The organism is Pseudomonas sp. MF6747 (genome assembly GCF_963890955.1).
Classification (GTDB): domain Bacteria; phylum Pseudomonadota; class Gammaproteobacteria; order Pseudomonadales; family Pseudomonadaceae; genus Aquipseudomonas.
The window spans coordinates 111,004-226,346 of record NZ_CAWPSZ010000034.1 but is presented as its reverse complement, the minus strand read 5'-3'; the positions used below and the strand labels follow the sequence as shown (position 1 = coordinate 226,346).

Sequence of the window (115,343 nt, the reverse complement as noted above, 5' to 3'; positions counted from 1 at the left end):
GTGGCCGCTGGTGTGATCGAACTCGGTGGAGTTGGCGTCTTTCCAGCCCAGCACGTTACGGGCGAACTCGATAACGGCCACTTGCATGCCCAGGCAGATACCCAGGTACGGCACTTTGTTTTCACGAGCGTACTGAACCGCAGTGATTTTGCCTTCCACGCCACGCAGGCCGAAACCGCCCGGTACGAGAATCGCATCAACACCTTCGAGCAAGGCAGTGCCCTGGTTCTCGATGTCTTCGGAATCGATGTAGCGCAGGTTGACCTTGGTACGGTTGCTGATACCGGCGTGGCTCATCGCTTCGATCAGCGACTTGTACGCGTCCAGCAGCTCCATGTACTTGCCGACCATGGCGATGGTGACTTCATGCTCAGGATTGAGCTTGGCATCCACCACAGCTTCCCACTCGGACAGGTCCGCGCCGTTGCACTGCAGGCCGAAACGCTCGACCACAAAATCATCCAGGCCTTGGGAGTGCAGGATGCCCGGGATCTTGTAGATGGTGTCGGCGTCTTCCAGGGCAATCACCGCACGCTCTTCAACGTTGGTGAACTGCGCAATCTTGCGGCGCGAGGAAATGTCGATCGGGTGATCGGAGCGGCATACCAGCACGTCTGGCTGCAGGCCGATGGAACGCAGTTCCTTGACCGAGTGCTGGGTAGGCTTGGTTTTGGTTTCGCCGGCGGTGGCGATGTACGGCACCAGCGTCAGGTGCATCAGCATCGCGCGCTTGGCGCCGACTTCGAAACGCAGCTGGCGGATGGCTTCGAGGAACGGCTGGGATTCGATGTCACCCACGGTGCCACCGATCTCGACCATCGCCACGTCGGCATCGCCTGCACCCTTGATGATGCGGCGCTTGATTTCGTCGGTGATGTGCGGGATCACCTGGATGGTTGCACCCAGGTAGTCACCACGGCGCTCCTTGCGCAGCACGTGCTCGTAGACACGGCCAGTGGTGAAGTTGTTGTTCTGGGTCATGGTCGTGCGGATGAACCGCTCGTAGTGGCCCAAATCCAGGTCGGTCTCGGCGCCGTCGTGTGTGACGAACACTTCACCGTGCTGGAACGGGCTCATGGTGCCCGGGTCAACGTTGATGTACGGGTCCAGCTTGAGCATGGTGACCTTAAGTCCCCGCGCCTCCAGGATGGCCGCCAATGAAGCGGAGGCAATGCCTTTCCCCAATGAAGAAACAACACCGCCCGTGACGAATATGTAGCGCGTCATGAAAAACCCTAGAAGTCTGCGTTAAAGCGGTCCGAGCCGCCGGGGAAAGCGAAGGAAGGCCGAAGCCCCCGATCACCTGCATTAATCACAGTGCACCTTTCAAAAAAACCGCCGCGTTGTGACAGACCAGCAATGAAACACCGGTACGTTGATCGCTACACATTTTTTGGAATCGCCCAGCAAAGACTGCTTGGTAATCGGCAACTGCTGCGATTCAGTCGAATCCACAGAAGTTGTATCAAGAAGGGAGCGTAGTCTACCGGAAAGGCTCTATCAGCTCAAACCTTGATCGCAAGTCTGTGGCATCCAATCCAATTGTCCATCACCCGGCAGCCTGGCCCACAGGCCTGCAAGGCTTGGGACAGCCAGCAATTGCTCACCCTGATAGACCAGCGGCAATCTGCCACGGACAAAGCCCGGCAGCCCGCATTCATTAAGCAAGCGCTTCAAGTCGCGCCGGCCTCGAGCGGGCACTTCGATGATTTCGCCGCCCTGACGGTAACGCACCTCAAGCGGACCTTGGGGAGCCTCACCGATAAAGTTCAGCTGGCCATTGCCGGGTAACGCGAGTGGGTTTTGCGGATGCGGCCAACTGACCACGGCGTCGGAAAACTCCAACCACGCTGCGGGCAGCCACCAGATGCGCTCGCCGCAACGATGCAACTGGCCGTCGGCAAGGCGCCACAGCGGTTGTGCGTCAGCCTTGGCGTCGCGCAGGGCCTGCCAGCTGGCCCAGTGGTCGCTGTCGGGTAAACGGGTCAGAGGCGCCAGCCAGTGGCGCAAGGCATTACGTTGGCGGGCGTCAGAAAGTTCGCGCAGTGGAGCCAGAACCAACGAGGGCAGAGGCAACCAGGGAAATGGCGAAGGCTGATCGGCAGCTTGCAAGTCCATCCTCGCCAACTCGTCGAGCAGGCCCTGGGCTTCACTCAGGTGTTCGGCGGTGCGTGCCAGGCTGGAAACGGCTTGAGGCCATCGCTGCGTCAACACGGGAAGCACACGATGGCGCAAGTAATTGCGCGAGAAACGTGGGTCGGCGTTCGAAGGGTCTTCGATCCACGTCAACTGGTGCTCGTGTGCGTAGGCTTCCAATTCAGCACGCGAGGCCTCCAGCAACGGCCGCACCACGTGCCCCCTTGCCAGTGGGCGATGCACAGGCATAGCCGCCAGCCCGCGCACCCCTGCACCGCGCATCAGCCGAAACAACAGGGTTTCAGCCTGATCGTCGCGATGCTGCCCGGTGAGCAACACCTCCCCCGCGCCAGTGGCCTCGGTAAACGCCTGATAACGCGCGTCACGCGCCGCACGCTCAAGGCTGGCGCCCGGTTGCACTTGCACGCGCATTACCCGCAAGGGCACGCCCAAGGCGTCACACACCGCCTGGCAATGACTCGGCCAGGCGTCAGCCGCAGCTTGCAAGCCATGGTAGACGTGGACAGCACTGAGCGGCGGGAGGGTTTCGGTGGTTGCCAGAGTGGCCAACAGGTGCAGCAGGACGGTGGAGTCCAGACCACCCGAGAATGCGATGTGCCAGGCCGGGGCATTGCGCCAGGGCGCCAGATTTTGCAGGAAATTGGCGGGTAGAGCCGGCTTCATAACACAGTACCGCCATCAATCTGGAATGCGATAACCCAGCATACACAAAGCAAATGTGGGAGCGGGCTTGTGTGGGAGCCGGGCTCGCCCACGATGCAGGCAACTCGGGTTATCTGATACACCGAGTTGATGCTATCGCAGGCAAGCCAGCTCCCACACAAACCCGCTCCCACAGTGGTACTGCATTGTCTGCAAGATCAGCGTTTGATCAGAGGCCGTAGCTCATCAGGCGCTCGTAACGACGGGCCAGCAACGCCTCATTATCGAACTTCTTGAGCATCGCCAATTGCGAACCCAGCTCAGCGCGCAAGGTGGCAGCAGCGGCAGCCGGGTCACGGTGGGCGCCGCCCAATGGCTCGGCGATCACTTTGTCCACGATGCCCAGGCCTTTCAGGCGATCAGCGGTGATACCCATGGCTTCAGCAGCGTCCGGTGCCTTTTCGGCGGTTTTCCACAGAATCGAGGCGCAACCTTCCGGCGAAATTACCGCGTAGGTTGAATATTGCAGCATGTTCAGCTGGTCGCACACGCCAATGGCCAGCGCCCCGCCGGAACCACCCTCACCAATCACGGTGGCGATGATCGGGGTTTTCAGGCGCGCCATGACACGCAGGTTCCAGGCGATTGCTTCGCTCTGGTTACGCTCTTCGGCGTCGATGCCCGGGTAAGCGCCCGGCGTGTCAATGAAGGTCAGGATCGGCATCTTGAAGCGCTCGGCCATTTCCATCAGGCGGCAAGCCTTGCGGTAGCCTTCGGGGCGCGGCATGCCGAAGTTGCGGCGGACTTTTTCACGCACTTCACGGCCTTTCTGGTGACCGATCACCATGACCGGCTGGTCGTCCAGGCGAGCGATACCGCCCACGATGGCCGCGTCGTCGGAGAAGTGGCGGTCGCCGTGCAGCTCGTCGAACTCGGTGAAGATGTGCTGAATGTAATCCAGGGTGTACGGACGGCGCGGGTGGCGTGCCAGGCGCGCGATCTGCCAGCTGGTCAGCTTGCCGAAGATGTCCTCGGTGAGCGTGCTGCTCTTGTCTTGCAGGCGAGCGATCTCATCGCCGATATTCAGCGAATTGTCATTGCCGACCAGGCGCAATTCTTCAATCTTGGCTTGCAGGTCAGCGATCGGCTGTTCGAAATCAAGAAAATTCGGGTTCATAAGCGTCCGTCTTGGGTCGACGGCCAAGGAGTGCCTGGCCAGCCGGTTGTCTATTCGCGCCCTACCTTAAGGGAGAGGCGCGTTTAGGTCGAGATTAAATGTTCAGTCGAGATCAGACATATCTGACCGTCAACGGTATTGGAGGAAGACGTTGTCTCGCCCGAACTGGTCACGCAAAGCTTGAATCAAGCCATCGGCGGGATCAATTCGCCACGTCTCACCAAACTGCAACATCGCCTTGGCGTCATTGCCGGTGTATTCCATGGTCACCGGACATGCGCCACGGTGGCGCTTGAGCAGGTCACCCAACCAGCGTAGCTGATCGCCTTTAAGGGCTTCGGTCTTGACCTTCAAGCGCAGGCTTTCGGCGAGGTTGGTGCGCGCATCTTCCATACTCATCACCCGCTTGATCCGCAGGCGCAGGCCGCCGGAGAAGTCGTCGTTGCTGACCTCACCTTCAACGACCACCATGGCATCGGTCTGCAGCAACGACTGCGCGGAGTGGAAAGCGTCGGCAAACAGCGACGCTTCGATCCGGCCCGAGCGGTCGTCGAGGGTGATAAAGCCCATCTTGTCGCCCTTCTTATTTTTCATCACTCGCAGAGCGATGATCATGCCGGCGACCGTCTGAGTGTCGCGCGCCGGTTTCAGGTCGATGATGCGCTGACGAGCGAAACGGCGGATTTCGCCTTCGTATTCGTCAATCGGGTGACCGGTGAGGTACAGGCCCAGGGTGTCTTTTTCGCCCTTGAGTCGTTCCTTGAGGGTCAACTCCTTGGCCTTGCGGTGGTTGGCGTAAACGTCCGCGTCCTCTTCGACGAACAAGCCGCCAAACAGGTCGGCGTGGCCGCTGTCGTGGGTGCGGGCGGTCTGTTCGGCCGCCTTGATCGCTTCTTCCATGGCGGTCAGCAGCACCGCACGGTTGCGGTCGATATTGGCCTGATAAGCCTTAGGCTCATCATGGAAATACGGACCAAGGCGATCGAGCGCGCCGCTGCGGATCAAGCCGTCGAGGGTGCGTTTGTTGATGCGCTTGAGGTCAACCCGCGCGCAGAAGTCGAACAAGTCCTTGAACGGCCCGTCCTGGCGCGCTTCAGTGATGGCTTCGACCGGGCCTTCGCCCACGCCTTTGATCGCGCCCAGGCCATAGATGATGCGGCCTTCGTCGTTCACCGTGAACTTGAACTCGGAGGCGTTCACGTCCGGCGCGTCGAGGCGCAGCTTCATGGTGCGCACTTCCTCGATCAAGGTCACGACCTTGTCGGTGTTGTGCATATCCGCCGAAAGTACCGCGGCCATGAACGGCGCCGGGTAATGGGCTTTCAGCCAGGCAGTCTGGTACGACACCAGGCCGTAGGCGGCGGAGTGAGACTTGTTGAAGCCATAACCGGCGAACTTTTCTACCAGGTCGAAGATGTTACCGGCGAGGTCGGCGTCGATATTGTTGGTGGCACACCCCTCAATGAAACCGCCGCGCTGCTTGGCCATTTCTTCGGGCTTTTTCTTACCCATGGCGCGACGCAGCATGTCCGCGCCGCCGAGGGTGTAGCCGGCCATCACCTGGGCAATCTGCATCACCTGTTCTTGATACAGGATGATGCCGTAGGTTGGCGCCAGTACCGGCTTGAGGCCTTCGTACTGATAATCCGAATGCGGGTACGCCAGCTCGGCGCGGCCGTGCTTACGGTTGATGAAGTCATCCACCATGCCCGACTGCAGCGGGCCGGGACGGAACAGTGCCACCAGTGCGATCAAGTCTTCCAGGCAGTCGGGCTTGAGCTTTTTGATCAGCTCTTTCATGCCGCGCGACTCAAGCTGGAACACCGCCGTGGTTTCGGCTTTTTGCAGCAAGGTGTAAGTCGGTTTGTCGTCCAGCGGGATAAAGGCGATATCCAGCGGCGCTTCGTTGACCTTGGCGCGGTCACGGTTGATCGTCTTCAGGGCCCAGTCGATGATCGTCAGGGTGCGCAGACCCAGGAAGTCGAACTTCACCAGGCCGGCGGCTTCAACGTCGTCCTTGTCGAACTGGGTTACCAGGCCGTCGCCTTCTTCATCGCAATAGATCGGCGAAAAGTCGGTCAACTTGGTCGGCGCGATCACCACACCACCGGCGTGTTTACCGACGTTACGCACCACACCTTCGAGCTTGCGCGCCATGTCCCAGATTTCGGCGGCCTCTTCATCGACCTTGATGAAGTCGCGCAGGATTTCTTCCTGCTCGTAGGCCTTTTCCAGGGTCATGCCGACTTCGAACGGGATCATCTTCGATAGGCGGTCCGCCAGGCCGTAGGACTTGCCCTGCACCCGCGCCACGTCACGGATTACAGCCTTGGCCGCCATGGAACCGAAGGTGATGATCTGGCTTACCGCATTGCGGCCGTATTTCTCGGCCACGTACTCGATCACGCGGTCGCGGCCATCCATGCAGAAGTCGACGTCGAAGTCGGGCATGGAGACCCGTTCCGGGTTCAGGAACCGCTCGAACAGCAGGTCATATTCCAGCGGGTCAAGGTCGGTAATCTTCTGAACGTAAGCCACCAGCGAACCGGCACCTGATCCACGGCCAGGACCTACCGGTACGCCGTTGTTCTTGGCCCACTGGATAAAGTCCATCACGATCAGGAAGTAACCGGGGAACCCCATCTGGATGATGATATCCAGCTCGAAATTCAGCCGGTCAACGTAGACCTGGCGCTTGGCCTCGTAGTCCTCGGTGGTGTCCTTGGGCAGCAGCACGCTGAGGCGCTCTTCGAGGCCATCGAAGGACACTTTGCGGAAATACTCATCGATGGTCATGCCATCAGGAATCGGGAAGTTGGGCAGGAAGTGCTTGCCCAGCTTCACTTCGATATTGCAGCGCTTGGCGATTTCGACGGAGTTTTCCAGGGCCTCGGGTAGGTCGCTGAACAGCTCGGCCATCTCCTCGGCGCTTTTGAGGTACTGCTCTTCGCTGTAGTTCTTGGAACGACGCGGGTCGTCCAGAGCCCGGCCTTCGCCGATGCACACGCGGGTTTCGTGGGCTTCGAAATCTTCCTTCTTGATAAAGCGCACATCGTTGGTCGCGACCAGCGGCGCGCCCAGCTTGTCGGCCAGGGCCACGGCGGCGTGCAGATGCTCTTCATCATTGGGGCGATTGGTGCGCTGGACTTCCAGGTAGAAACGGTCGGGGAAGACCTGCATCCACTCGCGCGCCAGTACTTCGGCTTCCTGCGGGTTGCCGCCGAGCAGCGCGATGCCGATCTCACCCTCTTTGGCAGCCGACAGCATGATCACGCCCTCGCTCGCCTCGGCCACCCACTCGCGCTCGATGATGATCGAACCGTTGCGCTGGCCGTCGATAAAGCCACGGGAAATCAATTCGGTGAGGTTGCGATAACCGACGCCGTTCATCGCCAACAGGCTGATGCGGCTCAGGGGGTTATCCGGGTCTTTGTTGGACAGCCACAGGTCGGCGCCGCAAATCGGCTTGATACCGGCGCCCATGGCGTTTTTGTAGAACTTGACCAGAGAACACATGTTGTTCTGATCGGTCACCGCTACCGCAGGCATGTTCATGCCCACCAGGGTTTTGACCAGCGGTTTGATCCGTACCAGGCCGTCGACCAGGGAGTATTCAGTGTGCAGGCGCAGGTGAACGAATGAAGCCGGCATAGTGATCCTGTTCTAATACGTGGAGACAACAAGGCCCGGATTGTACCGGGCCTTGAGCAAAACATCAGCCTCGCGACTAAACCTCGATGAGGCTCTCGCGCAGCTCGTAAGCCTGGCGGACCGGGGCGAACGAGCGGCGATGGATCGGCGTGGGGCCGAGGCGAGCGAGGGCTTCCAGATGAACGGGCGTCGGATAGCCTTTATGGCCACCCATGCCGTAGCCGGGGTAGATCAACTCAAACGCGGCCATCTCACGGTCACGGCTGACTTTGGCCAGGATCGAGGCGGCAGCGATGGCCGGAACCTTGCTGTCACCCTTGACCACCGCTTCGGCAGGCATCGCCAGTTTCGGGCAACGGTTACCGTCGATCATCGCCATCTTGGGCGTGATATGCAGGCCTTCCACTGCGCGCTGCATGGCCAGCATGGTCGCGTGAAGGATGTTCAGCTCGTCGATTTCTTCGACTTCAGCCCGGGCAATATGCCAGCTCAGAGCTTTTTCACAGATCTCGTCGTAAAGCTTTTCGCGACGCGCTTCGGTGAGTTTTTTCGAATCGTTGAGGCCCAGGATCGGGCGGTTCGGATCGAGAATCACCGCCGCCGTGACGACGGCGCCACACAGCGGGCCGCGCCCTACTTCGTCAACCCCGGCGACCAGCTCGTGCACTTGCGCGACCAGGCTGAAGTCCAGGCCCATTTGCGTCGTCATAGGGCTTCCTGTTTGTGGCCAATCAAGGTCAGCACGGCGTCTGCAGCCTGGTTCGACGCATCACGGCGCAAGGTCCGGTGGATGTCGTCGAAACCGCGGGTCTGTTCTTCGCCGCCGTCGATCAAGGGTAGTAGCGTTTGCGCCAGAGCCTGGGGCGTTGCATCGTCCTGCAACAACTCCGGGACCAGCAGACGCTGGGCCAACAGGTTCGGCAAGGAGATGTAAGGACTTTTGACCATGCGCTTGAGAATCCAGAACGTCAGCGGCGCGAGGCGATAGGCCACGACCATCGGACGCTTGTACAACAACGCTTCCAGGGTGGCTGTGCCTGAGGCGATCAGTACCGCATCACATGCCGCCAGGGCCAGGTGCGACTGACCGTCCAGCAAGGTCACCGGCAGCGTGCGCCCTTCCAGCAGCGTTTCAATTTGTGCACGACGTTGCGGGCTGGCACATGGCAACACAAAACGAATGCAGGGCTTCAACACCTGCAGACGTTCGGCGGCGTCAAAAAACAGCGCCCCCAGGCGACCGACTTCACCGCCGCGACTGCCCGGCATCAACGCTACCAGCGGGCCGTCGGGCAGACCCAGCTCGGCACGCGCAGCCGCGCGATCAGCTTGCAACGGAATGGTATCGGCCAGGGTGTGCCCGACAAACCGCACCGGCACGCCCTTCTCTTCGTAGAACCTGGCTTCGAACGGCAGCAGTGTCAGCATCAAATCGCAGCCTTCACGGATCTTGAGCACGCGCTTCTGCCGCCACGCCCATACCGAAGGGCTGACGTAGTGCACGGTCTTAATCCCGGCCTGACGCAACTTGAGCTCGATATTGAGGGTGAAGTCCGGCGCATCGATTCCGATAAAGACGTCAGGCTTTTCTTCAATCAAGGTCTGAATCAGCAGCTTGCGGCGAGCCAGCAGCTCGCGCAGACGGCCCAGCACTTCCACCAGACCCATGACGGAAAGACGCTCCATGGGAAAGTAGGACGTCAGCCCTTCGGCCTGCATGAGCGGGCCGCCCACACCGATAAATTCCACCGCGGGATGCTGGGCCTTGAGGGCCCGCATCAAGCCTGCGCCGAGAATATCGCCGGAAGCTTCTCCGGCCACCAACGCGATACGCAGATTAGCCATGATCAGCGGGTAATGCCGCGAGTCGATGCCTGGATAGAGTCACGGAACACCGCGACTTCCGGGTACAACGCTGCCGGCTCGGTCAGTTCGGTCAAGGCTTGGTCAACTGTCAGACCCTGACGGTAAACCACCTTATAGGCGCGGCGCAGGGCGTGAATCGCATCTTCACTGAACCCGCGACGGCGCATGCCTTCGAAGTTCATGCTGCGCGCTTCAGCCGGGTTGCCGAATACCGTGACGAAGGCCGGAACGTCCTTGCCGATCGCAGTGCCCATGCCGGAAAAGCTGTGGGCGCCAATATGGCAATACTGATGCACCAGGGTAAAGCCAGACAGAATCGCCCAGTCATCAACATGCACATGGCCCGCCAACGCAGTGTTGTTGACCAGAATGCAATGGTTGCCGATGACGCTGTCGTGGCCGATGTGGGCATAGGCCATGATCAGGTTGTGATCCCCCAGAGTGGTCTCGGCACGATCCTGCACAGTACCGCGGTGAATCGTCACGCCTTCACGGATGATGTTGTGATCACCGATTACCAGGCGTGTTTCCTCACCCTTGTACTTCATGTCCGGGGTGTCTTCGCCTACCGAGGAAAACTGGTAGATACGATTGTGTTTGCCAATGCGGGTCGGACCTTTAAGGATCACGTGTGGCCCGATGACAGTCCCCTCGCCGATTTCAACACCTGCGCCGACGATCGACCATGGGCCGACCTCAACGTCTGCGGCCAGAACGGCCGACGGATCGATGATTGCGCGAGGGTCAATCAAACTCATAGTTTGCGTTCCGCGCAGATGATCTCAGCAGAGCACACCGGCTTGCCGTCCACCGAAGCCTGGCATTCGAACTTCCAGATCTGGCGCTTGCAGCTGATGAACTTGGCTTCCAGGATCAACTGGTCACCCGGTGTGACCGGGTTGCGAAAACGCAGCTTGTCGGAGCCCACGAAATAATACAGCGTGCCATCGGCAGGCTTGAGGTCGAGCATTTTGAAACCAAGGATACCGGCAGCCTGGGCCATCGCTTCGATGATCAATACGCCCGGCATGATTGGATGCGCGGGGAAGTGGCCATTGAAGAACGGTTCGTTGATGCTGACATTCTTGTAGGCACGAATGCGCTTTTCCTCGATGTTGAGGTCCACTACACGGTCCACCAGCAGGAACGGGTAACGGTGAGGCAGGTATTCGCGAATCTCGTTGATGTCCATCATTTCGGGGGGAAGCCTGTAATAAAGATTGGGGGCGGGCGGACAAAACGCACGCCCCGCTAGCAAATCAAGGAGGCAGTCTAGCGGCTGTGCACACTTGATATGGAAATGGTATCAGCCTTCTGATGAAGCATTACCGCCAGGGGTCACGTCCCCAACACGCTTTTCCAGCTGTTTGAGGCGTCGAGCCATGTCGTCGAGCTGCCGCAAACGTGCTGCACTCTTGCGCCATTCAGCCGCGGGCTGCATAGCGGTACCGGAAGAATAGGCACCGGGCTCGGTAATCGAGTGCGTTACCATGGTCATGCCGGTAATGAAGACGTTGTCGCAAATCTCGATGTGCCCCACCAACCCGACGCCACCAGCGAGCATGCAATGCTTGCCGATCTTGGTGCTGCCGGAAATCCCCACGCACGCGGCCATGGCGGTGTGATCGCCAATCTGTACGTTGTGGGCAATCTGGATCTGGTTGTCGAGCTTCACACCGTTACCGATGACGGTATCCGCCAAGGCGCCACGGTCCACTGCGGTATTGACGCCGATTTCCACGTCGTCGCCGATCAGCACACCGCCCACCTGGGCAATCTTGTGCCAGATGCCTTTGGATTGGGCAAAGCCGAAGCCTTCACCCCCGATCACGGCGCCCGACTGAATGACCACACGTTCACCGATACGCACGTCGTGGTACAGGGTGACACGCGGAGCCAGCCAGCCATCGGCACCGATCTCGCAGCGCGCGCCGATAAAGCAATGCGCACCCACTGTGACGCCGGCGGCAATGCGCGCGCCGCTCTCGATCACGGCAAACGCGCCAATGCTTGCCGCAGGGTCAACCCAGGCATCATCAGCAATGACCGCAGACGGATGAATACCGCCAGCAGCCTTTGGCTTTGGATCGAACAGGTGCGAGGCCCGGGCATAAGCCAGGTAAGGATCGGCCACCACCAGCGCATCCCCGGCAAACCCTTCGGCATCAGCGGCCTTCAGCAACACGGCTGCGGCTTGACTATCGACCAGGTATTTACGGTATTGGGGACTTGCGAGGAAGCTCAACTGAGCTGGGCCAGCCCCCTGCAAGGTGGCTAGCCCAGTGATTTCTTTCTCCGGGGAGCCGCGCAAGGTGGCCCCCAGGAACTCGGCCAACTCGCCGAGTTTGATAGTCGCGGTCATGGCTTACTTCAGCTGGTTCATGCGCTCGATCACCTGGCGGGTGATGTCGTATTGAGGCTTGACGTCGATCACGGCGCCGCGTTCGAACACCAGGTCAAAGGCACCTTTCTTGATGACTTCTTCCACAGCGCTGTCGAGTTTCGGCTTGAGCTGCTTGAGCATTTCACGGTCGGCAACGGCTTTGGCTTCGTTCAGCTCCTTGGACTGGAACTGGTAGTCACGGGCCTTTTGCTTGAATTCAAGCTCCAGACGCTCGCGCTCGCCTTGCTGCATCTTGTCGCCACCGGCTACCAGACGATCCTGGATGCCTTTGGCACTGCTTTCCAGAGTTTTCAGCTTGGTCAGTTGCGGACCGAATTTTTTCTCGGCATCCACTGCGTAACGCTTGGCCGCGTCGGATTCCAGCAGAGCCATCTGATAGTTCAGGACGGCGATTTTCATTTCGGCGAAGGCCGGGGTGGTCACCAGCACGGTGGCCAGCAGAACCAATTGAGTCAACTTGCGCACGATGTACTCCTACAGAATCCGTTGTCGTTATCTTGGGTCAGACGCTTAGAACGTCTGGCCGAGGGAGAATTGGAAAATCTGGGTTTCAGCGTTATCCGGTTTCTTGATCGGCATGGCCAGAGCAAAGCTCAATGGGCCAAGCGCGGTCACCCATGTCACACCCACACCCACGGAGCTCGCCAGGTTGCTGAGGCTCACGTCGTTGCACTGGGTGTTCGACACAGAACCAGGTTTAGGGTTTTGAACTTGTTCGCACTTGGAGTCGAACACGTTACCCACATCCCAGAAGACCGAAGTACGCAGGGATCGCTGGTCCTTGACGAATGGCAGCGGGAACAGAATCTCCGCACCACCTTGAATCAGAACGTTACCACCGAATGGCAGGGGATCGTTGTCCGAGTCAAGCAGGGTACCCTGGTTACCGGTTTTGTCGAAGCCACGGCTCGGCGTACCGCGAGGGCCCAGGGTGCTGTCCTTGAAGCCACGCACCGAGTTGAAACCACCAGCATAGTAGTTCTCGTAGAACGGCAAGCCATTGGTCGAACCATAACCGTCGCCATAACCCAGCTCAGTGTGCAGACGCATGGTGTAGTTATCGCTCAACGGCTGGAACAACTGACCACGGTAGTCGAGCTTGAAGAACGACAGGTCGCTGCCCGGCGTAGTCACTTCTGCTGTGAGGCTCTGGGAGTGACCACGGGTCGCCAGCACGCCTTTGTTCAGGGTCGATTCCGACCAACCGGCCGAAGCCTTGAAGTTCAGGAACTGGTCACCCTCTTTACGCACGAAGTCGAAGATTTCGTCCACGGTGTACACACCGGTCTTGATCTTGTCTTGTTGCGCGGTCAGGCCGAAGGTCAGACGCGACGTCTCGCTGATCGGGTAACCGATGTTGACACCGGCGCCGAGGCTGTCGATCGCATAGCTTGCAACGTCAACGTCGAGGTCTTTGTAGTCGGTGGTGCGGTAGAAGGCGTTGTAGCCCAGGCTCACACCGTCAGCAGTCCAGTAGGGGTCGACATAACCGAAGTTATAGCGGCTCTGGTATTCGCTTCGGGTCAGGCCGATGGAAACCTTGTTACCGGTACCGAGGAAGTTGTTCTGAGTGATCGAGCCGCCGAGGATCAGACCGGCGCTCTGTGCGAAACCAACGCTGGCGGTGATCGAACCCGACGCTTGTTCTTCAACGGCGTAGTTCACATCAACCTGGTCATCAACGCCCGGTACGGCCGGGGTTTCGACGTTGACTTCTTTGAAGAAGCCCAGGCGCTCAAGACGAGTCTTGGACTGGTCGATCAGGTAAGTCGACGCCCAGCCACCTTCCATTTGACGCATCTCACGACGCAGCACTTCGTCCGCAGACTTGGTGTTGCCACGGAAGTTGATGCGGTTCACGTAGGCGCGCTTGCCCGGGTCAACGACGAAGGTGATGTCCACAGTGTGGTCATCATCGTGCGGAGTCGGTACGCCGTTGACGTTGGCGAAGGTATAGCCTTCGTTACCCAGACGACGGGTAATCAGCTCGGACGTGGTGGTCATCAGCTTGCGCGAGAACACTTGGTTTTTCTGTACCAGCAACAGCGCCTTGACCTGGTCTTCAGGTACTTTCAGGTCGCCGCTGAGTTTCACGTCACGAACGGTGTACTTCTCGCCTTCGTTGACGTTGACAGTAATGTAGACGTGCTTCTTGTCCGGGGTGATGGACACCTGGGTCGAAGCGATATCCATGTTGATATAGCCACGGTCCAGGTAGTAGGAGCGCAGACGTTCCAGGTCACCCGACAGTTTTTCACGGGCGTACTTGTCATCGTTCTTGAAGAACGACAACCAGTTGGTGGTCTTGAGTTCGAACAGGTCGATCAGGTCGTCATCAGCAAACTTGGTGTTACCCACCACGTTGATGTGCTGAATTGCCGCCACCGTGCCTTCGTTGATCTTGACCTTGAGGCCAACACGGTTACGAGGCTGCGGGATCACTTCTGTTTCCACGGTCGCGGAATAGCGGCCCTGGGCAACGTACTGACGTTGCAATTCGTTACGCACACCTTCAAGGGTGGCGCGCTGGAAGATCTCGCCCTCGGCAAGGCCGGATTGCTTGAGACCCTTCATCAAGTCTTCAGTGGAGATCGCTTTGTTACCTTCGATCTCGATACTGGCGACAGAAGGTCGCTCGACGACAGTGATGACCAGGACGTTGCCTTCGCGACCCAGTTGGATATCTTGAAAGAACCCGGTTTTGAACAGCGCACGAGTGGACTCCACCAGGCGACGATCATCCGCCTGTTCCCCGACGTTCAACGGCAAGGCACCAAAGACGCTTCCCGCGGAAACCCGCTGGAGGCCGTTGACGCGAATATCGGAGATAGTGAAGGACTCGGCGTGAACTTCGGCGATCATCAATACGGTGAGAACCGCAGTTAGCAGCAGACGTTTCATGAAGTCCTTTCTTATTCCAACTGGCAATAAACAAACTGCCGCAAAATGCGGCAGATTCGCAATTCAGCGAAGCGTTACAGTCGTCCCAGATCGTTGACCAGAGCTAACAACATCACTCCGACCACCAAACTGATACCGATCTGTATCCCCCAACCCTGCACCCGATCCGACAAGGGGCGACCACGCACCCACTCGACCAGATAAAACAACAGATGCCCCCCATCCAATACTGGAATGGGCAGCAAATTCAGAACTCCAAGGCTAATACTCAGATAAGCCAGGAAATTCAGGAAATCCGCGACACCCGACTGGGCAGAAGCGCCCGCCACTTTAGCAATGGTTATCGGTCCACTCAAGTTTTTTACCGAGAGCTCGCCGAACAACATTTTCTTGAGCGATTCGAGCGTCAGCACACTCATGGTCCAAGTGCGTTTTGCACCCTCGCCAATTGCCGCCAAAGGCCCGAAGCTCACCTCGCGCACCATCGATGGCGGCCACTCGACACCTTTTACCCCCGCACCGAGGTAACCCCCGGCCGCCTTGGCTTCCCCGCGAACAGCCAGGGTCACAGGGACGTCGATTTGAGCACCATCGCGCTCAACTTTCAGCACAATTTTGGTATCAGGCCGTACACGCACCAGATCCACCACTTGCTGCCAGTCGCCCAGCGCCTGACCATCCAGCGCCAACAGGCGATCGCCGGTTTTCAGACCTGCGGCCTGCGCCGGGCCTTTCGGGTCCAGCTCGGCGAGCACCGGCGGCAGGGCCGGACGCCACGGACGAATGCCCAGAGACTTGATCGGATCAGGCTCTTCTGCGCCTTTGAGCCAATGGTCCAGGGACAATTCACGCGGCGTCTCGGCGGTGGAATCCTGCTCGCGCACCACCACATTAATAGTGCCGCTCTCGCCCATGCGGCGAACCAACTGCAAATTGACAGCGCCCCAGCCGGTGGTGGGCTCGCCATCAATGGAAACAATTTCCTGCCCAGCGATCAGCCCGGCCTTGGCCGCCATGCTGTCTGCTTCAACTGCGCCGATGACCGGGCGCACCTGCTGGCTGCCCATCATGGCCAGGACCCAGAAGAACACGATTGCCAAGAGGAAATTGGCGATCGGGCCGGCTGCGACAATGGCGATACGCTGACGAACGGTCTTACGGTTGAAGGATTGGTCCAACTGATCGACAGGTACCTCGCCTTCACGCTCGTCGAGCATCTTGACGTAGCCGCCCAGCGGAATGGCCGCAATCACGAATTCAGTGCCCCGACGGTCGTGCCAACGCAACAGCGGCATGCCGAAACCGACGGAAAAGCGCAGCACCTTGACGCCGCAACGACGCGCGACCCAAAAGTGGCCGAATTCGTGAAAGGTTACCAGCACACCCAGAGCAACCAGGGTGCCGACAATCATGTAGAGCGCACTCATCTAATTTCTCCGCATTCCAATCCAGTGCCTGAAGACTCAAACCTGCCCACAGACTAACGCGCGTTGCGGTTCAACCACTGCTGGGCCAGGGCCCGGGCCTTTGTATCGGCCTCGAACACTGCACCCAAATCATCCACTGCCACAACGGGCTCAAGACTCAAAACGTCCTCGATGATACTCGCGATCTGCGGAAAGCGAATACGCCCCTCAAGAAACGCCGCCACCGCCACCTCGTTGGCCGCATTGAGCACGGCCGGCGCACTGTTGCCCGCCTCTGCCGCTTGCCGGGCCAGACGCAGGCACGGGAAGCGCTGCTCGTCGGGCGCTTCGAAGTCCAGGCGGGCAATGGCAAACAGGTCCAACGGCGCAACGCCGGAATCAATCCGCTCCGGCCAGGCCAGTGCATTGGCAATTGGCGTACGCATATCGGGGTTGCCCAACTGGGCCAGAACCGAACCATCGACATAGTCGACCAAAGAATGAATCACACTCTGCGGGTGAATCACCACCTCGACCTGATCAGGCCGCGCATCGAACAACCAGCACGCCTCGATCAACTCAAGGCCTTTGTTCATCATGCTCGCCGAATCCACGGAGATTTTTCGCCCCATCGACCAGTTTGGGTGTGCACACGCCTGATCAGGCGAGACATGCTCAAGATCAGCCAGCGGAGTTTGTCGGAAAGGGCCACCGGAAGCCGTCAGGAGAATCCGCCGCACGCCAACCTGGCTCAGGCCTCGGGCAAAATCACCGGGCATGCACTGGAAGATCGCATTGTGTTCGCTGTCCAGAGGCAGCAGCACGGCGCCACTCTTGCGCACAGCCTGCATAAAGAGCGTGCCGGACATCACCAGCGCCTCTTTATTGGCCAGCAGGATCTTTTTGCCGGCATCGACCGCGGCCAGTGTCGGGCGCAACCCTGCCGCGCCAACAATGGCGGCCACCACAGTGTCGACTTCGGCATCAGCCGAGACCTGGCACAAGCCCTCCTCGCCCACCAATACGTGGGTCGCAAGGCCTGCAGACCTCAATTGGTCCTGCAAGCCGCGCGCTACCGACACCTCTGGCACAACGGCGAATCTAGGCGTATGACGCACGCACAAGGCCAGCAACTCATTCAAGCGAGAGAAGCCGGTTAGCGCAAATACCTGATAACGATCTGGATGGCGAGCGATCACATCCAGCGTACTGAGCCCGACCGAGCCGGTCGCGCCCAGCACGGTCACCTGTTGCAGGCGGCTCACGAAGCCGCCATCCACAACAGCACGGCGAAGATGGGAATGGCAGCGGTAAGGCTGTCGATTCGATCCAGCACGCCGCCATGACCCGGCAGCAGGTTGCTGCTGTCCTTGATTCCGGCCTGGCGCTTGAACATGCTTTCGGTGAGGTCACCCACTACGGAGATGAACACCACAACGGCAGTGCCCAGCAAAGCCAGAAGAATTTCCTTGACCGACCAGTCGCGCACCACGCCGACAACCAGCGTGATCACCAACGTCAATGCCAAGCCACCGTAAACACCTTCCCAGCTCTTGCCCGGGCTGACGGCGGGCGCCAACTTGCGCTTGCCGAACGCCCGGCCGGAGAAGTAGGCACCAATGTCAGCACCCCACACCAGGACCATCACCGCCATGATCAGCCAGTTGCCCATCGGCGAATTCTTGATTTCAACCAGCCCTTGCCAGGCCGGCAGCAAAATCAGAAGACCAATCACCAACTTGCTGGCCACGCTGGACCATTGGCCGCTGGTGCGCGGGTAGGTCAGCACCAGGAAGGTCGCGAGCGCCCACCACAGCACCGCTGCCCCCAACACCCAAGGCACGACAATGCTCGAAAGCGTATGCATGAGAAACAGCAACAGCGCCACCACAGCGGCGTAAACCACGCGAGGCAACTGCTCGTTGAAACCGGCCAGGCGTGCCCACTCCCAAGCACCCAGGGTAACGACCAGGCCGATAAACAGCGCAAAGCCGGAACCGTCGAGCAGAAAAAAACCACACAAGGCAATCGGCAGCAGGATCAGTGCTGTGATGATTCGTTGTTTAAGCATTTAAACCCGGGCTCCAGCTTCGATCTGCTCGCTCGTTTTACCGAAGCGACGCTGACGGGAAGCGAAATCGGCCAGCGCATTGCGCATGGCATCGTGTTTGAAGTCCGGCCAGAACAGGTCGGAGAAGTACAGCTCGGTGTAGGCCAGCTGCCACAGCAGGAAATTGCTGATGCGGTGCTCACCACCGGTACGGATGCACAAGTCCGGCAACGGCAGATCACCGGTTACCAGGCAGGTTTGCAACAATTCGGGCGTAATGTCGTCGGGCCGCAGATGCCCGGCCTGCACTTCGCGGGCAAGCCGCTGTGCAGCCTGGGCGATATCCCACTGGCCACCGTAGTTGGCTGCAATCTGCAGCACAAAACGGTTGGAGCCGGCGGTGATAGCCTCGGCTTCGCGCATGGCCGCTTGCAGTTCCGGATGGAACCGCGAGCGATCACCAATGATGCGCAGGCTGATGTTGTTGTCGTTGAGGCGCTTGGCCTCACGACGCAACGCCTTGAAGAACAGGTCCATCAAGGCGCTGACTTCTTCGGCGGGCCGTTGCCAGTTCTCGCTGGAGAAGGCAAACAGAGTCAACACCTCGACCTTGGCCTCGGCACACACTTCAATAACAGCGCGCACCGCATCGACACCCGCCTTATGCCCGGCGACACCCGGCATAAAGCGTTTTTTCGCCCAGCGATTATTCCCATCCATGATGATCGCGACATGGCGCGGCACCACGGAGGGCACAGTCTGCTTGGTCTTTTCCATGAAGGCGTCCTGACCCCTTATACGGCCATCAGGTCCTTTTCTTTCTCTTCCGTGGCCTTGGTGATCTGGGCCTCGGCGTCTTTGGTCAGTTTGTCGATTTCAGCAACGGCGCGACGCTCTTCGTCCTCGCTGATTTCTTTGTCCTTGACCAGTTTCTTGAGGTCGCCCAACGCATCACGACGAATGTTGCGCACGGCAACACGTGCATCTTCAGCAGCGCTGCGCGCCTGCTTGGTGAAGCCCTTGCGGGTCTCTTCAGTCAGGGCAGGCATGGAGATCAGCAACAACTCGCCCAGGTTGGTCGGGTTGAGGTTCAGGCCGGCGCTCTGGATGGCTTTGTCGACGGCTGCGAGCATGTTGCGCTCGAAGGCCACGACTTGCAGGGTGCGCGAGTCTTTTACAGTGATGTTGGCGACCTGGGTAATGGAGGTGTCAGTGCCGTAGTACGGCACCATCACGCTGCCCAGGATGCTTGGGTGTGCCTTACCGGTACGAATCTGGCCAAAAGCATGGGCCAGAGACTCCAGGGATTTGTGCATACGCTCTTGAGCGTCTTTCTTGATTTCGTTGATCATTGTTGGCCTTCCTCGATCAGAGTCCCTTCCGCGCCGCCGTGTACGATGTTCAGCAGGGCGCCGGGCTTGTTCATGTTAAATACGCGCAGTGGCATCTTGTGGTCACGGCACAGGCAAATAGCCGTCAGGTCCATCACGCCCAGCTTGCGATCCAGTACTTCATCGTAGGTCAGATGATCGAACTTCTCGGCATGCGGGTCCTTGAATGGGTCTGCGGTGTAGACACCGTCCACCTTGGTGGCCTTGAGCACGACGTCGGCATCGATTTCGATGGCGCGCAGGCAGGCAGCCGAATCCGTGGTGAAGAACGGGTTGCCGGTACCGGCAGCAAAGATCACTACTTCTTTGGCGTTCAGGTGACGCATGGCTTTGCGACGATCATAGTGATCGGTCACGCCAACCATGGAAATAGCCGACATCACGATCGCCGAGATATTGGCACGCTCCAGGGCGTCACGCATTGCCAGGGCGTTCATCACAGTGGCCAGCATGCCCATGTGGTCGCCAGTTACCCGGTCCATGCCGGCCGCACTCAGCGCCGCACCACGGAACAGGTTACCACCGCCAATCACCAGGCCGACCTGAACACCGATACCGACCAATTGGCCGACTTCCAGCGCCATGCGGTCGAGCACCTTGGGATCGATCCCGAACTCTTCCGAGCCCATCAGGGCCTCGCCGCTAAGCTTGAGTAGAATGCGTTTATAGCGAGCCTGATAACCACTGCCCTGCTGAGCCATTGCGAATCTCTCCTGCGGCGTATTTTTTAAAAATTCTTGGCGAGCCGTTTACGGCTTGCGTTCACTCTAGCTGGACGCTGTCTCAGCGCCATCGGAACACGGCTTTGTAAGCCAGTTCCGAGAGGAAACCAAATAAAAATTGGCCTTCCCATTTGAAAAGAGGCTGCGCGCGTGAGCGGGCAGCCTCTTTCGGGCGACAGTTGAAAACCGTCTTATTGCTTGGCGGCAGCCAGCTGGGCAGCAACTTCTTCAGCGAAGTTGTCGACCGGCTTCTCGATGCCTTCGCCTACTTTGTAGTAAGTGAAGGAAACGATTTCAGCACCGGCTTTTTTGGCCAGTTCGCCAACCTTGATTTCAGGGTTCTTGACGAACGCCTGCTCAACCAGGCTCGCTTCAGCCAGGAACTTGCTGATACGGCCTTTGATCATGTTTTCAACGATGTTTTCTGGCTTGCCGGCGATCTTGTCAGCGTTCAGGCTCAGGAACACAGCTTTTTCGCGCTCGATTGCGTCAGCAGACACTTCCGATGGCAGCAGGAACTCTGGGTTGCTGGCCGCTACGTGCATAGCGATGTCTTTGGCCAGCTCAACGTCGCCGCCTTTAAGGGCAACCACAACGCCGATTTTGTTACCGTGCAGGTAACCGCCAACCACATCACCTTCGATGCGCGCCAGACGACGGATGTTGACGTTTTCGCCAACCTTGCCGACCAGTACCAGGCGAGCAGCTTCTTGAGCTTCGATCAACGGCTCAACAGTGGTCAGTTTGTCGGCGAACGCTTTTTCAACGCTAGCAGCAACAAATGCCTTGAAGTCGTCTTGCAGAGCCAGGAAGTCGGTCTGCGAGTTCACTTCCAGCAGAACAGCGGACTTACCGTCTTCTTTCAGAGCGATAGCGCCTTCAGCAGCTACGTTGCCTGCTTTCTTGGCAGCCTTGATGGCGCCGGAAGCACGCATGTCATCAATGGCTTTTTCGATGTCGCCGCCGGCCTTGGTCAAGGCCTTTTTGCAATCCATCATGCCTTCGCCGGTGCGCTCACGCAGTTCTTTAACCAACGCTGCAGTAATCTCTGCCATTTCAAAATCCTCTTGGATAGGTTTTCAACCATTCCACCCGATCAAACGGGCGATCAATTCTTCCCGAATCACCCTTGTAGGCCGCTGCACGTTACAGAAGATGTAGCTGCGCTGCCGACAAATGGTTTTCGAGGTGGCAAAAAGGGGGCCAAGCCCCCTTTTTGCTTACTGAGTCAACGCCAGGGCGTCAGTTACTCAGCGGCAGCTACCGGAGCTTCTTCAACGAACTGCTCGGTACCACCAGCAACGTGGTTGCGACCACGGATTACAGCGTCAGCCATCGAACCCATGTACAGCTGGATAGCGCGGATTGCGTCATCGTTGCCTGGGATGATGTAGTCAACGCCTTCCGGGCTGCTGTTGGTATCGACTACGCCGATAACAGGGATGCCCAGCTTGTTGGCTTCGGTGATCGCGATGCGCTCGTGATCAACGTCGATAACGAACAGTGCGTCAGGCAGACCGCCCATGTCCTTGATACCACCCAGGGAACGATCGAGCTTTTCCAGGTCGCGAGTGCGCATCAGCGCCTCTTTCTTGGTCAGCTTGGCGAAAGTACCGTCTTCGGCTTGCACTTCAAGGTCACGCAGACGCTTGATGGAAGCACGGATGGTTTTGAAGTTGGTCAGCATGCCGCCCAACCAGCGGTGATCGACGTACGGCGAACCGCAACGTGCTGCTTCTTCAGCAACGATCTTGCCAGCGGAACGCTTGGTGCCGACGAACAGAATCTTGTTTTTGCCCTGGGCCAGACGCTCTACGAAAGTCAGCGCTTCGTTGAACATTGGCAGGGTTTTTTCAAGGTTGATAATGTGGATCTTGTTACGCGCGCCGAAAATGTATTTACCCATTTTCGGGTTCCAGTAACGGGTCTGGTGACCGAAGTGCACACCGGCCTTCAGCATATCGCGCATGTTGACTTGGGACATGATAGTTCCTTAATAAGTCGGGTTTGGCCTCCACGTATCCCAATGACCAACCAGCGGCATTCGCCTCCGGCACCCAGGTCATCGTGTCGACACGTGTGTGGATTTAAGCTTTGCGGGGTATCCCCGGAAAGCGGCGCATTTTATACCACACGAAGGACAAAAACGAAACCCGCAATCACATTTGCCGTGATCGGCTTTTGCGTAAGCCTTTGAATAGAGCCAACATGCCCCTACCTTATAGAGAGAAGCGATCGTCAGACGCTCATGGTTTGCCGCCCGCGTCTGGTAGAATCGCGTTTTTTGGGGCTTGTGCGAATTCTGCAACCTTTTGTCGCACGCCCGTAAACCGTATTGATTTCAGCGCGTCGCGCTAGAGAGAGCCTGTATGACCGTTACCTTGAAAACCGCCGAAGACATCGCAGGCATGCGCGTTGCCGGCAAACTGGCTGCCGACGTGCTGGAAATGATTGCCGAGCACGTCAAGCCAGGCGTAACCACCGAAGCCCTGGACCGCATCTGCCACGACTATATTGTCAACGTGCAAAAAGCCATCCCTGCGCCGCTGAACTACAAGGGCTTCCCCAAGTCCATCTGCACCTCGATCAACCACGTGGTCTGCCATGGGATTCCAGGCGACAAGCCGTTGAAAGACGGCGACACCCTGAACATCGACGTGACCGTGATCAAAGACGGCTACCACGGCGACACCAGCCGCATGTTCCACGTCGGCACCGTGCCGGTCTGGGCCGAGCGCCTGTCGCAGGTCACCCAGGAATGCATGTACAAGGCCATCGAAATCGTCAAACCCGGCTGCCGCCTGGGCGATATCGGTGAAGTGATCCAGAAGCACGCTGAAAAGAACGGCTTCTCGGTGGTCCGCGAATTCTGTGGCCATGGCATCGGCAAAGTATTCCACGAAGAACCGCAGATCCTGCATTACGGTCGCGCCGGCACCGGCATGGAACTCAAGGCGGGCATGACCTTCACCATCGAGCCGATGATCAACCAGGGCAAGGCCGACACCAAGGTGCTGGGCGACGGCTGGACCGCCATCACCAAGGACCGCAAGCTCTCGGCACAGTGGGAACATACCCTGCTGGTCACCGAAACCGGCTACGAGATCTTCACCTTGCGCGCAGACGACACGATTCCACGCGTTTCGGCGTAAAGGTTGCTTTGGTTTTCCCCCAACGGTGTTGTGACTGACTGATAGATAGAAAGGAAAGCCGATCGATGCCCCAGGTGGATCCCGAACTCTTCGACCGTGGCCAGTTCCAGGCTGAACTGGCCTTGAAGGCAAGCCCCATCTTCGCCTTCAAGAAGGCTATTCGCCAGGCCCGCGAAGTGCTGGATGCGCGCTTTCGCAGTGGCCGGGACATTCGTCGACTGATCGAGGACCGCGCCTGGTTCGTCGACAACATCCTGCAAAAGGCCTGGGAACAGTTCAACTGGAGTGAAGACGCCGATATCGCCTTGGTGGCCGTCGGCGGCTACGGTCGCGGTGAGCTGCATCCCTACTCTGACATCGACCTGCTGATCCTGCTGGACAGCGCCGATCATGAGATCTTTCGCGATTCCATCGAGCGCTTTCTGACACTGTTGTGGGACATCGGCCTGGAAGTCGGCCAGAGCGTTCGTTCTGTAGACGAATGCGCCGAAGAGGCGCGCGCCGACCTCACCGTCATCACCAACTTGATGGAAAGCCGCACCATTGCCGGCCCCGAGCGCCTGCGCAAGCGCATGCTGGAAGTCACCAGCACCGCGCATATGTGGCCGAGCAAGGAATTCTTCCTGGCCAAGCGCGCCGAGCAGAAGGCCCGGCACCACAAGTACAACGACACCGAATACAACCTGGAACCCAACGTCAAAGGCTCACCGGGCGGACTGCGCGATATCCAGACCATTTTGTGGGTCGCGCGTCGCCAATACGGCACCCTGAACCTGCGCGCCCTGGCTGGCGAAGGCTTTCTGGTCGAGAGCGAAAACGCCCTGCTGGCCTCGTCCCAGGAGTTCCTGTGGAAAGTGCGCTATGCCCTGCACATGCTCGCCGGCCGCTCCGAAGACCGCCTGCTGTTCGACCACCAGCGCTCCATCGCCACCCTCCTGGGGTTCGAGGGCGAGGACGCGAAGACCAGCATCGAAAGCTTCATGCAGCAGTACTACCGGGTGGTCATGAGCATCGCCCAGCTCAGCGACCTGATCATCCAGCACTTCGAAGAAGTGATCCTGGCGCCTGAAGACGAAGCACCGCCGCAGCCGATCAACTCGCGCTTCCAACTGCACGACGGCTACATCGAGGCGCGCAACGACAACGTGTTCCGCCGCACCCCGTTCGCCATGCTGGAAATCTTTGTGCTGATGGCCCAGCAGCCGGAAATCAAAGGCGTGCGCGCCGACACCATCCGCCTGCTACGGGAAAACCGTCATCTGATCGATGATGACTTTCGCAATGACATCCGCAACACCAGCCTGTTTATCGAGCTGTTCAAATGCAAAATCGGCATCCACCGCAACCTGCGGCGCATGAACCGGTACGGCATCCTCGGGCGTTACCTGCCGGAGTTCGGCTTTATCGTCGGGCAGATGCAGCACGACCTGTTCCACATCTACACCGTAGACGCCCATACCCTGAACCTGATCAAACACCTGCGTAAGTTGCAGTACACCCAGGTGTCAGAGAAATTCCCACTGGCCAGCAAGCTCATGGCCAAGCTGCCCAAGCCGGAACTGATCTACCTGGCCGGCCTGTACCACGACATCGGCAAGGGCCGGCATGGCGACCACTCGGAAATCGGCGCAGTCGATGCCGAGGCGTTCTGCCAGCGCCATCAACTGCCGCTGTGGGACAGCCGCCTGATCGTCTGGCTGGTACAGAACCACCTGGTGATGTCGACCACCGCCCAGCGCAAGGATTTGTCCGACCCACAGGTAATCCACGACTTCGCCGGCATCGTCGGTGATGAAACCCGTCTCGACTATCTCTATGTGCTGACCGTCTCCGACATCAATGCCACCAACCCGACATTGTGGAACTCCTGGCGTGCCAGCCTGCTGCGCCAGCTCTACACCGAGACCAAGCGCGCGCTGCGCCGCGGCCTGGAAAACCCGGTAGATCGCGAAGAGCAGATCCGCCGCACCCAAAGCGCGGCCCTGGATATCCTGGTGCGCGGCGGCAATGACCCGGACGACGTCGAACAGCTGTGGTCGCAACTGGGTGACGATTACTTCCTGCGCCACACCGCCGGCGACGTGGCCTGGCACAGTGACGCGATCCTGCAGCAGCCCGCCGATGGTGGCCCGCTGGTACTGATCAAAGAAACCACCCAGCGCGAATTCGAAGGCGGCACGCAGATCTTCATCTATGCGCCCGACCAGCACGACTTCTTCGCCGTGACCGTGGCGGCCATGGACCAGTTGAACCTGAACATCCATGACGCGCGGGTCATCACCTCGAGCAGCCAGTTCACCCTCGACACCTACATCGTGCTCGACACCGACGGCGACTCCATCGGCGATAACCCGGTGCGCGTGAAAAAGATCCGCGAAGGCCTGACCGAAGCACTGCGTAACCCGGACGATTACCCGACGATCATCCAGCGTCGGGTACCGCGTCAGCTCAAGCACTTTGCCTTTGCGCCTCAGGTGACCATTTCCAACGACGCCCAGCGCCCGGTGACCGTGCTGGAACTCAGCGCGCCGGATCGCCCCGGCTTGCTGGCGCGCATCGGCGGGATTTTCCTGGAGTTCGACCTGTCGTTGCAGAACGCCAAGATTGCGACCCTCGGCGAGCGCGTGGAGGACGTGTTCTTCATTACCGACGCCGACAACCAGCCGCTGTCCGACCCTGAACTGTGCCGACGCTTGCAGGCTGCGATCGTGCAGCAACTGAGCGTGACCCAGGAGCCCGGTGTCGAGCTGACGCGCCTGACTATTTGAACACCTGTTATCACTGTGTGGGCGCACTTGTGTGGGAGCGGGGTTGCTCGCGAATTCAGTGGGTCAGGTACACATGGATTGACTGATGCACCGCATTTGCGAGCAAGCCCGCTCCCACATTTGAATGGCTTTGCCCGGCAGAACGCACGCTTACAACCGAATTGAATGAGACTTGCGATGAACAACGCCCTGAACCAGCTGCAGCCCTACCCGTTCGAGAAACTGCGCGCCCTGCTCGGCAGCGTCACGCCGAACCCGGACAAACGCCCGATTGCGCTGTCCATCGGTGAGCCGAAGCACACATCGCCGGAATTCGTTGCCAAGGCGCTGGCTGACAACCTCGACCAGATGGCCGTGTACCCGACGACGCTGGGCATTCCGGCATTGCGCGAGGCCATCGGCGCCTGGTGCGAACGCCGCTTCAACGTGCCCAAGGGTTGGCTGGACCCGGCGCGCAATATTCTGCCGGTCAACGGCACCCGTGAAGCGCTGTTTGCCTTCACCCAGACCGTGGTCAACCGCGCTGACGACGCATTGGTAGTGAGCCCGAACCCGTTCTACCAGATCTACGAAGGCGCCGCGTTCCTGGCCGGCGCTAAGCCGCATTACTTGCCGTGCCTGGACGCCAACGGTTTCAACCCGGATTTTGACGCCGTGTCGCCGGACATCTGGAAACGCTGCCAGATCCTGTTCCTGTGCTCGCCGGGCAACCCCACCGGAGCCCTGATTCCGGTCGACACCCTGAAAAAGCTCATCGCCCTGGCCGACGAGTACGACTTCGTCATCGCCGCCGACGAGTGCTACAGCGAGTTGTACTTCGACGAACACACCCCGCCGCCCGGCCTGCTCAGTGCCTGCGTCGAGCTCGGCCGTCAGGACTTCAAACGCTGCGTGGTCTTTCACAGCCTGTCCAAGCGCTCCAACCTGCCGGGCCTGCGCTCGGGCTTTGTGGCCGGCGATGCCGACATCCTCAAGGCCTTCCTGCTGTACCGCACCTACCATGGCTGCGCGATGCCGGTGCAAACCCAACGGGCGAGCATCGCGGCCTGGCAGGATGAAGCCCACGTGCTGGCCAACCGTGACCTGTACCGCGAGAAGTTTAACGCCGTGCTGGCCATTCTCAAGCCGGTGCTCGACGTACAAAGCCCGGACGGCGGGTTTTACCTGTGGCCGAACGTGAATGGCGACGACGCCGCGTTCTGCCGTGACCTGTTCGTGGAAGAACACGTGACCGTGGTGCCAGGTTCGTACCTGTCCCGGGACGTGGACGGCGTCAACCCAGGCGCCGGGCGCGTGCGCATGGCGCTGGTTGCACCGTTGGCGGAGTGTGTTGAAGCGGCCGAGCGCATTCGCGACTTCATTCAGCGCCGCCGCTGACACTTATGGGTCATTTCACATGACCCAGATTCGCCTCGCTCATGTCCAGATCCGCCAGCACTTCGCGCAAAACGTCATCACCAATCTGGTGATGACGGCTCAAGCTGTACAGCTCCAATCGCTGCGCTCGCAGGGCCTTGAGGCGTAATTTACGCTCCAGCTGGTCCATCTGCAGGGCCAGCGCCTGGGCGTCGGCGGAGTCATTGAACACTTCCAACTGATGGCGATATTCCGACATCAGCCGCGCCTTGAGCTCAGCCGCCAGTGCGGCCTGAGCGGCGTCCGAGGTTTCGGTTTCGGCGGGTTCTTCCGCTTCAAGGGCATGGATCGCCGCCACGGCGGTCTTCTTCCACGCCTCACGCACTTCGTTATGACGCTTTTCATCGGGACTTTGCTCGATGCCGCGCAACAGCAACGGCAGCGCGATGCAAGCGGCGATCAGCGATAGCAGAATCACCCCGGCAGCGATGAAAATCAGCAGGTCGCGCTCGGGGAAGGCCGCGCCCGGCGCCAGTAGCAGGGGCACCGACATCACACCGGCCAGGGTCACCGCACCGCGTACGCCGCCGACCGTCAATAGCCAGCAGGAGCGCGCGGTCGGCACCATGGTCAGTTCGCTTTTGCCCCGCAGGCGTCGCAGTAAACCCGACAGGCGCCAGATGCTCTGCACCCAGATAAAGCGCAACACCACCAGCACCACAAAGATCGCAATCACGTCCAGGCAGCGATACAGCAGGGTGGGCCACAACGTTGTCTCATGGCTGACCACCGCCTTGATGATGTCCGGCAGTTGCAGGCCCAACAGCAGGAAGATCAGGCCATTGAAGGCAAACTCCAGCAGCGACCAGACACTGCGGTTAAGCAAGCGCGTGCTGGTCTGGCGCGGCAACAGGTCGAGCCAGCTTTGCATCATGCCCGCCGCCACCGCCGAGAGAATGCCCGATGCGCCCAGGCGCTCCGCCAATACATAGGCCGCAAACGGCAACAGCAACATGAACACCACATGCGTAGCCGGGTCATCCCAACCGCGCGCGATCATCCAGGCGCGCAAACGGCCCACCAGCCAGCTCAGCGCCACGCCAACCGCCAAGCCTCCCACGGCGACCAGCACAAAAGTCAGGCTGGCATCCGCCAGGGAAAACACGCCGGTCAGCGCCGCCGCCAGGGCGAACTTGAAGGTCACCAGACCCGAGGCATCATTCATCAACGCTTCGCCCTGAAGCATGTGCATCAACGGCTTGGGCAGACGATTCTGGGCAATGGCCGACACCGCCACGGCATCCGTCGGCGATAAAACCGCCGCCAGGGCGAAGGCCACCGGCAATGGGATCGTAGGCAATATCCAATGAATGAAATACCCGGCACCCACCACGGTGAACAGCACCAGCCCCACCGCCAACGTCAGAATCGGGCCGCGCAATCGCCAGAACTCGCGCTTGGGCATGCGCCATCCATCAGAGAACAACAGCGGTGGCAGGAACAGAAACAGAAACAACTCAGGGTCCAGCGCCACATGCAGCCCGAGGGTGGGCCAGGCCAGCAAGGCGCCGGCGGCGATCTGCACCAGGGGCAACGGCAGAGGAATGATGCGCCCGACCAGGCGCGAAACGCTGACCAGCATCAGCAGGATAAGAACGGTGTAGGCGGTTTGCATAAAGCGGGTTTCCCGGACAATCGACTTGCAACGACACCCATCAGGCAACAACCGGCCGTTGAAGTGCCATATTACTCGGCTATGTTAACCAGCCATGTTACGCGGCCATGGCGCGCCGTGGCTTCTGCACAAAAGTCGCACTGCGCCATCAGCAAGCATGACGAGCGGCACCCAAACCTGCTGGTCATGGCATAATCCGTGACCTTTCGTTTCTACTTGGTCCAAAGGGGGCAATTCCTTGACCGCTTCAAGCAAAACGTTGCACCTTTTCGGCATCAAAGCCTGCGACACCATGAAAAAAGCGCGCACCTGGCTCGATGAGCACGCTGTGAGCTATGAGTTTCACGACTACAAAACGGCCGGTATCGACCGCGAACACTTGACCCAATGGTGCAACGAGCACGGTTGGCAGGTGGTTTTGAACCGTGCGGGCACCACCTTTCGCAAACTCGAAGACGAACGCAAAGCCGATCTCGATCAGTCGAAAGCCATTGAATTGATGCTCGCACAACCCTCGATGATCAAGCGCCCGGTGCTCGATCTCGGTGACAGAACCCTGATTGGCTTCAAGCCAGATAGTTATTCGGCGGCCCTCAAGTAGGCCAGCCTTCCATTTTTGTAGAGGTAACAGCATGTCCAATTCCCTGTTCAGCCTGGGCTTCGGCGTCGGCACTCAGAACCGCCAAGGTGCTTGGCTGGAAGTGTTTTACGCACAACCGTTGCTCAATCCATCGGGCGAGATCGTCGCAGCCATTGCGCCGATCCTGGGCTACACCGAAGGCAACCAGGCCATCACCTTCACCGTCTCCCAGGCGCTGCAACTGGCTGACGCGCTCAAAGGCGTCGACACTGCTCAAGCCGCCCTGCTGAGCCGTCTGGCTGAAAGCCACACCCCGCTGGTCGCGACCCTGCTGGCCGAAGACGCTGCACTGACCTCCACGCCTGAGGCTTACCTCAAGCTGCACCTGCTGTCGCACCGCCTGGTCAAGCCGCACGGCCTGAGCCTGGCCGGCGTGTTCCCGCAACTGCCGAACGTGGCATGGACCAGCCAGGGCGCCATCGACATCAGCGAGCTGGCCGAACGTCAACTGGAAGCACGCCTGCGTGGCGACCTGCTGGAAGTGTTCTCGGTGGACAAGTTCCCGAAAATGACCGACTACGTGGTCCCGGCCGGCGTGCGTATCGCTGACGCCGCACGTATCCGCCTGGGCGCCTATGTGGGCGAAGGCACTACCGTGATGCACGAAGGTTTCGTCAACTTCAACGCCGGCACCGAAGGCCCGGGCATGATCGAAGGCCGCGTCTCCGCTGGCGTGTTCGTCGGCAAGGGCTCGGACCTGGGCGGCGGTTGCTCCACCATGGGCACCCTGTCGGGCGGCGGCAACATCGTGATCAAGGTTGGCGAAGGCTGCCTGATCGGCGCCAACGCCGGTATCGGTATCCCGTTGGGCGACCGCAATACCGTGGAGTCGGGCCTGTACGTCACCGCCGGCACCAAAGTCGCGCTGCTGGACGAGCAGAACCAACTGGTCAAAGTGGTCAAGGCGCGCGAGCTGGCCGGCCAACCGGACCTGCTGTTCCGCCGTAACTCCGAGACCGGTGCCGTGGAGTGCAAAACCCACAAATCGGCCATCGAACTGAACGAAGCGCTGCACGCTCACAACTAAGCAGCCACTCGATGCCACTAGCGGGTCGCGCCTCCGGGTCGGCCCGCTTATACGAGTCTTGAACACCATGCTTGTGCCCTCTCCCTGGCGCGCCGACTTTCCGGCCATCGCCACCCTGCAACGGCAAGACCAGACCTACCTGGACAACGCCGCCACCACGCAAAAACCCCAGGCCCTGTTGGATGCCATCAGCCATTACTACGCCAATGGCGCAGCCAATGTGCACCGAGCCCAACATTTGCCGGGCGCCCATGCGACCCAGGCGTTTGAAGACAGTCGCAGCAAGGTCGCGCAGTGGCTTAACGCAGGTGACAGCGGGCAAATCATCTTTACCCACGGCGCAACCTCTGCGCTGAACCTCCTGGCCTATGGCCTTGAGCACTTATTCAATGCGGGCGATGAAATTGTTATCAGCGCCCTCGAACACCACGCCAACCTGCTGCCCTGGCAGCAACTGGCCAAACGTCGCGCGCTCACGCTGGTGGTGTTGCCACTGGGTGACGACGGCGTGATTGACCTGCACGCTGCCGCCGAATTGATCGGCCCGCGCACGCGCGTGCTGGCGGTGAGCCAGCTTTCCAATGTGCTTGGCACCTGGCAGCCCTTGGACGCCTTGCTGGCGATGGCGCGGGCACACGGCGCGCTGACCGTGGTCGATGGTGCCCAGGGCATCGTGCATGGCCGCCATGACGTGCAGGCGCTGGGGTGCGACTTCTACGTGTTTTCCAGCCACAAACTGTATGGCCCGGACGGCGTCGGCGTGCTGTTTGGCCGCCACGAAGCCCTGCATCACTTGCGCCACTGGCAGTTCGGCGGCGAGATGGTGCAACAGGCGGACTACCACAGCGCCAGTTTCCGCCCTGCCCCGCTGGGTTTTGAAGCGGGTACGCCACCGATCGCCAGCGTGATCGGCCTGGGTGCCAGCCTGGATTACCTGAGCTCGCTGGACCCGCACGCTGTGGTCGCCCATGAAGCGGCGCTGCACGACTACCTGCTGCGCGGCCTCAAGGCACGTAATGGCATCCGCGTATTGGGATCGCCTCACGTAGCTTTGGCCAGCTTTGTGGTGGAAGGCATACACAACGCCGACCTCGCCCACCTGCTGACCGAACAGGGCATCGCCGTGCGCGCCGGCCACCATTGCGCGATGCCATTGCTCAAGGCAATGCACTTGTCGGGGGCGATCCGCGTGTCCCTGGCGCTGTACAACGACTCCGATGACCTGGAGCGCTTCTTTGAAGCGCTCGACCAGGCGCTGGATATGTTGCGATGAGCTTGCCGGCCGAAGCCGCCGCAGCCCTGCACGCCTTTCAGGCGGTCGGCAGTTGGGAGCAGCGCGCGCGGATGCTGATGCAATGGGGCGAGCGCCTGCCAGCCTTGGCGGATGCGGACAAAGTCGACGCCAACCTGGTGCAGGGCTGCGAAAGCCTGGTGTGGTTGGTGGGACGCATTGAGAATGGCCATTGGCGGTTCGCCGCCAGCAGCGATGCGCGCATGATTCGTGGGTTGGTGGCGTTGCTGCTGGCGCGGGTCAATGGCTTATCTGCGGCGCAGTTGCAGGCCGTTGACCTGCCCGACTGGTTTGCCCAGCTTGGCCTGTCACGGCAGTTGTCGCCGTCGCGCAGTAATGGCCTCAACGCAGTTCTGCTGCGCATGCGAGACCTGAGCCTTACACAAAACTGAATGTGGGAGCGGGCTTGCTCGCGAAGGCGGTGGTTCAGTCATTGATGGATTGACTGACACTCTGCCTTCGCGAGCAAGCCCGCTCCCACATTTCGGTCTATGTTCGGCTGTAGGACCTAGCTGGCTTTAACCCGCTCCGAAGGCCTGCGCACCCCCGCCACAATTTTGTCCACCGCCTTGGTGGCCGCGACCATGCCAAAGGTCGCCGTCACCATCATCACCGCGCCAAACCCGCCCGCGCAGTCCAGCTTCACCCCATCCCCAACAAAACTTTTTTGCAGACAAATGCTGCCGTCCGGCTTGGGATAGCGCAGCTGCTCGGTAGAAAACACGCACGGCACGCTGTAATGGCGGGTCACGGTGCGGGAGAAACCGTAATCGCGGCGCAACGTGGAGCGCACCTTCGAGGCCAGTGGGTCATTAAAGGTGCGGTTCAGGTCGCACACCTGGATCAGCGTCGGGTCGATCTGCCCGCCGGCGCCGCCGGTGGTGATGATCTGGATCTTGCGACGCTTGCACCAGGCAATCAGCGCAGCCTTGGCGTTGACGGCGTCGATGCAGTCGATCACGCAATCGATAGTCGGCGTGATGTACTCGGCCATGGTGTCGCGGGTCACGAAGTCCGCCACCGCATGCACGGTGCAATCGGGGTTGATAGCGCGCAGGCGCTCGGCCATGACTTCGACCTTGGGCTTGCCCACGGTGCTGTCCAGCGCGTGCAACTGGCGGTTGCTGTTGCTGACGCAGACGTCGTCCAGGTCAAACAGCGAAATCTCGCCCACCCCGCAACGGGCCATGGCTTCCGCCGCCCACGAGCCTACGCCGCCGACGCCGACGATCGCCACATGGGCCGCTTTCAAGCGTTCCAGGCCTTCAATGCCATACAAGCGGGCGACGCCTGCAAACCGCGGATCTTCTGTGCTCATGACCATTACCCCAAAAACCGGCGCGCATTATGGACTACGCAGCGACAAGTTCGAAGCTTCCAGCTACAAGTAAAGAACTTAGGTGAACATTCGCGGACTAACGTCCGGCTTTTCTCTGTCTGCTGTACGCTCGGGGAAAGGCCAGTGTAGGATGCGCGCCGTTCGGCGTAAGCCGACACCTCTTTTCGTTCCACACCCTTTGGAACCCGAAATAGCCATGTCATCGCGTAAATTTGGACTCAACCTGGTGGTGGTGCTGGCAATTGCCGCGCTGTTCACCGGTTTCTGGGCGCTGATCAACCGCCCGGTCACCACACCCAACTGGCCTGAACAGATCTCCGGGTTCTCCTACTCGCCGTTCCAGCAAGGCCAGTTCCCGCAGAAAGACCAGTACCCAAGCGACGAAGAAATGCGTCGTGACCTCGAGATCATGAGCAAGCTGACGGACAACATCCGTACCTACTCGGTCGACGGCACCCTGGGCGACATCCCCAAGCTGGCAGAAGAGTTCGGCCTGCGCGTGACGCTGGGCATCTGGATCAGCCCGGACCTTGCGCGTAACGAACGCGAGATCCAGCGGGCCATCGAACTGGCCAACAGCTCACGCAGCGTCGTGCGCGTGGTGGTCGGTAACGAAGCGTTGTTCCGTGAAGAAATCACCCCGGAGGCGCTGATTACGCTGCTCGACCGCGTGCGCGCCGCCGTGAAAGTGCCGGTAACGACGTCCGAGCAATGGCACATTTGGGAAAAGAACCCGCAACTGGCCAAGCACGTCGACCTGATCGCCGCGCACATCCTGCCGTTCTGGGAATTTATTCCGATGGACAAGGCCGGCCAATACGTACTCGACCGCGCCCGGGATCTGAAGAAACTGTTCCCGAAAAAGCCGCTGCTGCTGTCGGAGGTTGGCTGGCCGAGTAACGGCCGCATGCGCGGGGGCAATGAAACCTCGCCCGCCGACCAGGCGATTTACCTGCGTACGCTGGTCAACAAGCTCAACCGCCAGGGCTACAACTACTTCGTGATCGAGGCGTTCGATCAGCCGTGGAAAGTCAGCGACGAAGGCTCGGCCGGCGCCTATTGGGGCGTGTACAACGCCGCGCGCCAGCAGAAATTCAACTTTGAAGGCCCGGTGGTCGCGATCCCGCAATGGCGCGTGCTGGCCATCGGCTCGGTGGTGCTTGCGCTGCTGTCGCTGACCTTGCTGATGATCGACGGCTCGGCCCTGCGCCAGCGTGGCCGTACGTTCCTGACCTTTATCGCGTTCCTGTGCGGCTCGGTGCTGGTGTGGATCGGCTACGACTACAGCCAGCAATACAGCACTTGGTTCAGCGTGACCGTGGGGATCTTGTTGGCACTGGGCGCCCTCGGGGTATTTATCGTGTTGCTGACCGAAGCCCACGAACTGGCGGAAGCGGTGTGGACCCACAAGCGCCGGCGTGAATTCCTGCCGGTGGAAGGCGATTCGGATTACCGCCCGAAAGTGTCGATCCATGTGCCGTGCTACAACGAGCCGCCGGAGATGGTCAAACAGACCCTCGACGCCCTCGCCGCCCTCGATTACCCGGACTATGAAGTCCTGATCATCGACAACAACACCAAGGACCCGGCTGTATGGGAACCGGTGCGCGACTACTGCGAAACCCTCGGGCCGCGCTTCAAGTTCTTCCACGTCTCGCCCCTGGCCGGTTTCAAGGGCGGCGCGCTGAACTACCTGATCCCGCACACCGCCAAGGACGCCGAAGTGATTGCGGTGATCGACTCGGACTACTGCGTGTCGCCGAACTGGCTCAAGCACATGGTGCCGCACTTCGCCGACCCGAAAATCGCCGTGGTGCAGTCGCCGCAGGATTACCGCGACCAGAACGAAAGCACCTTCAAGAAGCTTTGCTACGCGGAATACAAAGGCTTCTTCCATATCGGCATGGTCACCCGTAACGACCGCGACGCGATCATCCAGCACGGCACCATGACCATGACCCGTCGCTCGGTGCTCGAAGAACTCGGCTGGGCTGACTGGTGCATCTGCGAAGACGCCGAACTGGGCCTGCGTGTATTCGAGAAAGGCCTGTCGGCGGCGTATTACCACGACAGCTACGGCAAAGGCTTGATGCCCGATACCTTTATCGACTTCAAGAAGCAGCGTTTCCGCTGGGCCTATGGCGCGATCCAGATCATCAAGCGCCACACCGCCAGCCTGCTGCGCGGCAAGGGCACCGAGCTGACCCGTGGCCAGCGCTACCACTTCCTTGCAGGCTGGTTGCCGTGGGTAGCGGACGGCATGAACATCTTCTTCACCGTTGGCGCCTTGTTGTGGTCGGCGGCGATGATCATCGTGCCAACGCGGGTTGATCCGCCGCTGCTGATTTTCGCGATTCCGCCGTTGGCGCTGTTCGTGTTCAAAGTGGGCAAGATCATTTTCCTCTACCGCCGTGCGGTGGGTGTGAACTTGAAAGATGCGTTCTGCGCGGCGCTGGCCGGCCTGGCGTTGTCGCACACCATCGCCAAGGCGGTGTTGTACGGCTTCTTCACCACCAGTATTCCGTTCTTTCGTACCCCGAAAAACGCGGATAACCACGGCTTCTGGGTAGCGATTTCCGAAGCCCGCGAAGAAATGTTCATCATGTTGCTGTTGTGGGGCGCGGCGCTGGGGATCTACCTGGTGCAGGGCCTGCCGAGCAATGACATACGCTTCTGGGTGGTGATGCTGCTGGTACAGTCGCTGCCGTATGTGGCGGCGCTGATCATGGCGTTCCTCTCGTCGCTGCCAAAACCTGCGCCGAAGGTTGAGCCGGCAACGGCTGAGTAAAAACTTGCGCAATGCACTAAACGGCGGCCCTTGGCCGCCGTTTTGCTATAAGATAACGGCCGTTTTGTGAGACTTGGCCACGCCCTGCTTTCTGTGGGAGCTGGCTTGCCTGCTATGCACACGCCGCGGTCTGTCAGGTACACCGCGGCGAAGCTATCGCAGGCAAGCCAGCTCCCACATTAGATTTGCGCCGATTCAGGTTGTGTATTCCACATTCGTCCTGCGCCCATAACACGCTTCCGGAGTTCCCCCATGACGGCCCATGCCGACCTTTCGCCGACCCTTCAACTCGCTATCGACCTGATCCGTCGCCCCTCCGTGACGCCGATTGACGCCGATTGCCAGAAGCTGATGATGCAGCGCCTGGGCGACGCCGGCTTTGCGCTGGAGCCGATGCGTATCGAAGATGTGGACAACTTCTGGGCCACCCACGGCAAGCACGACGGCCCCGTGCTGTGCTTTGCCGGCCACACCGACGTGGTGCCGACCGGCCCGGTGGGCGCCTGGCAGAACGACCCGTTCGACGCGCTGATCGACGAAAACGGCATGCTCTGCGGCCGTGGCGCGGCAGACATGAAAGGCAGCCTGGCCGCGATGCTGGTGGCCTCCGAGCGTTTCGTCAGCGACTACCCGGACCACAAAGGCTCGGTCGCCTTCCTGATCACCAGCGATGAAGAAGGCCCGGCGCACCACGGCACCAAAGCCGTGATCGAACGCCTGGCTGCACGCAAGGAACGCCTGGACTGGTGCATCGTCGGCGAACCGTCGAGCACCACGCTGGTGGGCGATGTGGTCAAGAACGGCCGTCGTGGCTCCCTCGGCGCCACCCTGACCGTGCGCGGCGTGCAAGGCCACGTGGCGTACCCGCACCTGGCGAAGAACCCGATCCACCTCGCCGCCCCGGCCTTGGCCGAATTGGCCGCCGAGCACTGGGACGACGGCAACGCCTTCTTCCCGCCGACCAGCTTCCAGATTTCCAACCTCAATTCCGGCACCGGCGCCACCAACGTGATCCCCGGTGACCTGACGGCGGTGTTCAACTTCCGCTTCTCCACCGAGTCCACCGTCGAGGGCCTGCAACAGCGCGTTGCGGCGATTCTCGACAAGCATGGCCTGGACTGGCACGTGGAGTGGGCGCTGTCGGGCCTGCCGTTCCTCACCGAGCCCGGCGCGTTGCTGGATGCGGTGTCGGCCAGCATCAAGGCGATCACCGGTCGCGAAACCAAAGCCTCCACCAGCGGCGGCACCTCCGATGGGCGCTTCATTGCCACCCTTGGCACTCAAGTCGTGGAGCTGGGCCCGGTCAACGCGACAATCCATCAGGTCAACGAGCGCATTCTGGCCAGCGACCTCGATGTGCTGACCGAAATCTATTACCAGACCCTGATCAAGTTGCTCGCCTGATGCTCGCGTGCCCCATTTGCAGCGCACCGCTCCACGCGGTGGACAATGGCGTGGCGTGCCCGGCCGGGCACCGTTTCGACCGCGCGCGCCAGGGTTACCTGAACCTGTTGCCGGTGCAGCACAAGAACAGCCGCGACCCGGGCGATAACCTCGCCATGGTCGAGGCACGCCGCGACTTTCTTAACGCCGGGCATTACGCGCCGGTGGCCAAGCGCCTGGCTGAACTGGCCGCGGAACGTGCGCCGCAGCGTTGGGTGGACATCGGTTGTGGCGAGGGTTACTACACCGCGCAAGTCGCCGAGGCCCTGCCCCATGCTGACGGCTACGCGCTGGACATTTCCAAGGAAGCGGTCAAACGTGCGTGCAAGCGCAACCCGGCGCTGACCTGGTTGATTGCCAGCATGGCGCGCGTGCCGCTGGCCTCGGGCAGTTGCCAATTCCTCGCCAGCGTTTTCAGCCCATTGGATTGGCAAGAGGCCAAGCGTCTGCTCAGCCCCGGCGGCGGTCTGATGAAAGTCGGCCCGACGGCCGGCCACCTGATGGAACTGCGCGAACGCCTGTACGACGAAGTGCGCGAGTACACCGACGACAAACATCTGGCCCTGGTGCCGGATGGCATGAGCCTGGCGCACAGCGAAACCCTGGAATTCACCTTGAGCCTGGCCGAGCCCAACGACCGCGCCAACCTGCTGGCGATGACACCGCACGGCTGGCGCGCGAGTGCCGAGCGCCGCGCCGAGGTGATCGAGGCCGCCGAGCCGCTGCAGGTCACGGTGTCGATGCGCTACGATTATTTCGTGCTTCAATAACCGACTTTTAAGCATCCGCGAATGGATTTTCGAATCCCGCAACGAGGAACATCCATGCGCCAACCTGATATCGAGATTTACCTGAAGGACGCCGACGTCGACCACAAAGCCATCGCCGCCTGGCTGGGCGCCGCGCTGGGCCCGTGCACCGACTGGGTTCAGAAGGGCCAGACCTACAAGTGCAAGGCCGGCAATGTGCCGGTCACCTGGCTGCCAAAAGCGGTAGGCAAATGGAACAGTCTGTACCTGGAAAGTGACCAGACCCCGTGGGAAGACGACATCGCCTGCGCCCGCGCTGCGTTTGCTGCGCTGAACGTCGAAGTGCGTTGCGCACCGGGTACGTGGGTTGAGGAAGAAGGTGAGGAAAGTGCCGACACCTGGATTCGTATCAGCGCAGACGGTGAAGAGCAGATCACCTGGAAAACGGCCTGAACCTGAAGTGTGAACCCAATCAAAATGTGGGAGCGGGCTTGCTCGCGAAAGCAGTGGGTCAGTCGCCTTTATTTTGACTGACACACCGCCTTCGCGAGCAAGCCCGCTCCCACAGGGGTTCAGCTGTGTGGCAAAAACTCAGGTTACAACCCCACCACATCCTCCGCCTGCAACCCCTTCTCGCCGGTCACCACGGCGTATTCCACCTGCTGGCCCTCGGCCAGTGAGCGGTGGCCGTCACCGCGAATGGCGCGGTAGTGCACAAACACATCCTTGCCGTCCTCGCGTTGAATAAAGCCATAGCCCTTTGCATCGTTGAACCACTTCACATTGCCGGTTTCGCGCGTTGCCATCAGTTTTGCTCCCACATGCTTTTTATTGTTGAGTCAGTCGCATTGAACTGCCGAGTATAAGACAGGCTCAAAAACGTTCAACTCAAGTTTACATCGCTGCTTTTTTGCCGATTTTCGGCGAATACGGCACACTACCCGCCCGAGCGCCTGCTCGGTTTTTTCCACTTGAAGCAGCACGCCTATGACCCGCTCTCCGTTCCGCCGTCTGGTGTTTGGCACCTTGCGCCGACTGTTGTACCTCTGGGTTCGCTCGGAGACGATCAACCAGTCGTCCCTAACCCTTAACCTCGACCGCAGCCGGCCGGTGTTTTACGTCCTGCAATCGCCCTCCCTCACCGAATTGGCCGTGGTCGATACCGAGTGCACCAAGGCCGGCTTGCCGCGCCCGGTGCTGCCGGTCTCGGTAGGCCCGCAGATCGAACCCGCCGCGTTCTTCTACCTCACGCCCGAACCGGATTGGCTCGGCCGTCAGGACAAGCGCGGCGCACCGCCGACCCTGACCCGGCTGGTCAACACGCTGACCGAACACGCCGAAGAGAATGCACAAATCATTCCGGTCAGCGTGTTCTGGGGCCAATCGCCCGAGAGCGAGTCCAGCCCGTGGAAGTTGCTGTTTGCCGACAGCTGGGCCGTCACCGGGCGCCTGCGCCGTTTGCTGAGCATCCTGATCCTGGGTCGCAAGACCCGCGTGCAATTCTCCGCGCCTATTAATCTGCGTGAATTGATCGAGCACAATAAAGGTCACGAACGCACCGTGCGCATGGCCCAGCGCATCCTGCGGGTGCACTTCCGTAACCTGAAGACCGCCGTGATCGGCCCCGACCTGTCGCACCGGCGCAACCTGGTCAAAGGCCTGGTGAACATGCCGTTGGTACGCCAAGCCATCAGCGAAGAGGCCGAACGCGAGAAAATCTCCCCGGAAAAAGCCAAGGCCCAAGCCTTGCGCTACGGCAACGAGATCGCTTCGGACTACACCTACACCGCGATTCGCTTCCTGGAAGTGGTGCTCAGTTGGTTCTGGAACAAGATCTACGACGGCATCAAGGTCAACAACATCGAAGGTGTGCAAAAGGTTGCCCAGGGTTACGAGGTGATCTACGTACCGTGTCACCGCAGCCATATCGACTACTTGCTGCTGTCCTACCTGCTGTTCAAAAACGGCCTGACCCCGCCGCACATCGCCGCCGGTATCAACCTGAACATGCCGGTGATCGGCAGCCTGCTGCGCCGTGGCGGTGCGTTTTTCATGCGCCGCACCTTCAAGGGCAACCCGCTGTACACCTCGGTGTTCAACGAATACCTGCACACCTTGTTCACCAAGGGCTTTCCGGTGGAGTACTTCGTCGAAGGCGGACGCTCGCGCACCGGGCGCATGCTGCAACCGAAGACCGGGATGCTGGCGATTACCCTGCGCAGCTTTTTGCGCTCCTCACGCATGCCGATCGTCTTCGTGCCGGTATACATCGGCTATGAACGCGTGCTGGAAGGCCGCACCTACCTCGGCGAGCTGCGCGGCGCGAGCAAGAAAAAAGAGTCGATCTTCGATATTTTCAAGGTGGTCGGCGCGCTCAAGCAGCGCTTTGGCCAAGTCGCGGTCAACATTGGCGAGCCGATCAAACTGGCCGAGTTCCTCGACGCCGAGCAACCCGACTGGCGCGCCCAGGAGCTGGGCCCGAACTACAAGCCGGCGTGGCTCAACGAAACCACCAACCGCCTTGGCGAGCAGGTGGCCCGCCACTTGAACGAGGCCGCCGCGGTCAACCCGGTGAACCTGGTGGCCTTGGCGTTGCTTTCCACCACCCGCCTGGCCCTGGATGAACAGGCCATGGCGCGCCAGTTGGACCTGTACCTGGCGCTGCTGCGCCGCGTGCCCTACTCACCGCACACCACCTTGCCGGAAGGCGATGGCCTGGCGCTGATCAAGCACGTCAAGGACATGGACCTGCTGTCGGAGCAGAGCGACGCCCTGGGTAAGATTTTGTACCTGGACGAGCAAAATGCCGTCCTGATGACCTACTACCGCAACAACGTGCTGCACATCTTCGCCCTACCGGCGTTGCTGGCGAGTTTCTTCCAGAGCAGCTCGCGCATGAGCCGCGAACAAATCCTGCGCTACACCCGTGCGCTGTACCCGTACCTGCAATCGGAGCTGTTTATCCGCTGGTCGCTGGATGAGCTGGACGCGGTGGTCGACCACTGGCTGGAGGCGTTTGTCGAACAAGGCCTGCTGCGCTTCGAGAATGAGGTGTACCTGCGCCCGGCACCGAGCTCGCGGCATTTTGTGCTGCTGACGCTGCTGTCCAAGAGCATTGCCCAGACCCTGCAACGCTTCTACATGGCGATCTCGCTGCTGCTCAACAGCGGCCAGAACACCATCAGCGCCGAAGAGCTGGAAGACCTGTGCACGATCATGGCTCAGCGCCTGTCGATCCTGCATGGCCTCAATGCCCCGGAGTTCTTCGACAAGAGCCTTTTCCGACATTTTATCCAGACGTTGCTCGAGCAAGATGTGCTGCGTCGCGATGAGGCCGGCAAGTTGAGTTATCACGACCTGCTCGGTGAGTTGGCCGAAGGTGCAGCCAAACGCGTGCTGCCCGCCGATATTCGTTTGTCGATCCGCCAAGTGGCGTTGCACCGCGTCGATGGCGCAGCCGAAACGCCGACCGAACCCGAGCCGGTAAACGCTGAAGAAAGCCGCTAGAGTGAACGAGGCGCCGGGCGGTTTCCGGCGCCGTTGAAAAGGAGCTGTACCATGAAAAAGATCATCCTCCTGGGCCTGACCGCCCTGCTCGGAGCCTGCCAATCCATGACCCCCAAGGCCAGCCTCGACGGCGAAGTGTTCTACCTGCAACGCATCGCGCTGCCGCCCGCCGCCACCTTGAGCGTCAGCCTGCAGGACGTGTCCTTGATGGACGCTCCGGCCGTGACCCTCGCCGAGCAGAAAGGCCCGGTCAAAGGCCAGGTGCCGCTGCCGTTTCACCTGAACTACGACCCGGCCCAGATCAAGCCGGGGCACACGTACTCGGTCAGCGCTCGCATCGAGCTCGATGGCAAGCTACTGTTTATCACCACCGAGCGGCACGCCGTGCAACTCAACGGCCAAGACCCACAACCCTTGCGTCTGCGGGTTGATGCGGTCGCACACTGATTATTCCCAGCTTAAAAAAGGAAGCGCCCATGCTCCGTAATTCTCTTCGCCTCACTGCCCTGTGCGCCGGCCTGCTGCTTGGCGCCAACGCCATGGCGGTGTCACTTGGCAGCCTGTCCCAGGGCGACGCCAGCGGCGGCCTCAAGGATGCACTGACCCAAGGTGCACAGATCGCCGTGAAACAACTGGGCGCACCCGGTGGCTTCAGCAACAACCCGCAAGTGAAAATCGGCCTGCCCGGCAAACTCGGCAAAGTCGCCGACAAGCTGAAAATGTTCGGCATGGGTGATCAGGTCACGCAGCTCGAAACCAGCATGAACAAAGCGGCAGAAACCGCCGTGACCCAGGCTCAGCCGATCCTGGTCAATGCGGTGAAGAACATGAGCGTGACCGACGCCAAGGGCATCCTCACCGGTGGCCAGGACTCGGCCACTCAATACCTGAACAAAAGCAGCCGCGAAGAGATTCGTGCCAAGTTCCTGCCGATCGTCAAGGCCGCCACCGACAAGGTCGGCGTCGCCCAGCAATACAACGCCCTGGCCGGCAAGGCCGCAGCATTCGGCGCGGTTGATGCCAAAAGTGCCAACGTCGAAAGCTACGTGACCGAACAGGCGCTGGACGGCCTGTTCAAGATGATCGCGCAGCAGGAAGAAACCATCCGCAAGAACCCCGCCGCGGCTGCCACCAGCCTGGCGAAGAAGGTATTCGGCGCGCTGTAACCGCTCGCAGTAAACCTTCGACACCTGCGCCAAGGCCGCTGTTCACGGGCCTTGGCGCCGTTGTTTCAGCCCTGGATAACCGCCTGCGCCAACCGCCCAAGCATGAGCGTGGCAAAACAACAAATCGCCACGGATGCCGCGCGGTTGATCTTCAGTGGCGTGAGCCACGTCTTCTGAACCCCTTCAAAGCGGCTGCCCAGCACGATCCAGGCAGACCCCACCGGCACCACCACCATTGCCAGCGTGGCCATGAACCCGGCATAGCCTTGCAACGATGCAAATGCGCTGATCGGGGCGATGAACGAAACGATCAACAGGCCTTTGGGATTCATCACAGTAAGCCAGAAAAAATACAGGCCAGAGAAGCGGTCACGGATCGAATCGATGGCGCTGTGTTTGCGTTGCCATAGCTTGAACGAGACATACAGCAGGTAGCAGCCCGCCGCCAGTTGCGTGGTTTTCAACGCCCACGGCGAATGCGCCGCCAGATATAGCCACGCCACGCCCCACACCGAGACCTGCAACAGGTACGCCAGGCACTCGACCAGCGCCAGCGTCCACGACGCCCTGTACCCAAACAACACCCCGGCACGAAACAACAGGGTATTGGTCGGGCCAGGGGCAAGCAGCAACAACATTAAGGCTGAAACAGTGGCCAGCATGATTACGCGACGTCCTTCCTCACTCGGAACCACGCAGCATACAGGGCCGGCAGGAACAACAGGGTCAACGCCGTCGCAACAATCAACCCGCCCATGATCGCCACGGCCATCGGCCCGAAGAACACGCTGCGTGACAGTGGAATCATGGCCAACACCGCCGCGAGCGCCGTCAGCACAATCGGGCGGAAGCGTCGCACGGTCGCTTCAATGATCGCTTGCCAGGGTGTCAGGCCAGCCTTGATGTCTTGCTCGATCTGATCAACCAGGATCACCGAGTTGCGCATGATCATGCCCGACAAGGCGATGGTCCCGAGCATGGCGACAAACCCGAACGGCTGGCGGAACACCAGCAGAAACAAGGTCACGCCGATAAGGCCCAGCGGTGCCGTCAGAAACACCATCGCAGTGCGTGAGAAGCTGCGCAGTTGCAGCATCAGCAAGGTCAGGACCACCACGATAAACAGCGGCACACCGGCCTTGACCGAATTCTGGCCACGCGCGGAGTCTTCAACGGTGCCGCCGACCTCCAGCAAGTAACCTTCCGGCAGTTCGGCGCGCACACCTTCAAGGGTCGGCAGGATCTGCTGGACCAGGGTCGCCGGCTGTTCCTTGCCATAGATGTCGGCGCGCACAGTCACCGTCGGCAGGCGGTTACGGTGCCAGATAATGCCCTCTTCGAAGCCATATTCGAGGGTGGCTATCTGCGACAGCGCAACGCTTTTGCCGTTGTCGGTCGGCACGGCCAGGCTTGGCAACAACGCCAACTCGGTGCGCTCGTGCACGGTGCCGCGCAGGAGGATTTCGATCAGCTCGTTGTCCTCGCGGTACTGGCTGACGCTTGCACCGGTCAGCGAACTCTGCAGGAATTTCGACACGTTGGCGGTGCTTACACCAAGGGCGCGGGCCCGGTCCTGATCGATATTGAGGTAGACGATTTTGCTCGGCTCTTCCCAGTCCAGGTGCACGTTGACCACGTGGGTATTTTCACGAACCTTGGCCGCCACTTTGCGGGCCAGGGCACGGACCTCTTCGATGTGTTCGCCAGTCACGCGAAACTGCACCGGGTAACCCACCGGCGGACCGTTCTCCAGGCGTGTGACCCGCGAACGCAGTTCGGGGAATTGCTCGTCGAGGGTTTCGATCAGCCAGGTGCGCAGGCTTTCACGCTCTTCGATGGTCTTGGCCAGCACCACAAATTGCGCAAAGCTGGCGGCCGGCAATTGCTGGTCCAGCGGCAGGTAGAAGCGCGGCGAACCGGTGCCGACATAGGCCACATAGTTGTCGATGCCAGCGTGTTCCTTGAGCAGCGCCTCCAGGCGTTTGACCTGCTCGGCGGTGTTGCTCAGGGAAGCTCCTTCAGCCAGCTTGAGATCGACCATCAACTCCAGGCGGCCAGAGGCCGGGAAGAACTGTTGCGGCACAAAGCGGAACAGCGCGACCGAGCCGATAAACAACAGCAACGTCAGCACGATCACGGTTTTACGCCGACGCACACACCATTCAACCAAACGTCGTACACGCTGATAGAACGGCGTGCCGTAGGGATCGGGCCCATCGGTGCCGTGCTTGGCAGCATGAATTTTCGCCAGGTCCGGCAGGAGTTTTTCCCCCAGGTACGGCACAAACACCACGGCGGCCACCCATGAGGCCAGCAGTGCGATGGTCACGACCTGGAAAATCGAGCGGGTGTATTCACCGGTGCTCGATTGCGCGGTGGCAATCGGCAGAAACCCTGCAGCGGTGATCAACGTACCGGTGAGCATCGGGAACGCAGTGCTGGTCCAGGCGAAGCTCGCGGCCTTGAGCCGGTCGTAGCCCTGCTCCATTTTGATCGCCATCATTTCCACGGCGATGATCGCGTCGTCGACCAGCAGGCCCAGGGCCAGGACCAATGCGCCGAGGGAAATCTTGTGCAAGCCGATGCCCAGGTAATACATGGTGGCAAAGGTCATCGCCAACACCAGCGGAATCGCCAGGGCCACCACCATGCCGGTGCGCACACCGAGGGAGAAGAAGCTCACCAGCAACACGATCGCCAGTGCTTCGGCGAGTACCTGGACGAATTCGCCGACGCTGGTTTTCACCGCGGCCGGTTGGTCCGACACCTTGCGCAGCTCCATGCCTGCCGGAAGGTTCTTCTGCAGGCGTGCGAATTCACCTTCGAGGGCCTTGCCCAATACCAGGATGTCGCCGCCGTCACGCATGGCCACGGCCAGCCCGATGGCGTCCGCGCCCATGTAGCGCATGCGCGGTGCCGGTGGGTCATTGAAACCCCGGTGGATATCGGCCACATCGCCAATGCGAAAGGTGCGGTCACCGACGCGAATCGGGAAATTGCGGATTTCCTCCACCGTCTTGAAGTTGCCGGACACACGCAACTGCACACGCTCGGTCGGGGTTTCGAAGAAGCCGGCGGTAGAGACGGCGTTCTGCTCCTGCAACGCCTGCTGCACGGCGGCCAATGGCAGGCCGAGGGTGGCGAGCTTGAGGTTGGATAATTCAATCCAGATTTTTTCGTCCTGCAGGCCGAGCAGTTCGACCTTGCCCACATCCGGCACACGTTGCAGTTGAATCTGGATGCGGTCGGCGTAGTCCTTGAGCACGGCGTAGTCGAAACCGTCACCGGTCAACGCGTAGATATTGCCGAAGGTGGTGCCGAATTCATCGTTGAAAAACGGCCCCTGAATATCCGGCGGCAAGGTCTGGCGAATGTCGCTGATCTTTTTGCGCACCTGGTACCACAAGTCCGGAATCTGCGCCGAGTGCATCGCGTCGCGCGCTATAAAAGTGACTTGGGATTCACCGGGGCGCGAGAAAGAAACGATGCGCTCATAGTCGCCGGTCTCCATGAGCTTTTTCTCGATACGCTCGGTGACTTGGCGCGAGACTTCCTGGGCCGTGGCTCCAGGCCAGTTGGTCTTGATCACCATGGCCTTGAAGGTAAACGGCGGGTCCTCGCTTTGCCCCAGCTTGGTGTAGGACAGCGTACCGACGACCGCCAGCAGGATCATCAGGAACAGTACGATCTGGCGATTACGCAACGCCCATTCGGAAAGATTGAAACCCATCGGGGACTACTCCTTGTTGGCCGCCAGATTCACCACGCGGTTGGAGCGATCCACCGGGCGCACCTGCTGGCCCTCATGGAGCACATGCACGCCGGCCGCAATCACCCAGTCGGTGGGGGCCAGGCCTTCCAGTACCGGCACGGTTTTTTCACCAAAGGCGCCGATCCGCACCGGCATGCGCTTGACCGTGTTGTCTGGTTGCACCAACCAGACGTAGGACGCGCCATTCTCTGCACTCAGCGCTGACAGCGGTACCGCCAGCGCAATTACGCCGTCGGCCTGTATGAATACGCGGGCACTCTGGCCCAGTTCGGCCGGGACTTTGCCGCCAGTGAAGGCAACGCGGGCGGCAAAGGTGCGCGATTTTGGATCGGCAGCGGGCGACAGTTCACGGATACGCCCGGCAAAACGTTGGTCGGGCTGGCTCCACAATTCAACCGACACCGGCTGGCCGATCTTGAACCGGCCGAAACCTTGCTCCGGCAGGCTGATCAGCACTTCGCGCTCGCCATCGGTGGCCAGCGTGAAGACGGTTTGGCCGGCAGACACCACCTGGCCAACTTCCACCGCGCGCTTGGCGACCACACCGTCCTGGGGGGCGCGCAGCACGGCGTATCCAGCCTGATTGCTGGACACGTCGAACTCGGCCTTGATCTGCTTGAGGCGTGCTTCACCGGATCGGTAGAGGTTTTCGGAATTGTCGTACTGAGAACGGCTGACCATCTGACGGTCCATCAAGGTCTTGTAGCGATCTCGCTCGGCGCGCACCAGGCTCAGGTTGGCTTCGGCGGCGGCCACTTGGGCGCGCGTGGCTTCCAGTTGCAGGCGTACGTCCTGCGGATCGAGTTCGGCCAGCGGTTGGTTGGCCTTGACCCGCTCGCCCTCCTCCACCAGGCGCTTACTGACTTTGCCGCCAATGCGAAAGGCCAGGTCCGGCTCATAACGGGCACGTACCTCGCCTGGAAAGCTGTCCATCGCCTGCGCCGAGGGCTGCGGTTGCACCACCATGGCTGGACGGGGGGTGGTTTGGGCCGCTTCTTCATGGCCGCAGGCGGCCAACAGGAAGATCAGGCTGACAGGCAACGCAAGGGGCAGGAAAGTGCTGCGCATGCTGAAGGACCTTTCGCAAATGGAGCTTGGAATAATTATACTGGCCGGTATGTTATTAATACCAAACTCACCAGTCCAGTATTAAAGGTGAAAATGTCCGACAATCCCGTAAACACCAATAGCCCCGGGCGTCCCAAGGACATGGCAAAACGCCAGGCAATCCTCGACGCGGCGAAAAATCTGTTTTTGAGCAATGGCTACGCCAGCACCAGCATGGATGCCGTGGCAATGGAGGCCGGCGTGTCGAAACTGACGGTCTACAGCCACTTCACCGACAAAGAGACGCTGTTCACCGCCGCCGTCGTGGCCAAATGCGAAGAGCAGCTGCCGGTGATGTATTTCGAGCTGCCCGCCGGCATGCCGGTGGACACCGTGCTGCTGAACATCGCACGGGGCTTTCATCGGCTGATCAACAGCGAGGAGTCGGTGAACCTGCATCGCCTGATGATGACCACCGGCAATCAGGACGTGAAACTGTCACAGATCTTCTTTGAAGCCGGGCCCATGCGCATGCTGCAGGGCATGGAGCGCCTGCTCAGCCGCATCCACCAGAGCGGCGCCCTGAGCATCGACAAACCGTTTACGGCGGCCGAGCACTTCTTTTGCCTGCTCAAGGGCACGGCGAATTTCTGCTTGCTGTATGGCTGCGGCGGGCAACTGAGCGAAGAAGCCGCCGAGGCGCATGTGCAGGAGGTGGTGGGGTTGTTTATGCGGGCTTATCGGCCCTGAGCCTTGCAGCACGTTGAAAGACCTCTTCGCGAGCAAGCCCGCTCCCACCTTGGAATGCATGCCAAATGTGGGAGCGGGCTGGCTCGCGAAGAGGCCCGGCAAACCAATGAAAATTTAGGGCTTGAGCGCTTTCTTGGGATAAATGTCATACCGGCTCGACTTGCCATCCAGCGCATGGCTAGGCTTTGGCCCTTCAATGCACGGCGCCTTGCGGGGACGCTTGACCACCACGCGGTGACTGGCCAATGCCAACGCCGCGGCGAGTAAAGCCGGCGCATCCGGATCATCGCCCACCAACGGCCGGAACAGGCGCATTTCCTTCTTCACCAGCGCGGTTTTCTCACGGTGAGGGAACATCGGGTCCAGGTAGATCACCTGCGGCGGCTCACCTTCCCAATTGCGCATCACGTCGATGGAGTTGCCCTTGAGCAACTTCATGCGCGCCACAATTGGCGCCACTTCAAAGTCATCCGCGCCACGGGCCAGGCCGTCTTCGAGCAAGGCGCCGATCAGCGGCTGGCGCTCGATCAGGCTCATCTCGCAACCCAGGCTGGCCAGCACGAACGCGTCCTTGCCCAGCCCCGCCGTGGCATCCAGCACGCGTGGGCGCACGCCTTGAGCGATGCCCACAGCCTTGGCGATCATCTGCCCGCTGCCACCGCCGTATAGACGCCGGTGCGCCGCGCCACCTTCGACAAAATCCACGCGCACCGGCCCCGGCGCATCAGGGCCGAGCTGTTGCAGCTGCAAGCCGTGCTCGCCCACTTGCAGGGAAAAATCCGCCTCCTCCAGCTGCACAGGCAGGCCGAGCTGCGACGCCCACTGCTCGGCACGCGCCTGAAAACCTTCGGCCAAAGCCTCGACCCGAATGCGGCTGGCCGCTGGTTGTTCGCTCATCAATCGCTACGCTCAAAAATATTAAGGATCGGCAAACAGCGGCCGATAAAAACAACAGTCAGGTATTTTGCCAGAGCTGAGCGTCGACCGAGAAAAATGTCAGACATTCTTCCCCTAACCATCGGTGTACTGCCGACCCACAACCACTACGGCCTGCGCAATACTCAAGCGCTGGCCGGGGTGAGTCATGTGTGGCAGGACTTCTTCGCCCGGGCGCTGGCCGAGCAGCTCGGCGACACGCCGGACGCGCGCGCCGCCAAGGCATCGGCTCCCAGAGACCCGGCGGTAGAACCCAGCGAAGGCGCCGACCTGCTGTCGCAGATCCTCACCCAGCGTGAATGCGAGGTGAAAGACACCGAGATCGCCCCGCCAGAACCGCTGTTCCTGCCGATCGCCGAATTCGAAACCGGGTTGCTGCCGCCACCCGCTACGCCGTTCCCGGCGCAAGAAATCGTTGCACAACAACGCCAGCAGAACTTCGAAAGTGGTTGGGTACGCCCGCTCGTGCTGAGTGCCGGCCAGCCGCTGCCTGAGCCTGGCCCGGCGCCGGAACCCCAGCCGCTGCACCTGCCCATCGCCGAGTTCGAACTGGACTTGCTGCCGCCGCCCGCCGCGCCTTATCCAATGGAAGAGCTGGTGGCGCAACAGAAAGCGCTCGACTTTGACTCCCACTGGGCACGCCCATTGATCCTCAACAACCTGCGCCTGGCCGCCTGACGCTCAGCGACACACTCCCCAACGCCCCATGTCCAGATGGAAATGGTTGCGATGAGCAGCGTTGTAGTCCGGGCTCAACACCCCATTGAAATCATCGCAGGCGCCATCGCGCACCTGGCGCAAAAACCGCGCGCTGTCGCCCGTTCCCGGCCAATCCTTGAGCACATTGATGCTGCGCCCATCTGCCAGGCGAAAGCCGGCGATATCCAGGGCATTGGCCGAGGCGTGCTGACTGAGCCGCCCCTCTGCACGGTTATACAGGTTGCGACAGGCGAAGCTGCCCAAGTGATCGACCCGCGTCACCGCCTGGCCAAACACCGCCTGCGCCGCAGGTTGCAGGCTGTGGCGTTCGAACAGGGCAAAGGCCACCGCCAGTGGGCAACTGGCCAGAAAGCTGCTGCTCAGGGCCACGTCAGCGCCTTGTACGCGCAAGACATTGCGCAACGGGCACGCGGCATCAGCCGGGCTGTCAGCCTGATAGCTGACGCGCAAGCCCGAGGTTTTCAGCACCTGATCGCACAGCGCTGGATCATCCTGCAGGCGGCCGAGCTTGAAGCGCGTGAGCAGGTTCGGCTTGGCACGCACGTCCAGCGGCGCCCAGGGGTTCCACTCGGCAGGCGACGGCACCCAGCCACGCCACACGCCCACTGCAAACACACCCGCCAGCAACAGCAGCGCACCGCTCACGTTGAGAAAACGCACGGCTCAGCCCTTGAAGAATTGGTTGGCCTGGCTGAATGGCATCTTGCGCTCGGTGAAGGTAAAGGTGCCCAACTGGTAGACCTCCTGCGCGGCGCGGTAGAACTCGCCATACGCCGCCAGCGCCATGGCCGAGCCGACACTGATGCGGCGCACGCCCATCTCACTCAACTGCGCAACGCTGAGGTTCAAGCCACCGGACATCAACACATTCACCGGTTTGGGCGCGACCGCCCTGACCACCGCCAACACGTCCTCGGCACTGCGCAGCGCCGGCGCATAGAGCACATCCGCACCCGCCTCGGCGTAGGCCTGTAAGCGGCGAATGGTGTCAGGCAAATCCAGGCGACCATGCAGGAGGTTTTCGGCGCGGGCCGTCAGGGTGAACGCAAATGGCAGGCTACGGGCAGCCGCAACCGCCGCTTCGACGCGCTCAACAGACAAATCAAAAGGATAGATCGGGTCGACGGCAATGCCTGTGGCGTCTTCGATGGAGCCACCGACGATGCCCGTGGCGGCCGCGCGCAGGATGGTCTGGGCGCAGCCTTCGGGAGTATCGCTGAAACCGTTTTCCAGATCGGCCGCCACCGGCAGTGCCGTCGCCCGAACGATGGCTGACGCATTGCCCAGCGTGTCCTCCAGCGACAACGCACCTTCCGCATCCGGCCGCCCCAGGCTGAATGCGTAACCCGCGCTGGTGGTGGCCAGGGCTTCAAAACCCAGGCTGGCGAGCATGATGGCCGAGCCGGCATCCCACGGGTTGGGCATCACGAACGCGCGGTCACGCTCGTGCAAGGCTTTGAAGGTTTCGGCGCGAAGGGTTTGGGCATCCATGTCTGACTCCTGGCGGAAAAAGGAGCCTTAGAGTAACCCCAGTTGCTCCGCTGCGGGTTCTCGATGCAAGGTCGGCAGCGGCGGCAGGCCCGGCAAACGCACCATCAGCTGTTGATGAAAACGCAGCGCCAGTTGCGCGGCGAGGCGGTTATCCGAGGTGTGCAGAAACACATACGGCGTGCGCCCTTCCTCGATCCAAGTGGCGACTTTTTCCACCCACGGCACCAGGAACGGGTCGTTGGCTTCCAGCTCCGGATGGCCAATGAAACGCACTTGGGGAAACAGCGTCAGCGCGGCCGGGCGCGGCGGCACCTTGGGTTTCTTCGACTGGGCGTGCAGCACGGCGGCTGAGGTAGAGGTGCAACTGAACAAAGCACGCGGGTCGAGGCAGATCCGCTCGACGCCACGGTCACGCAGCAGACGGTTGAGGCTGCGCTCGTCATCGCCCTTGGCGAAGAACGCCTGATGGCGCACTTCCACCGCCAGCGGGCGTTCCAGTCCATCAATAAAACCGGCCAGTTCACCGAGGCGTTGTGGCGAAAAGCTCGCCGGCAGTTGTAACCACAGCGGCGCAACACGCTCACCCAATGGGCTCATCAAGCCGACAAAACTTTGCGCTGCCGGCAACTGTTCAAGCAGATCGCCACTGTGGCTGATATCGCCGGGGAATTTGGCGGTGAAGCGAAAATCCGCGGGCATGACTTCAGCCCAGCGCTGCACGGTGGCGGCCGAGGGTCGGGCATAAAACGTGGTGTTGCCTTCAACGGCGTTGAAGACTTGGGTATACAGCGAAAGGTAATCGCTGGCGCGGGCGTCGGCTGGGTACAGGTACTCGCGCCAGGCGTTTTCACTCCAGGACGGGCAACCGATAAAGTAAGGCAGACGCATCAGATATGGATGTCGAGACCCAGCACTTCCATATCCCATTCGACAAAGCCGGCAGTGGTCAGGTAGCTGGCCAGAGCGGTAGCAACGCTTTTGCTCATGGAGCGAGGGAAGACCATGTCTTGCTGACGCGCGGGAAGACCGCTGATACGCGCGCCGGCTGAACCTTGGGCGCTGGAATGAGAACTGGCATGCGACTCGGATTGGATCTCGATGAAGTCCGGCGAATCCTCGACGGAATCGTCTACCGTCACGTTCGCCTTGCGCGGCTTACGTTTGAGGGGGTAGGACTGTGAGGAGAAGCCGTCTATACGCATACATGCAGACTCGGTATCAATGATGGCAATTTAGCGGCACTTTCCGTGGTGCGCAAATGCTCTGGTGATAACTAGAACACATAATTTGTAAAAGGTTTAAAAACGCGGGCAAATTCTGACGATTGGCGAAATTTGCCCCACATCTCCATCATTTTTGACGTCAAATAATCCCGCGTTCAGCCTTGGTCTGCGCGACCTTATCGCGCAGGTAGACCGGCGCCGCCTGATCAGCCGGAATCGCTTCGCCACGCTCGAAAGCGAAGCGTGCCAGCGTCAGCAAGTCCTGGGCATGAGGCAACATCCCAGCGTCCTGGCCCGCCAGTTTCACGCCAATGCGCTCGCCATAACCCCAGCCAGTGCCGGCACCGAACCAGTCACCGCTGGCATCGGCCGGCAACACAGAGGACTGCGGCGATTGCACTGCTTCCACGCCCACCAGGCGCATTTCACCAGCGTGCTCGCGGTAGCAGCCCCAATAGACTTCGTCCATGCGCGCGTCGATGGCCGCGGCGACTTGCGACGCGCCGTGTTCACGCAAGGCGCGCTGGGCCAGTACTGCCAGGTTGGAGACCGGCAATACCGGACGCTCCAACGCAAAGGCCAGGCCCTGGACCACGCCGATGGCAATCCGCACACCGGTGAACGCACCCGGGCCACGGCCAAAGGCAATGGCATCGACGGCAGAGAGCGTGGTGCCCGCGTCCTCAAGCAGCTGCTTGATCATCGGCAACAGCTTCTGCGCATGCAGGCGCGGGATCACCTCGTAGTGGCTCGTTACCTTGCCATCGTGCAGCAAGGCAACGGAGCAAGCTTCAGTCGCGGTGTCCAGGGCCAGCAGGGTGCTCATGGGTGTAGGTGTCCAAGTCGAAAAAAAGTGCGCCAGTATAAACAACAACGGCCCGCAAGCGGGCCGTTGTCAGTGAAGCCGATCGATGGATCAGCTCAACGCTTGCAGCACCTTGGCGGTGATGGCTTCTACGGAGCCGACGCCAGGGATATGGCTGTACTTCGGCTTGCCGTGGGCGGCAGACAACTTCTGGTAGAAATCCACCAGCGGCTTGGTCTGCGAATGGTAGACCGACAGGCGATGACGCACGGTTTCTTCAGTGTCGTCTTTACGCTGCACCAGGTCGTCGCCGGTGACATCGTCCTTGCCAGCCACTTTAGGCGGGTTGTAGACGATGTGGTAAACGCGGCCCGAGGCTTCGTGAACACGACGGCCAGCGATACGCTGGACGATTTCTTCGTCTTCAACTGCGATTTCAACCACGGCATCCAGCTCTACGCCGGCTTTCACCAAGGCTTCGGCCTGGGGAATGGTGCGTGGGAAACCGTCGAACAGGAAGCCGTTCTTGCAGTCTTCCTGGCTGATGCGTTCCTTGACCAGGTTGATGATCAGGTCATCGGAAACCAGGCCGCCGCTGTCCATCACGCTTTTTGCGATCAGGCCCAGCTCGGTGCCGGCCTTGACGGCCGCGCGCAGCATGTCGCCGGTGGAGATTTGTGGAATGCCGAATTTTTCAGTGATGAACTTTGCCTGAGTACCTTTACCGGCCCCGGGAGCTCCCAGCAGAATGACGCGCATCGATGTGCTCCTCAATTTTTTATAGAGATGACGCTCGGATTCGCCGCGTGGGGCCAATCTCGTAAAAATATGGGTCTAGGCCGATGAAACGGCCAAAGGCTGATCAAGATACACAGCGGGCTCTATCCATACAAGCCGCCGAAAGTCGCAGGAACCCACGCCCGGCATGCGTCACAGGTCGGGTGTGCCTGAGTGCAACCTTGCCCCGCAAACGCCGACCGCCCTTTTCGGGGCGGTCGTCATGGTTTATCTGCAAGCCGTTGAGAACACGCAGAAAACCTTAACCGGTGTTGCGCAAACCGGCGGCAATACCGGCCACAGACACCAGCAGCGCCTGTTCCAGAGGGCTGTCCTGTGCGGCCTCCTGCTCACGTGAGCGCGCCAGCAACTCGGCCTGCAACAAGTGCAACGGGTCGAGGTAGGTGTTGCGCAGACGGATGAACTCAAGTGTGTCCGGGCTATGGGCCAGCAGTTGCGACTGGCCAGTCAGGCCAAGCACCACGCTGCACGCCTGCGACAATAGGTCGCGTAAGTGCGCACCCAACGGCAGCAGGTCCGGTTGCACCAGACGCTCGTCATACAGGCGGGCAATATCGGCATCGGCCTTGGCCAGCACCATCTCCAGCATGTCGATGCGCGTGCGGAAGAACGGCCATTGCTCGCGCATCTGCCCCAGCAGCTCGCCTTCACCACGCTCCAGGGCCTTGCTCAGCGCTGCTTCCCAGCCTAGCCACGCAGGCAGCATCAGGCGGGTTTGGGTCCAGCCGAAGATCCATGGAATGGCCCGCAGGCTTTCGATCCCGCCCGCGCGGCGCTTGGCCGGGCGACTGCCGAGCGGCAAGCGGCCGAGCTCCTGCTCTGGCGTGGACTGGCGAAAGTACTCGACGAACTGCGGATTTTCCCGCACTACGGCGCGGTAGGCGCTGACACCGTCTGCCGCCAATTCATCCATCAAATGGCGCCAGGCAGGCTCCGGTGGTGGCGGTGGCAACAGCGTGGCTTCCAATACGGCGGCCAGGTAGAGGTTGAGGTTCTGCTCAGCGATGTCCGGCAAGCCGAACTTGAAGCGGATCATTTCGCCTTGCTCGGTGGTACGGAAACGCCCCGCTACCGAGCCTGGCGGCTGCGACAGGATCGCCGCATGCGCCGGGCCGCCGCCACGGCCGACGGTGCCGCCGCGACCGTGGAACAACAGCAACTCCACCTGTTGTTCGCGGCAGATATCCACCAAACGTTCCTGTGCCCGGTACTGTGCCCAGGCGGCGGCAGTGGTGCCGGCATCCTTGGCGGAGTCCGAGTAGCCAATCATGACTTCCTGCGGGCCTTGCAACCGCGCGCGATAGCCCGGCAATTGCAGCAGGGTTTCCATCACCGGCCCGGCGTTATCCAGGTCGGCCAGGGTTTCGAACAGCGGCACCACTCGCATCGGCCGCTGCACGCCCGACTCTTTAAGCAGCAGCTGCACCGCCAGCACATCGGAGGCGGCGCCTGCCATCGAGATGACATACGAGCCCAGCGACGCAGCCGGCGCGGCGGCGATTTCCTTGCAGGTGTTCAACACCTCGGCCGTGTCCGCCGACGGTTTGAAGTAGCCCGGCAGCAGCGGTCGGCGATTGGTCAGCTCCTGGGTCAGGAAACTGATGCGCGCCTCTTCGTCCCAGTCTTCATAACGACCCAGGCCCAGGTAATCGGTGATTTCGGTCATGGCCGACGAATGCCGGCTGGAATCCTGGCGCACGTCCAGGCGTACCAAAAACAGGCCAAAGGTCACCGCACGGCGCAGGCAGTCGAGCAACGGGCCATCGGCGATCACGCCCATGCCGCACTCGTGCAGCGACTGATAACACAACTCCAGCGGGTCCAGCAGGTCACGGTTGTTCTGCAACACTTCGGCCGGCGCCGGGGTGTTGGCGGTCAGCGAGGTGTGCGCCCATTGGCGCGTGGCGCGCAGACGTTCGCGCAGTTGCTTGAGCAAGGCGCGATAGGGCTCGATGCTGTCGCCCACCTTGGCCTGCAACGCCGGGCTGGCCTGTTGCATCGACAGCTCGGACGCCAGGTGATCAATGTCGCGCAGGTACAGGTCCGCCGCCATCCAGCGCGCCAGCAACAGCACTTCACGGGTCACCGGCGCGGTGACATTCGGGTTGCCGTCACGGTCGCCGCCCATCCACGAAGCAAAGCGAATCGGCGCTGCCTCCAGCGGCAGGTGCAGGCCGGTGGCGGCGTGCAAGGCATGGTCGGCTTTGCGCAAGTAGTTGGGGATGGCGTGCCACAGCGAATGCTCGATCACCGCAAAGCCCCATTTTGCTTCGTCCACCGGGGTGGGCCGTACGCGGCGGATTTCTTCGGTGTGCCAGGCTTCGGCGATCAGTCGTTGCAGGCGTTCACGGATCTGTTCGCGCTCGGCACTGGTGAGGTCGCGGTGGTCCTGCAGCGCCAGTTGCGCGGCAATCGCATCGTATTTCTGAATGAGGGTGCGCCGCGCCACTTCGGTCGGGTGGGCAGTGAGGACCAGTTCAATCTCCAGCCGCGCCAACTGGCGGGCCAGCGACTCGTTGCTGTGACCTTCGCTTTGCAGGCGGGCCAGCAGCTCGGGCAACACACGGGATTCGAACGGTGCCGGTTGCGACTCATCGCGCCGGTGGATCAGTTGGTATTGCTCGGCAATGTTGGCCAGGTTGAGGAACTGGTTGAAGGCCCGCGCCACGGGCAGCAGTTCGTTTTCCTGCAATTGGTTCAAGCTGGCGCTCAGTTCCTCGCCGGCGGCTTGCTCGGCGACGGCTCCACGGCGGTCGGCCTTGGCGCCTTTGCGGATCTGCTCGATCTTGTCGAGAAAGTCGTCGCCGTACTGCTCTCGAATGGTGTTGCCCAACAGCTCACCCAGCAGGTGAACATCCTCACGCAAGCGTGCATCGATATCACTCATCAGCCAATCTCCAGCCAGAAATCCGGGACGCGCAGGTGTTCCAGAGTGCCGCCCGCGTCGGTTTCTGACAAGACACTTTAAACCTTGTGAGTTGCAGCTAGTCTCAACAGTGAGTCGCCGCGTTATCCGCGCTGGCGGCCGGACACTCATCACCGCCTGCTACTGCGGGCTCATTGAGGTTGCCATGAAGATTCGAGAACTGGCCCAGCATTGGGAAGAGAACGCCACGGGTCGCTTGACCAAGACCGAATACGCGATTCATCTGGATGTGGAGTCTGCTGCACGGCTGGCCGCCATTGCCGAGATGTACCCCAAGCGCCACACCGAAGAACTGCTCGGCGAGCTGATCGGCGCCGCCCTTGAAGAGCTGGAAGCGAGCTTTCCCTACGTCAAGGGCCAGCACGTGATTGCCACCGACGAAGAGGGTGACCCTCTGTACGAAGATAGCGAGCACGCAATAGGAAAAATGCAAAACCGGGCGTAACCCGCGTGGATTGTGGCTTTTAGCCTAAATTGAGGTAGACATGAACAGGTTTAGAGATTTGCTTGAAGACTGGGATAGGAACGCAGCAGAGGCACAGGATTTGGTAACAGTCCCGGTTGCCTTGCACCGTTCGGATCTGGTGAAAATCAAGGCATTTTCCGAGGTCTACAAGCTTCCAGAATCAACGGTCATAGCTGACCTACTGGCTTGCTCTATAAAGGAAGCAGAATCGGCTATGCCATACGTGCAAGGTGCCGAGGTCATCAGGATCGAGGAAGGCGAACCAGTCTATGCAGACGCTGGACGAACCCCGGCTTTCGTCAGTGCTGAACAGAAAATAGCCAAGCAATTGACGACTGGAGACTGACAAAGACGTGTCAATTTGCCATGATCCGCCCGAACGAGGATCGACCAAGCCCCTTTAGACTGGGGCTTTTTTATGGAGCTGGTTGTGACATTCCTGATGAAAGAATTGCAGATAGCCAACATCAAGAAAATGGTTGGTAGTGGTGAAAACCGTGAAGCCATATCGAAAAAAATTGATTCGACGCTTCAAGAGCTTTTCAATGAAATAGCTTCATCATTGCCCACGTCCGAAATTCATGAACAAGCTGTTAACGCTGCAAAACAGCTTTTGGAAATCTACACCAATGCAGAAAACAAGCTCAACTGGCATGAGTCAGACATGTATGGAAAAATCATAGTCCATTGTGCTTTGCTCAATCCGGGCCAGATTCTGACCAGCTTGTACGCCGAAAATCTAGACGCTAAACATGAAGTCACCATCAATGGTGTGACAATGAATATCCATGAAGCTGTATCATTCTTTGATGACCTCATGAGAATTCACCAGTCAATGACTAAGCGTTTCTTCCTAAACAAGATGGAAGAACCAGACGAAGAAATCTCTAAGCCGCTTGCCATTGCAATGCAGCAATACACGAAGACAAAAGGATAATTGTTGATGAAAGCCTTAGCCATATTGTTCAACATTGCTTCACTTGGAACCCTAGCTTGGCTGATGTTCAGTAAGGGTATGCCGCGAAATGATGAATGGGGAATCATCATCGTATTTGCTGGTGCAAGCATCACTTCATTGATTGTGATACTTACCACACATGACAGTTCATTCTTAGGGCTTTGGCTTCAAAGAAAGAAGCTGGAAGAACAGCAGAAAATTAACAAGCTAAATTCACAGAAAGACTGAATTCAAGCATTAATGGATTAGTTAAATGACTGACATTACGAATTATGCAGAAAGAGCAGCGGCCATCAAAATCAGGGTTGATGAAGCGGTAGGCTTACATGCCCGCTATGACGACCTGCAAGAATTTGTAGAGCCTTTAGAAGAAATCTGCAAAGAAATTCTCATCAATGAGCTTATGCTAGACAAAGAGATTTACAAAGCCCTAACTACTATTAGAAAAATACAGGGTGAAGGCGGCGAACCTTTCGAGCATGAGTATGATATGCCATTCTTCGGGAAATGCCTTGATGTGTTTGCTAAACCGTCATCAATTATACATCTTGGACTTCATGAAAGCATTGAAAACAACATTAGAGACGAAGCTGCAGAAAACAAAATAATTACAATCAACAATATAGAATACAGAACAATTGAAGCTTACCGTCTTTATGGCGATAAAGAAAACGAACTTGAAGCCACGTCATTTTCAATGATGACTGACGAAAAAAACGACTGATATGGAAGGTCAGAGAAATGTTAGATAAGGATTTCAAAGGTCAGGTGGACGACCTTCTCAAGCGGGCCTACTGGAATTCACGCTATTCAAGCGAGATACGCCGTCTTCACAACATTGCTACTGAGAAGCAGAAGCCCGGTCTGAAAAAGACCATTGCAGAAGCTATTGCTGGTAAGGCAGTGAACCCAAGCCACTCACGTTCCTACAAGACGTTTCTGAGCAAAGGGAGCTTTGCACCATACTCTATCTTCATGCGGGCCTTGTTCGTGCCTCACATGGAAAAGGAGCTGACTGAGGTATTAAAGCTTGTGCTGTTCAGTGAGTCATCTACCAGCACGGGTAGCCGTAAGGCCGTAGAACTGGCGATGAAGGCATACCCCAAGGCCATTGGCTGGAATGAACCAGAATCCCTAGAAGCACTGAAAAAAGCGGTACTGGTGATAGAAGCGTATGACCATGACCAAACGTCAACAGAGACTCAGCAAGAGCTGAAATCGGCCTTTGAGCTACTGGTGAATGCAGAAGTGAAAACATCGGCTGAAATCATCAGTGTGAGGTGTTACAGCCAGCTTTCCCGCCTTCAAGTGAAGCTTCAAGGCACTGACCTTCATGACTTGGCAACGATGGCATTCAACCGAGCGTGTTACCTGATTTGACCTTGTGTCTATCAGAGACAACAAAGCCCCTTTGACCGGGGCTTTTTTGTGCCTGAAGCAAAAAACCCCACATAACTATTAAGATGGGGTTTTGTGCAACTAACTACAAAAGTAAACATTGGCACTATTAAACATTATGTCAGATGAGAGTGAAAGGATTAAGAAAGATTATCAATAAATTAAATAAACATGTCACCCTCACAATCATCTTATCAAAGCAATTAACTTTGTCAAATAAATAATCCATCTTTATTGTAATTGGTTATTTATACATTATAATACTAGTAGATGAACAATTTGATAAGCATGGACAGATTAAGCCAGAAAGAAGAGATATTCTTAAATCTATACACAAAACACAAACACAATGAAACAGCAGAAAGTATCAAGAAGACGCACGGCCATCTAATCAATGACAAAATGAATTTTGAGTCAGTCGCAGAACTGGGTTCAAACTTTATGTTTATGTTTGGAAAGACGAACGGTCAGGAAATGTATGACTTCATACAAAAGAACAAAGTAACGTTCTCAGACAACGTATTCAAATCCATTTACAGCACACTTTTCAAAAAAGATATTGAAGTCAACGTAGACTTCATGAAAATCAAAGAAAACGTCTTTGACAATTTCGACCTAGTTTCAGGTCAAGCGGCCACGTTCTTGAAAGAAGTGGGTTGCACAGACAAGCAAGTCAACTATTTCAACAGGAACATTAGCCACTTTAAAGATATGGCTGAAACGTTGGTGCATGATTATTTCTACTACACCAAACAACCAATCCAACCAGAAATGCTTGAAGGCAAGCATTTGAAGACAATCTTCAATGAAATGGGCAATGGGTATGACAACATCAAGTTAGTGTTTACAGACACCGAAAAGCTCAATGACTGGCGTTATGAACACAACATGCTAATCAATCCATGCAAAGCAATATTGACGCATGGCAACACCTCAGTAGACCTAGTGAACAATTTAGGTGGTGGTTATGAAATCTCAACGCTCATCAAAGACAAGGCTTTCTTTGAGAAAATTAAGAACGAACACATGAGCTATGAACCAGCCACACGCCTTTATCAGTCAATGCTTGAAACCATCAAAGCTGATGAAGAACCTACAAAGAAGAACAAATCAACAATTACAAAACCATAACCAGCCAAGTGCTGGTTAATCTCACTTATAGCCTTAGTATTATAGTGTGTTGATAATCATCTACAAAATGCTAATCTATTCTCATAAACATCTTAAAAGGAGAATTATGGCTATAACTGAAAAAAACTATGAATTTGTCAAAGACATAGAAAGCTTAGGCTATACGATACAAGCTACCAGCTCCAGTGGTGGCTGGAACAGACTACATTTGATTGAGGATGGTGAAAGGGTCAACTTCCATCAGTTCCGTGGCGAAAGCTTCAATCAACGTATCAGCGAGGTTAGACAGCACCTAGCCGGTACATCCACCGATGGGATTAAATCGGATAGTTACCTTTACTATGCGACTCAGGGTCTGTTGCTCAAAGCTGTTGCTCATACGCTAGCCACTGACAGACCACAAGCAGCGATGGCACACACCATCATGGCTAAATTCAATGCCGCTACCAACCACATCTTAGACAAAGAATTGAAGGTCTACGGCAAGAGCGTTCACGAATACTCACCCAACCTGACTGGCGTTAGATACCCTTCTGCTGTTCATGAGAAAAACCTACTGGTTGAACAGATAGAAGCGATGGGCTATGACCTGCAGGTAAAACCTAGCAGTGGGAAGAATTTAAGGCTCTATGTCCTAGACGCCGACAAGAACCCAATTGGGTATTCAGGCACGACTTCAACAGAAGATGGACAGACCAGAACGATTGATGACCTTATGGCGAAGATTGAAGGCCGTGCAAGGTTCACTGATGCCAAGATTGATAAGACCTTCATGGACGCTATCAAGGGTGCCCGTGCAATAGCGTTGGTGGACGTTTACCAGAAGAACACCATGAGCAAGCCGGAAATGCTCAAAATCGCTAAGGGATTTGATGAGAAGAGCTTACAGCTTCTACAAGATAAATTGAGCCTGAAAGGTATAGATGCTGGCAAATTCCAAAATGACTTGCGAGAAGTCAAACAAAACAAGCATAAACCCAAGATGTGATAATCAACCAGCCGCAAGCTGGTTTTTTTTCGCCTCAACAAAAATATTTACTAAAAACTATTTACATTTAAGAAATGCTTGATATGTTGTTATTAACTAACAACGGAAATAACATGAAGGACTTAACACTAAAAGAAACCGCTTTCAGCAAATCATTGAACAAATTGAAAGATGGCGTAATCATAGCAACAGCAATCGTTTTTGTAGCAATATTGGCAATGGGTGCAATGGAAGCTACTGTAAATGACAGAACGGACATGAGAGATACAAAGATTGAGTTCAACCGCTAAATCAAGAAAATAACAACAGGCCAGCCAAGAGCTGGTTTTTTTGTGCATGTCAATTTACACCTTCTACATTTACATTTAATAACTCAGTGATAGAATGAATATTAACAACAACGTTTAACGACATGAATACACTATTAGAGATAATGCAAATTATCGTCAGTCAATCAAAATTCAAGGAAGCACACAAAGCCGTAGCTAGAAACAAGGTATTGATTAAGAAGGTATCAGGGAAAGCTGGCACTGATACTGATAGAAAAGTTGAGATAGCCACATTCGTCTTGATACTGACTAATGAGATACAGCTACACATAAACAGCTTGATAGACAAGCAATCAACCAATTTCACGCCAGAAATTAAAACTGAATACTCCAAGTTGCATCATTCTTCTTTCTTTGTGAAATTCCTCAACAACTACGATGATGCTGCATCAGCATTTAACCCCCTACTTAGAAAACTCAAAAGCTATTCTGGTGAAGAGCTAACGGCTTTGATACTTCCAGAGCTTGAAACTGTTCATGCTCAATGGAAGAATGTAGCGGATGAAGCCGATGAGTATTTGAACCTTATATTGAACTACGTTCATAAGGATGAGGTAGACGCCTTAAAGCGTATGGTTGAATCTGGTATTTTCTATGACATGATGAATGACACAGTAGGTTTTCGCAGGTTGATTTTCAAACCAGAAAATTTCAATTCCAAGAATTTCACACACAACAGAGACTTCTATGAAATTTTGATAAACAGGTATGAGCATTGTTTTGATTTCTTGCTTGACGCTAACACCAGTAATTCAAATAGTCGATTAAAGATAATCGCCAAGGATGATAAATACTATTTGATTGGCGAAGACGATAACCACAAATTCATTTTTGAACAGCTCACAAAAGAATATCCAATCAGCGGATACCTTTTCGATTTCAGCGATTTACAAGGCGATTCAGACAAAGCTAATAATCTGAGAATGATGATAGAAATGAGCTTAGATGTAACGTCATTGAAGCATATGACAGCCAGCATGACACCGAGCGAAGCAATGTTATTTTCAGTAGAGCTTTTGAAAGATTACCTCAATACGGATTTCTATGACATAACCATTAGGGCAAGTGCTGAATACAACAGATGGTTTCTATTAGAGCTAGGCAATGGACGCAAGTTTGAATGTTGCTCAATGGTTGAGTTCAGCGATTCAGCAAAAGAACACATCACAAAGACCGTCAACTCACTTTATGAAATAGAGTTAGAAACAGATAAGCTTTATGACCTTGTAAAGAAACTAAAGGAAATGAGCTAACAAAACAATTCAATGCTCAATCATTTACATTTAAGAATTATTTGTTATGATTTAATAAACAACATCTTTATTTACTATGAACATAAGAGATAAGAACGCAGAAGACAGAGAATTCATTTACGCTAAAAACAAATTCTGGTCAGAAGAACCAAAAGAAGTATTCAAAGGTACGGTTGCTAGCTACTACGGCATTGAAGCTGTTACGACAAAGAAAGCCTTGAACCACCTTACCAGAGAAAAAGCTTTACTGGATAAAGAGCTTAAAGATTGGGAGACTGATGCTAAAAGTATCTTCAATCGTAAAACTATCAATTCCGAAATCAACAGAATAAACGCTTTGCGTGAAGCCATCACGGCCAGCATGAGCAAGGTGACTGAATTTGATGAGTATGAGCTTGTCATCGTCAACAACGCCGAGAGCGGCAACGGAAAGCCCTACGCCGTCGAGTCTTACGCTGACTTCATGCACAAGATTACCAACGTCTATAAGCTCGCTGAAATCACCCAAGACGAGTATGAAGAGCTGGAGAATAGTGAACGCTATGAAATGGGTAGATTTGAAAGGTTAGAAGATAGCTATCAGAACAAGGTTGGTTTAATCCAAATTCTGATGGTCTTCTGTCAATTATTTCCCTTCATGATACTTCTTGAAGCTGACTTCAAAATGGTTATGGAATCCCCATTAGCAGCACCTCTATCTATGGCCCTACCCGTCTGGTGGTTAATCATTCAACCTTGGGTAATCAGGAAACTCATCAAGAAGCCAGCGTAATGCTGGTTTTCTTCTTTTAGAATATATCAATAAATTATCGCAGACTCTATTTACATTTAAGAATTAAATGCTACCTTGATAGCAACTAACTAAAAAGGTGCATACATGCTCGGAACAATAAACTTAAATCTTTGCCCATTCGATGGAAAAATAATAATCGAAGGAACAGCACAGCAATACATCACGCTTAACTCTAGAAGAAAGCAAATCATCTACAAAGCGAACAGCAAACAGAAACATCGCATATTTTTCTACACATCAAAATTCTTGAACGAGAAGATTCAAGCTAATGCTACAAAGCCATTAGAACTTGATAATCTTCAAGTCAAGTTACAAGCTTGGATGGATGAAGTTTGTGCAATTTCTTTTCTTGTTGAAAAAACTAACCAAGCAGGTTTAGAAAAAAAACTCATCAACGCTGGGAAACGTGCCGTTCTTGAAGGGTTAGGCTTGAACCAGTCCGAATATACCAGTCATGAAGAAGACACCAGCCCTACCCCATTGGAAGAGCCTGTAACCGCTTCTGAGCCTGAGCCAGTGGCTGAACCAGCAGAGCCAACCACAAAGACGTTCACATTGCCTATAAGCAGCCATAAAGCCGTGACGTTGACCATTCCTATTGACCTCACAAAAGACGAAGCGGAATTGATAGCGAACAGTTCACTGGAATATTTAAAAGCGTTACTACTCTCTCAGTATAAAGAATGAATCAAGCCAGCTAGTAGCTGGTTTTTTTACGCCTGAACACTTTAATACTAAAAATATTCACCCTTATCTATTTACATTTTATAATTATGTAGTAACTTGATATATAACTAAACAACAAAAGGAAAACATGAAATTAACAAAACTTGTAATAGCCATAGCAACATTCGCTACAATTACTTTAAGCTCATCAGCTTATATAGCAACACAAGACGTAACATCAGCAGTCATTGTTGATAAAGCTAAACACTCCCTAGACCTAAAAACGAATGGCCTTCACAACATCAGCGTCAGTGAAGCGTTCACCATCGACAAGTCAGAAGCCGCACAAATTAACTTCCTACGTTGCTCATTTGCTCGCCCTGAATTCAGGTTTAGCTGGTTCTGTCACCAGATGAAATCAGACGGCAAAATGACTAAGAATTCATACATTGCTTTGAAAGATGACCAAGAGAAGTATGCAAATTCTCATCGTTTAGAGTCATTCTTCTATTCATTAAGAACTGATAAAGAATTTAAATCTTTGATGGAAAAACTAACCATTAATGATATTGAAGAAAAGAAAGAAAGAGAAGCTAAGAAAAAAGCTTTAGTTGATAAGGTACTAAAACGTGTTGACATATCAGCCGCTGAAAGCACATCGAGTTTACGTTTTGATATGGAACAAGCCGCTACCTATGTTGCTTACGAATACGCACCTTGTAACGGTGATAACATTAAAGAAAAGATAAATTGTGAGCTTCATAGAAAGTTGATAATTAAAAGCCTTATATCAGGCGTTAATGATACGGAAATTTTTCAATCAACAATTGAAAAGCTAACTCCAGAGTATCCATCAGCATGGGAATCCCTCAATGGAGTGGGCAAATTCTTTTTCGTTGCCATTAGTATGATTTTTGGATTTGCATTATTTTACGACATGATAAACGATGAAGAAGAGGAAGAAGAGGAAGAAGATACTGATGAGGATAATAATGTAGAAGGTGAATCAAATGAAAAATAAGATTATCGACAATTTCAAACTCTAACCGCTAAGGCGGTTTTTTCACGTCTACCCTCCCCGCCGACCGTCAGGCCCGCTTGAACCAGTCACCAGACCTGATACTGTATGCCCATACAGTCAATGGTCAGTCATCATGCTCAGTCCACCTATACCCTTCTCAGCAGCTCTAAACCCAGCCAAAGCACCAGTTCATGGCCGTGCGGCTTGTGGCTTCCCTTCACCAGCAGAGGAATACGCAGAGCCACCGTTGAGCCTCGATGACCTTTGTGGAGTGGGGAAACCATCCTTGTTCATCCTCATAGCATGGGGTGACAGCATGAGCGGCCTAGGCGTTTACGATGGTGACTATCTGGTGGTTGATCGAGCCATAGAACCCCGCGTGGGAAGCGTTGTAGTAGCCAGAATCGGCCCTGAATTCACTGTGAAGACCTACGGCATAGCCAACGGTAAACCCGTGCTGATACCGGCTAACCCAGCGTTTGAAACAATTGTCATTGGAGAATTTGAAGAATCCGAGGTTTGGGGTGTGGTCTTGTGGAATCTTCATAAACTCCATGACTAGTAAAATTGATAAAGTATTTGGGCTAGTAGATTGTCATGCTTGCTATGTAAGCTGTGAACGTATCTTTAATCCTACATTGATAGGTAAAGCAACCGTTGTTCTTTCTAACAATGATGGTGCCGTTGTTGCCCGTGATGACCTTAGTAAGAAGTTAGGTGTGAAGATGGGTCAACCCTTCTTTGAAATCAAGCACCTTGTAGAAAGTAAACAGTTAAGGGTTTGCTCTTCAAATTATGCGTTGTATCAAGACATATCAAATCGGGTCACAAAAGTAATCAGTCAATACGTTCCTGCTTACGAAGTTTATTCAATTGACGAATCATTCATTGACCTATCAGGCGTTAATGAAGACTTAGAAAAGCTTTGTCTGGAAATTAAGAGCCAAATCTACAAACAGGTAGGAATGCCCGTGGGCGTAGGTGTGGGTAAGACAAAGACGCTCGCAAAGCTCAACAACTGGGCGTCTAAAAAGTGGAAAGCGAAGACTGGTAGCGTGGTGGTCATCCTCGATGATGAACGTCAGAACAAGCTCTTATCCTTTGCTGATGTAGGTGAAGTGTGGGGTTGCGGCTCACGGACTCAAAAGCGACTGGAACTGATGGGTGTGACCAAAGCCATTGACCTAGCCCGGTATGACAAGAAATCACTACGCCAGATGTTCAACGTCAACATTGAACGCACGGCACGCGAGCTTGAAGGCACCGTGTGCTTTGGACTGGAAGAGTCACCAGAACCCAAGCAGAACATAGCGTCTACACGGATGTTCGGTAAGCGGGTTTACGAGCTGTTAGAGCTTCGACAGGCCGTAGCATCATACGCAGCAAAAGCAGCCGTAAAGCTCAGGAAAGAAGGCATGTTGACCAGTTGCCTGCAGGTGTTTATCCAGACCAGTAGGTTTGATGACAACCCATACAGCAAAGCCACCATCATAGGGCTGGAATCGCCTACTGATGATACCCGTGAGCTGATAGCAGCAGCACAAGCTGGACTGACCCGGATCTACCGGGCAAACACGCCTTATGCGAAGGCTGGAATCATGCTCAGCCAGTTCACGCCCAAAGCTGGCTACATCCCCGACCTTTTCGCTAAACCAGAGCGTAGAAACAACGACCGGCTTATGACACTGATGGATTCAATTAACAAGGTTCAAGGTGCTGGCACGCTCAGGTTTGCAATCGAACCAGAATCATCGTCTTGGGGCATGAAGCGTGAATTCCTTAGCCCAGCGTATACAACCAACTGGAAAGAACTATTGAAGGTCAAGGTGGGCTGATAAGTTATTTAACGTCTAAAATATTTACATTTAACAATATAGAGGTAATATATATAGAAAAACATGACAAAATGGAACCATGAACAAATTTATAAAACAAACATTGTTATTAACAACAATTGGATTAACAGCTTTCGCATTTACTAGTTATGCTCCAAATATTCTACAAAAGGCCATAATGACAGTTCTACTCATACATTTATATGTTGGAACATCAGCATATTTAATATATGGAATTTTATACCAACCTGCAAGAGCGTTTTATTACACCTTTCTAGGCAACGGATACGAAATCACAAAAATCAAAATGCCAGAGGTTTTTGACTTTAAGTTGCTAATAAAATCAATCGGAAAATACCTAGCAAGGTTTGTGGCTCTTTTCATACTTTACGGAGCCGTTTTGATAATAGGTTCAAATACAAACTCATTTTTGATTGAAAAAGAACAAACAACCAGCCAAGTGCTGGTTTCTTTTCAGTAATACATAATATTTTAATACTTGCCTATTTACATTTAAGAAATATGAAGTAATGTATTTATTATATAAACAACAAAAGGAAGACAATGAAAACATTAGCAACTTTAATCTTGATGACAGTATCAACCATCGCTTTCGCTGAACCAGCATTCAGCAATCCAACCAGCTTCAACATCATTCCAGAAGCACAAGCTGTTCAAGTAAATACTGAATACACCGCTTTGGTTGAACAAGTGAAAGCAAACCTTAAAACCAACCATTCAGGCTATACAGAAGAAGAAATTAGAGCCGCTAGCTCAGCAGTAGCTAAATCAATCAACGATTGCAAATCAGGTACGTTTGTTGAAATCCTTGAATGCAAAAAGAACATAGGTGATTTAACAGAGGCTTTGACAGCAGACGTAATCAAATCACTCAAATAAGAAACACCCGATAAAACGACCAGCCTAGAGCTGGTTTTTTTGTGCCTAATTTTTGACAATCAAATTTATGAGGTATGATGTAATCAAGCCAACCACTCAGGAACATATGAAAACACCTGCAAACAAAGACGATTACAAGATAGTCATTACAAAGCCTAGCAAATACAAAAGAAGCAAAGAATGGATTGAATCAAGTGGCGAGCTATCCGCTGAAGAAATTCTAAATATCTTAATATGCGACCAGCTAGACAGCGACTTTACTGAAGAAGAAAATAATTATTTAGATACTACTGATAACAGCATTCGCGGTGAAATAAGAAATTTCACAGATGAAGACCTGAAACTATTTAAATAATAAAACCTCATCACCCTCTTCACATTTAACAATTAAATGTTAACCTGAATACATATAACAATTATTTAGGAGTAGTTAATGTGTCCAGCCCAGTTACAAAATAATAAGTCATTAGGCAAGGTGTATCTACAAAGAACACCAGAAGAAGATGCCAAAATCAAAAAACTGTATAACAGTGGCGTTAGCATAGCCAGCATAGCAAGAGAGTTTGGCGTAAGTAGACAAGTGATGATTGCAAGAATTAAGAAGCTGGGAATATGGTTCAAAAACAAAACCCCAGTCAATCCAAAGAAAATCATCAACCTTTGTGTAGTCCAGAATTGCACGATAAGCGAGATAGAAGAAAGAACAGGTTGGTCAAAGGTATCCATTCACCACGTTTTGAAAGAAGCCAATTTGAAATGTAGAAGGGACAAAGGGCCAGTAGAAAAGAGAGAGTTTCCAACTGAATTACTTTATGAGCTATTCATTGTCCAAGACAAGACAGCAAGACAGCTTTCTGTAATTTTCAAAGCTGGAATATCAACAATAAGAGACAGGTTAAAAGAAGCTGGAATAAAGAAACAACGCTCCAAGAAAAAAGAAACTCAATAAATCATCCAGCCCAGTGCTGGTTTTTTATTGCATGTCGTTTACAAATTACGAAAGCTTGATAGTATTAAAGTAATGAACCACAAATTACACAATGAAAAAAACGAACACGTTAGACGTTGATAAGTTAGCGAATGAATTTAATGACTACTCAGTGAACGTATTTCCAAAATACCTAAGCACCCAGTTGATTGACTGTAAAAAGAACTACAAGGCAAGAATCCCGCACGTCATCGCTATGAAGCGAAAAGCCCGCTGGTTAACAGAAGATGTGAGACAAGCATTTAACTACAATGAGCATAATTTCAAGCTCATCCAGTACAACGCACACTTCATCAGCATTTTTCAAAGCTTCATCGAAATGACCCAAGATTCACATCTTGACGTAATCACCAGAAGCCAACGCATCAGGTTCAGCAAGGATTGCATCATGAAGCTGTATCGCATAATAGCCATTTACAAGGCCACAATCCTGACGGCCTAGGCGTAAGGTCTACCAGTCAAAATTTCATCTCAAAAGTGGCTGTATTGAGCTTGGGAACCATGATGAACCTAATGTGTGTCACATGCTCCCATTCAGCGACTGACGCAGCCAACCCGGCAACGTGAACGCACATCGAAGGGCTACCCTCCCCGTCTAAGCGAAAATTAGCCTTCAGGCAACGTTCAGTGAACTCTACGCCGGTCAGCGTAGGGCGAGTGGTGCCGAAGTGGCGAAGCTCTTCTAGTGCTGAAAGCAATGCGTCTTCAAACGAACCTTTCTCAATGTCAGCTAAAATCGTAGTGTCTAAATAAATCATCCTTAATTCTCATATTATCTACTAATACTAATATCCTAAATCCTCAACAAGTCAAAGAAGGCATGATTTAGCCTTCAATTTCCTTTGTTCGACTCATCCACCCAACTGTTGAAATCACACGTTGCTTCCCATGCATCAGCGTCCACAACGTCAACAGCTTGTTCTGGTGAAGAGCTTTTAGTGTCTTTCACAAGGGCTTTTTGCTCAGTGAAAATTGAGTCGAAATCCATTCTGTATTCTTCATCACTCATGCCTTCTGGTTCAACCAAATCAACACCTGACTTCTTTCTTTCGTAGGCTTTAACAGCTAATGAAACCTCAGTCTCAGCCAAAAAGTCTATGTTGGCTAGAAGACTGTCTTTTTTCACTGAACCTTGCTCAGCACTACTCTCAACTTTAGGGAGAATTGAAGCACAGGCAACTTCTGGTAAAGCTGGGGCTTTTCTTTCAACTGGTGAATTATCTCTTGCGAATTTTTTCAAATTGAATGACTTATTGATAATCAAGGTCTTTTCAACAATGGTCTTTCCCCTTCTCACATCAATCACGTCATCAACATAACCAATCTCTTTGTAATACTGTATTGCTTCATTCAATGACTTTGAGGAACATTCACACAGCTTCAACATGGTTTTAACGCTGAATCTAGCCTCTCCATAAGCATTGAACATTTCTACTTTGTCGAAAAGAATTCTTGGCGTACCACTCTTCAAAGCCATCTTGTCTTTCCAATCAATTTTCTTACTCCATGTGTCTTTAACAACGGAGTCGGTGAAAATATCACCAAATTTGATATGGATAAAATCACCTTTAATTTCTCTTTTGTAGATAAATCTGTCATTGATTTCACCACCATCTTTCATCACTATTTTAGCTGATGAATAGAACATTCTATCTAGAACCTCAATGAATGCAGCCTTATAGAATCCAGTGTGTTTAGTATCAAGGTTGCAATCACGCATCACTAATTGAAAGTCAACCACAAGGTCAGAGCCTTGTTGCTCATAAGTCTTTTGGAGTTTTGAAACTAGGTCGTGGCAGAAAACAAAATGTAACTCAGTGTTGAGTTGATACCCATAGAAAACAAATTCTTTGTAAGGAGTGCCGCCAAGCTCTTCTTCACCAATATTGATGGTTACAGCATTAGGTGATACTTCAACACTTCTCAAACCCAAGCTGTTAGCTTTTTCAAGATTTGCAATGTCGTTAGATTCACCAACCGCATACTTTTGCAAATTCCTTGCAGGGTTGAACATGGAAAGAAGAAGAAGGCTCTTAGCCCAAACGCCTTGATTGCCTGATACTTTCGCTTCTTTGTAAACATCCATGAATGTTTTGTATATTTCTGTTAGCTCGTTATTATTGTTCATCCTATGTAATCCTTAGTTATATAAATATCATTACATAGAAAGCTTAAATGTCAAACGTATAGAGCTACTTTTTTAAAAATAAAATTAGGCAAAAATCACGATGTTGATTTTAAGCCATTTTTTCATGTCAGAGCACAGTTGAAGTAGAATGAAGCACAGTTGAAGTAGATTGAAGCACAGTTGAAGTAGAATGAAGCACAGTTGAAGTAGATTGAACGATTTTGACCACCCCTGTAAGCCACGTATTTAAAGGGTTAGAGAAATCGGCTCAACAGTACATATAGTACTCTTAGTACAAATAGTACCTCTTATATCTTAAGGTCAAAATCAAAAGCATCTGGTGAATAAAAGCAAAATCTATAAAACTTTCTTTCAAACCCATAAAATCTATATGTCCGAATTGAAACGAGGTATAACGTAAATTTTGCTGTATCTTCAAGCACAGTTGAAGTAGATTGAACATCACTATAATAATAAATGCAAAAAATTCACTCTATACGTTTGACATATAAGAACCAAATGTTACGATTAAAGAAACAACGAGAAAATATATGACAGACATTAGAAAGAGAAAAAGAGTACCATTTTCGGTACGAGACACAGTTATAAGAAAAAACAAAATCTATAACAGAATAACAAAACTTGTAGTTGAAAACTACGAACCTGTAAAGATTCACAACCTCAAGCCTGATTTAGTTAAACAATCCTCATTCATCATCAACGGGTTATGGTTCATAACAAACCACTTGAAACACCTTGTTCATTTAGAAGGAACGAAGGGTTGTATTGAAGGTGGAAATTACGTGAGCTACACCCCCGTAAAACTACTACAATTGATTGACAGTATCATGCTTGAAATCTTTGGAGAGATAATTGATTTAGACACAATCACACCTGAATACATCATGAAAGCAGAAAGGTACTTTGAAGCTTGTGATGAAAAACTGAGAAACATTGAAATGAAAGCAACCCTTTGAATAGGGTTTTTTCATGTCGGAATTATAAACCGGTATATTTGCGGTTAACACTGTAAATCAAGCAAATGTCAGTTGTGATTACCTATCAATCTTGTGTCTTACCAAGCCTACCGACCATGAAACAGAGGCACAAAGCCCCACCCGCTGAATACACCCATTGCTTCTTAAAAACCACGTCTAAACAGTCATTGAACGCCATGTAGGCGTTTCCACTGGCGTAATACCCACCAGACACGAACATCACAGTGGCAAAAAAAAGAGAGACAGCGACAAAGAACAGCACAAACTTAGTAATCATAGATATCCGAATTATTGTTAATCAAATTATACATGCCAGTTGAGGTTAATCAAATCATCATAGAACACCAACAACCATTAAACTTAATAAATAATTGAAATATTATAATACTTTGCTATTTACAATTAACTAATAAAGGTTACAATATTACTATATAAACAACAAAAGAGACAATCATGAACCTCAAAGAAACTGAAAACAAACAAGTCTTGGCATTTCTTACTATTGTTCTTACACTCGCAGCATCAGCTTCACTAGCAACAGCACTATTCATGAAACTAGATGTAGGCTTCTGGTATCAAATTGCAGGTTATTTTTTAATCTTTATTTACCATATTTTTTTATTGATTGCTCTGGTTTCAATAGAAACAGAAAAAGATGAGCCTAAGCAGCTTGAATTAGAGTTAAGTTGATGAGTGAATTAACAAAATAACCCGAGAGGGTTTTTTATTTGCCTGAAATTTGACCTTGATTTTACGCCAAGAACCTCATGGCAATGTAGATAATCCGTTTTTAAAAGTCACAGGGATTGACGTTAAGAAATACAGATACTTGTTTTTGAAAAGCTGAATGGTAAAATGAAAGAGACTAACAAACGTTTATTACATGAGAATACCCACGAACACCGGAAAGATTGAATTTGATACAACAACAGACAAGATAAAAAGCTTTGATGAATTCACTGAACTGTTGAAGGTTGTAGAAGCCGCTTCAATCATGGAGAAGAAAGCCAAGCCCGGAGACATACCGCTCATCATCAAAATTCTTGGCTTCATGCAAAAGGTCTACAAATGGAAATCCCCGGCTGAAAAAGCCCAAGCAGTAGCTTACTCAAAAGGGTTGGTGTATCCGATATCCACTCACCTCCCCGTCTACACGTCGATCTGCAGCTACAACCGTCAAGACCTTGCCCTAGCCGTCTCACACCTGTTTCATGACTACCTAGGCCACCAGCTTCTAGAAATCACTGACCTGACTGAACAAGGTGCTGTCTTCATTGCTTTTGACCTTTTAGAGCAGTTCGACCCTACGGCAATCCCTAACGACCTAGAAGCGAAAGCACGCGGCCAAAAGGGTGAATTTGTGAGGTTTGTGGGTAAGCCGATGGCCTTCTACAACGCCGTTGAGACGAAACGACCATTCCAGTATCAACAGCTACTGGGTAAGAACTACTACGAGAGCAAACGCTACAAACGCCTGCAGGAGCTTCTAGGCACACCAGCCGTGGCCGATGAGACGATATCCATTCCTACACCAGCCCTTCCCGCTTTTAACCCACCAGAAGAGCTTTTAAAGCCGGTTGAACAGGAACCAGCTCAGGAAGAAACGATTGTGCTGGAGGTTGAAGAAGTGGAAATCAGTGAAGACAGCTTCTTAGATGATTCATCGTTCATTGACGTAGATGAGAATGGTGTAGAGGTGATGGATATTGGTGACTATGAAGACGCACCAGAAGCTTCTGATGGGATGGATTGGATGGAGGATGTGGATGTGAAGACCAAGTGATGAACTATGGACATAAACAACAAGGGAGCTTATCAGGCTCCTTTGCTTTTCTTGTATTCCGCAATGTAATCAAATTCATCTGAAACAGAACTAAGGAATTTGAAGCGAAACTTATTTGTCTCAGGTGTGTAATACAGCTCTAAAATGTCCAAATCCGCTGGGGTTCTGTTGTGCTTCAAGCTAATCCTTTGAACCATTCCAGCTAAGCTTTCAACTGACATTTGCTCAGGGAATCTTTTTTCTTCATGCCCATGAGTCTGAATGTAGGTTGTGCGTAAACGCATCAGGTCAGGATTGAACAAGTAATGCTTTTGTTTAATCATACGAGTAAATATCTCGTAACCCTTCATCGAAAGCTCAATCTCAAACTCTACACTTCTTTCATTCGTTTTAAGTGTCAAAGGTATAGAGCTAATTTCAGTCATATCACACCAGCCGCTTTACAAAATGCTAATGCTATTGCAGTTATTATTACACCATAAGACAAAGCATATTTTTTGAATGGGTAGTAATAGTTAATAACAATACCCAAAATATACGTTGGTAAAATAGTTAAAGCGAATAGCAGTGAGAATGAATCGAGCAAAGACCAGCCCAATGAGAAACGAACATAGATAAAAGCGAAGCCTGATAAAAAATACCAGAATAGAAACTGTTTTGCTTGTGAGTTTAAGTTAGTCATAATGAATGTAGTTGTTGTTACTTTAATCGTATCATATATAAATACCTTAATCAAATTACAGGCATTAAAAAACCAGCTTCATGCTGGCTTCTTTTTTAACTGTCTCAACCTTCTCTTTAAATGAACCGCAATGATTACCCCATGAAATGCAAAACCCAAACTGACTGGAACTAATAAACCAACCATCCAGATACCGAATTGAGCAAATGATGAACCACTTAACCCAAAGCTGCCAACAGCAACGCTAATGATAAAACTCATAACACACAATCTAAACAAATCATTGACGCTTAATCTTTTCAAATGTTCAATTTTATCAATATTCATAAACTCACATAACTTATTCTTTCTTTCATTTTATCATGCCTTAGCATCAAAACAATAAGGCACAACAATTATCTCCCTAACTTACCTATGAAACCTTTTGCTTTAGACATTAACTGACCAATGGCATCATCATAAGAATCCGCTCTATAACAAAATTTGTTTATGGCCGCTTCTGTTGCTTTGAAAGAAGCCTTCATACCGATGAAGAAAGAAACCATGTAGCTGACTGAATAGATAAACACAAAGAACAAGGCTTTTAACGTCAATGTTGCTGTACCCGCATCACTATTCTCAATGGCGAAACCACCAAACAATTTACTGAGTAAAACACTAGCGATGAACATCAAAATCATCATAGTAGTAAGACCGATGATAGAGCCAATTGATACAAGTGGCATTCTCAACATAACATCAACCACACCATATTTCTTCATCATGTCTGTAAACGATTCACCATCGTCTCTGAACATTTTTTTGTAGGTACTCACCAGCAAGGCATAGCCAAACGTGAATGGCACTAGGAACGGCATCAACATGCCCACAGCAAAGAGCCTGAAGTAATCAATGAACATCACTCTAATCAAGAATAGCGTGGCGATACCTAGGGCACCTATGATACCCAACGCCGCCATACCGAAACCGTGCCAGAACCTAGCATTGCTGATGAAGTAAGGTCTGTTTGGGTCATTCTGGTCAGCAGATTCATATTTAGTCTTCCAATACGTCTCAGCCACAATAGCTATGGTATAGACAGAAGCAACGTAAGGAATAATTTCACGGCCAAGCTCAAAGACTGGTGTTACGAAGTTAGCCGTTGCAGATTTACAGAATCCGCTTTGTTTACAGTCTTTGTACTGCATACCAGCGTCAGTTAATGCACCACCCGCTACACCGTCCAACAAGGCTATCATTTCACTGTTGATATTTGATTGAGGCTTCAAGCTTCCATAATATTCATTCAAACCAAAGGTATTCTTTGAACCCTGACCATCAAAAATTGAAAGGTTGTCTTCTAGATTGAAAAATTGTTGAAGCTTACTTTTCTTGATTGCAACCTCATTCACCACTTCAAGGTCAATGGCTTTCATGGCGGTTGATTCATAGGCTTTCTTGTAGATTGAGCCTAATTGGAAGTTAGAGAACATGTCATCATACTTAACCGATTCAATCACTGATTTATCAACACTGTTGCCATTCTTCAACATTTCAGTGAATGAAGAAAAAGCTAGCTCATCAACCTGTTGCTGAATTTGACCCTGAACAACATCTATGTCTGCAATTTCTGAATTTTGTAAAGTCTTAACAAAACCATCAGCACTGATGTTGAATGAACCATCAGCCCTCATATCAACGCAACTTGAAATGTAATCCTTGATTAAATCCTTATCAACGTTATAAACGCTAGCACAGTTGTTGTTGATAATGCCGTATGCAATGTTTCTTAAAGCCGGTTGCATACTCATCATTTTCAACATGAGGATTGAGCTTTCGTTAGTTGTCTTCTTATCAGCGATATGACCTATCTTGTAGGTTTTATAACCTAGCTCTTCACCCGCACAATATTGAGTCTTTTCAATATCCCCAGCCTGATAGAACTTAACCGAGCTTTTACCAGACGGGGCTTTTTGCTCTTTGAGTAAGCAAGCAACAAATTCTTTATCTTTAAGCTTGATACCCTGATAGGTCACTTCAAGGTTGCCGGTTTCTACCAACATACCTTTACGAGCAACAATATCTTCAATATGCCATTCAATCATGCTGTAAACAGCCGCTTCACTGAATGTATCAGCATTTTTGTGTAATCTGGTTTCAACACCAGACAAGTCATTAACAAAGAATGAAAATATGTTGGTAGAGAAGAATATTGCGAATGCCATGATAAACATGATGACAAACAGAACTTTTATGAAAAAAGCAAAATGACCTGTAATTACTGCTATGCCTAGTATGAGAGAAACAGCGGCAAAAGGTAAAACGTTGGCACCAAGTACAACACCTTCACGGCTACCCCTGATGAGGGCCATCAATATCACACCACACAAGATGAGTCCGAAAGTCACTGATGAAATTCTGTTGACCACATGGTCAATCGCTTTGAATAACGCCGTTGCAGCGTCATCTTTGTATTCCAAATCTACAGTTGATGAAGTGAAATCCATCGTCATTAAATTAGTGACAAGGTTCACAGCGAAATCAATCTCAGCCTTGCCGACAAAGATTTTTATGAACTTAAACATTTGTGAGCTTTTATCATGCTCTTGAATGCATTCTGTGACTTCCATTTTACTTAATGCACCATTACCCGGCTGACAAGCAGAAGTTGCATCAGCAAAAGCCAGATTAGAAGCAAGCAAAGTGAATGTGAAAAACAGAATAGTGATTAGTTGTTTCATACGATATTATAATGTGTATATTTAGATTATATCATGTGAATGCCCTATGTCTAATTAAATAGTTAACAAGAATCCTGAAGCAAGTAGGTTATACAAAATAACACCCATTGCAATGAATACACATATCATGGATATACGTTTAATTATTCCTCTTTTGGTTTTCTTCATCAATTTTTGAATTTGACCGTAGGCTAATCTACCAGCCGTACCCGGTTGCATTTTCATCAATTTCTCATGACCAACTTCACCGACAGCGGTATACGCAACAGAGAACAAGAAAAATCTGTAACTCCTAATGCATTCATTCAATTCAGGGTCATTCAGCTCTCTCAATGCTTTTATCACATCAGAGAAACGTTTATCAGTGTTGAGCTTTTGGCGATAGAAGGTCTTTCTACTTCTTTCTCTTTTTATGGTCGGCCATAAATTATTATCAGTGATGAATTCAACCAGCTTGTAGAGGTTCTTTGTTTGACCACCAGCCACGGAAACAACATCACCAACCCAACCACCGAAGTAGAATAAAGCTAGTTCGTCATTCTTATGAACTGTACTAAGATTAAAATCTTTACCAGAATGCTCAAAATCAACAAAACAGGTGAAGTAGGCACACAACGATAGAATTTCAGGTCTAAGCTGTTCTTCTGTATAAATTACTTTGGTAAGGTTACTCATATTGAATACTGATGTTATATGATTACATATTACCACGCCTTAATACTTTAACAACCTTTCAAATACAAACAACCAGTGAAAAAATAAAGCCAGCATTTGCTGGCCTTATCTTATCTACCTTCTGTATTGGTAGGTGGTTTTGCGTCAGTAGGTGGTGTAGCAGGTGCGGTTGGTTTACCCCACAACTCTTTAACCTTTCCAACGGCTTTGTTTTTCATCGCTTCCATCGAACCGACAGCAGCTCTTTCACCAAGATAGGTGACAGCCAACGTTTCAAGGGTTCTGTTAGCAGCAGCTTCATCAAGAATGTTGCTGTCATTACCAACAATCACGTTCTTCATGCTCATGGTCAATCTAGGAATGGTCAAGAACAAGGTGTGTAGGAAAGCGTAGGTGAACAATACAACCACGATACCAGCCAACATACCGAACACCCCACCATCACCCGCTACGGACGTGTAGATAGCTCTGGACACGCTTGTAAAGGATAGATAGTAGATGAAGGTAAGCATGATGTAATGACCGATGAGGTAGAACAAAATACCTAACCAGCTACCAAAGATTTGCTTCAATCCAGTCAAAGCGTATCTTGGGTCACGTTTAAAGACGGCTTGTAAGATAGCCAAGTAAATCACAAGAACCATTTCAACAACTAACAACAAGCTTAATGCAGCAACCATTATCATTTGTATGGCGGGTAGAATTTGTAAGGCTAATGCCCATAGGCCAATCATGATAAAGATGTTCGCAAGCAAATCTAACGGCACTAACAATACATCAAGAGCAGCCATCGCCATTTGGAACAAGAAAGCAAATTTGCTAAGAACAGCAGAAGCCTTACCTAATTGCTTGCCAATCCATGAATCCCCACTGATACCAAACTTATTGATAATACTACCAATGTCGAATTGTTTAACAGCAGCAACAGCCGTGGTACCCATTTTGATGTATACACCCAACATGAGCGGGTCACTTCTGTAAATTGATGATACTGTTGCTGTACCTCTATTATCACATGCGAGGGCCATTGCATTACATTCCACAATACCTCTTGAAATCGTTTTGTCTTGTGATAAACCTAAGTCACCTTTGAAATTTGAAAACAAGGCAGAGTTACTTTGCATGATGTTGATGAGCGTATCACTGAATGACTCACCTTCTTCATTGAAGTTTTGAGCCTGTTGATACGTTGTGCTACTACCCGCTTTCGCTGGGTTAATGAGTGAATCGAAAATCAAAGGTTTGTAATCAGTGGTGATTTGTTTGTAGCCTTCATTGTTAGCAAGGTCTTTTGTTTCTCTTTCATCACCAAACAATTTGTTGAAGTCCACACCAACGCTGTAATCACCACCAGCCGCATAATCAACAACCAAACCATTTCTAACAGAGTCACCCATTCTTGCACTGTTATTCAACGCTTTACCGATGGCAGTTGCTGAAACACCAGCATGGATAAATCCAAGGTCTATATTTGAATACAATGCGTTCTTGTATGGATTGTTTGCTTGCATGAATTTCAACTGACCCAACAAGGCACCTTCTATGATGTTGCTGGTCAAGTTACTAACAGCAATACCACTGGCGGTTGTTCTGTCTTTGTAGAGCAACACATTAGCTTCATCAGTCTTAGCGTCAACACCCATGTACATAGCAACGCCACCTTTGAAGGTCACGCACTGGGTAGGTAAGGTAGCGGCAATTCTTCCAGCATCAAGCCAAGGCGTACCACCAGAAAGGATGTTAAAGCCGTTGATGTGAATGTCATCAATTTGCTTGTCATAGAAATTTGAGCAATTGTATTTTAAAGGATGGTTGCTCGCTTCCTGCATGTATTTCCATTTACCTTTCCAAGTCAACGCAGGGTTCAAACCTTGTGCAGAGTTTAAGAAAGTAGCACTGTATATCTTGTAGACCTTAGCGTTCGTATCGCTACCCAAGCCCTCAGACAAATACTTTTGTTTGATACGGCCCAAACCACTATCTAAACTATCAGCCACTTTCAAAACTATGTCAGTATCATAGAAGCTTTGTGCTTCAACGAATTTACCATCAGCCACCAATGACAAGGCCGCTGATTCGTATTGATTGAGTTTTGAATAGAAGTCATCAGCCGTGAAAACTTTCTGACCATCAGCTTGAGCTATCAAACGAACTTCATTAGTCAAGTCAGTGTCAGCTTCTTGCTCAATAGATGAATCAAGGTTAGTAGCACGGATAGGGAAAAGGATGCTGGCTCTACCATACTTGGCAGCATCATAGTTATCAAACTTTTCATTCCACACCATGTTGATTTGCTCAACGATACCGTTACGAATAACAGGAACCATGTTGAGCTTCACATTGTTCTCAATGTCGTTCACCACATCCTTCTTTGTCAAACCAGATGAGAAGAATCCGCTACGACCTAATTGATTGTTATGAGAAGCGATGATAGCAGTCTTAGTGACCGTCTCAGCTATACCATTCCAGATACCAATCTGTTCAGATGTGTTGTATTGCGTAAGCTTAGGTTGAACGTCAGCAACCACTGTTGTTATGTCAGGTGCGTGTTCAGCAATCGCCACGGTAAACGTCAAGCTAGCCCAGTTCAATATAGCGATGATAAGAAGCACGGCAACGGTGATTGCCGACAAGAAAATTTCAGGTTGAATGATTAACCCCACACCTAAAACCAACAACGTCAGTTTTAAGTTTTTGTTGTGTTGTTCTTTGATAGCAGCCTTGATAGCCGCACTATCCTTGTCGTTGTATTTAGAGTTCTTGCTTGCAGTCCACCAGAGGTTAAACAACCAAAGAATTGCAAAGCCGTACCCTATTGCACCACCTACCCTCAAATAAAGATTTTCAACCAACACACCCAGCAACCCACCACTGTTTTGAGCTAGGTCAGGATTGTAGAGAAGGTGATTAGCCAGCATCTTTGGAAGTGGAAGCTGAAGGCACGGGCCACAGATGGCACCGTTGAACCCGTTAATGTAGAAGTCCCTTTGAGGGATACTGAATTTAACCAAGTCAGTTGTATCAACCGGCTCAGACGACACACGGGCTTCAGCAGCCACTTCCATTGGTGTACGTTCAGCGTAGACACTACCAGAGAAGGCAAGTGTCATGACCAGCATTAGTTTAATTAACCATTTCATTGTTACCTCTTGTTGTATTTATTTTTTCTTGCTCAACGTCGAAACCAATTTCATTCAATAACCATTTAGTAGATTCACTATCTTCCTTGAATTTCTTCCAGCCTAATATGTTGCCTATTAACTTTAAAGGGGAGATAACAGAATATAAGAAATATGACACAATAGCACCCAATACACTGCTTTCAGTCTTGGGGTTTTGTTTATTGTGTTGGTCATTCATATATGATAAAGATGTTTATACTTTAATATTACCATGCGGTTAATTTATTGCAAATCAACCACACATTATAATGCTAAAATTTTATTGACCTAAGAACATCAAACCCCAGAAAAAAGCATTTGACCTGCAGCAAACTTATAACGGTAGACAAGCAACGGTAGACACATCATTTCTCAACGGTAGACACATGACGGTAGACACCATACGGTAGACACTATCTACAAGCTAAAGAAATCATTAAAGCAAGATGTATGTATTTGTCTACCGTCAAATAGTTTTCTGACGCCTTTCAGTTGTCTTGTATTTCAAGCTTAATTTGTATAGCAACATCACTAAATATTGCCTCACCTAACTATCAAATAATATCCACTTAATTGACTACCCTCATTAGTATGATAATATTTAAAGTATAGATAGAACTATTCTTTCTTATCATTTAACTAATAGGAGCTATAAATGACTACACCAATTATTTTGGCTGATGAAATCATCAACAAACTTTCCACCACTGGCGATTATGAATTGACCAGAAGCAAGACAAAATACGAGAAGCAAAAGCAAGATAATGAAAGACTTCTTGCAAAGCTTGAACAAGAAGAACGTGAGCTTAAATCTAACGCTTTTGATTTGCTTGATAATCCAGAAGCTCTTGAATCCGCTAAGGGGAAAATCAAGTCTAAGTCTTATGAGATTGAACAAGCTCGTTTGGACAGAGACACGTTCAAGATTGTGGTTAACCGCATCGACAAGCTGTTAGAAGAAATCGTTACCAAGAAGAACCATGAACAGATTTTGAAGTTTCTTAAATCACAAGGCTACACCACCTTGGAGCAGGTCAAAGCAGCTCTATCAAAGAACCACTAACAGAGGACTGGATGAACAGAGTTAAGGAGAAAAGAAACAAGAAGATTGAACTGAAGCTAAACCCTTCCTACGTCAACCTACTTAATGAAATTGCCTTCACATATGGTATCAATAACGTCAACACCCTTGTTGACATGATACTCAATGGTAAGGCTCTTACTCGTAATCAATCTGGCCGTGAATCCAAGAAGTTGATGAACAACATTGGTTCACAATCAACACAGTCAATCCAGATAGTCAAAGAAGTTTTGAAGAACGCCAATGAGAAGAAGTTACCGCTTGCTATTGCAGAAGTAGAAAAGGTTGAGAGAGGTTTCAAGAACATGAAAAAAGTAGCCACCGTTAACATTCTTACAACCTTTCAAGACCAAGTTGAAAATCTTGCAAAGTCGATAGGTTCTATCATCACTGGCAACGTTCGACATGAAGCTGATACGTCCAAAGAAGCTGAACGTTTCAAAAGGCGTCTCAGTGAAATTGATGTGAATGAAAGGCTACCCCGCAAGAGAAATTTCTACTCACGTCACACCAGCAGCGTCTATGCCAGCAACTTTAAAAACAATGGCGTCTTCCAAGCTGGTCAACGTCCTGATGCTTACAACCGTCGAGCATTAAAGCAGGCCATTCAAAGCAAGGTTGAGTTCTTGATTGAGCATGTCAACACGGAGCAATACAAACGTGCTGATGCGTTGCTGACTCAGTGGAACGAACTCAACCACGCTATCAACACCAGCTTGCTTGAAGGCAGCTCAACGGGCATCGAAGAACTATTTAAGGGGATTGTTTCTCTCAACAAAAAAGCTAACGAAATTAAAGGTACAACATGACAACAGCAGCAGCGATGGAAGCTGACCACGACAATAAACAGAAGATACAGAAAGCTAAGTTTGGAAAGAAATTCGTTTCCATGAGCCGTGAATTTATTCACACCAGAGAAGGTTTAAAAGGGTATATCAAGTATCTCATATCAGACTCAATATTCCTGAAAGAGCAAGGTATCGTTCAGCGTCTACCTACTGAGTTGACCAGTCTTGTTGCTCTACCCCACCCTCATAACTATTATGGACAACCAGAGTACGAGAAGAAACTAAATGAGTATAGCTACGCGGTAGCAGATGCATTGATTGAAATATGGGAAAAGAACGCCACGCCAGCAGAATTGAAGCAGTTAAAAAAGAACCAAAGCTTAAAAGGTTCTACATTAGCTGAACGTGCTGAAATCATGAAAGCTTATTATGTCTATGACCATTTCTTAACCCTTTCACCAGAAGAAGCTGGCAGGTTGACAGAGAAACAGCAGGTCAGATTACTTCTTGAAATGCGTATTGAATTCACGAAGCTATTCACCAGAGAGAAGGAAGACAATTACCCAACCTTTCCTGTACCGCACATAAAAATAGAGGATGGCGTATACAAGTCACACCTTCATATCCCTATGCTTAGCAAGTCGTATGATGGCAAGAACCTTGACCTGAATAATTCCAAGCTCAGAATGTTTTGGGCGTTGATTCATTTAGAGAACTCACCACAGTTCAATCAGTATCTTGACAAGACCAACACCCTTGCAGCTAAGGAACGTTTCATACCTACAAGCGAGAAAGAATATAAATCATTCCAAAGCGTGATGAACAAGATTTTCAAAAGTAGTGATTCAACCATTCAAAAAAGAATGATGGCCGAGTTAGGAGTTACGATTGTTCCTAATCCAAATTGGTTCAAGCCATTAGACCCAGCTCTTGAAGACGATGAAAATTCACCAGCCAGCTCTAAAGACAAATTGCTGGTCAAGTGGGGTGACAAGACATACAACCTTAAATACTGTGCTGGTTCAGGTAAATTCGGAAAGCAGACGTTAACCAGAGCTACAAACCTTTACCACTCTGAAAACCTTACCGCAGAAGCCAAGCTGCAGATGGCTGATGTGGTGGAGATTTTGAAGAACCCTGACCATCAGTCATTCACCGACCTGAACGCCGCCCTCGAGGCTCACAACGTCTTCTTGATACCCAACCTAACCAAGACTGGCACCGTGCAGGGATTTACTGTCTACCTAGCAGATACTGACACTGAGGTTTCCATGTCGAAGCTGGGCATTTCGTTCAAGAAAGACCTACCGATCGATCTCAACGACCCGGCCACCATCGACGCTATCCGTGCCGTGCGTGAAGCGAACCGTCACCGTAAGACCAAAGCCACCCGCAAGGACTCCGGCCTAGTGCCAGAGCCTGACATTGAGCTGTCTGGTACCCAGTGGAAGAAGGCTTTCAGCTACAAGAAGAAATTCATGTATGACTATGCTGGTATCCCTGAATATATGGCAGACAACGGGGGTCAGTTCGGCATCACCTTGAAGAATTACCTGACATATGACCGAGGCGTCTTCTATGACAAGCGTTTCAACCGTCAAGCCATAGTGGTAAAGGAATACACCAGCGACACCCTCAAAACCAGCTTGACCAGTGAAAGCCCAGCCGCCGCTAGGGCACTGGCTCAGATGTATTTAGAGAATGGGTACTCAACGGTAGTCATCACCAGTCAGGGAACCACCCGCAAGGCTCAAAACATCTGGCGTGAAGCTTCCATGCTTGGCTTGAAGGTCGAAGGGTACACCCCTACCCCTGATGATGAGCAGTGGTTGAAGATCGAGCTGCAGAAGAAAGCGTTGGCCGTGCGTGAAGCCAACCAACGAGCCATTACGGCTTACAAGTCAGCAGGTCATACCTTCGACATTAAGACCGTCTCAAACCAGTGGAAAAGCGTTGATAGAAGCCCTATCGCGTTCGCATTCGTGGACTTGCTCAAAGCTGGCCTAGATCCGCTAATGGTCATAGACCCTCCCAAGAAATCCAAGCACAAGGCCGACCCGGAAGACCTCAAAGCTCAATATGCTCAGATAGTGGAGCTGGTAAAGCTGGAATGCCCTACACGTCTTGAACAGGCTCTTAAACACCTTGATAAATTCAAGCCAGTGGAAATGGTCGAACCACCGAAAACGAAGCCAGAACCAGTGGTTGCGGTTGCTCCTACACCAGTCACACCACCAGCTCAACCGGCAGTAGCTTCAACACCTACACCACCGGCTACCCCAGCACCTGTTAAACCAGAGACGGAAGCTGACATTGTGAAACGTAACCTCGATGAAATCAGGGCCAGAGAACGAGCTGAACAAGAAAGGAAGGCACAAGCTGATGAGCTTAAAGCCACAAAACCTAAAACGAAGTAAAACAAAAACCCCATCAAGGGGTTTAGTTTATTTCTCTATCCATCACTCAAATGGATTATCTAACAATTCTATCAACACTGACTTTCTGTATTCTTCCATCAAGCGGTTGCTTGTCTCTCTATCAAAATCAGCTTCATCATAATTGCTGAATGGATTGTCTAATTCATAGTCATAATCAAACCCATCATCAAACCTTTCTAACGCCACCATCGACGCTATAAATTCTTTTTCTTCATTTGTTAGTATGCTTTCGTTGTTTGTGTTCATAATATTCAAAATTGTTAGTTACTATCATTCTACCAAAATCAAACTAGATTTCAATATTTGTAAAGCTAAATTATTGAACAAGGTTATTTATATGATATTATGGAATTATAACAACAGGAAATTAAATGAAGTTCACTAAGAAATACACACCAGACGTAGTAGATAAGCTGGTAGACATTGCTATTGATTTAACCTTTGAATTACCAGAAACCCACTTAAACAATCTGTTCAGCGTGGTCAACCTTGGCATGTATGACGCTTTACGCCATAGGGCAAAAGCTATCAGCCCTCGAAAGAAAGAAAAGATTGAAGCGTGTAATGAACTGTTCAAAGAACTTTACGAGCTTATCAAAGTAGACATTGAGGAATTCAGAAAATTGACAATTGAAGCAAAAACAGCAAGCTTCACTCAAAATAGAATTTTAGAGATAGACCCCTCTTCATACAACAAGAATGAAATGCTGATGACCTTTGACAAGAATAGCGTTGAAATGGATTACATCTATCTGACTCAACCAGTTAGGAAGAAGTTTAACGAAAAACACAAACAGATTATTCACAAAATTGAAAATCTATTGATTAACAACTAACATGAGGAAACCATGAGCTATGAAGCATACACCTACGAAGAATTGAAAGCCGAAGAAGAAATTGCGAAAAATGAATTCTTCCAATCAGCCAAAAAACTAACTGAGAAAAAAGTCTTATTATCGGAAGATATAGGCTTACTCAAAACTGACCAGAATATAACAGCATTCAACAGCTACGTTTGCGGCTTAGTGACGTATAAACACCTACCCGCCTTTGCTGATACCCTAAGAAATTTCTTCATAAGGAAGGAAGGCATTAACGTTGAAATTCTCGACAACTACATTAACGAGCTGAAAAGCCATTTTGAAATACACACCCGCTACATTGACATTAAAATACTTTTGAAACACAAGAATGTCAAAGAGCTTCCACAGAAAATTCTTCTAAAACAGTATGAGACATTCTTTGCTAACGAAGAAAAGAAGCTCACCTATAAAGACATAGTGGATAATTACTTTAGGCGATTGATGGAAGTCAAAAATGGTGGCAAAGCTGCAATTCATAGCTTTTCTATCAATCTAAGGAAAAAAGTATCTAAAAACAAAACACCTAGCAACACTAATGAAAAACCTAGCTGGAAAAAAGAAAAGTCAGTTAATCAGCTTGTGACTAACGAAGACTTAACCTATGAAGACTTCTGGATACCTTTTGAATTCACCAACGGCGTGAAAGGGACTATTGCTATCTATCAAGGTGGAATTTACATCAAGCACAATGGATTTAGCCCTGATGGTAAACAGGTGAACGTATTCACCTACAATGGCGAAATAGGAAATGAAAGCATCCATTTCAGCAAGGAAGACATAATCAACAGCATAATCAACAACAAGGAGAAACCAAATGAATAATCAGTCAACGAACCATTTCTTAAACAAGTGGGATGAATTCTTGAAAAAAGAGAATTGCCATATCAAACCAGATGAGAAGGCCGAAATCCTTAAAGACATGGCAGACATTTTTGAGAAGAACTTAAAAGATAAACCACGTCAGGTAGATGATGTGGAGTAAATTTCTGTCACTTTTTAAATCCGCTAATGCTATTGCAGTGGAACCACCAGATTCACCAGATGAATTTGATTTTATCGCTACACCTAATACCGAGCTGAAATTGAAAACTCTCAACTTATCCTATGACAAGGTTGAGCATATCTTTCTTGACCACGCTTACAAACATGGCTTGAGTGATGCATACCAGATTATGAAAATACGTGAGCAGGAAATGAAAAACAGGTCTGAATTTTATCCTGAAGAACTGGAACAGCTAAAAGATGAATATCAAATCATCCAGCTAATCATAGAATATGAACGGAAAGACTTCTTATACAAATGCAAGGCTAACCACAGGGAGCTATTACGAAAAATCGCAAAGAAGATAATTGAAGCGAACCCAAGCATTGATAACACTAGCAACCTTGATTTAGTGGTTTTCTGGAACGACAACTGTTCAAAGCTGTTGCAGCCCATAGAGGTTAGGTTAAGTGCAATCAAAACAAAAGTCTTTAAGGAGCTTCACGCCACTGGAATTCTCTCAGAAGAAGAACCATCGAAATCAACCGACAGTGGTACAGCTACTGAACCCCCTCCAGTTTTGAGCAAAGAAGATGATATTGTGATGGATGGCAGCGACAAAACCGAAGAAAAGAAATCAACCTTGAACTTTAATTAAATAAACCAGCCGTAGCTGGTTCTGTTTAAAAGTCTGAATCTTCTCTTGTCCCGTTTGTAACCCACCTTACAATTTTTGAGGTAGATTGATAATCCACTTCATTCCTCACCTCCAAATCACTCAACACACCTTTCAAGCTGGATGAATTCTTGAACTGATACTTTTTCTTGATACCCAAGCCATAAGCTTTCAAGAACTCAGAGAACAACACGTTCACTTCTTTGAAGAAGGCCGCTTGCTTTTCATTGTCAGGAGCGTCTGACAACACCATTTCATAGCACAACTCATTCAAATACTCAGCAACAGTCGTATCACTGTTAAAAGTCTTCCCATTGTTGAATTTGAACACTTCAAAACTGACTAACTGAGATTTACTAGCCTTTAAAATATCAAGCTTTTCTTCATACATCATGGCTAGCTTTTGTGGATTGTTGTCAATACGCACAACCTTTATATCATTAGCCTCAACCTTACACACCCTAGCCGTGAATTCTTCACGCACTAAATTCAATGTCTCTCTTGAAAGCGAATCAACAATGTCTCTCACTACAATTTCTTGTAGCGTATAGTTTTTCAACTCCAACAAGAAAGGGTTAGGTTCACCCATAAAAGTCTTGCAGAAATTATCAGCGTCACCAAAATAGGCGGTTTGCTTCTCTTTGTATTTTTGATTGAGGTATTGCTTAGCCAATGCTGACAATTTATCAGCATAGGTTTTTGGCTTTCTTACTCCATACAAATGTTCATTCTTCAAATTCAATCCCATCATTTCACCTCAGTTTTATAGTTTGTTTTGCGGGTTTCGTTTGCAATGGCAGACTTGACCACTTTCTTAGCATTCTCAATTTTCTCTTTCTCACCGGCCAAATCTCTAACGGCATCATTGAAATCAATACCTGAATCATCCACCTTCGCTTTATGCTCTGGCTCTTCACCAGATGCTTTTGCTCTTGCTTGTTGCAAGTCAGCATACTCAGGTGACTCCAAGACTTCTGGCATATCAAACGCCTCAGCTAAGAAACGCTCAGTGTCTTCAATGGAGTATTGAGCAGGTTCAGCAACAGCCGGTTCATCAAAGGAATTTGTGAACACACCTTCAAGAATGTCTTTGTCAAAATCATAATCATCATTGTAGTTGTCAGGTATTTGCTCAGACACATAGTCAGGCACATCACCCACAACAGGCTCATCAGCCGCTGCAGGAAGCTCAGCATTGACCACGGCATCAACAGCCACATCTACGGCTAAATCAGCAACAGCAACCTCTGGTGAAGCTAGGGCGAGCTTGGCAGCTTCCTTCATTTCTTTGAGGACTTCATAAGCCGCTGGAAAGCTGTATTCTTCCTTCGATTCCTTGATTTGTTCTTCAGTCATACCCTCATGTCTAGCAGTCTCAGCCTTCTTAAAATCGCCATAGGTCAAGACTTGCTCATCACTCAACCACGTACCAGCGATTTGCTTAACGTCGATTCCAGCAGCTTTGGTTAGCTCAGTGAACACCTTGTGAAGCGTTGGGCCTGACATGGATTCAACCAACCCTTTCTGACCAATGAGGTTGTATTTCTCCTTAGCCGGATCTTCATCATTTTTTGTCTTGATGAGCGTGCATTTGTTCAAAATCAACTTCTTCTTCACCTCAGCAACAGGCTCAGCCGGGGCTTTTGCAGGCACATCAGCAGACACTGGAACGTCAGGTATGGTCTGTTCATTGACAGGGCTAGAATCGACCGGAGCGGCCTTATCAGGCACACCATCAGCGGCTTGCGTTGCTGGTGCATCAGGTGCGTCTTTAACACCTTCAACATCCTGATTTTTGGCGTTGTAGTCTTGCGTAGCCTTCTCAGCTTCGGCCACTTGCTCAGGGGTAGCTTGATCGAACTCAGCAAGGTTCTTCATTTCCTTGATTTTGTCATTAACCATGTATTGCCAGTCTTTGTGGAACACAATCTGTTCAGGCTCAAATCCGGCTTTAATCAACTGATTAAGCTTCTGTTCATAAATCATGCCTAGATTGTCTTTGTAGCGTTCTCTTGCACTGGCACTGACGTTGAAGCACACCTTGCCATGACCAAACTTCTTGTAAGCAGCCTCAGCAGCCAATTGACCAGCATTTTCATTGAAGATACCCGCTTCATGAATTTTGATAGAACCGCCACCAGTTCTCCAGCTCAACAACTCACGGTTGTATTTGTCATGAATGGTCACGTCATGGATGAACGGCAAAGGGAGATTCTTGTAAGCTGGGGTTTTGTGATGGTTGAAATGTAAATCCAATTCTTTCATACGTCTTTCTAACCAATCATCTTCATCAGCCGCTCTACCGTTCTGGTCATGTAGGGCTTGCTTGATACCATCATGAAGCTTTGTCTTCTTAGAAACGTCTTCAACGTTCTGAGGATTGTAATCTTCATTGAGTTTCTTACGAGCCTCATTAGCTTCATTCAAGTCATTGTCATTCTTAGCTAGTTCAGGGTTAGAGAATGAAAAGTCATCTTCTACCTCAGCAGCAACTTTGACAGCGAGCGGCTTCATGGCTTGACGAAGATTTGTGTAATTCTTGAAATCGGTGGAGCCATCTTTGATAGCGTCAAGTGAGTCATCAACAAGCTGTTGCTTCTCACCTAAATCATCACGAACCCTCAACTTATTGAAGTCAACACCAATGCTTGGCATGAGGTTCTTCAAAGCATCAAGCGTATCAGTGTGTCTGAAGGCATCAGCCAACAACGCAACGTAGGTATTAGAGAAATCCTTTTCACCGGCATCAGTCAATTTTGGGGTGATGACAGCAACAGCACTGTAATTGTGTGAAACGGTTAGGGCTGGGTAATGCGAGTAATCAAAGCTTAGGTCTGGATTATTCTTTAAAATTTCCTTAGTGAACTTTGAGTATTCCTTCTTGTATTTTTCATGAGTAGCAGTATCAAGACTTATCTTCTCACCAACAAACTTATTATCATCAGCAGCATAGCTAGTAGCGACGACTTGATTATTTATCTTAGACATAGTTTCCTTATATTGTTTATCTAATATTATTGTACTATATAAATAACCATAATCAAATTATTCAGCTACTTTTTATACATATATTTTAATGCTTATTCTTGCAAAGGGTTATTTACATGTAATAATGGTAAGTAACTAATAACGCAAGGTCATTTATGAATGAAAAAATAGAAGAGTCGGAAACAACTAAAAATCAAACAGAAGCAGAAACCACCAAATCAATAGAAGGTCATTTTGCAATTGGTGATGAATTTGATATGGGTGATGAGCTACATGATTTCGATTATGGGGATGAACAACCATTACAAAAAAAAGTAGGCGAAAATGTCATTAGAAAGCCGAACATCATTCGCGATAATGAAGATGAAATTCGTGCTGCAGCTCAGGCGGCTTTTGAAAAATATGGGCCAGTCACAGTGGTAATTGTCAATGACAAATCACATTCAGTAGTTGTAGAGAAGAAAGAACCATCATCAGTTACCAAGCACGAATTAAAACCTTGTGTTAAAGCATTCTTCGGAATAGCTGTCTTTGTGCTAATCGCAGCACTGGTTATCAGTTGGATGTATTAAACGAAGCCTTCAAGGGCTTCACCAATTTAATGTTAAAGATTGAACACAAAACAACACATGGAAACCCATTATGGATATAGAGAAGTATGTAGACCAAGAATGCAGAAGAATAGCCAAAATGGCTAACAAACAGCTTCTTAGACCTAACCGTAAAATTTACATAGCATGGCCGTTTAGAGAACGCATGTTCAAATTGCTTACTAAAGAAGCACTCAAATCTTTTGAGCCTTACTGGCCTGATGACTATTACCATAATGAAATAATCATAGTTAATACAAATACAGGATGGACTAGATTTTATACGAAATATAATGAGCTATTGAATGAATACGCAAGGCACCAGAATTATCTTAATCATGCTGAAATGAGTTTTGAGCAACACCTTAAAAACGCATTTCTCTATAAGGTTAAGAGAGGCATTGAATACAATCTCAGACAAGTCCTAACCGAACACAGACCATCTTACTCATTTAAGGAATACGACATTACAAATCTGTTAATAAGTTGCTATGCACTGACTCTAATTCATGATGGAAAATTTCATGTGCCCTATAAGAAATTAATGAAGTATTTTCGAGATTCAGCATATTGGTATGTAATTGAGCCATGTTCTACATTCATGAAAAAAAACAGCAAGTATGATTTGAATGTTAAGCTTATCGACAAACGTTTATTGTTCAGAACTGAGCAAAGCACCTACCTGATTTGGCTTGAATTCAATTTCAATACCAATCAAGGGGAATTGAAAGTTGAAATATCTTCAAACCCAGAAGCACCAAAAATGGATGGTATTGCAATGACTGATGAAGGTTTTCTTGTATATGAAATGCTTCATTATGGTGAAGGCAATAACCTTATTAAGAGCTGGATAGTAAATGAGACAACTAGCAGCAAACCCGACCCATTCGCCTTCTATGGGTGGGATGAGAACGGAAATGAAATTAAATAGCGGAACAGAAAACCCACAACTTGCAAACCAAAATAACCTATGGAAACCAACATGGACATAAAACAAAAATTCACTTACACCCCGCAACTATTTACCAAAACACTTTATGATATAGAAAGAGGCTTAATCTACGAGATTGAAGATAAAATAGATGCGAATAATTTTAATATATTCACACACATTAACGTACTCAATAGACTTGCTTCAATCTCTGAGAAAATAAAGAATTCAGATTGCTTCATTTTATATGGTGATTATTTCGATATAGGCCATCAGCAGCATCAAACCATTCAGTCAATAATGCTTAGCCATTATACAAAAGGTAAATTCAAGAATTATGAAGAACAAGTTATAGCGAAAGCGTTCAGTAAATTTTATTCCGAGAACCAACAATATTACCATCAAGATGACTACAATATATTCTTTGTTGAGAATTGTATAGAGGATACATTTGAGAGGATTTTATCGCTTACAGAATGCCCAAGAAAAATAGATTTATATTACGGCTTTAGAGATTTAGTACCCATTGATTTGTACCTTGAAGGCATACAGAAGCTAGACAACCCTATAAACCCAATAGAACAGATTGCGAACACTGTTTCAAGGAACTATGTAATAGACATCATATTCAAAATTTTCTTGAACAAGAAAGAACGTGACGTTGACATTACATTCATGCTCAAGGAAATTTACAAGCTGACGAGACATTACACCTCAGATGATATTGATAGGCACCTCACCACTGACATTCCTGAATTCCCATACTCAGAGAAGACGGATGAACTGAAAGGCGTTTACTGGCAACAGACCGAAGATGAAGAGTTTGAGCTTTTATTCGTTTGTACAGATGGGTATTTCAATGTCAGAACCGTAAAAGATACAGAATACAGGAAGCTACACCTAATCACCGCCTTTTACCCGGCAAATGAAACAGCTCAGGTTTTCGGAATTGAAACTTCCATGTGTGAACGTGGTATGAAGCTTTTAGAAATTATGAACTACAATGATATTGAGCTATCATTCTCTAACGCATTTGACATTGATGACACAATGATTAAAGAAGCTGTAAAAGACCATCAAACATTCAGCAATTATAAAGAACTGATAGACTACTTTACCTTTCATAAAGGCGGATGGTTAACAGAAGAGTATAATGTGAGAACTAATTTCAGGCCATCACTAGAAGGCTTAAACCCAAGACCATGGAAGTAATAACAACAACTTCACGCCATAAAATTTTACTAAAGGGAATTTACATGTAATACTGATTATAATAACAATAGAGATTGAAGTGAAAGCATTACCTCCTATGTTTTACCAGCTCGTTAAACTCCAAGAAGCTGAAATCATCATCAAAATTGAGTCTTACATTGATTCGGATTTTGACATATTCATGAATCGCCAACTATTTGATTATTTCAGCAAGAAATCTCAGAAACTCAAACACTACAAAAAAACACATGAAATCAGGGGAGTATCCCTAGGTGAAAAAATCGTCCCTAATCTACGCTCACCAAATATAGACAAGACTATTCTTAAAGAATTGAAAGGTATCTTAGATAGGGAAGTATCTTCATACAGCGAGATATTTTTTATAGAGCCATATAATGGATTTGGTATTACTCCTGACTACGATCTTAGACGCATGAGTGAAAGCACATACAGAGCATCAGAGTTTATTGATTATTTGACTGACAACAGGATAAAGCACGGCATAGGTGCTGACTTAGCGACATTCCTTTACCAAGTATCAAATTATGAACAGTCTAGAAACATGGTTGCCCGATTAGTCAAACGAGCCATGCACAACTACAAGATGCTGGCTTTGAGAACAATGGCTGACTCAATATTTGATAATAAAATGCAGTTTTTCTTCAAAGAAATTTATTCCTTATTACGTCTATACACACCCAGTGACTTTGATAGGCATTTATGCCAAGACATGCCAGTAATACCCTACACCACTGAAGTCAAAGAACTGAAACGAGCTTACGGATGGAGAAGAATAGTCAAAAACAAAAATGACATTGAGCTTGAATACAGTGAATACCTATTTGTTACCACAAACGATTACTTCACAGTCAAAATCAATGAAACCTATTCATCGGCAAGCGGTAACTGTTTTTATATAACGACTAAAACTCATAAAGAAAATGAAACAATTTCGATATTCGATAAACAAATTTGTTTGAATGGTGGTGAATTGACGCTTCTAGAAATGGAGCATTACGCTGACTCTGGATTATTAGCAACAAGCGAGTTCACCATAAATGAAAGTATCATAAGTGAAGCAATTGTTCATGGTTCGCCAGAAACTCTGTACGGTGTAGCCTACTATAAAATGCTACAAAATTACTATTCATATCATAAGGGTTCTTGGCTTCCCACAAAATACTTAGTACAAACATATTTTAAACCCTCTTACGAAGGTTTGAAGAATATAAAAAGAACATGGGACAATGAGAACACCGTTATGTATCTATATAAAAATTTGAAAAACGGTGAAAACACCCGTGAGCTACCAAAGAACATTGAGAAACTTATCGAAAAAAGAAACTCAAAGAGAGTTACAGAAAAATCATACAGAAGTAAAATAACTCTAATGTTGTTAGCCATACCGTTGATTATGCTTGCAGGGTTAGTAATAAGGCTAATAACTTTTACCCCCACATAACAAAGCCCTTTCATGGGGTTTTTTGTTGCCTTCATTTTACTAAAGGGTATTCACATGTAATACTATAATAAACTAACCTAAAATAACGAAATGAAGAACCTACTAAACATTAACAGCAGAAACAAAGTATTAAGAGACGTGTTCACAAGCTTTGAACAAGAAGCCATCAATGCGTTAATCAGCATCACAAGAGACGGAACCAAAGCAATCGTAATGCGTGAGAAGGTATTTAACCGTTTCGCTAAGCTGAACAAAGGTATCAAGGCCAGCCGTTTCATCTTCACATACAAAGAGTCCCTGTCAGAGATAAAACAATCAGGTCATCCATTTGAGGTGAAATTCAAAAGCGAAATAGTATATAAAACCTTTGATTTGAACATCAGAGGAAAAATCACAGCTATATCACAAACCATCTTAATGTTTGATGTTTCTGCATACATGTCCAAGGAATACACAGCGTTCAAAAAAGTCATTGAAACTGGCTACCCAGTCACATCACTGGAAGACTTGTTCAGTTTGCACGGGTCTAATCAATTCATCAACACGCTAAAACTATTGGAAAAAAACAAAATTGAAGTAGACATTGATTTCATTGCGAACATCTATTTTGAAAAAATGAATGAAAGCCCAACCATGAAAGCTGACAGTCTAGCCAATGAATATGCCGAAAGTTATTATTTGGAAATGATTGAAAAGTTATCTTCTGCAATATTCTGCTACACCGGAATGAATGCTGACCTAAGTTTTCTTTATGGTGTATTCCTTGACCTAGCCAAAATTGATAATAAACAGTTTCTCAAATACGTTGGCGGTGACTACACACGAATTCCATTCTTTGGCAAAAGTCACCTACCAATATCTACCGTTAAAATAGTAAAGCATTTTGATGATATAAGCACTGAATACGAACTTTTCATCAAAGGTGTCGGCCAAGTGGTTCACTTGGTTTATGACGACTATGAAAACTTAACTCAATATCATTATTACGAAACCTCAAAGAAAGAAAAGCTAAATATCAACGGAAACGAATTCTGTATAGATGACGACTTTCTTGAAGGCCAACACATTGACCTTCTACTCATGGTTCTAAGTGATTGGAACAACGTATCAGTTAATACCGACATTAAATATGACTATCAAAACTCGATTGAATGGGCAACCCACAACGCTCTTCTTTACAGATATGACGATGTGACAAGAACTGTTTTATATGAGTATCTAGAACAACGTGGCGAATGAATTTATTGCCCTGCATTTTACTAAAGGGAATTCACATGTAATACTGAATACAAGTCAACAAATTTATTCAACATGATAGATATTCTTAAACTACACGAACAATCAAAAATCTACCAGTTGCTCTTTTCTACCTTTGAGCAAGAAGTCATTCACTTGCTGAACAGCATACCCACCGATGAAAAATGCTATGCAATCCTCAACAAGAAGATTTATCAGCGATTCACAAAGCTATGCCCAGCATTGAAAGACAATCCAAAGGTCATGATGTATAGCAAATCAGTCAACGAGTTGAACCACGATGACCACCCGCTTAGACAACACTACAAGAAAGAAACCATAGCTAATGTGCTAACTAGGAAATTGAGAAGTAGCCGTGACAAGCTAGACGTAGCTAATAGGTCATTCATGCTGACCGCCGATATGATGATAGATGGTAATGACAATTTCGGGTTGTATATCCTAGAAGCCAGAGTAGCGTTAAGTGATGATAAATACTTATCGAAAACCGCAGCACTCATTGCAGAACATCTTGTAGGATGGGAAATCAGTAGTTTCGCTGAATATTATCTCCAGTTAGCTAATGGAGTCGCCATGAACAAGATAGGTTCATCATCGGCAATAACGCTTGGCGAGACAGCAGCGAAAGAGAATTTCCATGAAAATATGGAAGCACTCATATGGTCAATTCTTTGCAATTATAATAATCCTAACCTTACTCACCTACTCGGAGTTTTGCTAGACCTAGGGACTATGAACCAAGAGCAGTTAGACAAATTTGTGTGTGGGTACTATTCCAAAATTCCTTACACGGGGAAAAGCTCAATACCATCCGTTGCAGTTTCACTTATCAAGTCAACACCTATCAGCCCTTACCATGAGAATCGCATCAAAGAAATCTTCATCAAAGGGGAATCAATCATTGCTCAAATAGTGGTTGATTATGACTTTCATTCAATTATCAATTTCAATGTCTATGAGATTGCTGAAAAAGAAACCGCTATTTTATTTGGTCAAGATTACAGCTTGGATGAGGATTTTCTAGATGGTATGCATTTAGACCTATTCCTAATGGTCACTTATGACCTTAAGCACGTTAAGGTTGTCACTGATTTCAGCTTTGATTATGACAAATCGCTGGCAATCAGCATGACACAAGAAAGGAATGCGGGATTACATGAATACTTGCTTGATATGGACGGAAAGTATCACAGGTTGCGAAACATCTAATCAATCATCAGAAACATACTACCAGACAAAAAAAAGCCCCAATTACGGGGCTTTAAAACATCATCATCCACACCTTTGGAAGTGTGAACTGGAAAAATGCGATTATACGGCCAATCCTGCAGCACCACCAGCCCCGAATAAGCGACCCCCTACTATCTGCTACTACGGGCTAGTAGGAGCTACTAGCAACTACTACTGGCGACTAGCCATCTTCTGAAAGTGCCATTTCAAGAAGTCCGGGTATTCAATCCCCATGACCATAGACAAGACGTTCAGACCGTATTCATCGGGGTTCAGCGGGTCAACCGCCGCCAGTAGGTGTTGTTTCTCTTCTACCTTGTTCCGGTAGTCAAACCACTCAGGTTCATTGTTCCTCAGCACTTTCAGCAGGTCTTTATTGAAGACCTTTTTGAGATTTGGGAAAGCGGGTGACTGGTAATAGAAGAAGGCGTTTACATGGCGTTCTATGCTGTCGAATCGGTCATTGGAGCTGTTCAACATGGCTGATGTGGATTCCAGCAACGGTCGGAACAGTTCAGTTCGGATAGAGGCGAAATTACCAAAGAGAATTCTTTCATCATTCGTATGTATCCAAAACGAGCCAGCATCAAGCATGTATTGCTTAACCTTCAAACCTTTCTTTGATACCGAGAATTCTAATGTTGAGACTTTTTCAGACAATTCTTTTGTGATGTTCCAGAGACGCTTTTCAGTCACTGGCTTCACCATGAATTTCAGTTTGGCTAGCTTGGCATCCATCGGGTTGATAATGACTTCAACCTCACATGCATAAAATTCGTCATAAACCTGAAACGCAAAAACGTTAAACGGGTTGGACAGGGTAAAGAAGGTTTCAACAGCACTGGTCATCGCCACTTCTATGCTTTTCAGCACGTTCAGGCTCTCAGCATGGAAGAAACGAGCGTAATCAGCAGCGTGTTTTGTGCTAATCAGTGAATCATCGTTCATTTCTAGGTTCCTGATTGATAGTGATGATTGTTTGATACATCTTCACACGACAAAATGAGAAATAATAGGTATTGATGAAGAAAAAGGCTTGCTAGAGATATGAAGAACATCTACTATTCGTCTTAACAAGGTGGCAATCATAAGCCTTGAAGAAGAAAACCTTCTAACCTCATCATCAAGACCTTTGGAGATACACCATGACTACTCAAGAAACCAACGTAGAAAACACCACCACTGAACAGGCTGTTGTCTACTACGGTAACGACTTCGCCCCACTGCAAGCCAAGGTGAATGCTACCACCGCTAACCTCTTCACCGAAATCTTCAAGCAGTTCAACAACGAAGTGGTTGGTGCTACCGCCGTCGATAAAATCACCATCGAAGGTACCACGATTGAAGAGCTTCAAGCAGCTCTTGCTAAACGCATGATGGAAGCCCCTACGGCCAGCCTGAAAGCCGAAGACATCAACCTGAAAGCCGCTTCCCTGCAAGACCTGCTCAAGCACAAGACTGACATGCTGGGTTCCCTGTTGTTTGACCTGCTGAACGAAGTGGCAGAACAGGCCAAGACCACTGGCGGTAAGAAAGGCACCCGTGCAAAGAGCGACAAGCCACGTAAGCAAGTCGATTTGGAACTGTATGCCCTGCAGATCGAGGGTATCAACACCAACAAACCTTTCTTTGCCATGAACGTTGGTGCCTTCACGCTGGACATGAAGAGCCTGACCGACAAAATCACCGCCGCTGGCTTGGCCGAGAAGTATCAGAAAGAAATTCTGGCTGGCCCTAAGAAGGGTCAAATGGGCTGGAACAAAGAAGCCATCCTGAAAGACTTCGGCAAGAAGGTTGAAATTGCTTCTGCTGATATTTATGCGAAGTTCGACGGTAAGGCATCCAACATCACCGCTGAAGCTTTGGGTGAAGCAGTGCCTAAGCTGACCACCAAGAAAGTCGAAGCCAAGAAGTAAGACCCACCAGCAACAAGAAAGCCCCTTAACCGGGGCTTTTTTGTGTCTGTCTTCCTGACAAAACCTTTGCGGATACAGTGAATATCAGCAGGCTTCCATAGTGACTTGCTCTTGCTTCTCAACCAGATTGGCTTGTTGTATGGCTTCATACACCGCAAACAGAAAACGTTCACAGTAGAAACGAACCTTAGCAAACCTCCCCTTCTTAACACGCTTCCTGCCAATCCTAACCACAAACTTAGGGTTCCTTTTAATCGCCTTTGCATTCACGACTTTGCAGAGGTGATGGAATTGAATGTATGACACATCAGTAATTTCATATTTCTTGATAAAGTCATTTATCAACAGCAATGGAAAGAACTCAGCATAAGCTTTGTATTCTTGCATCACCCTCACATCAAACTTTTCATATTCACCACGCTGAACAGAATGAATGAAATTCTTATTCCTCAACGTCTTGTTCTTTGTGGTAACTCCCCTCTTCTTTTTAACGCTCATTTCCTTAACCATAAAATTGTTATTCCATTTAATATTCAAGTATTACATATAAATATCCTTTTGCAAGATTGTATCATCATTTAATTGTGCTAACATGATAGTATAAGAACATACTTATTATCATGATTAAAGTTAAAATATCAGCACTTCTGTTAAGCATATTGCTCATAGCAGGATGTTCAGACGAAGGCGACAGAATACCGGGTAAATGTGGCGTCAGTGAAAGCAATGAGAACAAAGTAGCGGGATTCAACTTTGAGCTTTGTGCTGAAAACAAGTCAGCCATCATGACAACCTCCAATATGAAAGGAGCTGGTAAACAAGCAATTCCGAAAGGTGATGAAGCCTATGAAGCTGTTCAAGCTAAGATAGATGCTGACCCAGCTAGTAAACTCTTACAAGAAGAAGCAAACCTCACAACAGCAGCAGGTAGATTTGCCTACAACTCAATCATTTACTTGATGGGTATATGCATACTCATATGGAACTACGTCAGAATACTAATTTCAAAAGCCGCTCAGGAGCATGACCTACATGAAGAAGGTGTAAGCCGTTACGGGCTAATGGCCTTGTTCATGCCAATGCTTGGCGTCTTCATGCTTTGCCCATGGTTTTGGGGTGATTTGGGTGAAGATGAGAACTCAACAGTAGCTGAACGAGTCTTCACCACCGTGACAATGTGGTCAGATGTTGTGGAAGCTGGCGGTATATCTTCACTCATAGCATGGCAGCAGCAAGGCGATATAGGAGCCGTAGAATCGGAAGCCGCTAGGAAGTATGACCCATCCTACGCAAACGCCCGTAGCATAGCGTTCGCAATGGTTAACGCCGCCCTTCTCGACAACAGAACCGCTAAATTCCATTACAAATACAAAAACTTTGAATTACCCGTTGAGAAAAGAAACGTTGAGTTCCAAGAACCATTGCAGTTCTACTTTACTGACAACTCTATATCTATCAAACGTCTTCCAGATGGAAGCTTGATTGAAAGTGACGCTATAGCCGTACCCGGCCAGATTGAAATAACCACTGTGTTACCACTCAACAACAGTGTGAAGAACGCAGCCAGAGAGCTTAAATCACAGTATCTCACCTCTACCCCAGCCAACTTTGAGCCGACCTTAAAGGAATTTAAAGCGGCCATCATGGCTAAGATTGGTGTAACGGAATCAAACCCTGACATAAACAATGCTGTAACAAGTCAGGCTAATGAACTGGTTCAACAATCATTGATGCAAGAAATCAAATCCAACAGCATAATCAAGAAAATTGCAAGGCTCAATGAAGAAACACAATGCACCATTAACAGAATGGGGCTTGATGAAGAATACCTAAAAGACATTAAGAACTACCTAAAATTCTTAACGGGCGTAGAAGCGAAAGCTAGATTTGAAGGAGCCATTGAATGTATCGGCGGTAAGAATGGTGCGTTCATGGTTTATGGAGAAAGAACCCTTGATGTGGTAACAGCAGAAAGGAACGCAGCCTTCAAAGAACTTGTTGACGACATTTATTCAATCATAACAGCCCATGCAACAGCATTAGCAAACGTAACAATTGACAAAAGCAATGGTAATTATTGCGTACTTGCTCGTAAAGGCCAAACCACTGACTTTGCACTCTACTACCCACTATGCATTAGACAGTCCGAAGCTAACAGACAAATCATCAACATGGCCGCGAGCAGCTACACCATGTCAGGTAATGGTGAAGGTTCTTATGTAGATACAAACTACGCTTTAAAGGGCAACCACATGCTTGATACGTTGGCAATTGATAATTTCGACACCATCATGAGTGACATGTTTAACAGCGTTGAAGTAAAGGTTGACTTCTACAAAACAGATAAAAACGCTTATCTTGAAAACTTGATTAGAGGTAATTTAGGTGACTCCGACAATCTATTGAAGAACATACTAGAAATCACGCTCAAACCTACCGCCACTTTGAAGCGTGACTTAGGAATGACCGATGAATGCGACGACTTTTTCTATTGTGTGAAGCCCGCTAACGTCATACCAGCGTTGAATAATATTGCTGACAAGCTAATTGATTCAGGGGTTTATGTTGCGTTCTTCTCAATTACAGCTTCACAAATTTCATCTAAATTCACCAAAGGCGAAGACAAATCAGCCAACCTTGAAAATCAATCCAAGAAAAATAAAAGCGGTATGCAAAAGGCATTGACCGTTGTTACAGCGATATTCTCAATGTTCGCTACCCTAGGCTGGATTGAATTGTATGCTGGTGGCTTCATCAAGTATGTTCTAGCTGTTCCTCAGTTGTTTTTCGTTGTGGCGTCATTGATGATAATACTGATGATGATATTCAACCTAATTCTGGCACCATTCAGGTTCTTATGGTTGTTATGGCCGAACGACAATGACAATTTTGTCTCTAACGGCAAAAAGTTAATCAATGAATTTTTATTCAACGTCACAGCGAAACTAATACTTGTTATGATACAAGCATTCTTTTATCCAATCCTAGGATTTGCATTGTTAGGTGTTTCATTCCTCATGATGCAACTGGCAGACCAAGGCGTAAAAGAAGCAATCTTCTCAACAATGATGTTAGGCCCAATGCTCTACCTCACAGTTGTTGGAATCTTGAAGGCCACCATTGTCTTGTTAGATAAATACATCGAGAGATTAGAAGGCAACGCTTTCATGGCTGGGGTATTGCAGGAAACACTTGATTTGTGCTTAATTGTAATCACCTTCTGCATTCCTCTTCTATTCGTGAGATTAGGCAAGACAAAAGGCATGAATGAGTAACCAGCAACAAATCATTCAATAGAACACTGACTGTCACATGACAGTCATTTCTATTTCAGCCATTTGGGAATCAGCAAACTTTTTGAATTCAATTGAGAATTTCAGCATGTCTTCTCGTTTCAGGGCTTTCTTCATCCGTTGCTTGGAAAGGTCAGCACCTTTAGCGTGAAGATACATATCCAGAAATTCGGTAGAGACAGGGATTTCAAGCAAGTCACCACAGCGGCCCAGCTTCACCAGCAGGAAATAACGCTTGATGTGAAGGTCAGCGAACCCGATCATTTTAAAGCCGGTATCTTTGACCATAGCCTTAGCGGTTGAGGCACAGACAGAAAGGAATTCATCACCTTTGAGAATTTCTTGATAATCCGGTGATGTGGTTTCAACAAGCTTGTGTTTGATTTTTGCGTAAAAATTAGACATAGGTATCTCCTTTGATTTTTTGTCTTATGTGCATCCTTCTATTGCTAGAGTTGATCGAATTGAAACAGAGTACAAGACCTATAAAGGTCTTTTTTCATCAGCTCATTACAGGGTTTGTAGACGGTTCTGAGCTTGATTTGCACATAGCTGACACTTTGTTAAATGCTTCAACATTACCAGCCTTGATCGAGCTTTCAGGCTGAATATCCGGGGCTTTGTACCCCACCATCAACGTATCATCCTTACTCCAATCAGTGATGACGTTGCAGTTATACATAAGCACATTGCCGATCTGAACCCGGTGAACCAGCATGTTTGCTATCACCTGCAGGAACGCCACCTTGCAAGCCAATTCATCAATGTCATTCAGGATCACCGTGACGGTTGCTAGGGCTTCTGGTGTGGTCATAGCACATCGTTTCAGGGCCGCTAGGGGAAGGCTCCCGGCACCACAACAAATATCATTAATGCTCTTACCGGCAGTCAGCACTGGCATGAGCTGAGCAAGCCCGTCTGCTAGGTCAGAAGGTGTGTAGAACTGGCCTAAGCCCTCTCCCCTTCTACCAGTCAACAAAAGCTCTTCATGCAGCATTGAGAACACATCAATGAAAGGGTCACAGGCTCGTACAAGCTCACAATAGCTCTTAACAGCTTGACCGAGTTCAGGGCTATCTTCGATATTTAGCAAAGATTCACTGACATGCTCTTTCATATAAATTTTAGAACCGCAAATTTCCATAAGGCACAGTGCTTGAAGCATTGACTTGAAAGCATAATCAATGAACAGCTTGTAAGAAGCCTCTTTGTTACGTTGCTCACTACCATCAAGCTTTGAGCCAATCTTGAACAAATCGCTTTTGAATTTCACCAGAAGCTTTTGATTTACATTTTCTTTCATATCCCATCCTTAATTCGTTTAGTAAAAATACGTAGAGTATTCGCCGCAACAATCCTTTCAACACACATTCCCAAAACAGTATCAAGACCATCTCTAATTTCATCCTTTGTTTTAGACAGCTCAAAAGACTCATAAACCTTGACAAACATTTTCAAGACAGTTTCTGCAAATTTCGTAATTTTCATATCCTCATTTCTAGCCCAACAGATTAAAGCAACAAATGTTTCAGCTACCATTTCACTAACTCTGTATGTGCGACCACCAACTTTCATTACAAGATAGTAGTTGCTATAACGAGTTGCAGAATTATCAATTCTCAACATTCTGAATTTATCTAGATTAATCTGAATCAATTGACCAGCCCAATAAAGATGCTGTATTTCTGGGTTTTTATCGGCAAAGGCTTTCATAGTCTCAAACTCTTCCTCTGCCTCAATCATATCTTTAGTTATTTCTTTCATCACATATCCCCTTATTATATTTCAATCTAACTTTTGGACAAACCATTAAACAAAACACACATATTATGATTCAAAGTACAGCTCAATCACGCCCAATACATCATCTGTGTCAAAGTCTTTTTCACCTTCAACTAGCTCATAAAATTCAGGGCCAAGTACACATTCCATAAGGTCTGAGAAATCCCCAGCCATCAATTTAAGTTTTGAATTCAAGAATATTTCAACAGTGCCTTCATCCAGAATCATTGTGACAGATTGGCACATTGAGCATATCAGTAGTTCGATAAGTGTAAATGCATCATCATCACACATGCTGGCTGATTTTTCTTTTACAGCCCAGTACAGAGAGCGGTAATTCATCATTTCACCAATAGCAGCCATAATAGAAAGCTGTTCAGGAGAATGATTTTTATCAACCAGTGACTTCATAGGCTCACTCATAAAGTCACCTACTAGTTCGTTGAATGTTTGCTCACCTACATCTTCACTCACATTATGAATGATTTCGACCTTACCCAGTTCTTCATTGAAACTAAGTTTCATATGTGGGTTCATCCAGCTGATAACCCTTTCCATAAACCAAAATTTATCAGCGTTGGGCCTATCAGACTCCACTACGGTGCAAGCGTAGTAATACAATTCTCTATAGTTATTTACTTCAAGAGCAATATTAGCATCGACAGGAACATTATTAATTTCGCACTTAGACATTTAATCACCTCTTCATTTCTTCATAAGCTAAACCCTGATTGGTTAAGACGAAACAAATATATAGTTTGAAATTAAACTTGTCAACAGAAATAAATTGACAGGAGCCATTGTAACGTGCTAATCAAAAAACACATTTATTGTCTAAGCCTTAAGTTACGTGGCTTGTAGAAGGTCAAAAATCATAACTAACATTTATTAAAACCATCTAAATCCGACGAACGGTATAGATATACAATAAATCTGATTTTTGTTTTGGCATCTTACTTATGCTTCCCGAGTTTTAAATAATACTCTTTAATTAGGTTAAATATTTGCCATAGTCCATTTATATATTATAATGATATTATATAATCTCACTTTAATTCATGAAATACATAATTATTGCCGTTCTTGCCCTCTTCCTGTCTGGTTGCTATGACAAAACCATTCAGTCAGAAGTCAATGAAAATGCCGTCACGACTTCTCAAGACAAGATAGATACCAACCTCAAAAACAACATCATTGAAGCAGCCGTTGGGTGCAGTGCCGCAAAAGTCATCATCAACCACACAAACAAGAAATTTCTATTTTTTGGAGACAGCCTTGCACCTGACTACAACTGTTCAGGTAAAGAAGGTACTGAGGGAAGAGACAACACAAACCCTATCCCATCCATCGTTGGTGAAGCGAATGACAACATCAGAACAGTCGTAGCGTTGTTTGTAACGACTGGTATGGCTTACCTTATTTACTTAATTTTCTTCCAAAAAAATCTAGCATTAGCAGCTTCAAGCAAGGTAAGAACACAAAATTTCGTAATCAAGAAATTGCACGCAATGTTTGAATATTTTGTTGCAGTTGGTTTAGGAAGCTTGCTTTTTTGGACAGTGTTTTCAATCAGTGAAAACTGGGCAACGACCTACCAAAGAATTGAATCAACCAACGCATTAACAAAAGAAATATCTGTTAAATTCCCTGACTTTTCATTCAAGAACGGTAGATTAGGCAACATTCTTGATTACCAGATTTGCGTCAAGTCAAATTCATTCAGCGAAAAAGACCAAGACCCTTCAATCAAAATCCTTAAAACCGCTGGCGGTAGGTCAATCTCAGCTTCCTATGGTCGCTGTAAGCTCGTAGGGGCTTACCTAATAGACAACAAAGGTGTGACCATAGCTAAAGAATATGGCCTATTCGACTACACCGCTATGCAAGATAAAGCACTGGCTGATGCCTTAGCTAAATTCGTCAAGAGTGCTGACCTCATCGCAGCGAATTACAGCAAGAGCCTTTTACCGTTCGGTATTAGCTCCAAATTCAATGAAAGCGTAGCTTCATGCGGCGTTGAGTCACTTGCGGGGGTTGACACACGTTTCTTTTCATCTATTGAGCTTGAAAAATACAAAGCCTACGCTTTGAACTGTATCAGTAGAGAATTTGTTTATGACTTGACCAAAGCCAAAGACATGACAATGGACTCAATAGATACTCAACAAGCTCAGCTTCAACATAGAAACGCCTTCATTTGCTCATCTGGATATGAACAGAAAGGAATGATGCTCAGTGAAGATACAGAGAAATTTTACAAGCAGTGCATTCAAGACAACTGCAACAGCCTCACATCACCCTACGCTTGCAGCACAGCACTCAACAGCTACTTTGTGATGAAGGATGATGAGTTTAGACAGTTTCTAACCCTTCCAGTCTCCGACAAAAGAAGAAGAATTGTTGATAACACCTCAGCTCAAAAAATCGTCAACACATTTAATGCTGACTTTACCGTTCTTGAACAAAGAGAATTCTACCAATCTGGCGGTACTGTCTTAGCGACATTCCCTATTTCAGTGGTTCAAGGTGAACTACAAATCAAGGAGATTGAAAGAACCTTCACTATTGGTCATCAGAATGTAGCCAATGGTATGAATGGCTTTGGATTTGAAAGTGTTTTAGGCCGATTCACTGGCCGTGATGGTTTTGCTGGGTCTAAGAAATTTGTGGTGTGTATGCAACATCCTAACGTCATGCATGACGGCTTTGATTGCGGGAACATCTACAACGAAATGTATGCATACGGCTTGAAGATGAGCATTGTAGGAACCCAATTGAAAGTAGCCACAGCTATCAATAAGGCAGGTGGAAAAGTCAGTGTGAAAGGAAAAGGAGCAACAGAGTTATCTGACCAAGTGGAATACACCATGATGAAGAAGGTTGTTGGTATGTTTGCCAAAGCCGCTCAATCAAGAAAATTGATTGCATGGGCTGTTCCAGTCCTTACAGATGCTGGTGGTGGTGTAATAGCCTTAGCAGCTAATGACGATGGTTTTGCTGACTCATTCTATGAGAAGACTGGTAACTATACTGAATTTTACACAATGATGTTGTTCTCTCAGCTAAACGATGGAGCGGCAACAATCGTTTCAAACGCAGCTAATGCCATGACAGCAGCCGGTCAATTCTTCATGTATCTCTTACCGTTGTCTGACTATTTCATTTTCTTTGCAATCATCACTGGGATGATTACCAACATCATGTTTGACAGTGTAACCATCATGCTACGCTGGTTTGTGAATTTAGATGCTGAACCAGAAAGAAGAGACTTAGACAGAACAGCTATTATCATCATTTGTGAGAAATTATTGTTGGCTTGCTTGAACGCTACTTTTGCATTCACGATGATTCCGCACATTTTCTCACAGACGATGATTCACGTTGTAGGTGATTTAAACAAATTCTCAGGTGCTTTGTTTGGCTGGGAAGATGGAATGAAAGCCACAGTTATATGTTTGGTCATCTCAGTATTGGTTTTTGTAGTATTTTACAAGATAACTTCTTCCTTGATGAGTAGAGTATCAGCACACTTTGAACACTTCACGCATGGCAAGGTTTCAAGACAAGATATGAGAGTTCAAGGTATTCAAGAAGCTAAAGTTGTAGCAAAAGCATATAGAGGGCGAGTAGCGGCATAACATCGGGTTGGACAGTGTGTAATTTGTGTTTGATTATTAGATTGGTGTTTATTCTGGCGTTATTGTGTTGACTTAAAGTTGTTTAGTTAATATGTTTTCTCAATGATAAAGTTGGTTGTAATTTGAAAATACTACAGTAATCCGCTTGAGTTTCGGCACTCATATGTTATACTTAAAGTAGGAACTTAAAGGAGGTTCGTATGAATATTAAAGTTATCGGTATGGGCGTTATTGCTTGGGTTGTAATGTTTGGCGTCTTTGCATTGTCGTTAAAAGGTTTGGTTGATTGGAAATTGTTAGAGGCTAGAAACGTTGGTGTTGCAGTTATTGCGGCATCTATCTTCATGTTGTTCTTGCCTAAATTGCTCAGCATCATCACGGATGAAGACGAGTTCAGTTCTTCTATGATGATTGTTTCAATGTTGGTTGGTTGTGCTGTTATCGTTGCCTTGTCTCACTCTTTCATGTATTCCCTTTTGTTCATCGGGTTTGTGAAAGGTCTTGAAGCTTGCGGCCTCTTCAAAGCAATGTTCCGTGGTATTGGTAACATGCTGGGTGCTGGTTACGTTGCGGTTGCTGGCAAGAAGACTAAGAAACGTTACATCTAATTCACTTCCTTTAAGTTCTAAATAGCCTCCTTCATTGGGGGCTTTTTTATGCCTGTATGATTTGCGTTAAATTTCTTAAGTATTATAATGTTAAGTAATAACATCGAAGAATATTATGTCAGCCAAGGAATTTATACAGAATAGAGCACAAGCACAAGAAAGACGCGAGAAGAACATTCATTTCAGAGTCACCGATGATAAGTTAATCATCATCAGCCCAAACCATTTTGAACCCAAGCACCTACCCTTCTTTTCAGCCATCCTTGAAAACGAGCAAGCTAACGCTCAGCTAATCAAACCCTACAAAGAAGGTCATCTTGCCTACGCTCACAGCTATGGCCCGCTGTTGATGGACAAATTTCACCATTTTGAGAAGGTGAATGACCCTCTCTCATTCATCAAGCTCAATGACCTTCAAGACAGGTTCAGCTTCTTCCAGACCAGTGACACCATCGTCATAGTGGATAGAGACAAGGAGCTATGGCACACGAACGCTACCGGGCATTTTGAGACGTTCCAGACTGGTGATGTGATAACCCTCAAGGATGGTCAGCCAGCCACCTTGCTTGGCCTAGAACTTGAAGCCACATACGACAACCTGCAGGTGTTGGGAATGCTGTCTGAGAACGTCGATACCTACCACCATGACCAGAACCGAGCAGATCCAGCCCCAGTGATTGAGCCTATCCCTGAACCTGTTCCAGTGGCTCTACCAGAAGCCCTACCCGCCCGTAAATTCAGCGTTCAGAAGGTAATCGTCAATCTATGCGAACTTTACCGCAACAACGAAACCAGCGTGATCGAGCAGGCCGACTTTAAGCGTCGATTCGACCGTCAGACAGACCCTTTGGTCAAGATGGATGGATTCAACGCAAAGCACCTCTACACCGACCCAGCGTCTGTTAAATCCTTTCTGTTGAACATTCCACACGCTGACAAGGTGGCGATGGCCGCTAACAGGAATTCACTCTACTCACTCCTATCCAACTACCACCACAAGGCACAGAACGCCGTGGAGAAGTTTGAGTATGCCTATGGCCCGGTCAACGAGTTTTGCCCAGCCGCTACCGAGCAGGTCATAGCCTATCTAGCCTTCCTTGATGACAAGAAACTATTGGGTAAAGACCAGTTGATGAAACAAGGGCTTGAACGTCTGGAAAAAGCGAGCACCATGACCAACATGAACACCGACTACACCAGTGAAAAATTCACCATGCAAGACTTAAAAGCTCATCTGGTGAAAAGCTTTGAACAAATAGAAGACAAGAAACACGAAAGATTCAAGATACGCTACAAAACACAATAAGCCCTTAACGGGCTTTTTTGTTGCTTGATTACTATTCATTCTAAATACCCTACCATTCTTGTAAATTGATTTGATTGTATTATAATATTAAGTAATAACAACAGAAGGACTATCATGTATGAAGGTATAGACCAAGCAAAACTAGGAGAAGAGATAGAAAACTTTGTCAGCTTCTTTGATGAAAATAAACAGCTATTCAGCAAAAACGTTTTAACTGAGCCATTAGTACCCTATGACGTTCACCTTCTAGCTAAGGCTTACATCAATTCAAAGTATGGCTTTGGTCATGAAAATGAACCTGATGAAATTAAAGCATTAGGTGCCTACGAGAAGTTCATAAGCACAATTCCAGATGAAAAAGAAACATCACTTGAAACGTCATTAGGTATGAAACTTGAATACTTTGACGCTAAGGAGTTGAAAGGTTGCACCCCAGAATACGTTTTACAGAAATTCAAAACATCAATTTCTGGTCATGAGCATTTGTTTAGCAACCTCATCAAATATACAGAGGAACAGAACGAACACCGTAGAACGATGGGCAATACTTTAACCAGTTATGAAGATACTGGTATAGATTTTACTAACATCTATTCTGGAATTATAGAACAAAGCATTGTAAGTCGAGCACTCGATTTATCATTGCGTGCCCAAGAAGCTGAATTTCCTTCCATGAGGCAAGAACACAGTGACATTGTGTTTGAGCCGGGAGAATGGACTGAAGGTAAATTTAAAAAGAATGAAGTTCACTTTACTGGTGACACAGAGAAGCTTTTTGAAAAGATTGGCCTTCGCTTAATTGAACGTCTTGAAACAAATGACCGTTCAGGCATACCACCTTGGCAAGACCCGGTGTTTCAGCTCAGCGGCATGAACCCTAAGACCGGCTACAAGTATGGCAATGAAAATCAGGTGCTTCTGATGGATGACACCGAATCCCGAGGGTTTAAGGCACCGCTTTACATGAGCTTCAACGACGCTATCAACTCAGGGTTTGCCATGCCAAAAGGCACCAAGGGAACCCCTATCATTCAGCGTTTCGGTATGAAGGGTAAAGCCATTGAAACCACCAATGAATCAGGTGAATCTCAACCAGTTCTAGACACCAATGGCGAACCACAACACTTCTGGCGTAGAGCGGCTAAGACCGTCACCGTCTTCAACATCGACCAGCTTGAATGGAAGCATGAAGACAAGCCTGACCCACGTATTAAGTGGTTGGAAGAGTTCAAGAAGCCTCAGTTGAAAGCCATCAACAATGACGACCTAGTGACGTTCAGAGACTCTTACCTCAAATCCATAGACATTCCGATTACCAGAGGCGGTACCACGAACTACTACCTTCCTAAAAGGAACGCTATCAATCTGGCTCACAGCGATAACTTCAAAAGCCCGTTGCAGGAAATTTCAACCACCTTCCATGAAGACGCACACGCTCAGGGACACCCTTCTAAGCTCAATCGTCAGTCATTGAACGACTACAACATTTCAAATGCTCATAGGGGCTTTGAAGAGCTTCTAGTGAACGTTGCAGCTCAACAGCTCGTTAGACACTATGGCCTTGACCAGAACGAGCAGCAGCAAGCCTACAACGCCAACGAAGACGCCTACAACCTTGGCTGGGCAATACCAGCGTTCAAGAAAGACCCGTTGTTGATAGTCGAAGCTATGCGTCAGTCTCAACAATGCTTTGAGTCAATGAAGACCCGCATTGACGCTCAATTGAAGCTAGACAACGTTCATCACATCTTCTGTAAACCAGAGCCTGAAAAGGTTGAGCCAGCACCGTTGGCAGTCAAACACGCCAACACGAAACCAGCTAATGATGATAGCAAATACAAATCAACCAATAACCCTATGAGGAACTTAATATGATTAAAGAATACTACACCATTGAAGACGCTATTGCGTTGTCTGGACTATCAGCAAAAGACTATTTCAGCTACATGGAAGGCGATTTAAAACCAGAAGAAGAAATCTTACCTGAACTGTTTGTTGAAAGTGAAGAAGATGAGCAAGAACTAATTAAACGTTTATCAAGAGGATAATTATGATTAAAGACCGTACAGGCTTTACAACCTACCCACACTACAAAAATACTACATTCTATTTTAGTACCAACACGGCTAACAGTTTTCGTCACAACCAGCATTATGTGACCGCTAGGAAAGAAGTTTTGGATTTCTTAGGCGAAACCCTTTCATCTTACGCCGATGAAGCCAATAAATATTATTTCAATATTGAAATACATTCAGCCTTTGATAACTTTCTTAAAGAATTTACTGACACTAGGATTCTCCAATCTAAAAAATTGCGTCAGAAATTCATAGACCGTTTTAAGGGGAAGATTTCAAAGATAGTTCCTGAAATAATCAATAACCAAAAGTATCACACCACCCCAAAAGAGAATCAGTCAGATGAGGATGATTTTAACTTTGATGAATTAGACAAAGCTCCTTTACTCTCAAATGATAATATTTTTGAGGTTTGTTCGACTGATGATTTCAATTTTGATGAACATGATACCACAAGCAATGACGACATACCTATTCTCACTGATTTTGCCACCAAAGAAGATAAATCAACTAAGTCAAATGATGTTGATGAATTTGATTTCACGGAATTTGATGAGACGGAAAAGGAAGAACCTTTAACTAATGCACCAACGTTTTTACTCAGGGGTGAAGGTTACACACTCTACATCAGCTTGAAGCACATGACATTCAAAGCTACAGGTTTTGACCCAGACGTTGTTTACGCCCTGCAAAATCTTGCCACGTTGGTTTTAATCAACCATAAATTCTTAACGGCAAAAAACCACCCTGAATGGCTATATTGCAGCTTTGAGGGTGATTTAGAGGTGATATTCGACAAACTCACCACTGGCTTCTCATTCCTAGACCAAAAGGACATAGACGACGCTGACAGTTTCATTTATTCCAGCTTGTATCTTGCCGTTATGAATTACAGAAACCGCTTAGGGTATTTCAAGTATCACAAGCCATTCGTTTTTGAGCATGAGTAATAACATTTAAGAAACACAACACACCAGCTTTTTGCTGGTTTTGTTTTGCCTACAATCAACTAATCTCAATTTATTTGCATTATTTAGACAGTCAACTATTTACATTTAAGAATCTAGTATTATAGTAATAAGTAACTAACTACAAAAGGTGCATTATGTACTTGATACTAAACAACATAGAGACAGGAGCTTTATACGCAAAAAGAATTACTGAACAAGTCAACAGAGCTGAATTCCAAGTCTCCTACGCTCACGACAAATTTGCAGCAGTTGAAAAACTCATCAACATCTTCATTGAGAACAATTTCAACCATAACCTTGATGGCGTGGAAGAAATTTTGATTGATGCCTTAGCTGATAACAAATCATCCACCATTCAAGCTATCAGAAAAACATTTTCTAAGCATGGGGAAATGGTCAAGATAATGCTTGAAGAAACTCAATTTAGCTCATTGTCTAAATTCTTGATTAGCACAAAAGACAAAGACCTAGCTTGCACAATGACAAGAAGAAGTGAAATGACCATTCAGGAAATATACAAGGAGTCATATCACTACTAATCGTCACTCAAACAACAAAGCCTTCCTAGAAGGTTTTTTTGTGCTTTTATTCATTATATTTATCAAACCGATTTGATTAAAGGGAATTTATATGTAATATTATAATAA

109 protein-coding genes (1 of these 109 running past the window's edge) are annotated in these 115,343 nt (G+C 50.3%); 60 read left to right on the top strand and 49 right to left on the bottom strand.

The window, feature by feature from the left end:
• From AACW30_RS23210 to rpsB, 19 genes are all read right to left on the bottom strand, one after another.
• Positions 1 to 1,227: the 5' portion of a CTP synthase gene (locus tag AACW30_RS23210; RefSeq protein ID WP_106577157.1), read on the bottom strand. It extends 405 nt beyond the left edge of the window; 1,227 of the gene's 1,632 nt are visible here — the first part of the coding sequence; it begins with the start codon at positions 1,225 to 1,227; its stop codon lies beyond the left edge, outside the window.
• 273 nt (positions 1,228 to 1,500) lie between these two features.
• The gene (gene tilS, locus AACW30_RS23205) at positions 1,501 to 2,820 is read right to left on the bottom strand and encodes a tRNA lysidine(34) synthetase TilS (RefSeq protein WP_200623535.1); all 1,320 of its coding nucleotides are present in this window, start codon (positions 2,818 to 2,820) and stop codon (positions 1,501 to 1,503) included.
• A 208-nt stretch (positions 2,821 to 3,028) separates the two neighbouring features.
• Entirely contained in the window at positions 3,029 to 3,976 is a 948-nt protein-coding gene (locus AACW30_RS23200) for an acetyl-CoA carboxylase carboxyltransferase subunit alpha (protein ID WP_106577159.1), read from the bottom strand.
• 129 nt (positions 3,977 to 4,105) lie between these two features.
• Positions 4,106 to 7,627, bottom strand: coding sequence for a DNA polymerase III subunit alpha (gene dnaE / locus AACW30_RS23195; protein ID WP_106577160.1), 3,522 nt, complete (start codon positions 7,625 to 7,627; stop codon positions 4,106 to 4,108).
• Positions 7,628 to 7,703: 76 nt separating this feature from the next.
• Complete coding sequence (gene rnhB, locus AACW30_RS23190) at positions 7,704 to 8,336, bottom strand: ribonuclease HII (protein WP_169368380.1); 633 nt, start codon at positions 8,334 to 8,336, stop codon at positions 7,704 to 7,706.
• Positions 8,333 to 9,472, bottom strand: a complete 1,140-nt coding sequence (lpxB, locus tag AACW30_RS23185) for a lipid-A-disaccharide synthase (protein WP_200623534.1) — start codon at positions 9,470 to 9,472, stop codon at positions 8,333 to 8,335. Before lpxB ends, rnhB begins: the two co-directional genes overlap by 4 nt.
• A gap of 2 nt (positions 9,473 to 9,474) precedes the next feature.
• Positions 9,475 to 10,251, bottom strand: coding sequence for an acyl-ACP--UDP-N-acetylglucosamine O-acyltransferase (gene lpxA / locus AACW30_RS23180; RefSeq protein WP_106577163.1), 777 nt, complete (start codon positions 10,249 to 10,251; stop codon positions 9,475 to 9,477).
• Positions 10,248 to 10,688 carry a 3-hydroxyacyl-ACP dehydratase FabZ gene (gene fabZ / locus AACW30_RS23175; protein WP_016976866.1) on the bottom strand — a complete coding sequence of 147 codons (441 nt, stop codon included), beginning with the start codon at positions 10,686 to 10,688 and terminating at the stop codon, positions 10,248 to 10,250. Before fabZ ends, lpxA begins: the two co-directional genes overlap by 4 nt.
• A gap of 111 nt (positions 10,689 to 10,799) precedes the next feature.
• Positions 10,800 to 11,855, bottom strand: coding sequence for a UDP-3-O-(3-hydroxymyristoyl)glucosamine N-acyltransferase (lpxD, locus tag AACW30_RS23170; RefSeq protein ID WP_200623533.1), 1,056 nt, complete (start codon positions 11,853 to 11,855; stop codon positions 10,800 to 10,802).
• A 3-nt stretch (positions 11,856 to 11,858) separates the two neighbouring features.
• Positions 11,859 to 12,362, bottom strand: coding sequence for an OmpH family outer membrane protein (locus tag AACW30_RS23165; RefSeq protein ID WP_003189173.1), 504 nt, complete (start codon positions 12,360 to 12,362; stop codon positions 11,859 to 11,861).
• A 45-nt stretch (positions 12,363 to 12,407) separates the two neighbouring features.
• On the bottom strand, positions 12,408 to 14,798 hold the full coding sequence (bamA, locus tag AACW30_RS23160; RefSeq protein WP_200623531.1) for an outer membrane protein assembly factor BamA: 2,391 nt from the start codon (positions 14,796 to 14,798) through the stop codon (positions 12,408 to 12,410).
• Between the two features lie 74 nt (positions 14,799 to 14,872).
• Entirely contained in the window at positions 14,873 to 16,225 is a 1,353-nt protein-coding gene (rseP, locus tag AACW30_RS23155; protein ID WP_119738754.1) for a sigma E protease regulator RseP, read from the bottom strand.
• A 53-nt stretch (positions 16,226 to 16,278) separates the two neighbouring features.
• Positions 16,279 to 17,469: a 1-deoxy-D-xylulose-5-phosphate reductoisomerase gene (gene ispC / locus AACW30_RS23150; protein WP_200623530.1), complete on the bottom strand. Its 1,191-nt coding sequence runs from the start codon at positions 17,467 to 17,469 to the stop codon at positions 16,279 to 16,281.
• Positions 17,466 to 18,275, bottom strand: coding sequence for a phosphatidate cytidylyltransferase (locus tag AACW30_RS23145; RefSeq protein WP_169368374.1), 810 nt, complete (start codon positions 18,273 to 18,275; stop codon positions 17,466 to 17,468). Before AACW30_RS23145 ends, ispC begins: the two co-directional genes overlap by 4 nt.
• Positions 18,276 to 19,031: a polyprenyl diphosphate synthase gene (gene uppS, locus AACW30_RS23140; protein ID WP_017137143.1), complete on the bottom strand. Its 756-nt coding sequence runs from the start codon at positions 19,029 to 19,031 to the stop codon at positions 18,276 to 18,278. It lies immediately after the preceding gene.
• Between the two features lie 17 nt (positions 19,032 to 19,048).
• Positions 19,049 to 19,606, bottom strand: coding sequence for a ribosome recycling factor (gene frr, locus AACW30_RS23135; RefSeq protein ID WP_200623529.1), 558 nt, complete (start codon positions 19,604 to 19,606; stop codon positions 19,049 to 19,051).
• A complete protein-coding gene (pyrH, locus tag AACW30_RS23130; protein WP_003172271.1) occupies positions 19,603 to 20,346 on the bottom strand; it encodes a UMP kinase in 744 nt (247 codons plus the stop codon). Before pyrH ends, frr begins: the two co-directional genes overlap by 4 nt.
• A gap of 212 nt (positions 20,347 to 20,558) precedes the next feature.
• Complete coding sequence (gene tsf / locus AACW30_RS23125; RefSeq protein ID WP_083359812.1) at positions 20,559 to 21,422, bottom strand: translation elongation factor Ts; 864 nt, start codon at positions 21,420 to 21,422, stop codon at positions 20,559 to 20,561.
• Between the two features lie 191 nt (positions 21,423 to 21,613).
• A complete protein-coding gene (rpsB, locus tag AACW30_RS23120; RefSeq protein ID WP_003219330.1) occupies positions 21,614 to 22,351 on the bottom strand; it encodes a 30S ribosomal protein S2 in 738 nt (245 codons plus the stop codon).
• 385 nt (positions 22,352 to 22,736) lie between these two features.
• Here rpsB and map point away from each other — a divergent pair, with 385 nt between their 5' ends.
• The 3 genes from map to dapC all read left to right on the top strand — a co-directional run bounded on the left by map (position 22,737) and on the right by dapC (position 27,664).
• Positions 22,737 to 23,519 carry a type I methionyl aminopeptidase gene (map, locus tag AACW30_RS23115; RefSeq protein WP_106577170.1) on the top strand — a complete coding sequence of 261 codons (783 nt, stop codon included), beginning with the start codon at positions 22,737 to 22,739 and terminating at the stop codon, positions 23,517 to 23,519.
• A gap of 65 nt (positions 23,520 to 23,584) precedes the next feature.
• On the top strand, positions 23,585 to 26,287 hold the full coding sequence (locus AACW30_RS23110; RefSeq protein WP_106577171.1) for a [protein-PII] uridylyltransferase: 2,703 nt from the start codon (positions 23,585 to 23,587) through the stop codon (positions 26,285 to 26,287).
• Positions 26,288 to 26,464: 177 nt separating this feature from the next.
• Positions 26,465 to 27,664, top strand: coding sequence for a succinyldiaminopimelate transaminase (gene dapC, locus AACW30_RS23105; RefSeq protein ID WP_200623528.1), 1,200 nt, complete (start codon positions 26,465 to 26,467; stop codon positions 27,662 to 27,664).
• Positions 27,665 to 27,674: 10 nt separating this feature from the next.
• Here the strand turns inward: dapC and AACW30_RS23100 are convergent, their stop codons facing one another.
• Complete coding sequence (locus AACW30_RS23100; protein ID WP_106577173.1) at positions 27,675 to 29,318, bottom strand: Na+/H+ antiporter; 1,644 nt, start codon at positions 29,316 to 29,318, stop codon at positions 27,675 to 27,677.
• A gap of 292 nt (positions 29,319 to 29,610) precedes the next feature.
• Between AACW30_RS23100 and AACW30_RS23095 the strand changes: the two genes are divergently transcribed.
• From AACW30_RS23095 to AACW30_RS23080, 4 genes are all read left to right on the top strand, one after another.
• The gene (locus tag AACW30_RS23095; protein ID WP_231982825.1) at positions 29,611 to 29,919 is read left to right on the top strand and encodes an arsenate reductase; all 309 of its coding nucleotides are present in this window, start codon (positions 29,611 to 29,613) and stop codon (positions 29,917 to 29,919) included.
• 31 nt (positions 29,920 to 29,950) lie between these two features.
• Positions 29,951 to 30,985, top strand: coding sequence for a 2,3,4,5-tetrahydropyridine-2,6-dicarboxylate N-succinyltransferase (dapD, locus tag AACW30_RS23090; RefSeq protein ID WP_200623527.1), 1,035 nt, complete (start codon positions 29,951 to 29,953; stop codon positions 30,983 to 30,985).
• A gap of 67 nt (positions 30,986 to 31,052) precedes the next feature.
• Positions 31,053 to 32,258 (top strand): aminotransferase class V-fold PLP-dependent enzyme, encoded by a 1,206-nt coding sequence (locus tag AACW30_RS23085; RefSeq protein WP_200623526.1) that lies wholly within the window; start codon positions 31,053 to 31,055, stop codon positions 32,256 to 32,258.
• Entirely contained in the window at positions 32,255 to 32,668 is a 414-nt protein-coding gene (locus AACW30_RS23080) for a SufE family protein (protein WP_200623525.1), read from the top strand. The genes AACW30_RS23085 and AACW30_RS23080 overlap by 4 nt, the downstream gene beginning before the upstream one ends.
• Before the next feature lie 116 nt (positions 32,669 to 32,784).
• Here AACW30_RS23080 and tcdA read toward each other — a convergent pair whose 3' ends face one another.
• The gene (gene tcdA / locus AACW30_RS23075) at positions 32,785 to 33,594 is read right to left on the bottom strand and encodes a tRNA cyclic N6-threonylcarbamoyladenosine(37) synthase TcdA (RefSeq protein ID WP_372239289.1); all 810 of its coding nucleotides are present in this window, start codon (positions 33,592 to 33,594) and stop codon (positions 32,785 to 32,787) included.
• A 217-nt stretch (positions 33,595 to 33,811) separates the two neighbouring features.
• Between tcdA and AACW30_RS23070 the strand changes: the two genes are divergently transcribed.
• From AACW30_RS23070 to AACW30_RS23055, 4 genes are all read left to right on the top strand, one after another.
• A complete protein-coding gene (locus AACW30_RS23070) occupies positions 33,812 to 36,403 on the top strand; it encodes a glycosyltransferase (RefSeq protein WP_200623523.1) in 2,592 nt (863 codons plus the stop codon).
• 252 nt (positions 36,404 to 36,655) lie between these two features.
• The gene (gene dapE / locus AACW30_RS23065; protein ID WP_106577179.1) at positions 36,656 to 37,807 is read left to right on the top strand and encodes a succinyl-diaminopimelate desuccinylase; all 1,152 of its coding nucleotides are present in this window, start codon (positions 36,656 to 36,658) and stop codon (positions 37,805 to 37,807) included.
• Complete coding sequence (locus AACW30_RS23060) at positions 37,807 to 38,616, top strand: putative RNA methyltransferase (protein WP_200623521.1); 810 nt, start codon at positions 37,807 to 37,809, stop codon at positions 38,614 to 38,616. Before dapE ends, AACW30_RS23060 begins: the two co-directional genes overlap by 1 nt.
• 54 nt (positions 38,617 to 38,670) lie before the next feature.
• The gene (locus AACW30_RS23055) at positions 38,671 to 39,048 is read left to right on the top strand and encodes a hypothetical protein (RefSeq protein WP_106577181.1); all 378 of its coding nucleotides are present in this window, start codon (positions 38,671 to 38,673) and stop codon (positions 39,046 to 39,048) included.
• 143 nt (positions 39,049 to 39,191) lie between these two features.
• Here the strand turns inward: AACW30_RS23055 and AACW30_RS23050 are convergent, their stop codons facing one another.
• Complete coding sequence (locus tag AACW30_RS23050; RefSeq protein WP_032891681.1) at positions 39,192 to 39,401, bottom strand: cold-shock protein; 210 nt, start codon at positions 39,399 to 39,401, stop codon at positions 39,192 to 39,194.
• Between the two features lie 181 nt (positions 39,402 to 39,582).
• Here AACW30_RS23050 and plsB point away from each other — a divergent pair, with 181 nt between their 5' ends.
• Genes plsB through AACW30_RS23035 form a run of 3 tightly spaced genes read left to right on the top strand, consistent with a single transcriptional unit; the run spans position 39,583 to position 43,268 of the window.
• Positions 39,583 to 42,102: a glycerol-3-phosphate 1-O-acyltransferase PlsB gene (gene plsB / locus AACW30_RS23045; protein ID WP_200623519.1), complete on the top strand. Its 2,520-nt coding sequence runs from the start codon at positions 39,583 to 39,585 to the stop codon at positions 42,100 to 42,102.
• A 51-nt stretch (positions 42,103 to 42,153) separates the two neighbouring features.
• Positions 42,154 to 42,549: a YbaY family lipoprotein gene (locus AACW30_RS23040; RefSeq protein WP_200623518.1), complete on the top strand. Its 396-nt coding sequence runs from the start codon at positions 42,154 to 42,156 to the stop codon at positions 42,547 to 42,549.
• A 29-nt stretch (positions 42,550 to 42,578) separates the two neighbouring features.
• Positions 42,579 to 43,268, top strand: a complete 690-nt coding sequence (locus AACW30_RS23035; RefSeq protein ID WP_119738730.1) for a DUF4197 domain-containing protein — start codon at positions 42,579 to 42,581, stop codon at positions 43,266 to 43,268.
• Between the two features lie 65 nt (positions 43,269 to 43,333).
• Here the strand turns inward: AACW30_RS23035 and AACW30_RS23030 are convergent, their stop codons facing one another.
• From AACW30_RS23030 to AACW30_RS23020, 3 genes are read right to left on the bottom strand one after another with little or no spacing between them, the layout of a single operon-like run.
• Entirely contained in the window at positions 43,334 to 43,930 is a 597-nt protein-coding gene (locus tag AACW30_RS23030; protein ID WP_106577185.1) for a LysE family translocator, read from the bottom strand.
• 2 nt (positions 43,931 to 43,932) lie between these two features.
• Positions 43,933 to 46,998, bottom strand: a complete 3,066-nt coding sequence (locus tag AACW30_RS23025) for an efflux RND transporter permease subunit (protein ID WP_200623517.1) — start codon at positions 46,996 to 46,998, stop codon at positions 43,933 to 43,935.
• A gap of 6 nt (positions 46,999 to 47,004) precedes the next feature.
• Entirely contained in the window at positions 47,005 to 48,108 is a 1,104-nt protein-coding gene (locus tag AACW30_RS23020; RefSeq protein ID WP_200623516.1) for an efflux RND transporter periplasmic adaptor subunit, read from the bottom strand.
• Positions 48,109 to 48,201: 93 nt separating this feature from the next.
• Between AACW30_RS23020 and AACW30_RS23015 the strand changes: the two genes are divergently transcribed.
• Entirely contained in the window at positions 48,202 to 48,837 is a 636-nt protein-coding gene (locus tag AACW30_RS23015) for a TetR/AcrR family transcriptional regulator (protein ID WP_106577188.1), read from the top strand.
• A 114-nt stretch (positions 48,838 to 48,951) separates the two neighbouring features.
• Here AACW30_RS23015 and AACW30_RS23010 read toward each other — a convergent pair whose 3' ends face one another.
• Positions 48,952 to 49,734 (bottom strand): class I SAM-dependent methyltransferase, encoded by a 783-nt coding sequence (locus AACW30_RS23010; RefSeq protein WP_145161817.1) that lies wholly within the window; start codon positions 49,732 to 49,734, stop codon positions 48,952 to 48,954.
• Between the two features lie 96 nt (positions 49,735 to 49,830).
• On the opposite strand from AACW30_RS23010, the gene AACW30_RS23005 reads away from it, so the two are divergent.
• Complete coding sequence (locus AACW30_RS23005) at positions 49,831 to 50,451, top strand: energy transducer TonB (RefSeq protein ID WP_200623515.1); 621 nt, start codon at positions 49,831 to 49,833, stop codon at positions 50,449 to 50,451.
• Positions 50,452 to 50,454: 3 nt separating this feature from the next.
• Here the strand turns inward: AACW30_RS23005 and AACW30_RS23000 are convergent, their stop codons facing one another.
• The 7 genes from AACW30_RS23000 to ppc all read right to left on the bottom strand — a co-directional run bounded on the left by AACW30_RS23000 (position 50,455) and on the right by ppc (position 57,697).
• Positions 50,455 to 51,153: an extensin-like domain-containing protein gene (locus tag AACW30_RS23000; RefSeq protein ID WP_200623514.1), complete on the bottom strand. Its 699-nt coding sequence runs from the start codon at positions 51,151 to 51,153 to the stop codon at positions 50,455 to 50,457.
• Between the two features lie 3 nt (positions 51,154 to 51,156).
• Positions 51,157 to 51,984 (bottom strand): isocitrate lyase/PEP mutase family protein, encoded by an 828-nt coding sequence (locus AACW30_RS22995; protein WP_106577192.1) that lies wholly within the window; start codon positions 51,982 to 51,984, stop codon positions 51,157 to 51,159.
• 27 nt (positions 51,985 to 52,011) lie between these two features.
• A complete protein-coding gene (locus AACW30_RS22990) occupies positions 52,012 to 52,872 on the bottom strand; it encodes a DUF72 domain-containing protein (protein WP_200623512.1) in 861 nt (286 codons plus the stop codon).
• The gene (locus AACW30_RS22985) at positions 52,872 to 53,186 is read right to left on the bottom strand and encodes a hypothetical protein (RefSeq protein WP_200623510.1); all 315 of its coding nucleotides are present in this window, start codon (positions 53,184 to 53,186) and stop codon (positions 52,872 to 52,874) included. The genes AACW30_RS22990 and AACW30_RS22985 overlap by 1 nt, the downstream gene beginning before the upstream one ends.
• Before the next feature lie 160 nt (positions 53,187 to 53,346).
• Positions 53,347 to 54,033, bottom strand: coding sequence for a tRNA (adenosine(37)-N6)-threonylcarbamoyltransferase complex dimerization subunit type 1 TsaB (tsaB, locus tag AACW30_RS22980; protein ID WP_106577195.1), 687 nt, complete (start codon positions 54,031 to 54,033; stop codon positions 53,347 to 53,349).
• A 90-nt stretch (positions 54,034 to 54,123) separates the two neighbouring features.
• Entirely contained in the window at positions 54,124 to 54,771 is a 648-nt protein-coding gene (adk, locus tag AACW30_RS22975) for an adenylate kinase (protein ID WP_106577196.1), read from the bottom strand.
• Between the two features lie 280 nt (positions 54,772 to 55,051).
• On the bottom strand, positions 55,052 to 57,697 hold the full coding sequence (ppc, locus tag AACW30_RS22970) for a phosphoenolpyruvate carboxylase (RefSeq protein ID WP_200623508.1): 2,646 nt from the start codon (positions 57,695 to 57,697) through the stop codon (positions 55,052 to 55,054).
• Positions 57,698 to 57,881: 184 nt separating this feature from the next.
• On the opposite strand from ppc, the gene AACW30_RS22965 reads away from it, so the two are divergent.
• The 19 genes from AACW30_RS22965 (at position 57,882) to AACW30_RS22875 (ending at position 70,423) form a co-directional block, all read left to right on the top strand.
• Positions 57,882 to 58,181: a hypothetical protein gene (locus AACW30_RS22965; RefSeq protein WP_200623506.1), complete on the top strand. Its 300-nt coding sequence runs from the start codon at positions 57,882 to 57,884 to the stop codon at positions 58,179 to 58,181.
• 40 nt (positions 58,182 to 58,221) lie between these two features.
• Positions 58,222 to 58,548 (top strand): hypothetical protein, encoded by a 327-nt coding sequence (locus tag AACW30_RS22960; protein ID WP_042560803.1) that lies wholly within the window; start codon positions 58,222 to 58,224, stop codon positions 58,546 to 58,548.
• A gap of 84 nt (positions 58,549 to 58,632) precedes the next feature.
• On the top strand, positions 58,633 to 59,139 hold the full coding sequence (locus AACW30_RS22955; protein ID WP_155401156.1) for a hypothetical protein: 507 nt from the start codon (positions 58,633 to 58,635) through the stop codon (positions 59,137 to 59,139).
• A 6-nt stretch (positions 59,140 to 59,145) separates the two neighbouring features.
• Positions 59,146 to 59,388, top strand: a complete 243-nt coding sequence (locus tag AACW30_RS22950; protein WP_042560805.1) for a hypothetical protein — start codon at positions 59,146 to 59,148, stop codon at positions 59,386 to 59,388.
• A gap of 25 nt (positions 59,389 to 59,413) precedes the next feature.
• Positions 59,414 to 59,884: a hypothetical protein gene (locus tag AACW30_RS22945; protein WP_042560806.1), complete on the top strand. Its 471-nt coding sequence runs from the start codon at positions 59,414 to 59,416 to the stop codon at positions 59,882 to 59,884.
• 17 nt (positions 59,885 to 59,901) lie between these two features.
• Complete coding sequence (locus AACW30_RS22940) at positions 59,902 to 60,540, top strand: hypothetical protein (protein WP_042560807.1); 639 nt, start codon at positions 59,902 to 59,904, stop codon at positions 60,538 to 60,540.
• Between the two features lie 306 nt (positions 60,541 to 60,846).
• A complete protein-coding gene (locus AACW30_RS22935; protein WP_042560808.1) occupies positions 60,847 to 61,689 on the top strand; it encodes a hypothetical protein in 843 nt (280 codons plus the stop codon).
• A gap of 106 nt (positions 61,690 to 61,795) precedes the next feature.
• Positions 61,796 to 62,677 carry a hypothetical protein gene (locus tag AACW30_RS22930; protein ID WP_042560809.1) on the top strand — a complete coding sequence of 294 codons (882 nt, stop codon included), beginning with the start codon at positions 61,796 to 61,798 and terminating at the stop codon, positions 62,675 to 62,677.
• A 113-nt stretch (positions 62,678 to 62,790) separates the two neighbouring features.
• Positions 62,791 to 62,967: a hypothetical protein gene (locus tag AACW30_RS22925; protein ID WP_155401157.1), complete on the top strand. Its 177-nt coding sequence runs from the start codon at positions 62,791 to 62,793 to the stop codon at positions 62,965 to 62,967.
• Positions 62,968 to 63,089: 122 nt separating this feature from the next.
• On the top strand, positions 63,090 to 64,259 hold the full coding sequence (locus AACW30_RS22920) for a hypothetical protein (RefSeq protein WP_200623505.1): 1,170 nt from the start codon (positions 63,090 to 63,092) through the stop codon (positions 64,257 to 64,259).
• A 76-nt stretch (positions 64,260 to 64,335) separates the two neighbouring features.
• Positions 64,336 to 65,031, top strand: a complete 696-nt coding sequence (locus AACW30_RS22915; protein ID WP_200623504.1) for a hypothetical protein — start codon at positions 64,336 to 64,338, stop codon at positions 65,029 to 65,031.
• A gap of 105 nt (positions 65,032 to 65,136) precedes the next feature.
• Positions 65,137 to 65,739, top strand: coding sequence for a hypothetical protein (locus AACW30_RS22910; RefSeq protein ID WP_200623503.1), 603 nt, complete (start codon positions 65,137 to 65,139; stop codon positions 65,737 to 65,739).
• A gap of 127 nt (positions 65,740 to 65,866) precedes the next feature.
• On the top strand, positions 65,867 to 66,739 hold the full coding sequence (locus AACW30_RS22905; protein WP_200623502.1) for a hypothetical protein: 873 nt from the start codon (positions 65,867 to 65,869) through the stop codon (positions 66,737 to 66,739).
• Between the two features lie 133 nt (positions 66,740 to 66,872).
• Positions 66,873 to 67,301 carry a LexA family protein gene (locus AACW30_RS22900; RefSeq protein ID WP_078470036.1) on the top strand — a complete coding sequence of 143 codons (429 nt, stop codon included), beginning with the start codon at positions 66,873 to 66,875 and terminating at the stop codon, positions 67,299 to 67,301.
• Positions 67,294 to 68,574: a translesion error-prone DNA polymerase V subunit UmuC gene (gene umuC, locus AACW30_RS22895; RefSeq protein WP_200623501.1), complete on the top strand. Its 1,281-nt coding sequence runs from the start codon at positions 67,294 to 67,296 to the stop codon at positions 68,572 to 68,574. The genes AACW30_RS22900 and umuC overlap by 8 nt, the downstream gene beginning before the upstream one ends.
• A gap of 79 nt (positions 68,575 to 68,653) precedes the next feature.
• Complete coding sequence (locus AACW30_RS22890; protein WP_200623497.1) at positions 68,654 to 69,055, top strand: hypothetical protein; 402 nt, start codon at positions 68,654 to 68,656, stop codon at positions 69,053 to 69,055.
• 83 nt (positions 69,056 to 69,138) lie between these two features.
• A complete protein-coding gene (locus tag AACW30_RS22885; RefSeq protein WP_200623496.1) occupies positions 69,139 to 69,474 on the top strand; it encodes a hypothetical protein in 336 nt (111 codons plus the stop codon).
• Between the two features lie 106 nt (positions 69,475 to 69,580).
• On the top strand, positions 69,581 to 69,829 hold the full coding sequence (locus AACW30_RS22880) for a hypothetical protein (RefSeq protein WP_200623495.1): 249 nt from the start codon (positions 69,581 to 69,583) through the stop codon (positions 69,827 to 69,829).
• Positions 69,830 to 69,907: 78 nt separating this feature from the next.
• Positions 69,908 to 70,423 (top strand): GcrA family cell cycle regulator, encoded by a 516-nt coding sequence (locus AACW30_RS22875; protein ID WP_200623494.1) that lies wholly within the window; start codon positions 69,908 to 69,910, stop codon positions 70,421 to 70,423.
• A gap of 497 nt (positions 70,424 to 70,920) precedes the next feature.
• Here the strand turns inward: AACW30_RS22875 and AACW30_RS22870 are convergent, their stop codons facing one another.
• Together AACW30_RS22870 and AACW30_RS22865 are read right to left on the bottom strand one after the other, a co-directional pair.
• Positions 70,921 to 71,220, bottom strand: a complete 300-nt coding sequence (locus AACW30_RS22870) for a hypothetical protein (RefSeq protein WP_200623492.1) — start codon at positions 71,218 to 71,220, stop codon at positions 70,921 to 70,923.
• A gap of 74 nt (positions 71,221 to 71,294) precedes the next feature.
• Positions 71,295 to 72,590 (bottom strand): hypothetical protein, encoded by a 1,296-nt coding sequence (locus AACW30_RS22865; protein WP_200623490.1) that lies wholly within the window; start codon positions 72,588 to 72,590, stop codon positions 71,295 to 71,297.
• A 551-nt stretch (positions 72,591 to 73,141) separates the two neighbouring features.
• Here AACW30_RS22865 and AACW30_RS22860 point away from each other — a divergent pair.
• The 3 genes from AACW30_RS22860 (at position 73,142) to AACW30_RS22850 (ending at position 75,371) form a co-directional block, all read left to right on the top strand.
• Positions 73,142 to 73,567, top strand: coding sequence for a hypothetical protein (locus AACW30_RS22860; protein ID WP_200623488.1), 426 nt, complete (start codon positions 73,142 to 73,144; stop codon positions 73,565 to 73,567).
• Between the two features lie 474 nt (positions 73,568 to 74,041).
• Positions 74,042 to 74,278, top strand: a complete 237-nt coding sequence (locus tag AACW30_RS22855) for a hypothetical protein (protein WP_200623486.1) — start codon at positions 74,042 to 74,044, stop codon at positions 74,276 to 74,278.
• Between the two features lie 193 nt (positions 74,279 to 74,471).
• Positions 74,472 to 75,371, top strand: a complete 900-nt coding sequence (locus AACW30_RS22850; RefSeq protein WP_200623484.1) for a hypothetical protein — start codon at positions 74,472 to 74,474, stop codon at positions 75,369 to 75,371.
• Between the two features lie 32 nt (positions 75,372 to 75,403).
• Here AACW30_RS22850 and AACW30_RS22845 read toward each other — a convergent pair whose 3' ends face one another.
• The 5 genes from AACW30_RS22845 to AACW30_RS22825 form a co-directional block, all read right to left on the bottom strand.
• Positions 75,404 to 75,796 carry a hypothetical protein gene (locus AACW30_RS22845; RefSeq protein ID WP_200623483.1) on the bottom strand — a complete coding sequence of 131 codons (393 nt, stop codon included), beginning with the start codon at positions 75,794 to 75,796 and terminating at the stop codon, positions 75,404 to 75,406.
• 335 nt (positions 75,797 to 76,131) lie between these two features.
• Entirely contained in the window at positions 76,132 to 76,380 is a 249-nt protein-coding gene (locus AACW30_RS22840; RefSeq protein ID WP_200623482.1) for a hypothetical protein, read from the bottom strand.
• Between the two features lie 68 nt (positions 76,381 to 76,448).
• The gene (locus AACW30_RS22835; RefSeq protein WP_200623481.1) at positions 76,449 to 78,773 is read right to left on the bottom strand and encodes a hypothetical protein; all 2,325 of its coding nucleotides are present in this window, start codon (positions 78,771 to 78,773) and stop codon (positions 76,449 to 76,451) included.
• Between the two features lie 54 nt (positions 78,774 to 78,827).
• The gene (locus tag AACW30_RS22830; RefSeq protein WP_200623480.1) at positions 78,828 to 79,448 is read right to left on the bottom strand and encodes a hypothetical protein; all 621 of its coding nucleotides are present in this window, start codon (positions 79,446 to 79,448) and stop codon (positions 78,828 to 78,830) included.
• 110 nt (positions 79,449 to 79,558) lie between these two features.
• The gene (locus tag AACW30_RS22825) at positions 79,559 to 82,588 is read right to left on the bottom strand and encodes a hypothetical protein (protein WP_200623479.1); all 3,030 of its coding nucleotides are present in this window, start codon (positions 82,586 to 82,588) and stop codon (positions 79,559 to 79,561) included.
• A 676-nt stretch (positions 82,589 to 83,264) separates the two neighbouring features.
• On the opposite strand from AACW30_RS22825, the gene AACW30_RS22820 reads away from it, so the two are divergent.
• From AACW30_RS22820 to AACW30_RS22810, 3 genes are read left to right on the top strand one after another with little or no spacing between them, the layout of a single operon-like run.
• Positions 83,265 to 83,672 carry a hypothetical protein gene (locus tag AACW30_RS22820; RefSeq protein ID WP_200623478.1) on the top strand — a complete coding sequence of 136 codons (408 nt, stop codon included), beginning with the start codon at positions 83,265 to 83,267 and terminating at the stop codon, positions 83,670 to 83,672.
• Positions 83,673 to 83,683: 11 nt separating this feature from the next.
• Complete coding sequence (locus AACW30_RS22815) at positions 83,684 to 84,499, top strand: hypothetical protein (RefSeq protein ID WP_200623476.1); 816 nt, start codon at positions 83,684 to 83,686, stop codon at positions 84,497 to 84,499.
• Complete coding sequence (locus AACW30_RS22810) at positions 84,496 to 86,895, top strand: hypothetical protein (RefSeq protein ID WP_200623475.1); 2,400 nt, start codon at positions 84,496 to 84,498, stop codon at positions 86,893 to 86,895. The genes AACW30_RS22815 and AACW30_RS22810 overlap by 4 nt, the downstream gene beginning before the upstream one ends.
• Before the next feature lie 42 nt (positions 86,896 to 86,937).
• Here the strand turns inward: AACW30_RS22810 and AACW30_RS22805 are convergent, their stop codons facing one another.
• Positions 86,938 to 87,162 carry a hypothetical protein gene (locus AACW30_RS22805; RefSeq protein WP_200623474.1) on the bottom strand — a complete coding sequence of 75 codons (225 nt, stop codon included), beginning with the start codon at positions 87,160 to 87,162 and terminating at the stop codon, positions 86,938 to 86,940.
• A gap of 125 nt (positions 87,163 to 87,287) precedes the next feature.
• Here AACW30_RS22805 and AACW30_RS22800 point away from each other — a divergent pair, with 125 nt between their 5' ends.
• The 4 genes from AACW30_RS22800 to AACW30_RS22785 are packed head-to-tail and all read left to right on the top strand — an operon-like array spanning position 87,288 to position 89,419.
• Positions 87,288 to 87,752 (top strand): hypothetical protein, encoded by a 465-nt coding sequence (locus AACW30_RS22800; RefSeq protein WP_200623473.1) that lies wholly within the window; start codon positions 87,288 to 87,290, stop codon positions 87,750 to 87,752.
• A gap of 12 nt (positions 87,753 to 87,764) precedes the next feature.
• The gene (locus AACW30_RS22795; RefSeq protein ID WP_200623472.1) at positions 87,765 to 88,601 is read left to right on the top strand and encodes a hypothetical protein; all 837 of its coding nucleotides are present in this window, start codon (positions 87,765 to 87,767) and stop codon (positions 88,599 to 88,601) included.
• Positions 88,594 to 88,761, top strand: coding sequence for a hypothetical protein (locus AACW30_RS22790; RefSeq protein WP_200623471.1), 168 nt, complete (start codon positions 88,594 to 88,596; stop codon positions 88,759 to 88,761). The genes AACW30_RS22795 and AACW30_RS22790 overlap by 8 nt, the downstream gene beginning before the upstream one ends.
• The gene (locus AACW30_RS22785) at positions 88,748 to 89,419 is read left to right on the top strand and encodes a hypothetical protein (RefSeq protein ID WP_200623469.1); all 672 of its coding nucleotides are present in this window, start codon (positions 88,748 to 88,750) and stop codon (positions 89,417 to 89,419) included. Before AACW30_RS22790 ends, AACW30_RS22785 begins: the two co-directional genes overlap by 14 nt.
• 25 nt (positions 89,420 to 89,444) lie before the next feature.
• Here the strand turns inward: AACW30_RS22785 and AACW30_RS22780 are convergent, their stop codons facing one another.
• Positions 89,445 to 90,188, bottom strand: coding sequence for a hypothetical protein (locus AACW30_RS22780; protein ID WP_200623468.1), 744 nt, complete (start codon positions 90,186 to 90,188; stop codon positions 89,445 to 89,447).
• On the bottom strand, positions 90,185 to 92,425 hold the full coding sequence (locus AACW30_RS22775; protein ID WP_200623467.1) for a hypothetical protein: 2,241 nt from the start codon (positions 92,423 to 92,425) through the stop codon (positions 90,185 to 90,187). Before AACW30_RS22775 ends, AACW30_RS22780 begins: the two co-directional genes overlap by 4 nt.
• A 155-nt stretch (positions 92,426 to 92,580) precedes the next feature.
• On the opposite strand from AACW30_RS22775, the gene AACW30_RS22770 reads away from it, so the two are divergent.
• The 6 genes from AACW30_RS22770 to AACW30_RS22745 all read left to right on the top strand — a co-directional run bounded on the left by AACW30_RS22770 (position 92,581) and on the right by AACW30_RS22745 (position 99,086).
• On the top strand, positions 92,581 to 92,997 hold the full coding sequence (locus tag AACW30_RS22770; protein ID WP_200623466.1) for a hypothetical protein: 417 nt from the start codon (positions 92,581 to 92,583) through the stop codon (positions 92,995 to 92,997).
• A gap of 70 nt (positions 92,998 to 93,067) precedes the next feature.
• Positions 93,068 to 93,946 carry a hypothetical protein gene (locus AACW30_RS22765; protein ID WP_200623465.1) on the top strand — a complete coding sequence of 293 codons (879 nt, stop codon included), beginning with the start codon at positions 93,068 to 93,070 and terminating at the stop codon, positions 93,944 to 93,946.
• A gap of 51 nt (positions 93,947 to 93,997) precedes the next feature.
• The gene (locus tag AACW30_RS22760) at positions 93,998 to 95,158 is read left to right on the top strand and encodes a hypothetical protein (protein WP_200623464.1); all 1,161 of its coding nucleotides are present in this window, start codon (positions 93,998 to 94,000) and stop codon (positions 95,156 to 95,158) included.
• A gap of 79 nt (positions 95,159 to 95,237) precedes the next feature.
• On the top strand, positions 95,238 to 96,620 hold the full coding sequence (locus AACW30_RS22755; RefSeq protein ID WP_200623463.1) for a hypothetical protein: 1,383 nt from the start codon (positions 95,238 to 95,240) through the stop codon (positions 96,618 to 96,620).
• A 138-nt stretch (positions 96,621 to 96,758) separates the two neighbouring features.
• Positions 96,759 to 97,859: a hypothetical protein gene (locus tag AACW30_RS22750; RefSeq protein ID WP_200623461.1), complete on the top strand. Its 1,101-nt coding sequence runs from the start codon at positions 96,759 to 96,761 to the stop codon at positions 97,857 to 97,859.
• 72 nt (positions 97,860 to 97,931) lie between these two features.
• Positions 97,932 to 99,086, top strand: a complete 1,155-nt coding sequence (locus AACW30_RS22745) for a hypothetical protein (protein WP_200623460.1) — start codon at positions 97,932 to 97,934, stop codon at positions 99,084 to 99,086.
• 192 nt (positions 99,087 to 99,278) lie between these two features.
• Here AACW30_RS22745 and AACW30_RS22740 read toward each other — a convergent pair whose 3' ends face one another.
• Complete coding sequence (locus AACW30_RS22740) at positions 99,279 to 100,055, bottom strand: hypothetical protein (RefSeq protein ID WP_200623458.1); 777 nt, start codon at positions 100,053 to 100,055, stop codon at positions 99,279 to 99,281.
• A 197-nt stretch (positions 100,056 to 100,252) separates the two neighbouring features.
• Between AACW30_RS22740 and AACW30_RS22735 the strand changes: the two genes are divergently transcribed.
• Positions 100,253 to 101,023: a hypothetical protein gene (locus AACW30_RS22735; protein ID WP_200623457.1), complete on the top strand. Its 771-nt coding sequence runs from the start codon at positions 100,253 to 100,255 to the stop codon at positions 101,021 to 101,023.
• A gap of 84 nt (positions 101,024 to 101,107) precedes the next feature.
• Here the strand turns inward: AACW30_RS22735 and AACW30_RS22730 are convergent, their stop codons facing one another.
• A complete protein-coding gene (locus AACW30_RS22730) occupies positions 101,108 to 101,521 on the bottom strand; it encodes a hypothetical protein (RefSeq protein WP_155401166.1) in 414 nt (137 codons plus the stop codon).
• Between the two features lie 122 nt (positions 101,522 to 101,643).
• Here AACW30_RS22730 and AACW30_RS22725 point away from each other — a divergent pair, with 122 nt between their 5' ends.
• The gene (locus AACW30_RS22725) at positions 101,644 to 104,298 is read left to right on the top strand and encodes a hypothetical protein (protein WP_200623456.1); all 2,655 of its coding nucleotides are present in this window, start codon (positions 101,644 to 101,646) and stop codon (positions 104,296 to 104,298) included.
• Positions 104,299 to 104,331: 33 nt separating this feature from the next.
• Here the strand turns inward: AACW30_RS22725 and AACW30_RS22720 are convergent, their stop codons facing one another.
• From AACW30_RS22720 to AACW30_RS22705, 4 genes are all read right to left on the bottom strand, one after another.
• The gene (locus tag AACW30_RS22720) at positions 104,332 to 104,721 is read right to left on the bottom strand and encodes a hypothetical protein (RefSeq protein ID WP_200623455.1); all 390 of its coding nucleotides are present in this window, start codon (positions 104,719 to 104,721) and stop codon (positions 104,332 to 104,334) included.
• Positions 104,722 to 104,818: 97 nt separating this feature from the next.
• On the bottom strand, positions 104,819 to 105,619 hold the full coding sequence (locus AACW30_RS22715; RefSeq protein ID WP_200623454.1) for an N-6 DNA methylase: 801 nt from the start codon (positions 105,617 to 105,619) through the stop codon (positions 104,819 to 104,821).
• Positions 105,616 to 106,080 carry a hypothetical protein gene (locus AACW30_RS22710; protein WP_200623453.1) on the bottom strand — a complete coding sequence of 155 codons (465 nt, stop codon included), beginning with the start codon at positions 106,078 to 106,080 and terminating at the stop codon, positions 105,616 to 105,618. Before AACW30_RS22710 ends, AACW30_RS22715 begins: the two co-directional genes overlap by 4 nt.
• 63 nt (positions 106,081 to 106,143) lie before the next feature.
• Positions 106,144 to 106,791, bottom strand: coding sequence for a hypothetical protein (locus AACW30_RS22705; protein ID WP_200623451.1), 648 nt, complete (start codon positions 106,789 to 106,791; stop codon positions 106,144 to 106,146).
• A 365-nt stretch (positions 106,792 to 107,156) separates the two neighbouring features.
• On the opposite strand from AACW30_RS22705, the gene AACW30_RS22700 reads away from it, so the two are divergent.
• From AACW30_RS22700 to AACW30_RS22670, 7 genes are all read left to right on the top strand, one after another.
• Positions 107,157 to 109,736: a hypothetical protein gene (locus tag AACW30_RS22700; protein WP_200623449.1), complete on the top strand. Its 2,580-nt coding sequence runs from the start codon at positions 107,157 to 107,159 to the stop codon at positions 109,734 to 109,736.
• A 200-nt stretch (positions 109,737 to 109,936) separates the two neighbouring features.
• Positions 109,937 to 110,344 carry a hypothetical protein gene (locus AACW30_RS22695; RefSeq protein ID WP_078470006.1) on the top strand — a complete coding sequence of 136 codons (408 nt, stop codon included), beginning with the start codon at positions 109,937 to 109,939 and terminating at the stop codon, positions 110,342 to 110,344.
• 115 nt (positions 110,345 to 110,459) lie between these two features.
• Positions 110,460 to 111,650 carry a hypothetical protein gene (locus AACW30_RS22690; RefSeq protein ID WP_200623447.1) on the top strand — a complete coding sequence of 397 codons (1,191 nt, stop codon included), beginning with the start codon at positions 110,460 to 110,462 and terminating at the stop codon, positions 111,648 to 111,650.
• Between the two features lie 114 nt (positions 111,651 to 111,764).
• A complete protein-coding gene (locus tag AACW30_RS22685) occupies positions 111,765 to 113,525 on the top strand; it encodes an ArdC-like ssDNA-binding domain-containing protein (RefSeq protein ID WP_200623446.1) in 1,761 nt (586 codons plus the stop codon).
• On the top strand, positions 113,522 to 113,698 hold the full coding sequence (locus AACW30_RS22680; RefSeq protein ID WP_200623445.1) for a hypothetical protein: 177 nt from the start codon (positions 113,522 to 113,524) through the stop codon (positions 113,696 to 113,698). Before AACW30_RS22685 ends, AACW30_RS22680 begins: the two co-directional genes overlap by 4 nt.
• 2 nt (positions 113,699 to 113,700) lie before the next feature.
• The gene (locus AACW30_RS22675; RefSeq protein ID WP_200623444.1) at positions 113,701 to 114,675 is read left to right on the top strand and encodes a hypothetical protein; all 975 of its coding nucleotides are present in this window, start codon (positions 113,701 to 113,703) and stop codon (positions 114,673 to 114,675) included.
• Positions 114,676 to 114,830: 155 nt separating this feature from the next.
• On the top strand, positions 114,831 to 115,235 hold the full coding sequence (locus AACW30_RS22670; protein WP_200623443.1) for a hypothetical protein: 405 nt from the start codon (positions 114,831 to 114,833) through the stop codon (positions 115,233 to 115,235).
• The last annotated feature ends 108 nt before the right edge of the window (positions 115,236 to 115,343 follow it).

What these genes read in the sequence shown, in the direction of transcription:
- tilS (WP_200623535.1), bottom strand. Translation starts at nt 2,820, where the DNA reads ATGAAGCCGGCTCTACCCGCCAATTTCCTGCAAAATCTGGCGCCCTGG.
- AACW30_RS23200 (WP_106577159.1), bottom strand. Translation starts at nt 3,976, where the DNA reads ATGAACCCGAATTTTCTTGATTTCGAACAGCCGATCGCTGACCTGCAA.
- dnaE (WP_106577160.1), bottom strand. Translation starts at nt 7,627, where the DNA reads ATGCCGGCTTCATTCGTTCACCTGCGCCTGCACACTGAATACTCCCTG.
- rnhB (WP_169368380.1), bottom strand. Translation starts at nt 8,336, where the DNA reads ATGACGACGCAAATGGGCCTGGACTTCAGCCTGGTCGCGCAAGTGCAC.
- lpxB (WP_200623534.1), bottom strand. Translation starts at nt 9,472, where the DNA reads ATGGCTAATCTGCGTATCGCGTTGGTGGCCGGAGAAGCTTCCGGCGAT.
- lpxA (WP_106577163.1), bottom strand. Translation starts at nt 10,251, where the DNA reads ATGAGTTTGATTGACCCTCGCGCAATCATCGATCCGTCGGCCGTTCTG.
- fabZ (WP_016976866.1), bottom strand. Translation starts at nt 10,688, where the DNA reads ATGATGGACATCAACGAGATTCGCGAATACCTGCCTCACCGTTACCCG.
- lpxD (WP_200623533.1), bottom strand. Translation starts at nt 11,855, where the DNA reads ATGACCGCGACTATCAAACTCGGCGAGTTGGCCGAGTTCCTGGGGGCC.
- bamA (WP_200623531.1), bottom strand. Translation starts at nt 14,798, where the DNA reads ATGAAACGTCTGCTGCTAACTGCGGTTCTCACCGTATTGATGATCGCC.
- rseP (WP_119738754.1), bottom strand. Translation starts at nt 16,225, where the DNA reads ATGAGTGCGCTCTACATGATTGTCGGCACCCTGGTTGCTCTGGGTGTG.
- AACW30_RS23145 (WP_169368374.1), bottom strand. Translation starts at nt 18,275, where the DNA reads ATGCTTAAACAACGAATCATCACAGCACTGATCCTGCTGCCGATTGCC.
- uppS (WP_017137143.1), bottom strand. Translation starts at nt 19,031, where the DNA reads ATGGAAAAGACCAAGCAGACTGTGCCCTCCGTGGTGCCGCGCCATGTC.
- frr (WP_200623529.1), bottom strand. Translation starts at nt 19,606, where the DNA reads ATGATCAACGAAATCAAGAAAGACGCTCAAGAGCGTATGCACAAATCC.
- pyrH (WP_003172271.1), bottom strand. Translation starts at nt 20,346, where the DNA reads ATGGCTCAGCAGGGCAGTGGTTATCAGGCTCGCTATAAACGCATTCTA.
- tsf (WP_083359812.1), bottom strand. Translation starts at nt 21,422, where the DNA reads ATGGCAGAGATTACTGCAGCGTTGGTTAAAGAACTGCGTGAGCGCACC.
- rpsB (WP_003219330.1), bottom strand. Translation starts at nt 22,351, where the DNA reads ATGTCCCAAGTCAACATGCGCGATATGCTGAAGGCCGGTGTGCACTTC.
- map (WP_106577170.1), top strand. Translation starts at nt 22,737, where the DNA reads ATGACCGTTACCTTGAAAACCGCCGAAGACATCGCAGGCATGCGCGTT.
- AACW30_RS23110 (WP_106577171.1), top strand. Translation starts at nt 23,585, where the DNA reads ATGCCCCAGGTGGATCCCGAACTCTTCGACCGTGGCCAGTTCCAGGCT.
- dapC (WP_200623528.1), top strand. Translation starts at nt 26,465, where the DNA reads ATGAACAACGCCCTGAACCAGCTGCAGCCCTACCCGTTCGAGAAACTG.
- AACW30_RS23100 (WP_106577173.1), bottom strand. Translation starts at nt 29,318, where the DNA reads ATGCAAACCGCCTACACCGTTCTTATCCTGCTGATGCTGGTCAGCGTT.
- AACW30_RS23095 (WP_231982825.1), top strand. Translation starts at nt 29,611, where the DNA reads ATGAAAAAAGCGCGCACCTGGCTCGATGAGCACGCTGTGAGCTATGAG.
- dapD (WP_200623527.1), top strand. Translation starts at nt 29,951, where the DNA reads ATGTCCAATTCCCTGTTCAGCCTGGGCTTCGGCGTCGGCACTCAGAAC.
- AACW30_RS23085 (WP_200623526.1), top strand. Translation starts at nt 31,053, where the DNA reads ATGCTTGTGCCCTCTCCCTGGCGCGCCGACTTTCCGGCCATCGCCACC.
- AACW30_RS23080 (WP_200623525.1), top strand. Translation starts at nt 32,255, where the DNA reads ATGAGCTTGCCGGCCGAAGCCGCCGCAGCCCTGCACGCCTTTCAGGCG.
- tcdA (WP_372239289.1), bottom strand. Translation starts at nt 33,594, where the DNA reads ATGAGCACAGAAGATCCGCGGTTTGCAGGCGTCGCCCGCTTGTATGGC.
- AACW30_RS23070 (WP_200623523.1), top strand. Translation starts at nt 33,812, where the DNA reads ATGTCATCGCGTAAATTTGGACTCAACCTGGTGGTGGTGCTGGCAATT.
- dapE (WP_106577179.1), top strand. Translation starts at nt 36,656, where the DNA reads ATGACGGCCCATGCCGACCTTTCGCCGACCCTTCAACTCGCTATCGAC.
- AACW30_RS23060 (WP_200623521.1), top strand. Translation starts at nt 37,807, where the DNA reads ATGCTCGCGTGCCCCATTTGCAGCGCACCGCTCCACGCGGTGGACAAT.
- AACW30_RS23055 (WP_106577181.1), top strand. Translation starts at nt 38,671, where the DNA reads ATGCGCCAACCTGATATCGAGATTTACCTGAAGGACGCCGACGTCGAC.
- AACW30_RS23050 (WP_032891681.1), bottom strand. Translation starts at nt 39,401, where the DNA reads ATGGCAACGCGCGAAACCGGCAATGTGAAGTGGTTCAACGATGCAAAG.
- plsB (WP_200623519.1), top strand. Translation starts at nt 39,583, where the DNA reads ATGACCCGCTCTCCGTTCCGCCGTCTGGTGTTTGGCACCTTGCGCCGA.
- AACW30_RS23040 (WP_200623518.1), top strand. Translation starts at nt 42,154, where the DNA reads ATGAAAAAGATCATCCTCCTGGGCCTGACCGCCCTGCTCGGAGCCTGC.
- AACW30_RS23035 (WP_119738730.1), top strand. Translation starts at nt 42,579, where the DNA reads ATGCTCCGTAATTCTCTTCGCCTCACTGCCCTGTGCGCCGGCCTGCTG.
- AACW30_RS23030 (WP_106577185.1), bottom strand. Translation starts at nt 43,930, where the DNA reads ATGCTGGCCACTGTTTCAGCCTTAATGTTGTTGCTGCTTGCCCCTGGC.
- AACW30_RS23025 (WP_200623517.1), bottom strand. Translation starts at nt 46,998, where the DNA reads ATGGGTTTCAATCTTTCCGAATGGGCGTTGCGTAATCGCCAGATCGTA.
- AACW30_RS23020 (WP_200623516.1), bottom strand. Translation starts at nt 48,108, where the DNA reads ATGCGCAGCACTTTCCTGCCCCTTGCGTTGCCTGTCAGCCTGATCTTC.
- AACW30_RS23015 (WP_106577188.1), top strand. Translation starts at nt 48,202, where the DNA reads ATGTCCGACAATCCCGTAAACACCAATAGCCCCGGGCGTCCCAAGGAC.
- AACW30_RS23010 (WP_145161817.1), bottom strand. Translation starts at nt 49,734, where the DNA reads ATGAGCGAACAACCAGCGGCCAGCCGCATTCGGGTCGAGGCTTTGGCC.
- AACW30_RS23005 (WP_200623515.1), top strand. Translation starts at nt 49,831, where the DNA reads ATGTCAGACATTCTTCCCCTAACCATCGGTGTACTGCCGACCCACAAC.
- AACW30_RS22995 (WP_106577192.1), bottom strand. Translation starts at nt 51,984, where the DNA reads ATGGATGCCCAAACCCTTCGCGCCGAAACCTTCAAAGCCTTGCACGAG.
- AACW30_RS22990 (WP_200623512.1), bottom strand. Translation starts at nt 52,872, where the DNA reads ATGCGTCTGCCTTACTTTATCGGTTGCCCGTCCTGGAGTGAAAACGCC.
- AACW30_RS22985 (WP_200623510.1), bottom strand. Translation starts at nt 53,186, where the DNA reads ATGCGTATAGACGGCTTCTCCTCACAGTCCTACCCCCTCAAACGTAAG.
- tsaB (WP_106577195.1), bottom strand. Translation starts at nt 54,033, where the DNA reads ATGAGCACCCTGCTGGCCCTGGACACCGCGACTGAAGCTTGCTCCGTT.
- adk (WP_106577196.1), bottom strand. Translation starts at nt 54,771, where the DNA reads ATGCGCGTCATTCTGCTGGGAGCTCCCGGGGCCGGTAAAGGTACTCAG.
- ppc (WP_200623508.1), bottom strand. Translation starts at nt 57,697, where the DNA reads ATGAGTGATATCGATGCACGCTTGCGTGAGGATGTTCACCTGCTGGGT.
- AACW30_RS22965 (WP_200623506.1), top strand. Translation starts at nt 57,882, where the DNA reads ATGAAGATTCGAGAACTGGCCCAGCATTGGGAAGAGAACGCCACGGGT.
- AACW30_RS22960 (WP_042560803.1), top strand. Translation starts at nt 58,222, where the DNA reads ATGAACAGGTTTAGAGATTTGCTTGAAGACTGGGATAGGAACGCAGCA.
- AACW30_RS22950 (WP_042560805.1), top strand. Translation starts at nt 59,146, where the DNA reads ATGAAAGCCTTAGCCATATTGTTCAACATTGCTTCACTTGGAACCCTA.
- AACW30_RS22945 (WP_042560806.1), top strand. Translation starts at nt 59,414, where the DNA reads ATGACTGACATTACGAATTATGCAGAAAGAGCAGCGGCCATCAAAATC.
- AACW30_RS22940 (WP_042560807.1), top strand. Translation starts at nt 59,902, where the DNA reads ATGTTAGATAAGGATTTCAAAGGTCAGGTGGACGACCTTCTCAAGCGG.
- AACW30_RS22935 (WP_042560808.1), top strand. Translation starts at nt 60,847, where the DNA reads ATGGACAGATTAAGCCAGAAAGAAGAGATATTCTTAAATCTATACACA.
- AACW30_RS22930 (WP_042560809.1), top strand. Translation starts at nt 61,796, where the DNA reads ATGGCTATAACTGAAAAAAACTATGAATTTGTCAAAGACATAGAAAGC.
- AACW30_RS22925 (WP_155401157.1), top strand. Translation starts at nt 62,791, where the DNA reads ATGAAGGACTTAACACTAAAAGAAACCGCTTTCAGCAAATCATTGAAC.
- AACW30_RS22920 (WP_200623505.1), top strand. Translation starts at nt 63,090, where the DNA reads ATGAATACACTATTAGAGATAATGCAAATTATCGTCAGTCAATCAAAA.
- AACW30_RS22915 (WP_200623504.1), top strand. Translation starts at nt 64,336, where the DNA reads ATGAACATAAGAGATAAGAACGCAGAAGACAGAGAATTCATTTACGCT.
- AACW30_RS22910 (WP_200623503.1), top strand. Translation starts at nt 65,137, where the DNA reads ATGCTCGGAACAATAAACTTAAATCTTTGCCCATTCGATGGAAAAATA.
- AACW30_RS22905 (WP_200623502.1), top strand. Translation starts at nt 65,867, where the DNA reads ATGAAATTAACAAAACTTGTAATAGCCATAGCAACATTCGCTACAATT.
- AACW30_RS22900 (WP_078470036.1), top strand. Translation starts at nt 66,873, where the DNA reads ATGCTCAGTCCACCTATACCCTTCTCAGCAGCTCTAAACCCAGCCAAA.
- umuC (WP_200623501.1), top strand. Translation starts at nt 67,294, where the DNA reads ATGACTAGTAAAATTGATAAAGTATTTGGGCTAGTAGATTGTCATGCT.
- AACW30_RS22890 (WP_200623497.1), top strand. Translation starts at nt 68,654, where the DNA reads ATGAACAAATTTATAAAACAAACATTGTTATTAACAACAATTGGATTA.
- AACW30_RS22885 (WP_200623496.1), top strand. Translation starts at nt 69,139, where the DNA reads ATGAAAACATTAGCAACTTTAATCTTGATGACAGTATCAACCATCGCT.
- AACW30_RS22880 (WP_200623495.1), top strand. Translation starts at nt 69,581, where the DNA reads ATGAAAACACCTGCAAACAAAGACGATTACAAGATAGTCATTACAAAG.
- AACW30_RS22875 (WP_200623494.1), top strand. Translation starts at nt 69,908, where the DNA reads ATGTGTCCAGCCCAGTTACAAAATAATAAGTCATTAGGCAAGGTGTAT.
- AACW30_RS22870 (WP_200623492.1), bottom strand. Translation starts at nt 71,220, where the DNA reads ATGATTTATTTAGACACTACGATTTTAGCTGACATTGAGAAAGGTTCG.
- AACW30_RS22865 (WP_200623490.1), bottom strand. Translation starts at nt 72,590, where the DNA reads ATGAACAATAATAACGAGCTAACAGAAATATACAAAACATTCATGGAT.
- AACW30_RS22860 (WP_200623488.1), top strand. Translation starts at nt 73,142, where the DNA reads ATGACAGACATTAGAAAGAGAAAAAGAGTACCATTTTCGGTACGAGAC.
- AACW30_RS22855 (WP_200623486.1), top strand. Translation starts at nt 74,042, where the DNA reads ATGAACCTCAAAGAAACTGAAAACAAACAAGTCTTGGCATTTCTTACT.
- AACW30_RS22850 (WP_200623484.1), top strand. Translation starts at nt 74,472, where the DNA reads ATGAGAATACCCACGAACACCGGAAAGATTGAATTTGATACAACAACA.
- AACW30_RS22845 (WP_200623483.1), bottom strand. Translation starts at nt 75,796, where the DNA reads ATGACTGAAATTAGCTCTATACCTTTGACACTTAAAACGAATGAAAGA.
- AACW30_RS22840 (WP_200623482.1), bottom strand. Translation starts at nt 76,380, where the DNA reads ATGAATATTGATAAAATTGAACATTTGAAAAGATTAAGCGTCAATGAT.
- AACW30_RS22835 (WP_200623481.1), bottom strand. Translation starts at nt 78,773, where the DNA reads ATGAAACAACTAATCACTATTCTGTTTTTCACATTCACTTTGCTTGCT.
- AACW30_RS22830 (WP_200623480.1), bottom strand. Translation starts at nt 79,448, where the DNA reads ATGAGTAACCTTACCAAAGTAATTTATACAGAAGAACAGCTTAGACCT.
- AACW30_RS22825 (WP_200623479.1), bottom strand. Translation starts at nt 82,588, where the DNA reads ATGAAATGGTTAATTAAACTAATGCTGGTCATGACACTTGCCTTCTCT.
- AACW30_RS22820 (WP_200623478.1), top strand. Translation starts at nt 83,265, where the DNA reads ATGACTACACCAATTATTTTGGCTGATGAAATCATCAACAAACTTTCC.
- AACW30_RS22815 (WP_200623476.1), top strand. Translation starts at nt 83,684, where the DNA reads ATGAACAGAGTTAAGGAGAAAAGAAACAAGAAGATTGAACTGAAGCTA.
- AACW30_RS22810 (WP_200623475.1), top strand. Translation starts at nt 84,496, where the DNA reads ATGACAACAGCAGCAGCGATGGAAGCTGACCACGACAATAAACAGAAG.
- AACW30_RS22805 (WP_200623474.1), bottom strand. Translation starts at nt 87,162, where the DNA reads ATGAACACAAACAACGAAAGCATACTAACAAATGAAGAAAAAGAATTT.
- AACW30_RS22800 (WP_200623473.1), top strand. Translation starts at nt 87,288, where the DNA reads ATGAAGTTCACTAAGAAATACACACCAGACGTAGTAGATAAGCTGGTA.
- AACW30_RS22795 (WP_200623472.1), top strand. Translation starts at nt 87,765, where the DNA reads ATGAGCTATGAAGCATACACCTACGAAGAATTGAAAGCCGAAGAAGAA.
- AACW30_RS22790 (WP_200623471.1), top strand. Translation starts at nt 88,594, where the DNA reads ATGAATAATCAGTCAACGAACCATTTCTTAAACAAGTGGGATGAATTC.
- AACW30_RS22785 (WP_200623469.1), top strand. Translation starts at nt 88,748, where the DNA reads ATGATGTGGAGTAAATTTCTGTCACTTTTTAAATCCGCTAATGCTATT.
- AACW30_RS22780 (WP_200623468.1), bottom strand. Translation starts at nt 90,188, where the DNA reads ATGATGGGATTGAATTTGAAGAATGAACATTTGTATGGAGTAAGAAAG.
- AACW30_RS22775 (WP_200623467.1), bottom strand. Translation starts at nt 92,425, where the DNA reads ATGTCTAAGATAAATAATCAAGTCGTCGCTACTAGCTATGCTGCTGAT.
- AACW30_RS22770 (WP_200623466.1), top strand. Translation starts at nt 92,581, where the DNA reads ATGAATGAAAAAATAGAAGAGTCGGAAACAACTAAAAATCAAACAGAA.
- AACW30_RS22765 (WP_200623465.1), top strand. Translation starts at nt 93,068, where the DNA reads ATGGATATAGAGAAGTATGTAGACCAAGAATGCAGAAGAATAGCCAAA.
- AACW30_RS22760 (WP_200623464.1), top strand. Translation starts at nt 93,998, where the DNA reads ATGGACATAAAACAAAAATTCACTTACACCCCGCAACTATTTACCAAA.
- AACW30_RS22745 (WP_200623460.1), top strand. Translation starts at nt 97,932, where the DNA reads ATGATAGATATTCTTAAACTACACGAACAATCAAAAATCTACCAGTTG.
- AACW30_RS22740 (WP_200623458.1), bottom strand. Translation starts at nt 100,055, where the DNA reads ATGAACGATGATTCACTGATTAGCACAAAACACGCTGCTGATTACGCT.
- AACW30_RS22735 (WP_200623457.1), top strand. Translation starts at nt 100,253, where the DNA reads ATGACTACTCAAGAAACCAACGTAGAAAACACCACCACTGAACAGGCT.
- AACW30_RS22730 (WP_155401166.1), bottom strand. Translation starts at nt 101,521, where the DNA reads ATGAGCGTTAAAAAGAAGAGGGGAGTTACCACAAAGAACAAGACGTTG.
- AACW30_RS22725 (WP_200623456.1), top strand. Translation starts at nt 101,644, where the DNA reads ATGATTAAAGTTAAAATATCAGCACTTCTGTTAAGCATATTGCTCATA.
- AACW30_RS22720 (WP_200623455.1), bottom strand. Translation starts at nt 104,721, where the DNA reads ATGTCTAATTTTTACGCAAAAATCAAACACAAGCTTGTTGAAACCACA.
- AACW30_RS22715 (WP_200623454.1), bottom strand. Translation starts at nt 105,619, where the DNA reads ATGAAAGAAAATGTAAATCAAAAGCTTCTGGTGAAATTCAAAAGCGAT.
- AACW30_RS22710 (WP_200623453.1), bottom strand. Translation starts at nt 106,080, where the DNA reads ATGAAAGAAATAACTAAAGATATGATTGAGGCAGAGGAAGAGTTTGAG.
- AACW30_RS22705 (WP_200623451.1), bottom strand. Translation starts at nt 106,791, where the DNA reads ATGTCTAAGTGCGAAATTAATAATGTTCCTGTCGATGCTAATATTGCT.
- AACW30_RS22700 (WP_200623449.1), top strand. Translation starts at nt 107,157, where the DNA reads ATGAAATACATAATTATTGCCGTTCTTGCCCTCTTCCTGTCTGGTTGC.
- AACW30_RS22695 (WP_078470006.1), top strand. Translation starts at nt 109,937, where the DNA reads ATGAATATTAAAGTTATCGGTATGGGCGTTATTGCTTGGGTTGTAATG.
- AACW30_RS22690 (WP_200623447.1), top strand. Translation starts at nt 110,460, where the DNA reads ATGTCAGCCAAGGAATTTATACAGAATAGAGCACAAGCACAAGAAAGA.
- AACW30_RS22685 (WP_200623446.1), top strand. Translation starts at nt 111,765, where the DNA reads ATGTATGAAGGTATAGACCAAGCAAAACTAGGAGAAGAGATAGAAAAC.
- AACW30_RS22680 (WP_200623445.1), top strand. Translation starts at nt 113,522, where the DNA reads ATGATTAAAGAATACTACACCATTGAAGACGCTATTGCGTTGTCTGGA.
- AACW30_RS22675 (WP_200623444.1), top strand. Translation starts at nt 113,701, where the DNA reads ATGATTAAAGACCGTACAGGCTTTACAACCTACCCACACTACAAAAAT.
- AACW30_RS22670 (WP_200623443.1), top strand. Translation starts at nt 114,831, where the DNA reads ATGTACTTGATACTAAACAACATAGAGACAGGAGCTTTATACGCAAAA.